The following is a 105,107-nucleotide window of genomic DNA, read 5'->3' on the forward strand; positions in this document are numbered from 1 at the left end:
GATCGTCGACGGCACGGCCACCCTGACCGAGCAGAGCGCGGCCGTGGATGCCGGCACGGTGGTCGAAGCCACCGGCGGGTCTTACGCCCGCGTGCTCGCCGCTGCCTCCCTGGCGAACTTCGCCGGCACCCAGGCCGCGGCCAGCACCACGAGCTCGACAGGCACGGGCGGTACGACCTCGAACAACGGCGTGGTGACCTTCCCGACGCCCACCGGCCAGTGGGTCCCCGCCGGCGGCGCCGTGTGGGGCGTGGCAGTGTACGACCAGCTCACGGGCGGCAACCTGCTGCAGTGGGCCCCTGTCGGTGCGCTGAAGACCTCGATCAACACCGGCGACCCGGCGCCCACGATCGCCGCTGCCGCGCTGAGCTTCTCGCTGGGCAGCTGATGGGCCAGGTGCTCGACAAGCGTACGGCGGAATCCCGCCAGTACGACATCGACTGCTCGCGGCTGCTGGCCGCGGGCGAGACGATCGCGTCGATCACCTCCATCGGGGCGGACCAGGGCGCGCTCACCTTCGGCGCGGCCTCAGTCAACGGCGTGCCCATCACCTATCCGGATGGCCGCACGGTCCCCGTGGGCAAGGTGGTGCACGTCCTGATCAGCGGGGGCGTGCTACTCCCCAGCCAGCCGTTCCTCATGTGCACGGTCCGCGCTCTCTTCTCCACCAATCTCAGCCCCGCGGTGGAAGCCACCGAACTGCTGCGGCTCGTGAACACCCCGAACATCTGAGGCCGCCATGGGACGTCCATCAAAGCTCACGGATGCGCAGTGGGCAGAAATCGGCAAGCGCCTCCTGAACAGGGAGAAGGCAGCCAAGCTCGCGAGAGAGTTCGGAGTTTCTTCAGCCTTAATTTCGCAACGTTTTTCTAAAACTAATGAAAAGGTGAAAAGCGTTGCGAATCAACTGGTTACGACAGAAAAGGCGCTGGAAGACCTGAGCGTTCCTGAACAATTGGCGGCAGTTTCTTTAGCAAGAAAGCTCCGCGCGACGTTGGAGCACATGGCCGGTGCCGCTGAGTACGGTGCGGCCACCGCGCAGAAGCTGCTGGGCATGGCCAACGTGCAGGCGATGAAGATCGACGACGTCGACCCGCTCAAGTCCATCGACGTGTTGCGCAGCATCGGCGCGCTGACGAAGCTGGCGAATGATTCCGCTGTCGTGCCGTCCGCGCTGATCTCTGGCAGCAAGGAGGCGGTGAAGCAGGCGCAGAAGGAAACCCCGGTCACGCCTGTGCGCATCGTCGTGCAGGTGGAAGATGCAAGTCAGCCCGAAGCTCAATAGGCCGCAGGCGCGCTTCATCGCGCTCCCGCACAAGTACCGGGCGTTCGTCGCAGGCTTCGGCAGCGGCAAGACGTTCGTAGGCGGCGCCGGCCTCTGCAAGCACGGCTGGGAGCAACCGAAGGTCAATGCCGGGTACTTCGCGCCGACCTACGCGCAGATCCGGGACATCTTCTTTCCGACGATCGAGGAGGTGGCCTTCGACTGGGGGCTGACCACCGAGATCCACGAGAGCAACAAAGAGGTTCACCTCTACTCGAACGGCACCTACCGCACGACCATCCTCTGCCGGTCGATGGAGAAGCCGGGCGACATCGTCGGCTTCAAGATCGGGCATGCGCTGATCGACGAGCTGGACGTGATGAAGGCGGCGAAGGCCGAGCTGGCCTGGCGCAAGATCATCGCGCGCATGCGCTACAAGATCGACGGCCTGAAGAACGGCGTCGACGTGACGACGACGCCCGAGGGCTTCAAGTTCGTCTACAAGCAGTTCGTGAAGGAGCTGCGCGACAAGCCGGCACTCGCCGGCCTGTATGGGCTGATCCACGCGAGCACATATGAGAACGCGAAGAATCTGCCGGCGGACTACATTCCCTCACTGCTGGCCAGCTACCCGCCGCAGCTGATCAGCGCCTACATCCGCGGGCTCTTCACGAACTTGGCCAGCGGCAACGTCTATCCGAACTTCGACCGGAAGCTGAACCACACGCCGGAGCGGATCCGGGAAGGGGAGGCGCTACACATCGGAATGGACTTCAACCGTCTGAACATGACGGCGACCATCAGCGTGATCCGCGATGGGCTGCCCATGACCTTGGCGGAGATCACGAAGGGCCGAGACACTCCGGACATGGCGCGCATCATCAAGGAGCGCTACGTCGACAAGAAGCACGCTGTCACGATCTACCCGGATGCGAGCGGGCAGAACGGCAGCAGCAAGAACGCCAGCGAGTCGGACTTCAGCATCCTGCGCGCGGCCGGCCTGACGATCTCGGTGAACCCCTCGAACCCCGCGGTGATGGACCGCGTGCTGACCGTCGACGCCATGACGTTGAACGCCGAGGGCGTGCGGCGCTGGAAGGTGAATACCGATGCCTGCCCGATCCTGACGGAAGCGCAGGAACAGCAGGCCTGGGCCGCGAACGGCGAGCCGGACAAGAGCACTGGTCACGACCACCCGAACGACGCGATCGGCTACTTCCTCGTGAAGCGGTTCCCGATCGTGAAGCGCACCGTCATCGTGACGCCCCTGCGAGCATAGGAAACGACACATGGCCCTCAAGGTTCAGGATCAGAGCAGCGAGGTGCAGGCGATGGCTGCCAATTGGCCCATCGTCGAAGCTCTGCTCGGCGGGACCGCGGCCATGCGCAAGGCCGGGCCAGCGTTCCTGCCGCAGTGGCCTGCTGAAGAGCAGAAGAGCTACAAGGCGCGCCTGGAGACTGCTACGCTGTTTCCCGCCCTGGAGCGCACGCTCTCGGTGATGAGCGGCAAGCCGTTCTCGAAGCAGCTGACGCTCGGCAAGGACGTGCCGAAGAAGATCGTGAAGTGGTGCGAGGACGCCGATCAGCAGGGCAACAGCCTGCACAGCTTCTGCGCCGATCTGATGGCCGAAGCGATGGGCTTTGGCCTCTGCGGCGTGCTGGTCGACTACCCGCAGGTCGGGGGCGCCGCACGCACCCAGCTCGACGAGAAGAAGCTGGGCGTGCGGCCGTACCTGGTGTTCGTGCGCCACGGGCAAATCCTGGGCTGGAAGGCGGAGCTCGTCGATGGCGCCACCCGACTGACGCAGCTGCGCATTGCTGAGCAGCACGAGGTCCCGGATGGCCCGTATGGCGTGGTCTACAAGAAGCGCGTGCGCGTGCTGTCGCCCGGATCCTTCGAGGTGTGGGAGGAGGGCGCGAAGCCAGATGATCCGTGGATCCTCGTGGTCCCGCCGACGCCGACCACGCTCGACGTGATTCCGTTTGTGCCTTTCTATGGAAAGAAGAAGGGCTTCATGTGCGGTGTCTCGCCGCTGCTGAACCTCGCGTTCCTGAACGTCAAGCACTGGCAGAGCCAGAGCGACCAGGACACGATCATGCACGTGGCGCGCGTGCCGGTCTTGGCGATGATCGGTGTCGATCCGCCGGGCCCGGACGGCACGGGCGGGACACAGCTCGAGGTCGGCGCCGCGGCGGTAGTTCGCCTGCCTCCCGAGGCGGACATGAAGTACGTCGAGCACACCGGCGCGGCGATCGAGGCTGGCGAGAAGTCGCTGGAGAAGCTCGAGGACCAGATGGTCACCACCGGCGCCGAGCTGCTGGTGATAAAGGCGGGCGAGCAGAAGTCGGCCACGCAGTCGAACAACGACGCCGAGGGCAACAAGTGCGACCTGCTGCGCATCACCGAGACCTTCGAGGACAGCCTCGACCAGGTGCTGCAGCTGATGGCGAAGTGGGTCAACGAAGCCGAGGGCGGCCACGCCAGTCTGTTCAAGGACTTCGGCGCCGCGACGCTGACCGATGCGAGCGCGCAGCTGATTCTGCTGCTTCGTGCTGCCGGCCTGATCACCGGCGAGACGACCCTGCGCGAGCAGCAACGCCGCGGGATGCTTGCCGCCGACCTGGACCCGAAGGCAGAGCTGGCGGCCGCGAAGCTCGATCCGCCGCCGTTGCCGGCGCCAGCGCCACCGAATGCCCCGGCGCCTGCATAGGCGCGACAGAACATCGGCCACGAGGCCACCCCAACAAGGGCCACCCGGGCAACCAGGTGGCCCTTTCTCTTGCCCGCGCACGGAAGTGCAGAGGCGCTACGCGGCGGATGCCGCATTCGTACTGAGGGCGGATGCCCGAGGAAACAGCAACCATGCCATTCAAGTTTGACGCCAACGGTGCCATCGTCCTTCAGGGCGAGGGCGACAAGAAACTCCCAGTGTTCATCCATCCGGACGGACGTGAAGCGCCTTTCGACGCCGACATCACGATTACGACCATCAGCCGCCTCAATGGCGAAGCGAAGGCGCATCGCGAGGCCAAGGAAGTCGCCGAAACGAAGCTGAAGGCCTTCGACGGTATCGAAGATGGCGAGGCCGCCCGCAAGGCGCTTGAAACCATCAAGAACATCGACGAAGGCAAGCTGCACACCGCCGGCAAGGTTCAAGAGATCCGGGACGCGGCCACTCGATCCGCCCAGGAGGCGGTGGCTGCGGCGACGCGGTCTGCCCAGGAGCGCGAAAAGGCGCTTACCGAGCAGAACACGAAGCTCACCAACGATCTCAACAACCACATCATCGGCGGCAGTTTTGCAGCCTCGAAGTTCATCGGCGAGAAGCTGGCCATCCCGGCCGACATCGCGCAGAAGGTCTTCGGCGATCGATTCAAGGTCGAGAGCGGCAAGCTCGTTCCGCTCGATGCAAATGGGAACCCGATCTTTTCGGCGACCCGCCACGGTGAACACGCGGACTTCGAAGAGGCCCTGCAAGTCATGGTGAACCAGTACCCCAACAAGGAGATGATCCTCAAGGGCTCGGGTGCATCTGGCAGCGGGGCAAAAAACAACGCACCGGGCGCCGGCAACGTTGGCAAGAAGACGGTCACGCGAGCGCAGTTCGACGCCATGGACCCCGGCCAGAAAGCCGCGGTCGGCAGCGACGCGAATACGGTGATCACCGACTGACCCCTCTCCCTTTCGCAACCCCGGGCCCGCCATGAGCGGGCTTTGTAATTTCTGGAGCCCAATCATGAAATCTGTTCCCTCCAAGATGCGCGTTCTCGCGCTCGCTGCCGCTGCCGCAGTGGTGGCCTCGTACCCCGTCGCCGTCGTCTCCTCGGCCTGCGCCAAGGTCTACGACCTGGTGACCGGTGCACTGCTCGCGCCACCCGAGCGCGGCATGGTCGCCCATGGCACGCTGACGCTCACCGGCCTCATCCCCACGATCTACAACGCGATGGACGTCGTGTCGCGAGAGCTGGTCGGGTTCATCCCCTCCGTCTCGCGAGACTCGCGGGCCGAGCGCGCTGCCGTGAACGAGGTAGTGATGTCGCCTGTCGTCGGCCCGATGGTTGCCGAAGACCTGACCCCTGCGCCGTTCGCTGCCGACACGCCGAACCAAACCATCGGCAACGTGCAGATGACGATCCAGAAGGCTCGTTCGGTGCCGTTCGGCATCACCGGCGAAGAAACGATCGGTCTGCGCAACTCCGGCACGCTCGAAACGATCAACCGTGACCGCATCGCGCAGGCGCTGCGCACGCTGACCAACGAAGTCGAGAGCGATCTGGCCGCGCTGCACATCTTCGTCAGCCAGGCGTACGGCACGGCGGGCACCGCGCCCTTCGGCACCGCCTTGGACCTGAGCGATTTCGCGCAGTCGCGCAAGATCCTCGACGACAACGGTGCACCGCAGTCGGACATGCACATGGTGCTCGGCTCGGCCGCCGTCGCGAACATCCGCGGCAAGCAGGCCGGCCTGTTCAAGGTGAACGAGGCGGGCACGGACTCCCTGCTGCGCTGGGGCGAGCTCGGTCAGGTCGAAGGCCTGGCCCTGCACAACTCGGGCCAGGTGAAGGTGGCTGTGGCTTCCGGCACCGGCGCTGCCGCGACCACCAACGCGACGGGCTATGCCATCGGTTCGACCGTGATCACCCTCGCGGTCGCGGGCACTGGCACGATCATCGCTGGCGACTTCGTCTCGTTCGCCGGTGACACGCGCAAATACGGCGTGGTGTCGGGCGACGCCGACGTATCCAACGCCGGCACGATCACCATCGCCGAGCCAGGTCTGCAGAAGGCCATCCCGGCCGCGGCGACCGCGATCACCGTGGCTGCTGCCTCGACCCGCAACATGGCGTTCCAGCGCTCGGCGATCCAACTCGCGACGCGTGCGCCGGCGATGCCGGAAGGCGGCGACGCTGCGGACGACGTGATGGTGGTGGTCGATCCGAAGTCGGGCATCGCGTTCGAGTTCTGCATCTACAAGCAGAAGCGTCAGGTTCGCTACGAAGTGAACTTGGCGTGGGGCACCAAGATGGTCGCGCCGCGCCACGCCATGGTCCTGTTGGGCTAATCCAGGGCTGCCCGGGGCCTCGGCCCTGGGCGCTCTCCACCTTCCGGAGAACACTATGAACGTCATCAAGATCATGCCCTCGCACGAGAGCCAGGGCCCCTTCGTCCTCATCAACGAGGGCGACTTCGACCCGAAGAAGCACGAGCTGTACGAGCCGAAGCCCGAAGTCGAGAAGAAGCCGTCGGACGGCCTGAAGGTCGACGAGATCAAGGCTGCCCTCGCTGCCAAGAACATCGACATCCCCGAAGGCGTGACGCTCAAGGCAGACCTCGCGGCTCTGCTCGACGCCGCTCCCGACGCGCCTGCTGCCTGATCGCGGCGGTAAAGGAAGACCTCGATGGCCCTGACCGCCCAGCAGATCGCGGACGTGCGCCGCTTCGCCGGCTATCCGGGCCTCGGCATCGACACGCCGGCGACGGATCGCAGCGATATGGCATTCGTCACCGCGCTGCCGAGCCTGCTGCTGCAGACGCTGGCACACCGGCTCCAGAACCTCACCCCGGAATCCGAGACGACCCTCATCAACGTCTACCTGGCCAACCTCGTCACGCTCGAGTCGGCCATCGTCGGCGCGGCCGCGAACCTGGATACGGATTCCGCGGCCGTCTGGAAGCACAACAAGCGCGAGGTGGCCGATCGCTCGGCACTCTTCGACGGTTGGCGCCGGCGCATGTGCGGCTTCCTGGGCGTCGCGCCTGGGCCTGCGCTTGGCGACGGGGTAATGCGCATCGTGCGCTGCTGAGCCATGGACGCCGCGACCCTCCAGGACCGGATCTATCGGGGATACGGCAAGGCGGCGGTGCGCCTGGGCGTGCTGCATGACGTGTTCCGGCCCAGCGGCGTGCTCGACCCGCTCGCCTCGGTCAGCAAGCTGCTGGCGATCCTCGCATCGTTCAATGCCGAAGACTGGAAGTACATCAAGCCGAGCAAGTACGGCAAGCCCTTCTGGTACGGGCTGTTCGACGCAACCCCGACGCGCCCGGGCGACTATCTGGTCGGCCCGGCCGTCACCTATTTCATCGCCGCGCAGCAGCTGCACCTGACGGTGCTGTGCGTCGAGTGCAATCGCTCGGTCGCGCTACTGCGCGCGCCGGCACCGGCCAGCTCCACCGGCGCGCAGCCCTATGGCGGTGTGTGCGCGGCGGATAGCGACGCCGCGCTGGGCTCTTTGAACCCCGACGGCAGCCTGGCCACCGGCTGGCCCTGCTCGATCCTGCTGGGCGGCAGGCAGGAGCACGGCACCGATCTCCCGATGGCAGTCAACAACGCGGGTTTTCAGGTCCTGCTGCCGCCTTCCGTGCCGCTGGTGATCCGCGCGAGCGACGTCTTCCTTGACGACCTCGGCCGCCGCTACATCGTGGAGGCCGCGGAGCTCACAGACCTGGGCTGGCGCATCAATTCGCGCGAGGCGCACGTCTGATGGCTGACATGACCGAAGTGGCCGACGTGCTGGTCGGCCTCATTGCCGCGGCCGTCTACCCGAACGGTATCGGCCAGCCGCCGGCGGGCGGCGTGCAGGCGAAGATCTACCAGGGCTGGCCGGATCCGGGCCAGCTGCAGACCGACCTGGCGGCGCACATCGCGCACGTGTCGGTCTTCCCCTCGGACAAAGTGAAGATCACGACCCGCCGCATGCCCGAGTGGCAGCAGCTGGTCGCGCCGGCGCCGACGCTGGCGGCCGAGGTGGTGGGCACGGACATCACGCTGTCGGGCACGATCAGCACGCCCCAGGCGGTAGCCCTGATCATCGACGGCAAGGACTATGCGTACGGCGCGCAGGCGGGCGACACCCTGAGCTCGATCGCCGCGGCCCTGGCAGCCCAGGTCGCGGTCGACCAGGCTGCCACGTCCGTGGGGCCTGTCATCTCCATCCCCGGTGCGCACCGCCTGGTCGCGCGCATCGTGGCCAACGGCACCAGCGCGAAGGAGGTCTCGCGCGAGGCCCGGATCTTCACTGTCAGCATCTGGGCCGACTGCTTCGACCGCCGCGAGCCGCTGGCCAAGGTCATCACCCCGGTGCTGGCCGACCTGACGCACCTGTCGCTGCCTGATGGCACGGACGCGACCGTCGAGTACATGGGCAGCCGCCAGATCGACACCGAGCAGAAGCATGGCATCTATCGGCGCGAGATCGACCTCTCGATCGACTATCCAACGATCGTCACGCGCACCGACACCACCGTCCAGATCGTGCAGACGCGGCCCTACGTCGTGGTCAACGCATCCGTGAACGCGCTCCCCGTCATCAACCAGTGAGGCTCACATGAAGCTCGTAGTAACCCATGCGTTCGGCGATCACAAGCCGGGCGACGAAATCACCGACGCGAAACAGATCGAGGCCGTGCTCGAGAGCCATCCCGGCAGCGTCGTGAAGGTGGCGTCCGCGCCGACCGAAGCCCCCGCGGCCGGCAAGCGCGGCTGAACCCACCCACCCTCGATAGGAGCCTCCCATGCCCGTAGTGCAGCAAGGCAGTATCAATACGACTGCCCTCATCGTCCCGGACCTTTACGTCCAAATCGTTCCGCCGCAGGTGCAGCTGCTCAACGGCGTGCCCACGAACATCCTCGGCGTCGTCGGCACCGCGCAATGGGGCCCGACGAACTCGCCGGTGATCCTGGGGAGCATGCAGGACTACGCCCTGCAATTCGGCGCCATCCAGAACCGCAAGTACGACATGGGCACGATCATCGCGACGGCCGTGCTGCAGGGCGCCGCGAACTTCCGCGGCGTGCGCGTGACGGACGGTACCGACGTCGCAGCGACCATCCTGATCCAGACCAGTTGCCTGACGCTGACCGCCAAATACACGGGCACCCTGGGCAACAGCATCGTTGCGTCAATCGGGCCCGGCAGCGCTGCGGCCACCTCGCGCATCTCGATCGGCATGCCCGGCCGCGCACCCGAGGTCTTCGACAACATCGCGGGTTCGGGCAATGCGCTGTGGGTCAACATGGCAGCCGCGATCAACGCTGGCCAGGCCGGCGGCCTGCGCGGCAAGTCCGACATGGTGGTTGCCACGGCCGGCGCCGGCGTCGCAGCTCCGACGACCGCGAGCTACACGCTGGCCAGCGGCACCGACGGCGCGACCACCATCACCGGCGCCACGCTGATCGGCTTGGACACGGGCACGCGCACCGGCATGTATGCGCTGCGTGGTACCGGCGCGTCGATCGGCGTGCTTGCCGACTGCGACACGTCCAGCACCTGGACCACGCAGGTCGCCTTCGGCTTCTCCGAGGGCATCTACATGATCGGCGTGGGCCCGGCCGGAGACACCATCGCGAACGCGGTGAGCACCAAGGCCTCGGCCGGCATCGACGCATACCCGTTCAAGCTGCTGCACGGCGACTGGATCCTCTGGGCGGACCCGGTTGCAGGTGTCACGCGTCTGGTTTCGCCGCAGGGCTTCTCGGCCGGCCGGCTGGCCAACCTCTCGCCCGAGCAGTCCTCGCTCAACAAGCCCCTGTTCGGAATCGTGGGCACCCAGCGCAGCCAGCTGAATCAGGTCTACGGCTCCGCCGAGCTGCAGGCGCTCTTCCAGCCGAACATCGATCTGATCTGCAATCCGATCCCCGCGGGGAATATGTTCGGCGCGCGCCTGGGCCACAACTCGAGCACGAACCCGGTCATCAGCGGCGACAACTACACGCGGATGACGAACTACATCGCCTACACGCTCAACGCGGGGATGGGTCGGGTCGTCGGCAAGCTGCAATCGATCCAGCCGAACGACCCCACGCGCCGGGAGGTGACGGCCACGCTGTCGGCCTTCCTGCAGGCGATGGTCGACCAAAAGATGATCGACGAGTTCAGCGTCATCTGCGACCTGAGCAACAACCCGCCGAACCGCCAGGCCTTGGGCTATCTGCAGGCCGACGTGAAGGTCCGCTACCTCTCGGTCATCGAGAAGTTCCTCATCAACCTGGAGGGCGGCCAATCGGTGCAGGTCGCACGCCAGCAAACCATCGCTGCGGCGTAACAGGAGAAGCACATGCCGATGAATGGACAAACGGTCGGGCGCGACGTATCGCTCGACTTCATGACGTCGCGTGGCCTGTTGGTCATTGCCGCGGCCGCCATCACCAACTTCACCAGCGCGCCGGTGACCACGAATACCGCGAGCAAGGGCATGGACGGGATCACTCGCTACGGCGTCTTCCCCGACGGTTGGCAGGGTAGCCTCGACATCGACCGTCTGGGCAGCGGGCTCGATGCCTACTGGGCTCAGATCGAGGCCGACTTCTACAACGGGGTCAACATCCTGCCGGGCACGATCATGGAGACCATCCAGGAGCCGGACGGTTCGATCACCCAGTGGCGCTACATCGGCGTGATGTTCGACTTCAAGGACGCCGGCAGCAAGGTCGCGAACCAGCTGGTCAAGCAGAAGCTGAGCTTCATGGCCGCCCGCCGGCTGCAGGTGTCCTGATGACCGGACTGAACGTCACGATGATGGAAGAGACGCCCTCGGCGCAGGTGGTGAAGGCCGCCAACGCCGAGCACGTGGTCGTCGGCGGTGGCCGCAGGATCACCTTGAAGCGGCCGGGGGTCCTCGCGCAGTTCAAGGTCGTCGAGATGTTGGGTGGCGCCGCTGCATCGAACGGCGTTTTCATGGGCATGGTCTTCCCGATCCTCTACGTGGTCGCGATCGACGGCGACCCGGTTCCCCGTTGCACGACGCGCCTGGAGCTCGAAGCGCTGATCCAACGCCTCGACGAAGACGGCGTCGCCGCTGTGATGAACGGCGTGGAGGAGCACTGGGGCAACCCAGATCCCGAGAAGGACAAGGCCGCCGTAAAAAACTAGGGCAGGCCACGGTCTTCCGGGAATGCATGTGGCTGGTCAAGCACAACGTCCCGTTTGACGTGGCCTTCCAGATGGACGATGTGACGCGCACCGCGATGTGCATCGTGCTGGCGGAGATGGAAGGCGGCGAGTTCGACTGGGACTCGATGTGCTGGAAGGAGCCGAGCAATGGAACTTGATAGCTTCGGCGCGCTCGGCGCCCACTTCGCGCGGCTGGCTGTCGCCGGCGAGGCTGTGTCCCACCACGTAGCCGCGGAAGGCGCGAAGGCCATCCAGGCCGACGCGAAGAGCCGTTTCGGCGTCTACCAAGATGGCGAGGGTGGCTTCCCCGCGTGGGCGAACCTCGCACCGGCCACGGTCGATGATCGGATCCGGCTGGGCTTCACGCCCGACGATCCGCTGCTGCGCTCCGGCACGCTTCGCGATTCGATCAAGGTGACGGCCGTGGGGAGCGAGGCCGCGGTGGGAAGCACCGACCCAGTGATGCTCTACCAGGAGCAGGGGACCTCGAACATCCCGCCGCGGCCGGTGCTCGGGCCCGCGGGCTTCAACTCGAAGAAGACGGTAGCGCCGATCGCGGCACGCACGCTGGTCGCATGGATCTGTGGGATCGGCTGGCGCAAGCCGCGGATCAATCTCGAGGACCTGTGAAGGCCAGGAGCGAGACGATGCTCCAGAACACCGCGAACCAGAACCAGCCCATCTCGCGCCAGGTCATTCGCTTGTAGCGCCACCAGAGCGATGGCTGCGGATGCAGCTGCCGCTGGTGCTCCTTGCGCAGGTCCGGGTACTGCACCCAGCTGACGCGCTCGGCGAGCCACTCATGCACACGAATTTTCATGCTCAGCCGCATGGAAACCTCTCAAGTTAGGGCGCCCCGATGTTCGAAGCCTATTCCGTCGCCGTCACGCTCCGACTGAACAATCTGGTGTCGCCGCAGCTCGCGCTGCTGGCGCGCGAGATGGAGAAGCTGGAAGCCCTGTCGGTGACCCTGAAGTCTACGCTTCGGGCTGCTGGACAGGAATCGGCAGGCCTGCGCGCCGTGGCCGCCGCTGGCAATGCATCCGCAGTGGCCCTGGAGCGCGCCACGCGGAGCGCGCAGTCGCTGCAGGCGCATCTGGCGGCCGTGCGCGCGACCTCGGCGTCGATGCCTGCCATTGCCCCGCACATGGGGGGCGGCGGAGGTGGAGGCGGCGGGCCGCGCGTGATCCCCGGCGCTGGCGGAGGAGGTGGGGGAGGTGGGGGAGGTGGCGGCGGTGGAGGTGGTGGAGGTGGTGGCCACGGCCGCAACCAGGGCGGCTTCCACGGCGGAAACATCCACATGGGCCCCGGCGGGATCGGCATCGGCTCTGTCGGCCTGAACGCCGGCAATGCGTTCGTGCCGCTGGCCGTCACCGCGGGCATGCTGTACGGCGGGCATTCGCTCTATGAAGCCGCACGCGACTACGAGACGGCGGCTACCCGCTTCAAGACGCTCAACCTCGGCGCGGAGGTCAACAAGCAGGCCAACGACTTCGCACGCGGCACGCGCGTCTTCGGCGTCGCCAGCAAGGACCTGATGGACACGGTGCGCGAGTCCGTGGGCATGTTCGGCAGCATGCCCAACGCCGTGAAGCTCGCGCCGATGATCGCCCAGCTCAATGCCGCCAATTCCGGCCTCTTCGGCGGCAAGATCGGTGGCATCGACGAGGGCGCGGCGCGCTCGCTAATGCGCTTCAACGACATGCGCGGGCTCACCGACTCGCCGCAGGACTTCATGCGCGGGCTCAACCTGGCCCAGCGCATGGTCACCGGCTCCGGCGGCGCGCTCAAGTTCTCCGACCTCGAGCAGATGGCGAAGCGCGGCGGCGCGGCCTTCAAGGGCCTGAGCGACGAGGGCATCATGATGCTCGGCACGCTGGCGCAGGAGCAGGGCGGGGCGACCACCGGTACCGCACTGATGTCGCTGTACCAGAACCTGGTGGCCGGCCGCACGACGAAGAAGACGATGGCCGCGCTGTCCGAAGCGGGTCTCGTGACGCTCGGCTCGGTGATGCACGGCAGCGTAGGCGGCAAGCCCTACAGCACGACGCAGATCACGGCCATCAAGGACGAGAAGATGCTGCGCGAGAACCCCGCGCAGTGGCTGATGACCTATGGCACGGCCGCGGCGAAGGCAGCCGGCGCCACCACCGACTCCGAAATCATCTCCTTCATGAACAAGCTGGTGTCGAACCGCACCGGCAGCAACATGGCGGCGAACTTCACGACCCAGCAGATGCAGGCGCTGCGCGACCAGCGGCTCATCAAGGGCGCGATGGGCGCCGAGGACACCGTCGGCGCCTGGAAGAAGACGCTGGGCGGCAAGGAGGCGGAGTTCGTCGCCTCCTGGAACAACTTCAAGACCGAGTTCGGCACCGCGGCCCTGCCGGCGTTCTCGAACATGCTGACGAACGCCGCGGGCTTCCTGCGCGGCGTGTCGGGCTTCATGGAGCGCAATGCTGGCCTGATCAGCGCGATGGGCACCGGCATCGGCTGGCTCGACAAGTACTCGCCGACTGGTGTCGTGAAGAACGCGGCCGGTGCGGTCATGGACCTTTTCGGCGGCGCGAAAGGGGAGTCCTGGGGCGGCGAAGGTCGGCGTGGCGTCGTCGGAGGCGGCGGCATCGTCGGGAACAGCACGGGTGGCGGCGCTTTCACCGGCTACCGCGTGCCGCGCGGCGCGCAAATGGTGCAGGTGGAGAGCACGGTCAATCTCGACGGCAAGGCGATCGGCCGCGCGGTGACCACGCACCAGTCGAAAGAGCTGCAGCGCCCAAGCACGGGCCCGCGCACTGCCGACGGCCGGATGTCGCTGCGCGCGTTCGACATCGCCACGGGAGGCTGACCATGGTGGATACCGTACTGCTGCTCGGCCCGTTCGAATTCAGCAATCTGGAGGTGCCGGAGTCGCTGACCCTGGGCGGCGCGCAGAGCCTGGCCAAGCACAAGTTCCCAGGCGGCGCTCGAAACGTCCAGGCGCTCGGCCCCGACCACGCGCCCATCAGCTGGGGCGGGCTGATGCTCGGCGAGACCGCGCTCGATCGCGCAAAGGGCCTGGATTTCCTGCGCATTCAGGGCAATCCGTTGTCCCTGACGTTCTTCGACAGCACGTACACGGTGGTGATTGAGCGCTTCGAATACACGGTCGAGCGCTACTACAAGGTCGGCTATCGGATCACCCTCGAAGTCGTGTCCGACGACAGCCAGCCGGTGCAGGACATCCCGCCGTCAGGCTTCGACACGGCGATTCAGGCGGACTCCGACTGGATGATGGGCATGGCCCCGGAGATCGGCGACAGCCTGCTCACCAGCGCGATCAGCACGCTGGATTCGGTGGTCGGCAGGGTGGGCAGCTTCGCCGCGGCCGGCCTTTCGACAATTTCTGGCGTGCTCGGTGCCATCTCGGCGGTTTCCTCGCGCGTCACCGTGCTCACGGCCGGCGTGCAGAACACCGTGAACTCGGTCGGTGTGATCGGCGGTGTGCTACCGAACATGCCGCTGCCGGCCCAGATCAGCACCATGGCTTCGCAGGTGCTCGCAACCGCCCAGTACCCCATGCTGCTCAACATCGGCAGCGTCGCGACGCGCATGGGGCGCAACGTCAGCGCGGCGAACCTGCAGAGCTCGACGCGCGAGCGCCAGGTCGCCGGCGGCACGCTGTTCGGCATTGCTGCCGAGGAATACGGCGACGCCACGCGCTGGCCGGCGATCGCCCAGGCCTCGGGCATCAAAGAGATGGTGTTGAGCGGCGTGCAGACGCTGAAGATCCCGGCGAACCCGCAGGATTCGGGCGGAGTACCTGGCCAGTGAGCGGCGAATCGGTATCGAGCGCGACGGCCCCGCGCGTCGCGGTGTTCGCCAATGGCGAGCGGCTGGCTGGCGTCGATAGCTTCGAGGTCGACAACAACACCTTCTATCACGCGGACACGTTCCGCCTGACCCTCTGTCTCAGCGAGCAGGCCGCCAATCGCGACTGGAACTGGTGGTCGCTGCAGACGGAAATCGAGATCGAGATCATGTCCGGCTATCCGCAGGACCCTGCGGACGTGCGCCGCGAGGACCTGACGTCGCTCCTGGTCGGCTTCGTCGATGACATCGAAATCGACCCGATTGCCGACGAGATCGTCATGGCCGGGCGCGACCTGACCGCGCGCTTCATCGACACGAAGACCATCGAGAAGTACCAGAACCTCACTGCCTCGCAGGTGGCGACGAAGCTGGCGCTCGAGCACGGGCTGACACCGGTGGTGACCGAGACGCAGGGGACCGTCGGCAGCTACTACCAGATCGACCACGTGGCCATGCAGGACGATCGGCCGCAGTGGGATGTGCTGACCTACCTCGCCAACGTCACCGGCAGCGTGGTCTACGTGAAGGGGCGCGAGCTGCACTTCGAGCCGAAGCCCGACCCAGCGGTCGAAACCCCGTACGTGCTGCGCTGGCAGCCGCCGAATGCCGATTCCGCCTCGCCAGTGTTCAACGCGATGAAGCTCACGGTGCAGCGCAACCTGACGGTAGCCAGGGACATCAAGGTCACGGTGCGCAGCTGGAACCAGAAGCAGAAGAAGGGCTTCACGGTCACGGCAAACCGCGTGAAGGTCCGGAACAAAACCACCAGCAAGGTGGTGCGCCCGGTCGGCCCGCCGCAGCAGTACTCGTACTTCTTCCCGAACATGACGCCAGACGAGGCGCAGAAGAAGGCGAACCAGCTGCTGAAGGACATCAGCGAGCACGAGGTGAACCTGAATGCCGACATCCCTGGCGACCCGGAGGTGGCCCAGGCGACAGTGCTGCGCCTGGAAGGCACAGGCACCGCGTTTGACCAGCTCTACTTCCCGGCGTCGGTCGTGCATTCGTACAACGACGGCACCGGGTACCGGACGGCCATTCGCGCCAAGAACTCGAGCCCAGAAAGCACGGTGCAGCCATGAAGGATTTCGAGAATGCAATGGCGGTGGCGGCGCAGCGCGCGGGCGATGCGAAGCAGAACTCGCGGCACGGCGTCGTCGACGCCTATGACCCGAACACCTTCAGCGTCAAGGTGCGGCTACAGCCCTCGGGCGTGCTGACCGGCTGGATTCCGATCGCGAGCTGCTTTGTGGGCAACGGCTGGGGCCTGTTTGCGGCCCCGACCATCGGCGATGCCGTGCAGATCGACTGCCAGGAGGGCGAGCTCAATGCCGGCGCGATGACCGGCTCGTTTTTCAACGACGAGGATCGCCCGCTGTCGGTGCCGTCCGGCGAGTTCTGGCTGAAGCACAAGTCCGGCAGCCTTCTGAAGTTCCTCAACAACGGTGACGTGGAGCTGGTCACGGACCGCGACCTACTGGCCACTGTTGGCCGCAACCTGACGGCCACCGCGACAGGCGCGGTTAGCGTCACGGGCGCGACCATCGCCCTCAATGCGGCGGGAGGCATCGCGCTCAACGGTCCGATGACGCAGGGCCTGGGCAGCAATGGAGGCAACGCGCACATCAAGGGGCCAATGCTTTCCGACGGGGAGGTGACCGCCGTCACCACACCGGTCCATGCTCACGCACACGGTGGTGTGACGCCCGGTGCCAGCAACACAGGCGGGCCCATTCCATGACCGACCTCTATCACTTCATCGGCGGGGACTTGGATGTCTCTGCCACCGGCGACGTGCTACAGGTCGAAGGCCTGGAACAGACCAGCCAGCGCATCCTGCGTCGCCTGCTCACGAACCAGGGCGACTACATCTGGCACCCGAACTACGGCGCCGGGGTGGGCAAGAAGATCGGCACGCTGCTCGACGTGCGCGCGATCACGGGCCTCATCCGCTCGCAGATCTTCCTCGAGGCGAATGTGGCGCGCACGCCCGCGCCGGTCATCACTGTCACCGAGATCTCGAACGGCATCTCGGTGCGCATCCAGTACTACGACGGCTCGACGGGCAAGCTCGCGACGCTGGCTTTCGACGTGAACCGCTGACCAGGGAACGGCATGGCTCTCAATACCAAGGATTTCGCGACCATCGTCAGCGACCAGGTCACCGCCATTCAGGCGGCGTCGGCGCGGCTGATCGACACCACGATCGGCTCGATCATCCGGTCGGTGGCCGAGGCGAATGCGGCGGTGGTGCTCTGGATTCAGAGCCTGATCGTCTATCTGCTGTCGGTCACGCGCGCGTCGACGGCAACGGGCACAGACCTCGACAGCTGGATGGGGGACTTTGGGGTCACGCGATTGCCGGCGGTCGCGGCAACGGGCAACGTCACCTTCGCCCGCTTCACCTCGACCAATCCCGCGACGATCCCGGTCGGCGCGCGGGTGCAGACAGGCGACGGGTCGCAGATCTTCGAGGTGATCGCAGACACGACGAATCCGGCCTATGCCGATGGCGTCTACACCGTCGCGGCGGCCGTGGCGAGCCTCAACGTGAAGGTTCAGGCCGTGACGGCGGGCGCGGGCAACAATGTGGTGATCGGCGCGATCAACACGCTGGCCACGGCCATCAGCGGTATCGACACGGTGACCAACGCCGCGGCCTTCACCAATGGCGCCGATGCCGAGAGCGACGCGGCATTGCGCACGCGCTTCGTTGCCTTTGTGGCCAGTCTGTCCAAGGCGACCAAGGAGGCCGTCGGCTACGCGATCACGAGCCTGCAGACAGGTCTCCAGTACACGCTGGTCGAGAATCAGCAGTACCCCGGTACAACTGACTACGGCTATTTCTACGTGGTGGTCGACGATGGGACCGGAACGCCCGGCGGCACGCTGCTGACGAGCGTGGCGAATGCGATCGAAGCCGTGCGGCCCGTGACGTCCCGCTTCGGCGTGTTCGCACCAGTCGTGGTGAATGCCACGGTGGTGATGACGGCGACCATCGCCGCAGGATATGACCCGGTCGCCACGAAGGTGCTGGTCGATCTCGCGGTCACGAACTACATCAACGCCTTGGGCCTGGGCCAGCCCCTGCCGTACACGCGGATCCTGCAGGTGGCCTATGACGCGTCGCCGGGCGTGACCAACATCAGCGCGCTGACGGTGAACGGCGGCACAGCCGACATCGCGGCCACCGCGAAGCAGGTAGTCAAGGCCTTGACCGTTACGGTGAACTGATGGCGACCGGCGACCAAAGCGATTTCCTTTCGCGCATCAAGTCGACGCTGCCGCCGTGGTTCACCGACGTCACGCCGATCCTCGATGCGTTGCTGTCCGGCCTGGCCGCCGCGTGGGCGAACATCTATGCGCTCTACCTCTACGCCCAGCTGCAGACGCGCATCAAGACCGCGACTGACGGCTGGCTCGATCTGATCGCCGGCGACTACTTCGGCACGCGCATCGCTCGCAAGGCGAACCAAACGGACGTGAGCTTCCGCGCCGTGATCATCGCCAACCTGTTCCGCGAGCGCGCGACTCGCGCTGCGCTCATCCAGGTGTTGACCGAACTGACCGGCCGTGCACCGATCGTCATCGAGCCGCAGCGCCCGGCTGATTGCGGCGCCTACGGCGTGCCCACCAGTGGCTACGGCGTCGCTGGCTACTACGGCTCGCTGCTGCTGCCATCGCAGTGCTTCCTGATCGCCTTCAGGCCGGCCAGCACGGGCATCCCGAACATCGCGGGCTATAGCAACCCGCCGGCCGCGTACAGCACCCCTTCACAAGGCGGCATGTACGCCAGCTTGTCGATGATCCTCGGCCAGGTCACGGACGCTGACATCTACGCCGCGATCGACAGCGTGAAGCCCGTCGGCACCGTCATCTGGACCACGATCCAGAGCTGATCTTTCCCACTTTTCAACGGCCCGCAGGCATCTCGCCTCGCGGGCCTTTTTCATGGAGCTTCGATGGACCGCAACATCAACTATCCCGGGCAGGTGCCGCTCGAGCAGGACCTGCTGAAGACCAACCAGTTCACCATGATCGGGCTGTCGAAGCTGGCGGCGGCCATCCTCGGCGTGGCGTCGTGCGTGAACGGTTTCGCGACCTCCCAGACGGTCGTGCCGTCGATGGCGGTGCTGGTGCAGCCGGGCGAGATCTACAGCCTGCAGAACCTGGAGGCCACCGCGTACAGCTCGCTACCGGCGGACACCACGCACAGCATCATGAAGCAGGGGGTGGCGCTCGACACGCAGACGATCGCGGTGACCGCGCCTGGCACGGCAGGCTTCAGCATCAACTACCTGATTCAGGCGTCGTATCAGGAGACCGACACCGGCAGCACGGTGCTCCCGTACTACAACGCGAGCAACCCGTCGGTGGCGTATTCCGGCCCGGCGAATAGCGGCACCGCGCAGCCCACTACGCGGCACGGCGGGGTTGTGATCTCGGCAAAGGCTGGCACCGCAGCGACCACCGGCACACAGACCACTCCGGCACCAGATGCCGGCTTCGTCGGCCTGTTCGTCGTCACCGTGGCCAACGGCGCGAGCACGGTGGTCAACGCGAACATCAGCCAGTACGCGCTGGCACCGTTCATCCCTTCGTTCTACACGCGCGGCATCGCTCGATTCACATCGAACGGTACGTGGATCTGCCCCTGGTACGTCACGACGGCCTATTTGACAGGCGTGGCGGGCGGCGGCGGCGGTGGCGCTGGCGCCGGCGGCGCTGGAGGTGTTGTGGGCGCCGGCGGCGGTGGCGGCGGCGCAGGCCAGGCGGCCATTCGCACTCCAGTGACCGTGGTGCCTGGGACGGCGTATGCAATCGCGGTGGGGGCAGCTGGTGCAGCCGGCGTGGCACCTGGGACTGGCGTGTCCGGCGGCAGCGGCGGCAACGGCGGCAACACCACGTTTGGTGCCTTGCTCACGCTGACAGCCGGCGGCGGCGGCAGCGGTGGAACCAACGGCTCTGGGCCAACGCCGGCCGGGCAGGGGGGCACTGGCTTCCCGCGCGGCAGTTACGGCAATGACTCCAACAACAACAACGCGAGCGCGGGCGGCGGCCCTGGTGCGTCGAGCCCGTTCGGCGGTGGTGGTGGCCTCGGCCGCGGTGGCAATGGCGGTGGCATCGCGGGCTTTGACGCTGCAGGCTTCGGCGCGGGTGGCGGTGGTGGTGGCGGCCAGTACCAGTTCCCTGGCAGCGGTGTGGGCGGCAACGGCGGCGCCGGATCCGCTGGGTTTGGCCTGATCGAGTGGTAAGGAGAGCGAGATGAAGTACGCCCTGTTCGATAAAGCAACCGGCGCCGTGCGCCAATGGCAAGACCATGATCGATTCGGCTTCGCCGATGCGCCGCCCGACGAACTTCTGCAACTGCCTGACGACTTCGAGTTTCCAACGGTTCCGTGTTGGGTCATCGGCGGTGCAATCTCCCAGAGCCCATCGCCGGGGGTGACACCGACGGGTCCTACCCACGCCGAACTCGTCGACCGTGCGCGCGCCGAAACGCGTGCGCAGCGCCTCCCGATCATGAGCGTGCTGGACGGCCTGCAGATCTCTGCGGTCACGCTCGGAGACGGCGCGAGGGCCATGGTCATCGAGACCGCGAAGGCGGGGCTGCGAGGCTTGACCGAGGTCGATCTCAGTGCGTGCGTGACCTTCGAGGACATGCGCCTCGCGGTGAAAGCCCGCTATATCGAGATCGCCGGCGCCGTGCCGGTCGATATCAGGAAGGCTTTCGCAGAGGCCCTGCAATGACGTACCTGATCGTCTTGTCGCCGCTCGTGCTGGTGCTGCTCGGCCTCCGCGAGGGCCGCAACCTCTGGCTTTACTTCATCGCCGCCATGCGGCTGAAAGAGATGCGCGACGCGGGCACCTTGACCAAGGAACAGCGCTACCTCGGTTACAGCCTCCTTGCTGAGGGGCTGCTGCTCGACTTCGCGTTCAACGTCGTCTTCGGCAGCTGGTTTTTCTGGGAGCACCCATTCCGCCGCGAGTTCACGCTGTCGGCGCGCATCTGGCGCCTCAGCAATCTACAGCCGCACCCCGACAACTGGAGGCAGCGCCGCGCGCTGAGGTGGCGCAAGAAGCTGCTCGATAGCGGAGACCCCAAAGGCATTCACCAAGGCTGAAACCATGAACATCGAACTCGTCGACAACGCGCGCGCCTGGTGGAAGATGTACTCGGTACACGTCTTCCTGTTCATCGAAGCGATAGGCGTCTGGCAGGTGATCGCACCTTTCGTTTCCTGGGCGCTGCCGAACTGGCTGCTTGGAGTCATGGTGATGCTGGTGGCTGCTGCAGGCATCGCCGCGCGGCTCATCAAGCAGTTCAACCTGGCGCCGGCCGACGTGGGCTTGACGGTCGTTGGCCCCGCAGAACGGAGCGATCAATGAACGTCACCTTTCACGACGCGGGACACCGCGACGAGCTCGTCGAGAGCCTGGCCGTTGCGAAGATTCCAACCCCGATCGAGCAGGACCGCATCGAGGTCCGCGTGCTCACCCTGGTGCTGACCGCCTTCTTCATGGGCCATCTGCTGCAGGCTGTGGTCTACATCCTCGCGATCGATACCTCGACGCTGCACCGCGTCGCCGCCATGACGCATCAAGCCTGGCTGGTCGTGGCGCTGTTCGCTGTCGCCGCGCTCGCAACGCTGCCGCACGTCGTCTCGCTGCTATTCCTGCCGCGCCTGCTTGCGCACCGCCTGCCTCGCAAGATGGCGTGCTTCGCTGCGATGGGCACGGCAGTGCTCTGGTTCTACCTCGCGGCCCTGGCCAGGCCGCTCGACGAAGGGCCGCTCACCCTGATCTACATCTGCAGCGGTCTCGGCGCACTGGTCATCGCCGGCATCTTCGGCGTATCGCTCAACGCCCAGCAGCTGCGCACCCTCGCGGAGAAGCTCTTCCATGAAGCATAAAGCCCTTGTCCACGTTCTGATGGCGCTGTGGTGCCTATGCGCCGTGCGCGTGGTGTACGCGGCGAGCTTCACCCAGGAGCTTCGCGGCTTCGACTATGAGTCGTTGATGTGGGCAGCCGTCGCCGGCCTGCTCGGTGGAGCTTTGCGCACGATCTTCACGCTGGCCAACGACAACCGCGTGGTCTACAGCATCCTGAAGGAATCGCGGAAGGACCTGGTGGTCGCGCTGATGGCAGGCGCGCTGGCCTACCTGCTGCTAATCGCCATCGCCTCGAAGTATCCAGACCTGATCACGCGCGAGATCCGCATGCTCGTGATCATCGGTGCCGGCTGGTCCCGGGCATCGATCTTCAAGCGGCTCGACCAGATCGTCAGCAGCAAGCTCGACAGCGTGAACCAGAAGGCGCGCGACGGTGCGCCGATCGAGCCACCCAGTTCCGCGGCGGTGCCGCTCTCCGAGAAGTAGGCCACCATGAAGACCGGACCCGACGGCATCGCTGTGATGCACTACTTCGAGACGTGCAAGCTGCGCGCATATCCCGATCCCGGCTCGCCTCTCTTTGCAGCGCTGGTCCGTGCCGGCATCTATCCCTACGGGCTCACTGCAGTGCCTCCCGACCTGGCGCACCTGAGCGGCAGGCCATGGACGATCGGATGGGGCGACACCGGGCCGGACGTGGTGCCGGGAATCGAGATCACCCAGGACGAGGCTGACGAGCGCTTTGCGCGCCGCCTCAACCGCGAGTTCGAGCCGGGTGTGATGGATTGCGTGCAGCAGGAGATGACGCAGCGCCAGTTCGATGCGCTGGTCTGCCTGGCCTACAACATCGGGCTGCCGAACTTCCGCGGCTCGACGCTGCTTCGACGGTTCAACCTCGGAGACATCGCCACTGCATCGGCCCAGTTCCTGGTCTGGAAGAAGGCCGGCGGCAAGGTGATGTTGGGCCTGAAGCGCCGCCGCGCGGCCGAGCGCGCGCTGTTCGACGGCGAGAGTGGTCCCGTGGCCATCGCGATCGGCGCGGCGGTGAAGTCATGAGTGCGATCTGGTTGGCCATGTGGTGGCGTCCCTGGGGCTGGTGGTGAGCAAGGTCAAGCGTGTCGTGACCGTCGGCGGCCAGTTCTACGGTGTCACGTTCGAATGCCCTGGCTGCGGCTACTCGCACACCTTGCCAACCCAGGAAACTCCGCCTGGCGTGACAACCGCGCCGCGCTGGACGTTCAACGGCGACTATGACCGGCCGACACTCACGCCGTCGATCCTCTCGCGCGCCGAGACGTGGACGCCTCCGGTGACACCGGAAAATCTTGACGAGTGGAAGCGCGCACCGTGGCCGCAAGCGAAGGTCGCCGGTATCTGCCATAGCTTCGTGACGGATGGCCGGATTCAGTTCCTGGGCGACTGCACGCACGCGCTGGCGGGCCAGACGGTGGAACTCGAGGAGATTGGCGAATGATCACCTCGCAGCAACCCGGCGCGCCGCTGCCGTACTTCCTCGCCGAAGCGCTGGCGCACCCGACGCCTTACGACCACCCGCAGGATGCCGACAAGCCGGGCGGTCTGAGCCTCAACACCTGCATGGCCTGCAACAACGTTTTCCGCGGCGTGCCGAGCCGGGTCACCTGTCACGTCTGCGCGCGGCCGCCGGAGGTCGACGAATGCTGATCGCACTCGACTACGACGGGACCTACACCGCGGATCCGGACCTCTGGATTGGCTTCATCTCCGCCGCGCGCGCACGCGGGCACCAGGTGTGGCTGGTCACGATGCGCGACGAGTTCGAGGCCGCGGACGTGCACCGCCAGCTGCTCGGCAAGGTCGATCGCATCGTCTTCACCGGCCGGCGCGCCAAGCTGCCGTTCCTCCAGGCCCGTGGCATCAAGCCGCATATCTGGATCGACGACATGCCGCACTGGATCCTCAACAACGCGGCTCCGGCCGGCCTAAGGGCTGGCGGCGAGCTCGAATGGGACCACGCCTGATGAACCCCTTCTCGAAGTACATCGTCATTGGCCTGGGGATCCTGCTCGGGCTCAGCGCCCTGACGAACATCGGGCTGGCCAAGGCCTACCTGAAGCAACGGGACAAGGCCACAACCGCCATTTCCGACCGCGAAAGCGCGCGCGCCGCGGCCACGGCCTGCAGCGATGCGACCGAGGCCCTGGCCGAGCTTTCCAAGAAGCGTGCCGCCGAAGCTGAGGGCCGGCGCAAGGCTGCCGAGACCAAGGCCGAGCTGGCCGAGGCCAAGGCGCAGAAGCTGCTGCAGACCGAGCCGAGCGTTCCCGGCGATGACTGCCGCAGCGCGCAGGCGCAGATGGACGACTGGCTCACTTCAAGGGGTGCGAAATGAAGCGACTCGCGATCTTCGGCCTGCTCGTGCTCACCGGCTGCTCGACCACCGGCGGAGCGCTGATCACCAAGGTGCCAGTGCCCATCCCGTGCCAGGAGTCGATGCCCTCGCGCCCGGCCATGCCCACGGAAGGCTTGAAGCCCGGCGGCAAGCTCTTCAAGTCGACCACGGCCATGCAGGCGGAGATCGAGCTGCGTGAAGGCTATGAAGGCAAGTTGCGCACGGCCCTGGCCGAATGCATCGCACCGATCAAGCCAAGCGTCCCATAGCGAACGCGCGCACTCAGCCGGTTTCCGACCCACCCCCCTCAAGCCCGCCACTGTGCGGGCTTTTTCTTTTCCTGGACCACCATGAAGCACCTCTTTCTCGCAGTAGCCATCGCGATCGTCGGCCACGCCCATGCGGAGACGCTCGGGCCCGAGTGGATCAAAGTCGCCAAGGAGGGGGGCGCGTACACGCTGGTCCCGAAGCGGATCGTGAAGTACGGCGCCGAAGGCAAGTACTTCCAGAAGACGCTGCAGGGCACCTTCACCTGCGACAACGAGGTCTTCGGCGACCCAGTGCCCGGCACGGCGAAGGCGTGCTTCGCCAAGTCCCCGGGCTACGTGCCGCCCGAAGGCCAGGCGCCAGCGGCAGGGACCAAGCTGGCAGAGCAGGGCAAGCCCTTTCAGGTCGGTGCGCCGACGCTCGTGTCCTTCGGTCGAGCCACCACGACCGGCGGCCAGTACCTGCGGGATAGCGCGCGCGTCGAGAAGGTCGTCACCGGCTCCGGCGTCTGCTCCGCGGAGTTCTTCGGCAAGGACCCGGCGCCCGGCTTCGCAAAGAACTGCTTCTCCTACGGCGCCGCGCCCTCGACCCCGGCGCCGCCGGTAGTCACGCCGCCCAATCCTCCGACGACACCACCAACGTCGCCCGTGGGGGCGGACATCGTGGATGCCCAAGGCAACGTCGTCCAGTCGGCCTACCAGGCGATGGCGATGAAGCTGACGACCGACGAAGGCGTGCAGTACCGGTTCGGCTCGCCGGCCAGCAAGACCGGCATCAAGGCCATGCAGGAGCGCCCGGACAAAGGCACTATGAGCGGCATCGGCAGCGTCTACCAGCTCGGCACCGAGAACGACACGAACAACATGTACGTGTCGATCCATGCCGCGGCGATCGGCGTGCCGGTGCAAGGTCGATCCGTGAAGAGCGCGGTTGCGTGGTTTCAGCAGCAGGCGACTGACCGGCGCACGTTCCAGCAGCGCCCGCAGATGCTCTGGCAGGACCGACGTCTACTGCCGCCTTCTGTGATCGACTACCTATCGCAGGGTGTCCTTGCCGCCGACGATGAGGCCGATCTCCCGGTGTGCGAGCACCGAGCTGAGAATGCAGCGGACAGTCCCGCCACGCGCCTTTCGCTGGTCTGCACCCGCGGCAGCGCAAGCAAGCCGGCCACGCTGTTCACGGTGGGCACCTACACGGCGCAGAACCGTGCCTCCATGAAGTTCCACCTCGGGTTCACCCCGACGGCCATTGCCGTAACGGGCGGCGGCGAGTTCGCCTTGGTGTCGGGCTGGAACTGGAAAGAGTACAAGGGCCAGATCGTGGTGGTCTCCCTGGGCGCCGGCCCTGAAGGCTGGAAGCTTGGCCAGCCCCGCTACGACTGGTGGCACGGCTGGATGGACGGCATGAAGCCCGGCTTCGTGGACCAGGGCAACTACGTCTTCATGAAGCCGATCGGCGTGGTCGACCTCCCGTTTAAGGCCCCGACGTCGATCGTCGCAACGACCGGCATCCACCCCTACACCTCGATGCTGAAGTACGACAGCGCGGGGCACATCTCGAGCTTTCAGCTTCTGGCGTCGCCGATGGCCGCGCACCGCACTCAGATGCTGCCTGGTGGCGAGGACTACGAGCGCTATGCCAAGGGCGGCATTGCGATCGTGGCTTCAAAGTCCGAGAAGCGGGTCGCCTTCATCGACCTCGCTCCACTGTTCAAGTACACGAACGACATGTACCTGGGCAGCGCCGCCTCGAATCTGGAGACTCAGAACGTCGGTCTGGCCGCCAACCAGTGGCCGTACCCGCTGGCGGACAAGCCGCAGGCGATGCCGGTGGTTGTGAAGACCGAGACACTCGCCAAGCGCCCATCGGCGCTGTGGATCATGCCGACTCGCAGCAGTTGGGGCGAGCAGGAGCGCATCCCTGGGGCATTTGGGCCGCCATTCTTCCGCCAGGTCAACAGCAAGCCCACTGCCGCTGTAGCGACTGAGGACGGAGATCTGATCTTCTACGGTGTCGGCCGATACGCGCCGGGCGTGAAGCCCACGCAGCCGGTGCCGGCCGACATCGAGCAGGTCGGGAGCATGAGCGGGATCGGCGACAACATCACCCATTTGGCCGCCGCGAAGGACTACCCCGGCGAGGACGACCCGATCAACCAGATGATCCTGTTCACCGATCGGGCGAATCGGGCCTGGGGTTGGGTGAAGCTGACGGTGAACGACAGCACCGGCGCGGTGAGTGGGACGGTTCTGCGCCGGATGGCAGACGCCGGCATCGACCCGATCATGGTGACGATGGCCGACAACTACTCCACCAAGGGCAACGTCGTCTCGGTGGCCGACTACTCAGGCGCGGGGATCGTCAACTACCGCTTCGGCGACGTGATCTACCCGGATCGCAACAGCGGCTTCTGCACGGCGGCCGGCCAGTGCCCGACGCTCGAGCCGGTAGGGGAGCGGGCGGGCAAACTGAGCCTGCCCTTTAAGCCAACCCACATTCATGGGTCGAACGTGCCCTGAGTCAAAGTTCCTGCTGTCACACAGAGCCCCCAGCTTCGGCTGGGGGTCTTTTTCGTTGGGGCGCGGCCTACGAGAGCCAGTCCTTGACCAGGCGCAGCGGCGCGGTGGCCTTCCAACTCGTGGAGCTCCGCAAGGCGGCAATCTCGGCGCCAAGCTCGGCGCCAAGCGCGTGCAGTTGTGAAGCTGCTGATGCGCGCTCGCTATCGCGGGCACTGCGCTCGGCCTGCAGTGCATTCTCAGTGGCCGCCAAACTGCTTTCCAGCGCCGCGATCTTGGCGATCAATGGGGCGATGGGATCAGGGACCTCGGCGACCGGCGGCGGGTTCCGCACGTACCGATCGAGAAAGTCGGCGATCTGCGATTCGTCGAAGGCGCCCACGATCGCCGGATAGTCGAAGTGCACGATGTGCTCGTGCATCACGCCATAGGCGTCGCCCGGATCATGCAAGTTCTTCGCCCCCGTCTTGCCGACGGCATAGAGGACCGGAAAGCGGGCGCGCAGCGCGTCAAGAAAATCCGGCACGCTCATGCGCCGGAACGCGTTCAGGCACCAGTGATTGAGCTCCAGCGTCACGACCGGCTTGTGCGTCGCGATCGTTTCGGCAAGGCCGGCGATCACGTCGAGCTCGAAGCCCTCGACGTCGATCTTGATGAAGCCGACAGGCTGCTCGAGCTGGGCGGCCAGGATGTAGCTGTCACCCTGCAGGATCTTGATCGGCTCGACCGTGTGCCCTGGGAGGTGCTGGTCGGTGACGAACCCGCCCGACCGATTGCTCGGGTGGAAAACGATCTCGTGATTCGCATCCGCGCGACCGAGGCCGGCATTGACTACCTCGACGTTCCCGCTTGTGCCGGCGGCGATGTTCTTGCGCAGCAGCGCGAAGGTGCTCGGCGACGGTTCGAAGCAGATCACCTTCCTGGCCAGCGTCGACAGCAGCAGGCCGGTGCATCCGATGTTCGCGCCGATGTCGAGCGCCAGGGCATCCGGCTGCACCAACGTGCGAAAGAGCGTCACGCTCTCGGGCTCGAAAACGCCGTTCAGGTTGTCGAGATAGATGTCGTCGGAGGTGACCTGGAAGGTCCGATCGCCGATCAGCACCGGGAGAGTTTTCTCAGCGCGTTCCGTCATTCTTCTTGCTGTCTCTGATCTGTGGGCGGCCAGTGTAGTCCCTGCCATACTGCGCCGATGAAGATCGGCAAGTACACGGTTTCACCCAAGGCGGTTCATATCGTTGGGCGCGGTTTCTTCGGCACAGCCGAGGTGCGATGGGAGGAGGGCGATTCGACCTACGAGACCACGATGCACTTCGGCGAGCCGTTCGCGACCGAGGAAGAAGCGAATCTGCATGCCCTACAGCAGGTCGAGCTACGGGTGAGGGATGGCGTCGGGGTCCACTGACTGAGCGCTATTCGCTGGCGTCCCAAGCCTCCCGGGCCACCTCAACAGGATCACGGTTCGGGTTCTGGTCATAGAGCTCACCAGCAAGGTCCAAGACCTGATGCGGATCTGCGTTGCCTTCGGCCAGGCGCAGCCACTCGTCCAAGAAAGCATCCAGCCACTGGTTCAGCGGATCTCTGTGCAGGAGAGGGATGGTCACTCGTGCAGCTCCGCGCGGATGACGTCGCCGACAGTGTGCTCGGTGCACTGAGGATCGACGAACCGGTCGGCGACCGCGGCGGACTCGTCCACGCCGGCCATCCAGAAATCCACCAGCATCTGGTCGAGCTTGTCGCCCTCCTTGATGAGGCCCAGGCGCGCGGCATGCGCGGCGGCGATGGCGACCGGATCCTTGCCCACGGGGTCTGCGTCTTCGTTTTCCATGCGCGGCATCCTAGCGCGCGCGCCCGCCGTCATCCATCGGCCCCGGGACGCACCACCAGCGCTGATGGACCTTCTCGTTCAGCCCGGCAGCCTCGTGCCCGGCGATGAGGAAGCCTTCCTTGACCAGTTTGAGCTGTGGATACCAGAGCTCGGGTATCAGCGATTGGACCTCGATCTTCGGGGAGGGGTAGAGCCTGGCCACGAGCTCGTGCTGGGGCGACAGCGAGCCCCGGTGCGTGATGAGTAGCCAGCCGAACACGCCCCCAGCGCGCGCCAGCTCCGGAGGCAGCCGCTCGGCATGCCGGTACAGGCGATAGACGGTGCAATACACTGGATAAGCATACAGCTTTCCGTTTGCCAGTCACCTGCAAAAAGGCCCGCACACTGCGGGCCTGATCAGGTTGCAATCGACAGGACTAGGCGCCGAGATTGGGCCGCGGCCTCTTCTCAGACAAGCGAAGCGTCGGCTTGTTCGCGCTCAGCAGAAGGATCTTGTCGAGTGCCGGCAGGGCGGCCGGATCCCTCTTCTGGAAATAGGCCGGACCATTGATCGGCATCCACTTCTCGGCCATCAGCTTCCGAAACGCCGCCAAGAATGCGTCGGGGTACAGGTTCGCCTCGACCTCCCTGCCGTCGGGGAAGGTGTGCGTGTACTTGAACAGCTTCGTCGTGTCGATGTCGCAGCTTTCACGGAGGTACTTGCAGAGCATCTTCGCCTGAGAAATGTCCGGCATCAGCTTCTCAGGCAGCCGGTATCCGTTGACCTCCATCGGACCGACCATGAAGTTCGTCATCTCCTGCAGCGCCGAGAAGTAGCCACGAGGGATTTTGTGGAGGTTGATCATGTGGCGTTCGAGGTGGTACGGCAGCTTGGTAGGAGCGTGCTTGCCCGACAGCCATTCGTGCACCCACTTCGAGACCTGCACCGCGAATTTAGGCGACAGCCATTGCGCGAGATGGAGCGCGACCTGAGGGTGCACCCAGGTGCCCTGGAGGTGCGGTTCGCCACCCTTGATTACCTGGACGATTTCCGATGCCGGGATTCCGGCATCGGCCGAAAGCTCCTGTACAAAGGCTTTCGTGCTATCAATTCCATAGTAATGGCTGAACTTCTTGCCCGCTGCCTTGCACATGGCGGTGGCGTTGATGTACCCGTCCGCGGCACGCTGGTCGATGACCGACTCGGCCACCTTGTGTGGAATGAGGGCAAGGGAAAACTGATGAGATGGCGCAGGCATTGGGATTCCTCCATAAAAGCCTGGCGTCGAAGACTGTTGTTACGATTTGCTCGTTGATTTCGAGAATGAACGCAACATACAATCCTCTTCGCTCGTTACAAATTCCGAAGTTGGTCCGGCAAGACTGTTGACTTCGGGGTTGAGCCTAGATACCGGCCTGAGGGTCGGTATTTTTTTTGGCTGAAGCGATCGGGGTGCTATTTATGCGCCATACGATCCGCGCAGATGATAACCAAATCCACTCCACTGCGGCTGTGGAAAATTTCTAACGGGATTTGTGTTGATATTCCTGTGGATAAGTGAAGAAATGTGGGCTGTGTTGCGGACTTAGAGTATTCCTGTTACGGCGCTCACCTCCTAAACAATTGGTCTGGATGGGTGGGGTGCCGGCAGGATGCGAAAGAATTCACGCGGCGAGGTCCATCACAATGCGCGGATGTGCAGCCACTACCAGGCCGAAAAGCGCCGCAAGCAGCTGGAGAAGCGGTTCGGGATCTCCCTGCCGCCGGATTGGGAGCCGCCGCCGGGCGGCCTGCACATCTACCCGACCTACAAAGCGCCGTTCATCCGTCGGCCGCCCGAACGCGAGTCGGGCGACGAGGCGGTGCCCGAGATCGAGCTGGTTGAAGGGCACTTCGGTCTGCTGCCCGGCTTCGCCAAGGACATCGACTATGGGAAGCGGACTTACAACGCCCGCAGTGAGACCGTCGACCAGCTGGCCAGCTTCAAACACGCCTGGGCCAAGGCCAGGCACTGCATCATCCCGTGCGAGGCGATCTACGAGCCGGATTGGCGCACAGGCGGCGCGATCCCGACCAGGTTCACCGCGGCCAATGACGAAACGCTGGCCGTCGCCGGCCTGTGGTCGCCTTGGAAGAACCCGGCCGGCGAGTGGCAGCTCAGCTTCACGATGCTCACGATCAACGCGGACACGCACCCGTTGTTCATGCACATGCACCGCCCGGACCTGAAGCGGCCACCGGAAATGCAAGACAAGCGCATGGTGGTGATCCTGCCCGAGGCGCAGTACGAGGAATGGCTCGATGCGCCGGTCGAGCGCTCGCGCGACTTCCTCAACCAGTACCCGGCCGAGCGCCTGCTGATGACGCCCGAGCCGCTGCCGCCGAAGGTGCCGAAGCCCAAGCCTGAGCGCGCGCAGCCGAAGAGTCCACCGCCGGCGGAGCCGACGCTGTTCTAGGGCCTCACTGTAGGGTCACCGAACCGGGTGGCTCATCCGCGGAGGCATACACCAGGTCGAACTCGAAGACCGCGGCGGGATTGCATGTGCAGGGCGCGGCGGCGCCCCCACAGTCGCAACCGCCCTCGGTGATCACGTCCGAGGGGCGGTCCATGTGGTTTTCGCAGACCCAGCCCGAGCCAAGACAGTGGACGCAATTCAGCGAGCTCATGTCGCGCGGGCGCGTGTCCGCGCAGGCCTCTTGGTCGCCTGCGCAGTCGAGCTCGGCGGCGCTCGTTTGGCAGGCTTCCGGCCGCCGAGAGCCCGGAGCGACTGGATCAACTGCTCCGTATCGGCGTCGAACTTGGCATCGCGGTGTTTGGCGGGCATGACGGCCTCCTTTGCAGCTGATTTGCGCATTTGGCCGACAGCCGCGGTGTAGGCAAAGTGTGAACCTAAGTGCACATGCTTCACCTACGCGACTTGGCTCCGATGCTTCTCGACGAACGGCCGCTGGACGTCGAAGAGCCGGGCTGGATCTACGAGATCAAGTTCGATGGATGGCGTCTGATGGCGCGGTTCGGAGACGGCAAGTGCGAGCTGCGCACCCGCCAAGGTGCCAACGCCACAAACTGGTTCCCCGAGATTTCCCAGGCGCTGGCCAGCGTGGAGGGTGGTCCCTACGTTACGGACGGGGAGGGGTGTGTGCTCGACGAGATGGGCCGCAGCGACTTCGATCGCTTCCAGGATCGTGCGCGGCGCCGGCGCTGGTACGAGGGCGCGGACCCCGTCGTCTATTGCGTCTTCGACCTCCTGGTCGACCAGGGCGCCGACATCACTCAGCTGCCACTCATCGAACGCAAGAAGCGCCTGGCCACGCTGTTCAAGAAGCCGCCGCCGAGCGTGCTGCTCGTGGGCCATTTCGACAACGAGGCGCACGACATCAACAGCATCTTCCGCGAGGCGGTGGTGCCCTTCGAGCTCGAGGGCCTGGTGGCGAAGAGGAAGGACAGCGTCTACGTGCCCGGCGTGCGGACCAGCAACTGGGTGAAGGTGAAGAGGAAGAACGCGATCCCAGCGCAGCGCTTCAAGCGCGGGCCGAAGAGCAAGGACATCTCGATCGGCCTGTAGCCCTCAGCTGCGCAAAGCGTCCTTTTCGGCGTCGCTTTGGCGGCTGTCTGCGTAAGCCTTTGATTTATCTTGTATTAATTCGATCTTGTAGCCGTCCGGATCCGTCACGAAGGCGATCACCGTGGTGCCGCCCTTGACGGGGCCGGCCTCGCGCGTGACGTTGCCGCCCACGGCCTTGATCTTCTCGCAGGCCGCATAGGCATCGGGCACGCCGAGCGCGATGTGGCCGTAGGCCGTGCCGAGTTCGTAGCTTTCGGTGCCCCAGTTGTATGTCAGCTCGATCTCGGCCTGGGCCGGGTTGCCCTCGTAGCCGACGAAGGCCAGGCTGTACTTGTACTCGGGGTTCTCCGAGGTGCGCAGCAGTTGCATGCCGAGCACTTGCGTATAGAAGTCGATCGAGCGCTGGAGATTGCCAACGCGCAGCATGGTGTGGAGAAGTCGCATCTCGTGGGGTGGTGCAGAGTGGTTGTCGCCGGCGATTGTCGGTTCAGGCGCGGCCGGCGAGTGTCAGCAAATGCGCTTCGTGCTTCTGCAGGAAGGCGCGCAGGTGCTGTGGATACTCGGGCACCACGGCATGGCGCACGCTGGGGCGTTCCGCGAGCGCCTTACGCCAGGCGCGCACTTTCGGCGTCGCGTCGAAGATGTGCGAATCGCTGATCTGGTCGAAGACATCGAAGTAGCGAAAGATCGGCGCGAAGACCGCATCGACCAGGCTGAAGCGCGTGCCGGCGAAGTAGGGCCCATCGCCCAGCGCGGCCTCGACGCGTGCGAACTTGGCAACGAGCGCCTGCCGCTTCTGCTCGAACACTTCGGCATCGCGCGTGGTCTCGTAGCCCCACAGGTCCGCGAGGATCGCGGAGCCGAATTCCATCCATGCCCGGTGCTCGGCGCGCGCGAGCGGGTCTTCAGGATGCAGGCGCGGGCCGGGCTGGGTTTCTTCGAGGTATTCGCAGATCACGTTGCTTTCGAACAGAACGGCTTCCTTGCCGTCGGCCTGCGGCACCCGCAGCAGCGGCACCTTGCCGAGCGGCGAGATTTTGACGAACCAGTTCGGCTTCTGCGCGAGGTCGATCACGACGCGTTCGAAGGCTACGTCCTTTTCGAGCAGCGCGATCGCGGCGCGCTGGACGTAGGGGCACAGCAGGTGGCTGACGAGAGTGAGTTGGGCGGTCATGCGTGCTTTCGTGTTGTTCAAGTGAATCAAAAGCGCGATTCTTGCGGGGCTCAAAGACCTTTTCTGAAAAAGCCCATGTGCGTCATTCCGCAGTTCCGCCGGTCCAGCGCGTCAGCCGGCCGTTGTGCATGACGCCCACATGGTCGGCCATGGCCTGCGCCTCGGCCTCGTTGTGCGTGACCAGCATCGCGGTCTGGCCGGCGGTTTTGAGGATCTCGCGCACCTCGGCCGTCAGGCGCTCGCGCGTGCCGGCATCGAGGTTGGAGAAAGGCTCGTCGAGCAGCAGCAGCGCGGGTGCCGGTGCGAGCGCGCGGGCCAATGCGATGCGCTGCTGCTGTCCGCCCGAGAGTTCGTGCGGATAGCGTTCGCCGGCCTCCGCCAGGCCCACCAGCGAGAGCATCGCCGCCACGCGTGCATCGCGCTCCGCACGCGCCAGCCGCCGCAGGCCGAAGCCCACGTTCTGCGCCGCCGTGAGATGCGGGAACAGCGCGTACTCCTGGAACATCATGCCGACGCGGCGCTGTTCGGGCGGGATGTGGGTGGTGGGCGAGGACAGCAGCTTGTCGCCGAGCAGGATCTGCCCGGCGCGCACCGGTTCGAAGCCCGCGATCGCGCGCAGCACCGTGGTCTTGCCGCAGCCGGAAGGGCCGAGCAGGCAGCCGATGCGGCCGGCGTCGAGCGCGAGCGAGAAGCCGTCGACCACGGTGTGCAGCCCGCGTGCGCCGTCATAGGCGAGGCGCACGCCGTCGAGTTGGAGGGTTGCGCTCATGCTCGCAGGGTCTCCGGATGCGTGCCCAACTGGTTGCGCGCCAGCAGGATCACGGGCAAGAGCCCGGCGAGCACGATCGCTAGCGCGGCGATGGCGCCTTCTTCGTAGGTGCCGCGCGCGGCCTCCGCGTAGAGCCAGGTCGCCAGCGTGTCGAAGTTCGCGGGCCGCAGCAGCAGGGTGGCCGGCAGCTCCTTCATGGCATCGACGAACACCAGCAGCGCGCCCGCGGCGATGGCCGGCTGCAAAAGCGGCAGATGCACGCGTCGCAGCGTGCCGCCGGCCGTTTCGCCGAGCAGGCGCGAGGCCTGTTCGAGCGCCGGCGGGATGCGCGCCAGCCCGGCTTCGATGCCGCCGACCGGCATCGCGAGAAAGCGGATCGCGCAGGCGATGACGAGCACGATGCCGGCGCTCATCAGCGGCAGTCCTTCGCGGCCCATGAGCGCGCCGAGCGCGGCGTCGAAAGCCAGCGCCGGCGTGAGCAGGCCGATGGCCAGCACCGTGCCCGGCACCGCGTAGCCGAGCGTGGCGACCCGCGCCTGCCAGCGCGCGCGGTTGACTGTCGAGCCCTGGCTGCGCACCGCCCAGGCCACCACCAGGCCGGCCGCGACCGCGGCCAGCGTCACGCCGGCGGCCAGCGCGAGGGTGTTGCCCAGGCTCGCGAGCAGGCCGTCGGAGATGCCGCCGCCCTGGCGCAGCCGCTTGGCCGTTTCCCAGACCAGGTAGAGCGCCGGCGCGACGAAACCGATCGCGACCGGCAGCGCGGCGGCGGCGCTCGCCGCCCAGGCCGCTGCGCCGTGCAGGCGGCGCGGCTGGATCGCGCGCATGCGCTGCGCCGAGCCGAAACGCTGATGGCGCCGGCCATTGCGTTCGAGCAGCACCAGCGCCACCACCACGATGAGCATGGCGCAGGCGATCTGTGCCGCCCCGGCCAGGTCGGAGCGCGTGATCCAGGTCGTGTAGACCGCGACCGTGAGCGTCTGGATGCCGAGGAATTCCGAAGCGCCGATGTCGTTGAGCGCCTCGAGCAGCGCCAGGCTCAGGCCCACGGCCAACGCGGGCCGGGCGAGCGGCAGCGCGACGCGGAAGAAGGCGCCGCCGCGGCTTTCGCCCAGCGTGCGGGCCGCTTCCATCAGGTGGGCAGGCTGGGTCATGAACATGGCGCGCGCGGTCATGTAGACGTAGGGGTAGAGCACGAAGCCGAGCACGAAGATCGCGCCCGGCATCGAGCGCAAGTCGGGCAGGCGGAACTGGCGCGGGCTGTCGAAGCCCAGCGCCCAGCGGAGAGCCCCCTGCACCGGTCCGATCGGGTGCAGCAAGTCGAGGTAGGCGAAGGCGACGATGTAGGTCGGCATGGCCAGCGGCAGCAGCAGGGCCCAGTGCAGCACGCGTCGCCCCGGGAAGTCGCAGGCCGTGACCAGCCAGGCGCAGCCGGTGCCGATCACCAGCACCAGCACGCCCACGCCGGCCAGCAGCATCGCGGTGTTGAGCGCGGCCTGCGGCAGCACGTGCTCTGCGAGGTGTGCCCAATGCTGCAGGCCCGAACCCAGCGCGAGCCAAGCCAGGCTGAGAACCGGCGCGAGCACGCCGAGCGCGATGAGGATCGACGCGGCCCGCCAGACGGGCCCAACCGCTTTCATACCCCCACGCTCGGCACTTCGTGTCCTCGCTGCCCCCCGAAGGGGCTGACGCGCCTTGGGGCGGCCCGGCGGCGCGTCACTGATCGAAACCGACCTTGTCCACCAGTGCGCTGGCCTGCTTGCGGTACTTGGCGATCTCGGTGATGGGCAGCGGGTCGACCTTCAGTTCACCGATGCTGGAGGCGATGATCGAATCGAGCGCCACGCCCTTGCGCACCGGGTATTCGTAGTTGGTCTCGGCGTAGAAGGCCTGCGCCGGCTCCGACACCAGGAACTCGAGCAGCTTGACCGCATTCGCGCGGTTCGGCGCGTTCTTCGCGACCGCGGCGCCGCTGATGTTGACGTGCGTGCCGCCGCTCTTGGCATTGGCGAAGGTCGGCCGGATCACCTTGATGGCATCGCCCCACTTGCGCGCGTCGCTGCCTTCCTTCGAGCCCTTCATCTGGCCCACGTAGTAGGAGTTGGCGAGACCGATGTCGCAGATGCCGCCCAGGATGTCGCGCGCCACGTCGCGGTCGCCGCCGGTGGCCTTGCGCGCCAGATTGGCCTTGACGCCGCGCAGCCACTGCTCGGCCTTGGCCTCGCCGTCGTGCGCGATCAGCGATGCGACCAGCGCCGTGTTGTAGGGATGTTGGCCGGCGCGGATGCAGACCTTGCCCTTGTACTTGGGATTCGCGAGATCTTCATAGCGGAAGGACGTGAGCGGGAGGCTCTTGTCGGCGTATAGCACGCGCGCGCGCATCGACAGCGAGAACCATTGGCCGTCGGCGCCGCGCAGGTTGGCCGGAATGGCCGATTCCAGCGCCGCCGATTTCACCTGCTGGGTGACGCCGCCGTCGACCAGGTCCATCAGGTTGCCGATGTCCACAGTCATGAGCACGTCGGCCGGCGAGCGGGCGCCTTCGGCCTTGACGCGCTCGAGCAGCCCGTCCTTCACGAACACCGTGTTGACCTTGACGCCGCTTTGCGTGCTGAAGGCGGTGATCAGGGGCTGGATGAGGCCGGGCTCGCGCGTGGTGTAGAGCGTGAGTTCCTCGGCCGCGTGGGCGGGCAAGGCGCCGGCCAGGCAGGCGGCGGCGATGCAGGTCAGCGCGCAAAGGCGTGCGGTCATGGGGCTTCTCCAGAGTCGATTTGTAAAAAGCACCGGCGTCCGTTCGTTTGCGAACGCCGATACGAATCATTATCACTCTTGGAGGGCCAGGTTTCGACCTTTGTGCTTACCGGCGCAGGGCCTACTCGCGCCGTGGCGGGATGTCGAAAACCAGGCAGGTGGTGGTGGCATGCGCGTAGAGCGTGCCGTCGGCGCCGACCAGCCGCGCCTCGGCGGTGGCGAGCTGGCGCCCGCAGTGGATCACCTTGCCCTCGGCGCGCACGCGCGGGACCTTGGGCGTCAGCGCCTTCACGAGGTTCACGCCGAGCTCGGCCGTGGTGTAGGCGCGGCCGGCCGGCATCATGGTGTGGACCGCGCAGCCCAGCGCCGAGTCGAGCAGGGTGGCGAACCAGCCGCCATGGATGGTGCCCAGCGGATTCAGGTGCCGCGGGAGCGGCGTGCCCTGGAACACCGCCCGGCCGGGGGCTACCGAGATGAGCAAGAAATCCAGCGTCCTCGCGATGGCGGCGTAGGGGATTTCGGCGCGCAGCATGGCTTCCATCATCTCCAGGCCGGTCTTGCCTGCGAGCTGTTCGGGCCGCGCCAGGCCGGGGCCAGGGCCCGCATTCAGCCGCTCCGCAATCGTTTCTTCCTCGGCGATCCAGGCCGCCAGTTGCTCCATCGCGTTCATTCGAATTCCTTTAAAGGTTGCATATACAATTATTGTAGCTACAATGGATGGCATGGATGCTATCGCAAAGCCGCAAGGCTGTACCAATTTCCGGCTGCGGCGCCTCCTGCGCCAGGTCGCCCGCCACTACGACATCGAGGTCACGAAGAGCGGCCTCAAGACCACGCAGTACTCGCTGCTGTCGCATGTCTTGCACCTCGGGCCGCTGCGCCCGAGCGATCTCGCGCATGCGATGAACATCGACGCGTCGACGCTGACGCGCAATCTCAAGCCGCTGGTCGCGGCGGGCTGGCTGACGCAGGGCGACGGGCCCGATGCACGCAGCCGGCTGATCGCGATCACCGAGGCCGGCCGCAAGAAGCGCAGCGAAGCGCAGCGCCACTGGCGCACGGCACAGGAAAAACTCAACGCCCTGCTCGGCATCGAGCGGGTCATCGCGCTGCACGCGCTGATCGACGAGAGCATCGCGCTGCTGCAACCCGCTGGCGCTGCCGAAGAGGGAGATGTGGATGAATGACAAGACGACCGCCGCGCCCGCCACGCCTGTGGCGCGCTACGCCCTGTGGCTGGTGCTGCTGGCCGCCGCCGGCACCTTCGCGCTCACCATGGGCGTGCGTCAGACGATGGGGCTCTTCCTCTCCTCGCTCAACACGTCCACCGGCCTGGGCATCGGCAGCATCAGCCTGGCCTTCGCCTTCGGCCAGCTCTGGTGGGGCCTCACGCAGCCCTTCGCGGGCGCGGTGGCCGACCGGATCGGCACCGGCCGCGTGATCTTCATCGGCGTGCTGCTGGTGGCGCTGGGCACCATCATCACGCCGCTGATGACGACGACCGCCGGCCTGATCTTCGCGATCGGCGTGCTGGCCGCCGGCGGCGCCGGCATGGCCGGGCCTTCGGTGCTGATGGCCGCCGTCACGCGCATGGTGCCGCCGGCCAAGCGCGGCCTGGCCACCGGCGTGGTGAATGCCGGCGGTTCCTTCGGCCAGTTCGCGATGGCGCCGATCGCGATCGCGCTGATGGCCGGCGTCGGCTGGGCCAGTGCGATGCAATGGCTCGGCGTGCTGATCCTGCTGGCCTTGCCCGCGGTCTTCGTGCTGAAGGGCAATTCCAATCTGCTCGCGGCCCAGTCGGCAGCAGCGAGCGGCACGAATCCGCTCACGGCACGGCAGGCGATCGGCCAGGCGCTCGCCACGCCGAGCTACCGCTACCTGAGCCTGGGCTTTCTGGTCTGCGGCTTCCACGTCGCCTTCCTGGCCACCCACCTGCCGGGCGTGGTGGCGGCATGCGGCCTGCCGCCGGAGATCGGAGGCTGGGCGCTGGGCGTCATCGGCCTCTTCAACATCGTCGGCAGCCTGGCGATGGGCTGGGCTGTCGGGCGCTGGCGCATGAAGTCGCTGCTGGCGCTGCTCTATGCGACGCGCGGCATCGCGGTGCTGATCTTCCTGCTAGCGCCCAAAACGCCGGCCGTGATGATGGTGTTCGCGGCGGTGATGGGCATCACCTTCCTCTCGACCGTGCCGCCGACCGCGGGCCTGGTCGCCAAGATGTTCGGCCCGGCCAACATGGCGATGCTGTTTGGCGTCGTGATGCTGGCGCACCAGGTCGGCGGCTTCCTGGGCGCCTTCCTCGGCGGCTACGTGTTCCAGGTGACGGGCAGCTACGACATCGTCTGGTACATCGACATCGCGCTGGCTGCCGGCGCAGCGCTGATCAACCTGCCAATCCGCGAGCCTCGGCCGGCGCTGATGGCGAAGGCGGCAGCATGAGCAGTGTCGACCCGCGCACGCGCCTTCTGCTCGGGGCGCCGATCATCCCCACGCTGCTGCGCCTGGCCGCGCCCAACGTCCTGGTGATGGTCGCGCAGGCCGCTGTCGGCCTGATCGAGACCTACTTCGTCGGCAAGCTCGGCACCGATGCGCTGGCCGGCATGGCGCTGGTGTTCCCGATCGTGATGCTGATGCAGATGACCTCGGCCGGCGCGATGGGCGGCGGCATTGCCTCGGCGATCGCACGCGCGCTCGGTGCGCGGCGCCGCGACGATGCCGATTCGCTGGTGCTGCATGCGATCCTGATCGCGCTCGGCTTCGGCCTCGTGTTCACGCTGGCGCTCCTCTTCGGCGGGCGCTGGCTCTATGCGCTGATGGGCGGCACCGGCGCTTCGCTCGACGCGGCCTTGACCTATTCGAACTGGGTGTTCGCCGGCGCGGTGCTGGTGTGGCTCTTCAATTCGCTGGCGGCGGTGATCCGCGGCACAGGCAACATGTCGGTGCCGGCCAACGTGACGGTCGCCGGCGTGGTGGTGCTGGTGCCGCTGTCGCCCTTGCTGATCTTCGGCTGGGGTCCGATTCCCGGCATGGGCATCGCCGGCGGCGCGATCGCGCTCTTGCTCTACTACCTGGCCGGCACGCTCGCGCTGTGGGCCTACCTGCGCGGGAGCCGCAGCCTGCTCAAGCCCTCATGGGCGAAGGCGCGCTTCCAGTGGCCGCTGTTCGCCGACATCCTGCGCGTCGGCCTCGTGGGCGCGGTCTCGACCGTGGCCACCAACCTGTCGATCGGCATCGCGACCGCGCTGGCAGGCCAGTTCGGCCCCGGTGCGATCGCCGGCTACGGCACCGCCTCGCGGCTCGAATACCTGCTGGTGCCGCTGGTGTTCGGCCTCGGCGCGCCGCTGGTCGCGATGGTCGGCACCGCCATCGGCGCGGGGCAGCGCGAACGCGCCCTGCGCGCCACCTGGGCGGGCGCGGCGATGGCCTTCGTGCTCACCGAGACCATCGGCCTCGCGGCCGCGCTGTTCCCGAGGCCCTGGCTGATGCTCTTCGGCAGCGATCCGGCGATGCTCGAAGCGGGCTCGCAGTACCTGCGTGCGGTCGGGCCCTTCTACGGCTTCTTCGGCGTCGGGCTGGTTCTGTACTTCGCTTCGCAGGGCGCGGGCCGCCTTCTGTGGCCGGTGCTCGGCAACATCGCGCGGCTGGCGGTGGCCGGGATCGGCGGCTGGCTCGCGTTGCGCTGGGGCGGCCAGCTGAGTCAAGTATTCGTCGCGCAGGGCGCCGGGCTGGTCGTCTACGGCATCGTCATCGCATCGTCGATCGCCGGCGGCGCCTGGTTCGGCCGTGTCGGCTGGCCGCGCACCACGGCCGGGCTGCTGCGGCGCGTTCAGCAGACCTGAATCCTCCACTCATTACCGAAAGCTTTCCATGAAGATCAAGGACTCCGTCGTTTTCATCACCGGCGCCAACCGCGGCCTCGGGCTCGCCTACGCACGTGCAGCGCTCGCGGCCGGCGCGAAGAAGGTCTACGCGGCCGCGCGCGACCCGAAATCCATCACGCTCGAAGGCGTGCACGCCGTCGCGCTCGACGTGACCAAGCCCGAACAGGTCGAAGCGGCCGCTCGCGCCTGCGGCGACGTGACCCTGCTCGTCAACAACGCCGGCATCTCGCGCGGCTCGGGCCTGCTGTCGCCGGACGCCGTGGATGCGGCGCGCGCCGAGTTCGAGACCAACTTCTTCGGCCCCTGGGCCTTGAGCCGTGCCTTCACGCCGGTGCTGGCGCAGAACGGCGGCGGCGCCATCGTCAACGTGCTGTCGGCGCTGAGCTGGATCAGCCTGCCGGGCGCGGCCACCTACAGCACCTCGAAGTCGGCCACATGGTCGCTCAGCAACGGCCTGCGCAACGAATTGCGTGAGCAGGGCACGCAGGTCGTCAGCGTGCACGTGGCGTTCATGGATACGGACATGGCGAGCCATGTGCCGGGCGACAAGACATCGCCCGACGATGTGGCGAAGCAGACTTTCGCCGCCGTCGAGGCCGGCCTGCCCGAAGTGCTGGCCGACGCGGTGACGCGCCAGGTCAAGCAGGGCTTGGTGGCGGACCCGCCTGCCTACGCGGCCGCGCGCTGAAGCGGGCGTTCGGGACGCGGCGCGGGCAGCAGCCGGCGAAGCGCCTCGAAGAACAGGTCGGACTGCTCGCGCTCGCCCTGGATCTGCGCCGCCACGTGCGCGGCCAGCGCCGCGTCGACCGGCACCAGCGGCCGGCCGGTGGATTGCGCGATCACCTGGTGCAGGCAGGCGCGCTCGAGGTAGTAGAGGTCGTCGTAGGCATGGGCGATGTGCGCGCCGGCCACGATCACGCCGTGGTTGGCGAGGAAGGCCACGTCCTTGCCGGCCATCGCATGGGCGATGCGTTCGCCCTCGCGGTTGTCGAGCGCCAGCCCGTTGTACTGCGCATCAATGGCGATGCGGTTCATGAAGCGCATCGCGTTCTGGCTCAGCGTCGGGTCGAGCGCGCGATCGGCGGTGAGCGTCAGGGCGGTCGCATAGGGCATGTGGCAATGCAGGACCACCGCGCGGCCGGTAATGCGATGCACCGCGCCGTGGATGAAGAGGGCGGTGGGCTCGACGCGATGGCGGCCAGCCAGCACCTCGCCGTGCATGTCGATCAGCACGATGTCATCGGGGCCGATCTCGCTCCAGTGCAGGCCGCGCGGGTTGATCAGGTAGCGGTCCTGCGCACCGGGCAGCGCGACGCTGAAATGGTTGCACACGCCCTCGGAGAGGCCATGGTGCGAGGCGGCGCGCAGCGCCAGCGCGAGGTTGTCGCGCAGGATGCGGACGGCGGGGCTGGCGTAGTCGGATTCTGCAGACATGGCGATCCTCAGGTGCGCCGGCTGCCGTTGAAGGCAGCGACGAAATCCAGCGCGGCCTCGCGTACGGCGGCGGCACTCTTGCCGGGCTTGTAGAGCGCCGAGCCGATGCCGAAACCGGCCGCGCCGGCTTCGCGCCAGGCAGCCATGTTGCCGGGCGTGATGCCACCCACGGGCATCAGCGGCGTGCCCTTGGGCAGCACCGCGAGCAAGGCCTTCACCACCGCGGGCGAGGCCAGTTCGGCGGGGAAGAGTTTGAGCCCGCTGGCGCCTGCCGCGAGCGCGCCGAAGGCCTCTGTCGGCGTCATCACGCCGGGCAGGCTCACGAGCCCGAGGCGCGCCGCTTCGGCCAGCACCTCGGCATTGAAGTTGGGCGCCACGATCAGCTCGCCGCCGGCCGCATGCACCTCGCGCACCTGCTGCGCATCGAGCACCGTGCCGGCGCCGACCAGCGCATCCGGAAAGCGCCGGCGCAGGAGTGCGATGCTTTCGAGCGGCTGCGGCGAATTGAGCGGCACTTCGAGCAGCCGGAAGCCGGCTTCGACGATCGCATCGCCGACCTCCGGCGCCTCGGCTGGCGTCAGACCGCGCAGGATCGCCACCAGCGGCAACTGCTGCATGGCGGCGGAGAATTTGTCCAGAGGCGAAGTCATGGCCTTGTTCTGTTTGCGTTGAGGAATGCCGACAGCGCGTGCAGGCCGGCCCAGGTAGCCTCGGCGCCCAGCGTCCGCGCGGTATTGCCCGAGGCCTGCAGCGCCAGCAGGTAGCGCTGCGTCAGCGCCGGCGTGCCGATCAGCACCAGGTCGCCGGCGGCGTGGATCGATTGGGTGCGCAGCTCCTCGCCGATCAGAAGCCCCGACAGGTAGCTCGAGAGATCGCCGGCCGACATGCGCTCGAACAGCGCCAGCGTGCGCGCGCCGAAGGCGTTGTGCAACAGGCCCTGGCCGTTGTCGGCCTGCGTCACGCCTTCGAGAAAGGCGACTTCGTCCAGCGGCGCCTCTGCATCGAGCGTGCGTGCCAGGATCGAGTGCCGGCTCAGGAGCGCATAGAACTCGCCGGTCATGAAGGTGCGGAAGCCCGTCACGCGGCCCCGCTTCACCGTGGCCCACTTGTTGTGCGTGCCGGGCAGCACGAAAACGCCGTCGGCAAGGCCCGTCAGCGCCATGGCGCCGAAGATCTGCACTTCTTCGCCGCGCATCACATCGGGCACGCCGTCGTGCAGGTCGCTGAGGCCGGGCACGATCGCGATGCGGCCGGGCTCGATCTCGACGATCGCGTTGCCCACTTCGACCCGGCCCGAGGGGCAGGCGCAGTAGGGCGCCTCGACCCAGCCCTGCTTGCTGCCGGCCATGCCCGAGATCAGGCAGAAGCTGCCGGTCGGGCGCATCCAGTCGCCGAACAATTCTTCGAACACGACCGGGAAGCCACCCGGCGGGACCGTGAGGATGCCGCGCGGATGCTCGCGCTCCTCGAGCACGTGGCCCTTGCCGTCGAGCCGCGCGCCGCGTAATGAGCTGGTACCCCAATCAACGGCGATTAAGTGCATTCAGTGATTGTCTCTTGGAACGAAGGAGCCCCGTTTGCCGCGCAGGAATCCGAGGTCGGCGCCCTGGTCGGCCTGCAGCACGTTGTCGACGTAGAGCTTCCAGTAGCCGGAGTCCAAGGGCGGTTTCGGGGCAGTCCATTTCTCGCGCCGGCGCGCCCTCGTAGACGCCGATCTTCACCTGCTCGGCGAGCGTGCGGAAGTGCGAGTTGCAGGGCGTGAGCTCGCTGAAGGTGTTGCAGATGCCGATCACCGGCCGGCCGTCGAACTGGTCGTGCGGAACGCCCTTGCCCTTGAGCCAGCTGCGGTAGATGAAGCCATCGCGGTCGTGGCGGCCGAACCATTGCTGGCTGCGCAGTTCGTGCGCGGGTTTCCGGGGTGGGGCGCTCATCTGTCTTGTCTCCGCGGTGGGCCAATCTGCGGCCTCGGCGAATCAGGGTTTGTCCTGCCGGACCGGTATTTCAATCATCATATGATAAGCCCCGACATTGGATCGAGGTCTAGGGAAATCTCGGTCCTCGCAGGAGACAAGACATGCCCCATTCATTGAACGCAACGCGCAAGCAGCCGATGCAAATGACGCATCGAAGCATGAGCCGCCGGGCCGCTCCCAAGGCGAATACCGCAGCGCGCAGCGCGGAGGTTGCTCAATGAGCGCCACCCGCCCCGAGGTGCTGGTCGTCGCGCCGTTGATGCCCTTCCTGATGGACGCGCTGCACCGCGAGTACACGGTGCACGATCGGACGCACGTCAACGAGCCCGAGGCCTTCTCGGCCGCTGCCCCGCGCATCCGCGCGGTCGTTGCGAACGGCGAAGCCAAGGTGCCGCGCGAGCTGATGGCCCGCCTGCCGGCGCTGGAAGTGATATCGGTATTCGGTGTCGGCTACGACGGCGTCGACGTGGCCGCGGCGCACGAGCGCGGCGTGCCGGTCACCAACACGCCGCAGGTGCTGAACGACGACGTGGCCGATCTGGCGATCGGCTTGTTGCTCTCGATCGCGCGGCGCATTCCCCAGGCCGACCGCTTCGTGCGCGAAGGCGAGTGGCCGAAGGGCCCGTTCCCGCTGAGCCGCAAGGTCACGGGCGCCCGCCTGGGCGTGGTCGGTATGGGCCGCATCGGACAGGCCATCGCGCACCGTGCGCGGGCCTTCGACATGCAGATCGCGTACACCGCGCGTTCGCCGCGCGCAGAGGTCGACTACGCCTACCACCCGGATGCGGTCTCGCTCGCTGCTGCCGTCGACTTCCTGGTCGTCATCACGCCGGGCGGCGCGGCGACGCGCGGCCTGATCGATGCGCGCGTGCTCGAGGCGCTCGGTCCGCAGGGCTATCTGGTCAACGTGGCGCGCGGCAGCGTGGTCGACGAAGCGGCGCTGATCGCCGCGCTCTCGAAGGGCGTCATTGCCGGTGCCGCGCTCGACGTCTACGCCAACGAGCCGCAGGTGCCGGCCGAATTGCGCGCCATGCCGAACGTGGTGCTCACGCCGCACATGGCCAGCGGCACGAAGCAGACGCGCGAGGCCATGGCGCAACTGACTTTCGACAACCTGCGCGCGCATTTCGCAGGGGCGCCCTTGCTGACGCCGGTGGATGCCTGAAGGCGCGACGCGGCACCATGACCAAGAACACCCACGGCCGCACGCTCGAGCTGCTCGGCGAGGCGATCGTGTCGCGCCGCTATGCCATCGGCGCGCCGATGCCCGCGGAGCCGCTGCTGTGCGAGGAGTTCGGCGTCAGCCGCACGGTGGTGCGCGAAGCGGTGAAATCGCTGGTCGCCAAGGGCCTGATCGTCACGGGGCCGAAGGTCGGCACGCGCGTGCTGCCGGAGGACCGGTGGAACTGGTTCGATCCCGATGTGATCACCTGGCAGGCTCGCGCCGGCCTCACGCCCGAGTTCCTGCGCGACCTGCTGGACCTGCGGCGCGTGGTCGAGCCGGCAGCCGTTCGGCTAGCGGCCGAACGCGCCACCCCGGCCGACATCGAGGAGATCGAAGAGGCCTACGCCGGCATGAAGCAGGCAGTGGAATACGGCGGCGACTACGTCACCAGCGACCTGCGCTTTCACCACGGACTGCTGGTCGCTGCCGGCAACCGCATGTTGGCCCAGATGAGCAAGGCGCTGAACGCGCTGCTGCGCACCAGCTTCGAGCTCTCGACCGCCAAGAAGGACGGACCGACCTTGTCGCTGCCTCTGCATCGGGCGGTGCTAGATGCGGTCATCGCCCACAACCCGGCGCGCGCCGAGCGCGCGATCATCAAGCTCATCGACGGTGCGCGCGAGGACATCGAAGAGGTGGTCGGCTCGCGCCGCCGCCTGCCGCGCCTCGGTCGGTCACCGCCGCGGCTCAAGGCCGCTTGAGGCGCGCCCGCATCCCTTTCCCAGCAACGCTCATGGATCGAGCACCCATCGTCAAAAAAAGGAGACACAGCATGAAATTCAAGGCACTCATGATTCCCGCGCTGGTCGCGCTGGGGCTCGCTGCCGCCGGCCAGGCCGCGGCGCAGGAGAAGCTCACCGTCTGGTGGGGCAAGGGCTTCTACAAGGCGGAGGACGACGCGCTGTACGCAGCCATCAAGAAATTCGAGGCCAAGAACCCGAAGATCAAGGTCGAGCTGTCGCTCTACGCGCCGCAGGAAATGGTTCCGAAGTCGGTGGCTGCGCTCGACGCCGGCAATCCGCCCGACGTGGCCTATGGCGACGTCTACGACTTCCAGGTCACGGCCAAGTGGGCCTACGACGGCAAGCTCGAAGACGTGACCAGCATCCTCGACCCGATGCGCGCCAAGTTCGAGCCTGCGGCGCTGGCCACCACCTTCCTCTACAACGACACCACCAAGAGCCGCGCCTACTACGCCTACCCGATCAAGCAGCAGACCATGCACATCCAGTACTGGAAGGACATGCTGGCCGAGGCGGGCTTCAAGGAGAGCGACATCCCAGCCGACTGGAAAAGCTACTGGAGCTTCTGGTGCGACAAGGTGCAACCAGCCCATCGTCAAAAGTCCGGTACCCGCAGCTTCGGCATCGGCCAGCCGCTGGGCGTGGACTCGAGCGACTCGTTCTTCTCGTTCCTGACTTTCATGGACGCCTACAACGTCAAGCTGGTCAACGACGCGGGCAAGCTGCTGGTCGATGATCCGGCGGTTCGCCAGGGCCTGATCAACGCGCTGACCGATTACACACAGGTGTATTCGAAGGGTTGCGCGCCGCCGTCTGCTACCAACTGGAAGGATCCGGACAACAACGTCGCCTTTGCCAACAAGACGACCGTCCTGACGCATAACGCGACGATCTCGATCGCCGCCACGCAACTCGACGCCTCGAACAACCAATCGCTTACGCAAGCGCAGCGCGACGCCGCCAAGGTGAACTACACCGAGAAGATCGCGACAGCAGGCTTCCCGAACAAACCCGACGGCTCCAAGATGGTGTACCGCGCGGCCGTGAAGACCGGCGTGATCTTCAAGGACGCCAAGAACAAGGATGCCGCGAAGAAGTTCGTCGCCTTCCTGCTCGACGACGCCAATCTCACGCCCTACGTCGAAGGCTCGCTCGGGCGCTGGTTCCCGGTGACCAAGGCGGCGCAGCAAAGTGCTTTCTGGAAGCAGGACCCGCACCGTACGGCCGTCTACAACCAGTTCATGGCCGGCACCTCGCCATTCGAATTCACCAAGAACTACAAGTTCACGGTGCTCAACAACGAGAACGTGTGGGCCAAGGCGGCGAACCGGATCCTCAACGAGAAGGTGCCGGTGGACAAGGCCGTGGACGAGATGATCGCGCGCATCAAGGCGGTTGCGGGCTGACCCTCTGAATCGGTCCGGCCGCGGCTCGGCGCCGCGGCCGTCCGCCTGTCCATCATCTTCTCCGCTTGAACGACATCGGGGTGAACTGAACCATGACTCAAGCTGTTAGCACATTGCCGCACGTCGCGGCGCCGGCGTCCCGTAGCCTGACCCGCTGGGAATTCTGGGGGCGCCTGTTCGTCGTTCCCTACCTGCTCGTGTTCGCGGTGTTCGTGTTGTACCCGGTGGGCTACGGCCTCTGGCTGGCCCGGCACCCGTCCAGCTACACGAAGCTGTTCGACGATCCGATCTTCTTCCGCAGCGCCATCAACACCATCGTGTTCCTGGTGGTGGCGATCAATCTCAAGATGATCGCCGCGCTGGTGCTGTCGGGCTTCTTCATCAAGACGCGCTGGTGGATCAAGGCGCTCTCGGTGCTCTTCATCCTGCCCTGGGCGGTGCCCTCGATTCCGACCATCCTGTCGGTGCGCTTCATGCTCAATCCGGAGTGGGGCGTCATCAACTCGGTGATCTTCCGCCTCACGGGGCTCGACGGACCGAACTGGCTCAATGACCCGACGCTGGCGCTGTCTCTGTCGATGCTGATGCATATCTGGAAGTCGCTGCCGTTCTGGACGCTGATCCTGGTGGCCGGGCGCCTGTCGATTCCGGCCGAACAGTACGAAGCCGCTTCGGTCGACGGCGCCAGCAACTGGCAGAAGTTCCGCTTCATCACCTGGCCGGCGATGCGCACGCTCTACATCACGTCGACCATCCTGTCGGCGATCTGGACGCTGGGCGATTTCAACAGTGTCTACCTGCTCACGGGCGGCGGGCCGGCCGACCTGACGCACGTGCTGGCCACCCTGGGCATCCGCTACCTGCGGCTGGACCAGATGGATGTGGCGATGTCCTCGATCGTGGTGGCGCTGCCGCTGGTACTGCCGCTGGTGTATTTCATGATGAAGAGGCTGTCGAAATGAAGCGATGGACCCTGCGCTCCGTCACCGCCGAAGCCAAGCTGTTGCTGATCGGCATCCCGGTGTTCCTGTGGACCATCATCCCGGTCTACCACATGTTCCTGTTTGCGATATCAGAGCGCGAATCGGCTACCTCGGGCCGGCTATGGCCCAAGAACCCGACGCTGCAGAACTTCGAGACCGTGTTCCAGCAGAAGCATTTCTACCTGTCGCACTTCTGGCAGCAGCTCGGCAACTCGCTTGTCATTGCGATCGCGGTCGGGCTGATCACCTTGATGGTGGCCACCACCGCCGCCTTCGCCATCAGCCGGCTGCGGGTGCGGGGCGGGCGCACGGTGCTCAACATGGCCCTGTTCACCTACTTCATCCCGGCTGCCTTCCTGGCGGTGCCGATGTACAAGACGATGGCCAACTACGGGCTGCTCAACAACCAGTGGTCGCTGATCTTCGCGATGGTCACCATCGCCTCGCCCTACTGCATCTGGGTGCTCAAGCAGGCCTCGGACAAGCTGCCCTACGAACTCGACGAGGCCGCGCGCATGGACGGCGCCACGCCGGTGCAGCTGTTTCGCCTGGTGTATCTGCCGCTGATGGTGCCCTCGATGGTGGCGGTGGGCACCTACGCGCTGCTGCTGGCCTGGAACGAATACCTCTACGCCTTCCTGCTGCTGTCCAACGAAACCGACATCACGCTCGGGGTGGCGCTGGGCAACTTCCTGGCGGCCGACGATTCGCCGTGGGAATTGCTGATGGCCACCGGCTTCATCTATGCGCTGCCGCCGGCGGCGATCTACTACGCGTTCAAGCGCTACATGGTCGGCGGCCTGACTGCCGGCGCCGTCAAGAGCTAAGGGATCAAGAACATGGCATCCGTTTCCTTCAACAACGTCAAGAAGTCCTACGGCAAGGTCGACATCCTGCACGGACTGGGCTTCGACATCGCCGACGGCGAATTCGTCGTGCTGGTCGGCCCTTCGGGCTGCGGCAAGTCCACGCTGCTGCGCATGCTGGCCGGGCTGGAAGACATCACCGGCGGCGAGATCATGATCGACGGCCGGGTCGTGAACGAGCTCGAGTCCAAGGACCGTGACATTGCGATGGTGTTCCAGAGCTACGCGCTCTATCCGCACATGACGGTGGGCGAGAACATGGGTTTCAGCCTGCGCCTGCGCAATGCCGACAAGTCGGTCACCGACCAGCGCGTGGCCGACGCCGCGAAGATCCTCAATCTCGATGCGCTGCTCGGGCGCTATCCGCGCGAGCTTTCGGGCGGGCAGCGCCAGCGCGTGGCGATGGGGCGTGCCATCGTGCGCGATCCCAAGGTCTTCCTGTTCGACGAGCCGCTGTCCAATCTCGACGCCAAGCTGCGGGTGGCGATGCGCGCCGAGATCAAGGCCCTGCACCAGCGGCTCAAGACCACCACGGTGTACGTCACGCACGACCAGATCGAGGCCATGACGATGGCCGACCGCATCGTGGTCATGCACGACGGTCTCGTCGAGCAGATCGGCACGCCGCTGGAACTCTACGACCGGCCTGACAACCTGTTCGTCGCGCAGTTCATCGGCTCGCCGGCGATGAACGTGATCGAAGGCGTGTTCCGGCGCGACGGCGAGGGCTGCAGCGTGGAGGCGCACGGCGCGCGCTGGCCGGCGCCGGGCGCGACCGCGGCGGCGGACGGGCAGGCGGTGCACTACGGCATCCGTCCCGGCGACATCAGACTCGCGAACGCGGGCAGCGGCGTGGCCGCGAAGGTGATCGTCGTCGAGCCGACCGGCAACGAGACCGAGTTGCTGGTGCAGGTGGGCGAGGCGAAGCTCATCGTGGTGGTGCACGGTCGCGTCGATGCCGCGCCGGACGACATCATCGGCCTCGTGATCGGCGCCGACAGCGCGCACCTGTTCGACAGGCAGAGCAGTCGCCGGCTGAACTGAGCGCTGCGCCTTGCTCATTGCTTGCGTCAATGGCCCCTATTGAGCATCACCCGAGACAACCTGTTGACGCTGGAGGCGTACGCGAAGATCCGCAAGAGCAGCGCGCCGGAGTTCATCGCGCACCGCCGTCTGCGCACGGTGCGCCTGGGCGAGCACGTCAGCATCCAGTTCGAAGACGAGACGACGATCCGCCGCCAGATCCAGGAGATGCTCACATCGAGAAGATCTTCGACGAAGAGGGCATCCAGAGCGAGATCGATGCCTACGCAGCCCTGGTGCCCGACGGCAGCAACTGGAAGGCGACCATTCTGATCGAGATCCCCGACGCGCACGAGCGCAAGCGCGAACTGGCCCGGCTCATCGGTGTGGAGGACCGTATGTTCGTCGAGGTCGAAGGCCACGGGCGCATCTACGCGATCGCCGACGAAGACATGGAGCGCGAGAACGACGAGAAGACCTCGGCAGTCCACTTCGTGCGTTTCGAGTTCGGCGATGCCGCGCGCGCTGCCGTGCGCGCGGGCGCGAACGTCAAGCTGGGCTGCGACCACAGCAACTACCCGGCGCTCGCGAGCATCGCGCCGGAGACGCTGGCGAGCCTGGCCGGCGACTTGAGCTAGGCGCAAGAGCGTTGGGGGCGCGGCGGCGGGCGGTGTGCCCTGTGCCGGCCGACGTCACTGGCCCTTCGGGCTTCCCTGCGCTGCTCGCGTCAGGCGGGGTCTCGCTCAAACTCGCTTCGCTCAGGCAGTCGCGAGCCCTGATCCGCCTGCCGCTGCGCTGCTCGGCAGTGCCTCAACCTCGAGGGCAGCAGCACGCGCGATGCGGCCACGGTGTTGGTGCCGCTGTTGAACTGCTGTTCGAGCATCGCCTTGATCTGCGCGCCCGTCATCGTCTTCACGACCAGGCTGTTGCCGAAGGGCTGCACGCTGAAGATCTGGGCCGTAGCTGACGTCGCCGTTGACGGCCGGAGGCCCATGAAAAAGGGCGCCGAAGCGCCCTTTGTGCAGTGGTCGTGTTCTCAGCGACCGAAGGAGCGGCCACCGCCGCCGTAGCCGCCGCCGCCACCGCCACCGCCACCGCCGTAGCCACCGCCTGAACGACCGCCGCCACCGCCCGAACGGCCACCGCCGCCGGACCGGTTGCCGCCGTAGCCACCGCCGCCGCGACGGCCGCGGCCGCCCAGGCTGTCGACGCTGGTGCGCAAGGGATCGGGCTGGCCCGCCGCGCCGGCCACCGCTTCGGCGCGCAGGTGCGCGACCGCATCGGCCTGCGTCGGGCTGTGGCTGTTGCCGTGATGGCGCGGCTGGCGCTCCTCGTGCGGCAGGTGGCCTTGCACCGCGTGGTGCGGTGCATGGTGCGGCGTGCGTGCCGGACCCTGCGGTCCGCGCGCCGGGCCTTGTCCACGCCCGCCGCCCTGGCCGCGCTGGCCCTGGCCGCCGCCGTTGCGGCCGGCCGGTGCGCCCTGGCCGGCACCGCCGCCGCGACGCTGGCCGCCGCCATTGCCGCCATTGCCGCCATTGCCGCCATTGCCACCGCCGCTGCGCTGCTCGCCCTGGCCCGCTTTGTTGTCGCGGATGCGCTGCATCATTTCCTGCCGCGCGGCCTTGGCCGCCGCTTGCATCACTTCGCGGCTCGGCGGGCGGCCGGCGCCGCCCCAGATGGTCTGGCGGCCCATCGCGATGGGTTCGGCGCGCTCGCCTTCCTCGGGGCCGAAGCCGTCGATCAGCTTGACCGGGATCTGCTGCTTGGTGAAGCGCTCGATCTCCTGCATGAAGCCTTCTTCGTCGAGGCAGACCAGGCTCACCGCCTCTCCGCTCGCGCCCGCGCGGCCGGTGCGGCCGATGCGGTGCACGTAGTCTTCGCTGACGTTGGGAATCTCGTAGTTCACGACGTGCGGCAGATCGTCGATGTCGATGCCGCGGGCGGCGATGTCGGTTGCCACCAGCGCGCGGATCTCGCCGCTCTTGAAGCCGGCCAGCGCCTGGGTGCGCGCGCTCTGGCTCTTGTTGCCGTGCAGCGCCATCGCTTCGATGCCGTTCTTGGTCAGGAATTCGGCCACGTTGTTGGCGCCGAACTTGGTGCGGGTGAACACCAGCACCTGGCTCCAGTTGTGCTCGTTGATGATGTGCGCGAGCAGCGCCTTCTTCTTGCCGCGGCCCACCGGGTGGACCACCTGCGTGATGCGCTGCACCGTGGTGTTGCGCGGCGTGACCTGGATGCTCTGCGGGTTCTTCAGCAGCGTGGCGGCGAGGTCGCGGATTTCGTCGCTGAAGGTCGCGGAGAAGAGCAGGCTCTGCTTTTCCTTCGGCACCAGCGCGAGGATCTTCTTCACGTCGTGGATGAAGCCCATGTCGAGCATGCGGTCGGCTTCGTCGAGCACCAGCATCTGCACCTGGGCCAGATCGAGCATGCCTTGCTGCTGCAGGTCGAGCAGGCGGCCGGGCGTGGCGACCAGGATGTCGACGCCGCTCTTGAGCTTGCTGATCTGCGGATTCATGCCGACGCCGCCGAAGATCACGGTCGAGCTCAGCTGGAGGTACTTGCCGTAGGTGCGGATCGACTCTTCGACCTGGGCCGCGAGTTCGCGCGTGGGGGTCAGCACCAGGGCGCGCACGCCGGTGCCGCCGAACTTGTTGGTGGCGCTGCGGCTCATCGTGAGCTTGTGCAGCATCGGCAGCGTGAAAGCGGCCGTCTTGCCAGTGCCGGTCTGGGCGCCGCCGAGCAGGTCATGCCCCTCGAGCACCGCAGGAATGGCCTGGGCCTGGATCGGGGTGGGGGTTTCGTAGCCCTGCTCGTGCACGGCTTTCAAGATGGCCGGGGCCAGCTTCAGTTCATCAAAGTTCATTGAGTTCAACAAGCGCCTTACACGGCGCAGTGGTATTCGCCCGCTACGGCGTCTTGGCGACGTCGAGCCAGTAAAGGCGAATGAGGGTCAGGGGTGGGAGCCTGAAAGCCTTGAGATGGGCCTTCGTCGTCCCCGGCGGAGGGCCGGCGTTGCGGGCAACTGGACCCGGCAACAGGCGCTATTGTCGCATGAGTCGGGTTTCGCCGCCCTCGGCGCGGCTCAGATAAACGAACATGCCCTGGATTGGCTCGCGCTGGTCTTCGCGTATCGGTGCGCGAATCAGCTGGACAACATCGAAGCCGTGTTGCATGGCCAGAGCGCGAAGATAGCGTCCCGAATGGGCGTAGCGCAGGCTCGGCAGCAGTTCGAAGTCGACGCCTTCATGGGCAGCGCATTCGGCCGAAAAGCAGAAGATCCCGTTCGGCTCCATGGCTTTTTCCAGCGCCGCGAACACTGGTTCCAGATCGCCGACGTAAATGAAGACGTCGGCGGCCGTGATCAGGTCGTAGCGTTCGTCCGTGCCTCGCAGGTAGTCCACGATGTCCGCATGCACCAGGCGGTCGTAGAGGCCGAGGGCCTGTGCCTTGTCCATCATCTGGCTGGACAGGTCGACGCCCACGAGTCTTTGGGTCATCGGTTTCAGCAACGGCGCGCAGAGCCCTGTTCCGCAGCCGAGGTCGAGCGCCGAGCGGAAAGGGCCGCGGCCCAATGCGGCCAGATGCCTGGCCAGCGTGCTGTGCGCGCGATAGCCGAGCAGGCCCACCAGATGCGCATCGAACTGATCGGCGTAGTCGTCGAAAAGGGTCTCGACGTAGTGGGCCGGCGCCGTCGCCGGAACAGCCTGCGCGGAGACGGATGCCAGGTAGTAGCGATGCAGTTCCGGATCGGCACCCTGTGCCATGGCTTGCATGAAGGCGTCGGCCGCTTCCTCGTTGCGCTTCATCTCCCGCAGGATGCCGCCGCGATTGCTCCAGGCCTCGGCCAGGCCAGGGTCCGCGCCCAGCGCGCGGTCGTAGGAGGCGAGCGCCTGTTCGGGCCGATCCAGCGCCTGCAGGGTCTGGCCGTGGCGAAACCATGGCTCGGCGGGGGGAAGGATGCCGAGCTGCAGCACCTTCTCGTAGCCGGCCAACGCTTCCCGGTGGCGATTCAACTGGCCGAGCGCAGTGGCCTTGTGAAACCAGGCATCGGCGTTGTCGGCCTCCACCGCCAGCACCTGCTCGGCCACCGCCAGGGCCTCTTGCGGGCGCGACAGTTTCAGCTGCGTGGCGGCGAGATTGATCAGGGTCGAGACGCGTCCCGGGAGCAGCGCGAGCGAAGCCAGGAAGAGCTGCTCGGCGGCGTCGAAGCGGGCTGTTTCGAAGGCCTTCAGCCCGTCGAAGAAGAGCTGCTTGGCCTGGTCGAAGGCATCGTGGGCGGGTGCGGCACACATAGGCGGGTGCGCCTGAGAATAGCAGCGCTTCAGGCCCCCGTTCAAGGAATCGAGGCCCCTGCGTTAGACTTGGCAGCAAACCCCCGGTCGGAAAACGCGCTGCAGCAGCAAGCGCCTGCCATGCAAGGCAGATTCGCCATCGATCCTCGCACAAGATCGTTGCCGGGTTTCCCGACCACCCCGAGCAGTCCCCATCACCGAACAGAGATAGACATGGCCCAGTACGTCTACACCATGAACAAGGTCAGCAAGACCGTGCCGCCAAAGCGGCAGATCTTGAAGGACATTTCGCTTTCCTTCTTCCCCGGCGCCAAGATCGGCGTGCTCGGCCTGAACGGCTCGGGCAAATCGTCGCTGCTCAAGATCATGGCCGGCATCGACAAGGAGATCGAAGGCGAGGCGCTGCCGATGCCCGGCCTCACGATCGGCTACCTCGAGCAAGAGCCCAAGCTGAACGCCGCGCACACGGTGCGCGAGTCGGTCGAGGAAGCGATGGGCGCGGTCTACGCGGCCAAGGCGCGCCTCGAAGAGGTTTACGTGGCCTATGGCGCGGAAGACGCCGACTTCGACGCGCTGGCGGCCGAGCAGGCCCAGCTCGAAGCCATCATCGCGACCGCCGGCACCGATTCCGAGCACCAGCTCGAGATCGCGGCCGACGCGCTGCGCCTGCCGCCGTGGGAAGCCAACATCGGCGTGCTGTCGGGCGGCGAGAAGCGCCGCGTGGCGCTGTGCCGCCTGTTGCTCAGCAAGCCCGACATGCTGCTGCTCGACGAACCGACCAACCACCTGGACGCCGAATCGGTCGAGTGGCTCGAAGTGTTCCTGCAGCGCTTTCCGGGCACCGTGGTGGCCATCACCCACGATCGCTACTTCCTCGACAACGCGGCCGAGTGGATTCTCGAACTCGACCGCGGCCGCGGCATTCCGTGGAAGGGCAACTACAGCACCTGGCTCGAGCAGAAGGGCGAGCGCCTGGCGCAGGAGCAGAAGGGCGAAGAAGCCCACGCCAAGGCGCTGAAGAAGGAACTCGAATGGTCGCGCCAGAACCCGAAGGCGCGCCAGGCCAAGAGCAAGTCGCGCCTGGCCCGCTTCGAGGAGCTGAGCGATTTCGAATACCAGAAGCGCAACGAAACGCAGGAAATCTTCATCCCCGTGGCGGAGCGCCTGGGCAACCAGGTGTTCGAGTTCAAGAACGTCAGCAAGTCCTTCGGCGATCGCCTGCTGATCGACAACCTGAGCTTCGAGATCCCGGCTGGCGCCATCGTCGGCATCATCGGCCCCAACGGCGCCGGCAAGTCCACGCTCTTCAAGCTGATCGCTGGCAAGGAGAAGCCGGACAGCGGCGAGGTGGTGGTCGGCCAGACGGTCAAGATGGCTTTCGTCGACCAGCACCGCGATGCGCTCGCCAACGAGAAGACGGTGTGGCAGGACATCTCGGACGGCCTCGACATCATCAACGTCGGCAAGTTCCAGATGGCGAGCCGGGCCTATGCCGGGCGCTTCAACTTCAACGGCGCCGACCAGCAGAAGAAGGTCGGCACGCTGTCCGGCGGTGAACGCGGCCGCCTGCACTTGGCCAAGACCCTGATCGCCGGCGGCAACGTGCTGATGCTGGACGAACCCTCGAACGACCTGGACGTCGAAACGCTGCGCGCGCTGGAAGACGCCTTGCTCGAGTTCGCGGGCTCGGTGCTCGTGATCAGTCACGACCGCTGGTTCCTCGACCGCATCGCGACCCACATCCTCGCGGCCGAAGGCGACAGCCAGTGGACCTTCTTCAACGGCAACTACCAGGAGTACGAGGCCGACAAGAAGAAGCGCCTGGGCGAAGAGGGTGCCAAGCCGCACCGGATGCGCTTCAAGGCGCTGAAGTAACAATGCGCTGAACCGCCGCAAGCGAGGCAAACTTCCGCTTCCAGATGGGCGCCCGGGGCGCCGTTAGGAGCGGACATGGCTGCGGCGATTCGGTGTGTGGCGGCGTCGATGGTGCTTCTCGCGGGATGCGGGGGCGGGGGTGGCGGGGGCAGCGTCTCCATCAGCGCCTTCGGGGTGAACGGGACGGCGGCACCCGCACCGCCCCCGGCGGCCAATCCGCCGCCGCCGGCACCGCCGGCCTCGCCGATGGTGGTCAAGGTGACGGAGCTGGCCTCCGGCCTCAACAGCCCCTGGGGCCTGGCCTTCCTGCCCGACGGCAAGCTGCTCGTGACGCAGCGCGGCGGGCAGATGCGGCTGCGCAATGGCGACGGGACGCCGGTCAATGGCGGGGCCGATCAGGTCAGCGGCGTTCCGGTGGTGGAGGCGGTCGGGCAGGGCGGCTTGCTCGATGTGGTGGTCGATCCGGCTTTCGCGAGCAACCGCCGCATCTACTTCAGCTACTCGGAACGCGATACGGGCAACGCCAGCCTCAACAGCACCGCGGTGGCGCGCGCCGAACTCGACGTCGCCGGCCGCAGCCTGAGCAATTTCGTCGTCATCTATCGGCAGTTGCCCAGAGCGCAGAGCAATGCGCACTTCGGCTCGCGCCTGGTGTTCGATCGCAACGGCTACCTCTTCGTGACCCTGGGCGAGCGCATGAACACCGACCAGCGCGGCTTCGCCCAGGACCTGACGCGCGGCCACGGCAAGGTGATGCGCATCACCACCGATGGCGTGCCGGCGCCGGGCAATCCCGACTTCGGCGTGGCCGGCGCGCAGCCGCATATCTGGAGCTACGGCCATCGCAATGTGCAGGGTGCCGCGCTGCATCCGGCGACCGGCGATCTGTGGGTCAACGAGCACGGGCCGCAGGGCGGCGACGAAGTCAATCTCTCGCTGCCCGGCAGGAACTACGGCTGGCCCGTCATCAGCTACGGGCAGGAATACGGCACCCTCACGCAGGTCGGCGACGGCACGGCCAAGGCCGGCATGGAGCAGCCGCTGACCTACTGGGAGAAGATCGACGGCTCGGCGTGGACGCCGGGCACGGCGAAGTCCTCGATCGCGCCCAGCGGCATGGCCTTCTACACCGGCGATGCGCTGCCCGACTGGAAGGACAGCCTGTTCGTCGGCGCGCTGGCGGGCACGGCGCTGTGGCGGCTCACGCTCAACGGCAACACCGTGACCGGGCGTGAACGTCTTCTGGCCGATCGCGGCGAGCGCATTCGCGATGTCCGGCAGGGGCCGGACGGCTGGATCTACCTGCTGACCGACAGCGCCAACGGCAAGCTGCTGCGGCTGCAGCGCTAGGCTTTTGCAGTCTGGGGCACAACAACGGCCGGCATGCGCGCCAGCACCCGCTTGCGCACCGCATAGATGTTGTTGCGCAGCGCGTAGAGCTCTTCGGCGTAGGAGAGCGGCACGGCCACCTTGTTGACCACGCGATCGAGGTCGTCCAATTCCTTGATGAGCGCCTCGCGCTCGCCGGTTCCGCCTTCGAGCTTGTTCTCGACCTCGCGCAGGCGCGCATACCAGCGGAACACGCGCCGGCGCACGCGGAACTGATAGAGGGGCGGCACCACGCGGCTGAGCGGCAGCATCAGCACCAGCAGGCCGCCGAGTACCAGCCACATGCGCTCCACCAGGTTGCTGGCCCAGAAGGGCAGATAACGCTGCCAGAAGGGCGGCGTGCCGTTGATGGCGCGGTCGCCCTCGGGGCTGACCGGCAGCTCGCTGGTGCGGGTGTTCGGGAAATCGCGCGCGCGGTTGAACCAGCCGGCGCCGCTGTGCAGCGTTTGCGCGCTCTGCGCGAACAGCTGGCGCAGGGCGGGATGGGTTTTCTCGCGTGCCAACAGCGAAGTGGTGGCAGCCAGCATCGACAGGTCCTGTGACGGCAGGTCGACCGCGAGATCGACAACGCCGCGCGGCAGCGTCACGTCCTGCAGGAAGGCGAAGCGCCGCGAATAGGCATCGCTCTGGCCGAACTCCATCAATTGGATGTCCGGTGCGCGCAGCAGCCGCTGCACCAGCGGCGACTGCGGCGCCGAGGCCAGCACGATCACGTCGAGCAGGCCGGCCTGCAGCGCTTCGGTGGCGGGCGACTGCTCGAGGTTCGACAGCTGCAGCTTCTCCGGATCCATGTGATTGGCACGGAACATCCGTTCCATGATCTCCGGCACGCCGCTGCCTGGCTTGTCGACGTTGACTCGCAGCTTCTGGAACTGCGCGATCGAAGTCAGCCGGCCGGTCTTGCGGTCGACCGCGCGCGCCGCGTCGCTGCGGTAGAAGAACCACAGCGGCTCGTAGAACAGGCTGCCGAGCGAGCTGAGCCCCGCTTCCTCGTCGGCCACCGGGTCGGCGCTGCCGCCGCGCACGAAGCCCACGTCGGCGCCGCCGCTGCGCAGCAGCTGCAGGTTGTCCTGCGAGCCGTCGGTCGGCTTGAGCTCGACCTCGATGCCGTTGGCCTTGAGCGCCGTGGCGTAGCGCTTGCCGAACTCGGCGTATGCGCTGCCGGCCGGGCCGGTCGCGAGCCTCACCTGCTTCGGCGGCTGCGGCTCCAGCCACCAATAGGCGGCGATCAGCAGCCCGATGACGAGGAAGACCACGGGGCCGGCCGAGGCGATGAGGTCGCGGATGGAGAGCAGGACGAGGCGGATGGTGCGAGGCATGCGGTGGGATGAAACGGTGCTCGGGGTCGCCGCGGGCGCGGCAGCGGGCATTTTGAGTGGCTTTGGACAGCGCTGCGGTTACAAAGCGCGTGCGAGCGGCCCCTTCACCCCAGGTCCGCAGCGCAAGGAAAGTAGCTCTCCCCGATCCGCACCGTGCGCGCCGCCCGCACCGCCCGCAGCGTGGCCCGCGCCACGACCTCTGCGGCCATAGTGCCCAGCACCGTCATTCCGGGCGCATCGCCTTCGCGCGGCACGCGGCCGGTGGCGAGCGCGAACAGGGTGTCGCCGTCGCTCATGGTGTGAACCGGGTTGATCGCGCGCGCCAGGCCGTCGTGGGCGACGGCCGCGAGCCGGTTGGCCTGCACCTTGCTGAGCACGGCGTCGGTCGCGATCACGCCCAGCGTGGTGTTGGTTCCGGCCAAGAGCGGCTGGGGGAGGTCGCCGCGCAGCAGTGCGCGGCGCGTGTCCAGCAGTGCGCGGCCATCTTCGGTGCGTGCGCCGGCCACCACCTGGGCCGTGTCGGGATCCAGCACGTCGCCGAGCGCATTGCAGGCGATCAGCGCGCCGACTGTCACGCCGTTGACGGTGATCGAGGCGGTGCCGATGCCGCCCTTCATCGCGCGGTGCACGCCGAACAGCTTGCCCACCAGCGCGCCGCTGCCGGCGCCCACATTGCCTTCGGCCGGAGCGGCCGTCGATGCGGCCGCGCAGGCCGCATAGCCGGTGGCGGCATCGGGCCGGATGCGCGCATCGCCGACCGGCAGGTCGAAGAGCACGGCGGCCGGCACGATCGGCAACCTGCCGAAGCGGACGTCGAAACCGATGCCATGCTCTTCCAGCCACTGCATCGCGCCATCGGCCGCCGCCAAGCCCCAGGCGCTGCCGCCCGCGAGCATCACGGCATGCACCTGCTGGACGAAGTTGCCCGGCGCGAGCAGGTCGGTCTCGCGCGTGCCGGGCGCGGCGCCGCGCACGTCCACGCCGGCGACCGCGCCTTCGCGCGCGAGGATCACGGTGCAGCCGGTGGGGCGGCGCGTATCGCTGAAGTGGCCGACTTCGATGCCGGAGACATCGGTGATGGCGCCCGCATGCGGGGCCGGGGAGGAGGCATGTTCATCAGACATCGCCGGCGATTATGGGACCGCGGCGCAGTTCGCCGCGTGCCTGCCGCAGCACCGACCAGCCGCCGCTGATCGCGAGCGCCGCCATCGCGGCGGCCACCGCGAGGTCGGGCCAGGCGCTGCCGGTGCCGAACACGCCCAGCGCCGCGAGCATCACGGCCACATTGCCGATCGCGTCGTTGCGCGAGCACAGCCACACGCTGCGCATGTTGGCGTCGCCTTCGCGGAAGGCGTAGAGCAGCAGCGCGACCAGCACGTTGACGCCCAGCGCCAGCGCGCCGACCAGGCCCATGGTCAGCGCCTCGGGCGGCACGCCCTGCGTGGCCGACCACAGCGCCTTGGCGGCCACGAAGACGCCGAAGCCCAGCATGCTGACGCCCTTGAGCACTGCGGCGCGCGCGCGCCACGTGAGGCCCGCCGACAGCACGGCCAGGGTCACGCCGTAGTTGGCGGCATCGCCGAAGAAGTCGATCGCATCGGCCAGCAGAGAGACCGAGCCCGAACGAAAGCCGGCACCGATCTCCACGGCGAACATGAGCACGTTGAGTGCCAGCGCCACCCACAGCACGCGCCGGTAGCGCGGCGTGTCGGAGGCCGAAAGATGTTCGTGGTCGTGATCGTGATCGCAGCAGTTCGCAGACATGGTTTCTCCAGTGATGGCACCATTGGAAAGGTTGAAGTCACTGGAAGGTCAAGCCATGGCAGTCGCAAACCCGCCCACCGTGCAGGGTTACCGCATCGGCGATGCCGCCGCGCAGAGCGGCGTGAGCGCCACCAACATCCGCTATTACGAGAAGGAAGGGCTGATCGCGCCGCAGGCCCGCGGCGACAACAGCTACCGGCTCTACACCGATGCCGACGTGCACCGGCTGCGCTTCATCCGCCTGTGCCGCGCCATGGACATGTCGCTCGACGAGGTGCGCACCCTGCTCGGGCTCGACCTGCGCAGCAAGGCCGACTGCGCCGCCGCCTGCGTCGCGCTCGATGCGCATCTGGGCCATGTGCGCGAGCGCCTGCGCGAACTGCGTTCGCTCGAGAAGGACCTGATCGCGCTGCGCGATTGCTGCGACGGCACCGATGCGCAATGCCACATCATCGAAGCGCTGCATGCGCGGGCCGATCGGCAGCCGCTGGCGGGCGCGCAGCGCACGCGGCCTGCGCGCCACGTGTGAGGGCCTGTTAGCGCTATTTGCGCGACCCCACAAATAGCGCTAACAGGCCCTGGCTCAGCGGGCGAGCCCGCGCGGCAGCGCCAGACCGCGTTCGCGCATCACATCGCGCAGCACCGCGGGATCGTCGGTGATGAGGCCATCGACCTGCCAGTCCATCAGCTTCGCCATGTCGGCGCGCTGGTTGACGGTCCAGGGCACGACCTGGAAGCCCAGCGATTGCGCTTCCTTCACCTGCGCGGCCGTGAGATCGTTGAAGGACGGCGACCAGATCACTGCGCCCTTGCTCTCGCCCGCGGCGGCCTTCACCAGGCGCGGCGCCGAGCCGAAGTCCTCGAGCCGCAGGCTCGAGGTCCAGCGGCTGTCCTTCAACGTGCGGCCGCTCGTGAGGTAGGCGCGCCGCATCTGCGGCGCCCACTGGCCGACCAGCGCGAGCGTGCGCCAGTCGAAGCTCTGCACGGTCACGCGCGGCGCCAGGCCGTATTTGTCGATCTCGGCGAGCAGGGCGCGCACCATCTCATCGGACGGCGCGGTTTCGTCCGGGCGGGTCGGGTCCAGCTTGGTCTCGATGTTGAAGCGGAGCTGCGTCGCGCCGCGCTCGCGCTCGCGCACGCGCTCGAACAGCGCAGCCAGCGTCGGGATGCGTTCGCCGTCGCTCGCCAGCTGCTTCGCAAACTGCTTGCCGTAGCTGCTCGCGGGATCGATGCGGCCGACGTCGTAGGCCTGCAGTTGCGACAGCGCCAGCGAACGGATCGCGGGCCCCTTGGCCGTGAGAAAGGCGCCGCTCGCGTCGCGCGTGTGGTCCGGATTGAGCACGGTGTCGTGCGAGATCACCACCACGCCGTCGGCCGTGAGCCCGATATCGAGTTCGAGCGTGTCGACGCCCAGGTCCATCGCGTTCGAGAAGGCGGCCAGCGTGTTCTCGGGTGCGAGGGCGCGGCCGCCGCGATGGGCTTGCAGGTCGAAGGCGCGCTTCGCGCCGGGGCCTGGCGAAACGCAGGCCGTGAGCAGCGAGGCCGCGATCAGCCAAGGCGCGAGGCGAGGGGTGAACTTCATTTGAGTTCTACCTTGATGCCGTCCTGTTGCACGGTGATGTCACCGATCTCGTAGGTCTTGCGGCCCACGGTCAGCTCCTCGGCGGTGAAGGTGCGCAGTGGCTGGCCATGCAGCAGCTCCTGCGCGACCAGCGCGCCGATCTGCTGCAGGCGTTCGGCGTCGCGCCCGGTCACGCCCTGCAGTTCGAGCCGTTCGGCCTTGGGCTGGTCGAGCCGCAGCGCACGCGTCGGTGCGTCGTACTTGAGCGCACTGCTGACCGAAACCACGCCTTCGACGGTGGACGGGCGCAACAGCGGGCTTGCAATGGAGAGCACGGCAGTGATCGCCGCGCGATTGGCACTCGCATCGAGGCCCAGCTGCGGGTCGCGCAGGCCGACGGTGAAGATCTCGGCATAGCGCTGCTGCACCGGAAAGCGCTTTGCGATCTGGGCCTGCAACTCCTCGCGGCTCGCGGTGTACTCGCTGGTGAAGAAGTTGAAGCCGGCGAGCACCGCGAAAGGCGCCGGCACTGCGGCGGCACCCAGCAGGGCGCGCAAGAGAAGGCGGCGGGAAATGAGTGAAGAGCGGTTGCGCATACCGCTCGGAGCTTGCCACAGGCGGGAGGGTTCCCTCCGCGCCCGGCCTAGGGCCTGTTAACAGGCCCTTCTAGTCGTGCAGCGAGGAAAGGAACTGTTTCAATTCCGCCGTCTGCGGATTGCCGAACAGATCGGCCGGCGGCCCCATCTCGTGCACGCGCCCCTGGTGCATGAAGATCACGCGGTCGCTGACCTTGCGCGCGAAGCTCATCTCGTGCGTCACCATGAGCAGGGTCATGCCCTCGTCGGCCAGCGATTCGACCACGCGCAGCACCTCGCCCACCAGTTCGGGGTCGAGCGCCGAAGTGATCTCGTCGCACAGCAGCACGGCCGGCTCCATCGCGAGCGCGCGCGCAATGGCCACGCGCTGCTGCTGGCCGCCGGAGAGCTGGTCGGGCATGGCGTCGAACTTCTCGGCCAGGCCGACGCGCGCGAGCAGCTTGCGCGCCTGCGATGCGGCTTCCATGCCGCTGCGCTTCTTGACCAGCGTGGGCGCGAGCATCACGTTCTTGCCGACCGTCAGGTGCGGAAAGAGGTTGAAGCTCTGGAAGATCATGCCCACGTGCTGGCGCAGCTCGCGCATCGCCATCGCGCTCTCGTGCAGCAGCGGCTTGCCGTCCACCGTGAGCGAGCCGTCCTGGAACACCTCAAGGCCGTTGATGCAGCGCAGCAGCGTGCTCTTGCCCGAGCCGCTCTTGCCGATGATGGCGATCACCTCGCCGCGCTTGACGTCGAGGTCGATGCCTTTCAGCACCTCGTTGCTGCCGTAGGACTTGCGCAGCGCGGTGATGCGCACGATGGGCGCCGCGAGGGTAGGAGCTTCAGCGACGAGCGCCATGGATCTTCCTTTCGAGGTTCTTGGCGTACAGGCTCACCGGGAAGCACAGCACGAAGTAGAGCAGGGCGACGCAGCTGAACACCACGAAGGGCTTGAAGGTTGCGTTCGAGATCATGCTCCCGGCCTTGGTGAGTTCGACGAAGCCGATCACCGAGGCCAGGGCGGTGCCCTTGATCACCTGCACCAGGAAGCCCACCGTAGGCGCGACCGCGATGCGCGTGGCCTGCGGCAGGATCACGTGGCGCATCTGCTCGCCGAAGCTCAGCGCGAGGCTGCCCGAGGCTTCCCATTGGCCCTTGGGAATGGAGGCCACGCAGCCGCGCCAGATCTCGGTGAGGAAGGCGCTGGTGTAGAGCGTGAGCGCCACCGCAGCGGCGGTCCAGGCCGACACCTCGATGCCGAAGAGCGCGATGCCGAAGTAGGCCAGGAACAATTGCATCAGCAGCGGCGTGCCCTGGAACAGCTGCACGTAGAGACCGATCAGCCGCTCGGCGAGGCGCCCGCCCGACAGGCGCGCGAAGAGCAGCACGGCGCCCACGAAGCCACCGCCGACGAAGGCGATCAGCGACAGCACCACGGTCCAGCGCAAGGCCAAGAGCAGGTTGCGCAGGATGTCCCAGAGGGAGAACTCGACCATGGCTACTTTCCGAAGAAGAACTTCGGCCCCGCCCAGTTGAGCAGCCGACGCGCGCCCACCGAGAGCGCCAGGTAGATCGCCGTCGCGATGATGAAGGCCTCGAAAGCGCGGAAGTTGCGGCTCTGGATCAGATTGGCCGCATAGCTCAGCTCTTCGGTGGAAATCTGGCTGCATACGGCCGAGCCCAGCATCACGATGATGATCTGGCTCACCATCGCGGGCCATACCTTCTTCAGCGCGGGCGGGAGCACCACGCGGGTGAACACCTGCACCTTGTTGAGCGCGAGGCTGACCGCCGCTTCGATCTGCCCGCGCGGCGTGGCCTCGATGCCGGCGCGAATGATCTCGGTCGCATAGGCGCCGAGGTTCATCACCATCGCGATGACCGAGGCGACTTCGGGCGAGAGCTTGAATCCCGCCGCCGGCAGGCCGAAGAAGATGAAGAACAGCTGCACGATGAAGGGCGTGTTGCGGATCAGCTCGACGTAGCTGCCCACGATCCAGCGCAGCCAGGCCGGCCCGCTCGCGCGGGCCCAGGCGCAGGCGATGCCGACCACCATGCCGATGAGCGTGGCGACGAGCGTGAGGCCCAGCGTCCACACGATGCCCTTGACGAGCAGCGGCCATTGGCCGAGCACGGCCCCGAAGTCGAACTCGATGCCCATGGCAGTGCTGTGTCAGAGCGGCAGATCGCCGGCTTCTTTGCCGAGGTACTTCTTCGACAGGGCGTCGAGCGTGCCGTCTTTCTTGGCGGCCGCGATGATCTCGTTGATCTTGGCCTTCAGCGCGTCCTCGCCCTTGGCGATGCCGACGAAGCAGGGGCTGTCTTTCAGCAGCAGCTTGTACTCGGCGCCGAGCTGCGGGTTCTTCTGCATCATGTTGCCGGCCACCGCAGCGCTGGTGGCGATGGTTTGCGTCTGGCCCGCGACGAAGGCCGCGATGGTCGCGTTGTTGTCCTCGAAGCGCTTGTAGTCGACGTTGGCCGGCGCCACCTTGGCGAGCTCCTGGTCTTCCATGGCGCCGCGCGTCACGGCCACCGACTTGCCGCCCATGTCGGCGAAGCTCTTGATGCTCAGGCTCTTGGCGGCGTACACGGCCTGGAAGAAGGGCGCGTAGGCGGCGCTGAAGTCGATCACCTTTTCGCGCTCGGCGTTCTTGCCTAGCGTGGAAATCACGAGGTCGGCCTTCTTGGTCTGCAGATAGGGAATGCGGTTGGCGCTGGTGACCGGCACCAGCTCGACCTTGACGCCCAGCTTGGCGGCGATCAGCTTGGCCATCTCCACATCCAGGCCCTGCGGCGCCATGTCGGGGCCGACGAAGCCGTAGGGCGGGTAGTCGGTGGGAACCGCGACCTTGAGGGTCTTGGACTTGAGCACGTTGTCGAGCGCGCTCTGGGCCTGGGCGGCACCGGAGGCGAGCAGCGCGGCCGATGCCAGGGCCAGCGCGAATTGGCGTTTGGAAAATTTCATAACAGGGCTCCTAGGTAGGTCGATGAATCGGGATCACGCAAAAGCTGTGCCTTGGTCTTGTCGTCGGCAGGCGCGTGGCGCAGCGGTGCGAGCGCGTCGCGCAACTGGGCCAGCGGGTCGGTGGGGTGCTGCACGCGCAGCGCGGACTGCACCGTGCCGATGTGCTCGGTCATCAGCGCCTCGGCGCCAGCGGTGTCGCCGCGCTCCAGCGCCGCGACGATGCGCACGTGGTCCTCGCAGGACTGCGCCGCGTCGTGCGAGGACTGGTAGAGCATCGCGATCAAGGTGGTGCGCGCGGTGAAGTCGCGCAGCGTGTCGGCCAGAAGCGAATTGCCCAGACACTCGGCCAGGCAGACGTGGAAGTCGCCCAGCAGGTAGCTGCGGTTGCCGATGTCGCTGTCCTTGAGGGCGGCCTTCTCGCGCTTCAGATGTGCCTTGAGCGCGCGCAGGGCCTCCTTGTCGATCGGGCCGGCGCTGCGGATCAGGCCCGACTCGATCACGCGGCGCGCCTCGAAGGCTTCGCGCGCCTCGGCCTGCGAGGGCTCGATCACGAACCAGCCGCGGCGTGCGCTCACGGTCACGATGCCGCGCGCCGCCAGCCGCGTGAGCGCCTCCCGCACGATGGTGCGGCTGCAGTCGAACAGCATCGCGAGTTGCTGCTCGCCCAGGCGCGAGCCGGGGGCGAGCTTCTGCGCCATCACCGCTTCAACGATGCGCGCACTGATCTCGGGAGCGGAAATGGCCATGGCTTGCATATCAGCAGTTTTCATGCCAACTGGTATGCAAGATCTGTGCACCAAATCGGGTGCTTGGCCCCCGGTTTGGTCAGGCTGGCCGTCGGAAACGGCCGTTTTGGGTGCATCGCTCCGGCAGAATGCGGTCGATGTCGTGGAGTCCAGAGTGAACAGGCCTTTTCGTGTGCGAGTGCTGTTGACCGGGGCGGTGCTCGCGCTTGGGCTGTTCTTGACCTTTGCCGCGGCGCGTTTGCAACAGCAGAACATCGACGCAGCCACCAGGGCAAAGTTTGAGCGCCAGGTGGAACTCGTTGAAGCAGAAATCGAGCGGCGGTTCCGACAGCCGGTGCATGGACTCAATGGAGCGCGCGGGGTCTTTGCCGTCAATCCGGCAGTCAGCAGAAACGCTTTTCGCGCCTACGTGAACTCCCGCAACCTGCAGGAGGAGTTTCCTGGTGTCCGTGGATTCGGCTTTGCTCAGCGTGTGAGCCGGGACGACTTGCCCGATTTCGTCGCCGCCGAGCGACGCGACGAAGCTCCCCATTTCACCGTGCGGACTGTCGGCAATGCGCCCGATCTGTACGTGATCAAATTCCTTGAACCCGTCGCGATCAGCCAACCGGCTCTGGGGTACGACATCGGGTCCGAAAGCACGCGCAGACAAGCGATCGAGCGTGCCGTGTCGACGGGGAGCCCCACGCTCAGCGGTCGCATCTTCCTGCAATCCGAAAGACAGCGCCCTGGCTTCCTCTACATGACGCCGGTGTATCGAAGCGGGAAGGATCCTGGCGTCATGCAACAGCGTCAGGCCGAACTGCTCGGGTTGCTGTTTTCCCCCATCGTGGCCGAAGACCTGCTCGCTGGCAGCGCGGGCGGCTCGGATCGGCAGATCGACTTTTCGTTGTACGACGGAGATGCGGAGCCTGGCAATCTTCTCTTCGCCAGCAAATCTCTTGCTGGCACTCCCGGGGGGAGCACCCTGCACGCCGACGAAAGCACTTCGCGCAAGGCCGTGCAAGAAATGACTGCGCGGCTGCCGATCGGTGGCAGGCAGCTGACCCTTCGCGTGAACACCACGCCCGCCTTCGAGCACGACCTGGATCGCTGGATTCCGACGTCATTGCGCGTGGGCGGCGTGCTAGTGAGCCTTTTGTTGGCGCTCACCATGTGGTTGCTTGCCACAGGACGCGCACGTGCCTACGCACTGGCACAAGCTATGACGACCGATCTGGAGCGACTGGCGGCTGTCGTGCGGCACACCTCCAATTTGGTGGTGATCACCGATCGGGATTGCAAGATCCAGTGGGTCAATGACGCGTTCGCGAGCTTCTATGGCTATACGTTCGAAGATGCGCGCGGTCAAACACCGCTTCAGCTTCTGGGCAGCGGCAGGACCGATCCCGAGACTTACGCCGTCATGAATCGCGCTGCCGAGGCGCAGACGAGCTGTCGCGTCGAAGTCGTCAATCGATCGAAGGACGGGACGCACCACGCCATCGAACTGGAGGTGCAGCCCCGCCACGACGCCCAGGGTCGCTTGACGGGATTCATGGAAATCGGCCTTGACGTCACCACCCGAAAACACGCTGAAGAGCAGCTGCGCCGCAATCACGCGATGCTGAAAAGCATCATGGAGAACCTGCCTTGTGGCCTGAGCGTGTTTGACGGCCAACTGCATCTCGCCGCCAGCAATCAGCAGTTTCGCGAGCTGCTCGATCTGCCGGACGAACTCTTTGCAGGGCGATCGGTTCGCTTCGAGGACGTGGTTCGCAACAACGCCGCGCGCGGCGAGTACGGCCCCGGACCCGTCGAGGACATCGTGGCTGGAATGCTCGAACGTGCGCAGTATCCGACGCGCATGTTGTTCGAGCGAGAGCGGCACGACGGCAAACCGCTCGAAGTGCGCAGTGCACCGATGCCTGGAGGCGGGTTCGTCACGACCTACATGGACATCTCGGAGCGAAAGAAGATCGAGCGGATGCAGCACGAGTTCATCTCGACCGTCTCGCATGAGCTGCGTACGCCGCTGACGGCGATCTACGGTTCGCTCAGCCTGCTGGGTTCGGAAACGGCGGGTCCGCTGCCGCCCGATGTCCAAGAGCTTGTCGCCGTCGCACACAAGAGCTGTGAGCGATTGATGCGCCTGATCAGTGATGTCCTCGATGTCGAGCGTATCCAGGCGGGGCTGATGCACTACGCGAAATCAAGGCAAGCGCTGGCGCCGCTCGTCGACCAGGCCGTTGGTGCCATGCGGGCCTATGCCGATCAGTTCCACGTATCGCTCGAATTTGAAAGCCGTCTCGACAATCTGTACGTCGAAGTGGACCCGGACCGCATGGTTCAAGTCCTGGTGAACCTCATTTCCAACGCGGTCAAGTTCTCCAAGCCCAACCATCCGGTATCCGTTCGGATGTCCATGGTCGACGGGCAAATCCGTGTCTGCGTGTCGGATCAGGGTATCGGGATCCCGGCGGAGTTCCGCCCGCGAATCTTCGATCGATTTGCTCAAGCCGATGGGTCGGACCGTCGAGCACAAGGGGGAACCGGTCTTGGCCTGAACATCTGCAAGAGCATCGTCGAGGCCCACGGCGGGCGTATCGACTACATCAGCACCGTGGGTGTCGGCACGGAGTTCTTCTTCGACCTGCCTGGGGTTTCCGGCCCCTGAGCGGCCGGTCTCATTGATCCTTCCAGTGGGCCTTGCGCTTCATCGTTCCCCAGCGGGCCTTGTGCCGCACGGCCCATCGAACCAGCCCAATGAATCTCCAGGTCGTGTTGAGCTGACGATAGCCGAAGTTTTCCAGAAGAGCGATCAGGCCCAGCAGCGCCACTTGCCGAAGCTTCGGGTACAGATGGAAAGACATCTCCTCGAGCAAGAGGCCTGATGCTGAAAGCAGGACGCCCAATCCCAGCGCCAGGAACATGAATGCGCCGAACGCGGCCCAAGAAACCAGCCCCTGCAGGGCTGCAAAAAGCAGGAGGACGCAGCCGGCGACTTCGATCAAAGGTCCCAGCCATTCAAACAGGACCATGAATGGAAAAGCAAGCCATCCGGGTGCCCCGCCGCGCGAGCTGAACATCAGGCCCCAGTTGCTGGTGAGGCTTTCGCAGAGGCCATGCTGCCATCGGATGCGTTGGTTTCGCAAGGTGGCCAAGTCTTCCGGGGCCTCGGTCCAGCAAACGGGCTCCGGGACGAATTCCATCCGGTAGGGCTGGCCGCGCTGGCGCAGGATGCGGTGCATGCGCACCACCAGTTCCATGTCTTCGCCGATGGTCCGCGTTCGGTAGCCACCCACTTCAACCACGGTGTTCGTGCGAAACAGCCCGAATGCGCCGGAGATGATCAGCATGGCGTTCAACTGTGACCACCCGAGCCGTCCGAACAGGAACGCGCGCAGGTATTCCACCACTTGGCAGAGTGCCAGGAAGCTGCGCGGCAACGCGACGCGTGTCAAGACGCCGTCTTGCACTTCGCAACCGTTCAATATCCGCACCGTTCCCCCGCTCGCCACCATCCGGGGATCACGCAGGAATGGTTTGACCACCCGCTGCAGGCTGTCTCGCTCGAGCACGGAGTCGGCATCGACGCCGCAGAACAACGGATAGCGTGCGGCGTTGATGCCTGCGTTGAGCGCATCCGCCTTTCCGCCGTTTTCCTTGTCTACCACGCGCAGGTTGCGAAAGCGCGGGGAACGATAGACCGCACGTATCGGTGCGGTCTGGAGGCGCAGTCGATAGCTTTCGGGGAACGGGACGAGCGAAAACTCCTGCACCAGCATTTCCAGGGTCGCATCGCTCGAACCGTCATTGATGACGATCACCTCGAACTCCGAGTAGGTCAGCTGAAGCATGGAGCGCACCGACGCCGCGATGCTGGCCTGCTCGTTGAAGGCCGGCATCAGGATGCTGATGGCCGGCTCCAGTCCGGAGTAGATTTGCGGCAAGTCATCGAGCAGCTTGGCCTGGTTGTCCCGGTGGAGCCTGACGAGGCTCAGGAAATTGAGCGCGAGATAGGAGCTGTTCAGCAGAACGAAGTAGCCAAAGATGAACCACGTCGCGAGTTCAACGATCAGCTGCTGTGTGATAGGAGACCTCGTTCGGCAAAGACATGATCGAGCGCCAGTCGGCCCAACCGATCGTCGCTGAGGCGCTTGAGCCCGTCGAGACTTTCGTGTGCGAGGAACGGCAGGCTCACCAGCGCATGGGCTGCTCGGTAGCGGACCCACCATTCGCTGTCGCCGAGCATCGCAGCGAGTTGTGGAACGTCTGACGGGACGGCCACGTGAGTCAGGGCATGGACAGCCCGCACCCTGACACGCCAGTCGGTGTGCGCCAGATGTGAGAGCACGGCGGGCCGGACAGCGAAGGTATTCGCCAGGCGCAGCGCGGCCGCAATGATGGTGGGCTCTTTCTCCGAGTTGAGCAGGCCCAGCAGCGCAGCGTCGGGCAGTCGGGTGCGCAGCACTTCGAGCAGCTGGAGGCCGCGCAGCTTCTGGGCGGACGGCAGCGCGGCGACCCTTGGAACAAGAAGCGATTCGAATGTGACGCGCGCTTCGCCCAGCATCCGCGCCAGCCGGGGAATTTCCCAATCCGGGCGATTCAGCACCGACGGCATGAGGTGGTGTGCTCCGGCGATGGGATCGATTTGAATCATCGCCCTGGCCGCGGTCAGCGATGCAATGGTTTCATTGGTTTGGACAACGATCTGCAGCGCGGCCCAGGCCCTGCTATCGCGCAGATGGCCCAGCGTCAACATGGCGAGCAGGCGCTCGGTTGGATTTCCGTCCCGGAGCAGGCGGCGGGCCAGCTCATCGCAGCGCAGTTGAAGAGCGATCTCGTTCAAACGGACTGTGGCATCGCCACGCAAGGACTCCTGCATGTAGTTCCACAATTTGAGAAAGGCGATCTGATCTTGCAATCTAAGCGGCGGCAGCAAGTACTGCGCAGGGCCTGACAAGGCACCCAAAAGCGCGGGCTGCCAAATCGCCTTGAACTCCTTTTGCTCCCTCTCTTGCCGCTTCAGTCGTTCGCGCAGAGCAATGATCAGCCCGGCCAGCACCAGGTTAAGACCCAACACGGCAACTCCGGCGATGAGACCGAAGGCCACCAGCGGCTCAAAAGCTGTATTGAACACCGAGTCGAATTCCGCTTCGGGAGTAGAAGGTGCCCTGGCGGATTCGCTCCAGCGAGTACGTCAGGGCCCAGGCTGGATCGAACCAGTGCCGACCGGTCAAAGCCACGGTGCGGACGTCCGCCAATACCACGCGCTGCTCGCCGATCGCAGTCGCCTCCCGACCGGCCGCGAGGATCAGTCCCACGACATTCTTGTCTCCGTAGTAGTAGCTGCCCCGCAACTCGACCCCCTGCGCGTAGGTGCCCAGCGCTTGAGTTGGCCGCCACGCGACGGACCAGCTGAACGACGACACGTAGCGCTCCAGCCGCACGAGGCCCTGGCGGACCGTGGTGTTGTCATACGCGGTGGTCTTGAAGCCCCCGTGCAGCAGCCACGCGGGTGCGAACTCGTACTGGATCGCCGCCCCCAACTCATGCCTGGGCAAGACGCGATGCGAGGGACTGAAGCTTGCTTCCATCGAGGCGACGAAGCGCGGGTCGAGCGGCACTGTGTAGGCCAGACCGGCCGAGGTGTCGTCAAGGCCGAACCGGTCTGTCCGCCTGACATTCATGGAGAGGAGTTCGCGCGGGCCGTACGCGCGGGCGACCCGCAGCGACGTTTCCCGCCAGTCCGCCAATCCCTTGCTCAATGATTGGTGCTCGGCCGCGACTTCGATCGAATCCCCGTGATCGACGGGTCCGGCCCAGGCGGCGACGAGTGGCCCGGCAAACAGGATGCCGGCGACCGCACCACGCCTCACGAGGGTGCCTTTGCGTACCGGCGAACGCGCGCCAGCAGTTCGTTGGGAGCGAATGGCTTCTGGACGTAGTCGTTGGCACCTGCATCCAGCGCCCGCACCACGTCCTGCTCTTGCGTCTTGGCACTCAGCATCAAAATGGGGACGGACCGCCAGGTGATGCTGCCGCGGATCAGCCGGATGAGTTCGAAGCCGTCCACGAAGGGCAGCATGACGTCGAGCAAGGCGATGTGCGGCGGCGATTGAGCTTCGATGAACTCCTTGGCCTTGCGGCCGTCCCGCGCCAGGGCAACCTTGTACTGCTCCCGCTCCAGCATGAACTTCAACAGGTACGCAATATTCTCATCGTCCTCAACAACGAGAACCGAGGCCTGCTTCGTAGTCGGAAGGATCATAAGAGAGAGATGGCGGATGTTTGGATCAGCGCTTGCAGTGGACGTCGATCTTCCAGCGATGGAAATTCTCCGCAGATTGTGCGGCCAAATAGCGCCCTCGCGCGCTGTCCGAAGCGCGCGCGAGTCGCGGCTCGCATTGCGAGTCCGCCGACGTGGAACACCGAGTTCCAGGGTAAGGTCGAAATGAAAACTAATGCGCTATCTGTGACTCAACACCTAGTCCATCTTTGCACCGGAGGCCTTGACTGCCTTTTCCCAGCGCGGGGTTTCAGCCGCGAGGAACCTTGCGAAGTCCTCGCTATCGAGGAAAGCTGGGTCGGCGCCCTGACTCACCATGCGATCGCGCACCTCGGGGCTGGTTAGCACCTGCTTGAAGGCGTCGCTGAGCTTGGCCACCACGTCCTTCGGCGTGCCGGCCGGCGCAAGAAAACCGTAGAAGCCGACCACCTCGAAGCCCTTGATGCCGCTCTCGATCACGGTCGGGATATCGGGCAGGGCGGGATTGCGCGCGGCGCTGGTGACCGCGAGCGCGCGCACCTTGCCCTGCTTGTGATAGTTGGCTGCCTGCGGGATCGACTCGGCCATGAACTGGACCTGGCCGCCCATGAGGTCGGTGAAGGCCGGCGCGCTGCCGCGGTAGGGGATGTGGACCATGAAGAGGCCGGTGGCGGTCTTGAACATCTCCGGCACCAGGTGGCTGATGCCGCCGTTGCCGGCCGAGCCGTAGTTGATCTGCCCCGGGCGTGCCTTGGCATAGCGCACGAACTCCTGCAGGCTGTTGACCGGCAGCTTGGGCGTGACGAGCAGCGCCAGCGGCTGCATCGCGGTGCGCGCGATCGGCGTGAAGTCCTTCAGCGTGTTGTAGGGCAGCTTGCTGTAGAGCGCCCCGTTGATCACCGCCACGCCCGTGTTCGCCAGCATCAGCGTGTAGCCGTCGGCCGGACTCTTGGCCACCGCGTCGGCGCCCACCGATCCGCCCGCGCCGGGCTTGTAGTCGACCAGCACCGGCTGGCCGAGCACGGCCTGCAGCTTGTCGGTGAGCAGGCGCGCGTGCTGGTCCAGCGGACCCCCGGCCGGAAAGCCGATCACGACCTTGATGGGTTTTTCCGGAAAGGCGGCGGTGGCGTGGGCCGACGCCGCCATCCACAAGGCCGCGATGAGCGTCCTGGTGCTGCTGTTCATGTTCGTCTCCTCGTTGTGGCGGACGATCATAAACAGCGGCCCGCCGCCGCAGGCTTCAGCTGCGCAGCTTCGCCTTCAGGGTGATCTCGGGCACGCTGGCGAGCGCCTTGGAGAGCGGGCAGCCGGCCTTGGCGCCGGCCGCCAGTTCCTGGAACTTGGCGTCGTCGATACCGGGAATGGTGGCTTCGAGCTCGAGCTGGATGCGGTCGATCTTGAAGCCCGCGCCGTCGCGGGCCAGGCGCACCGCGGCCTTGGTGTCGATCGCGTCGGCCGTGAAGCCCGCGCCTTCGAGCGCGAAGGCCAGCGCCATCGTGAGGCAGCCGGCGTGTGCCGCGGCCAGGATCTCTTCGGGGTTGGTGCCGCGCTTGTCGTCCTCGAAGCGGCTGGTATAGCCGTAGGGGTAGTCCTTCAGCGCGCCGGTTTCGGTGCTGATCTGGCCCTTGCCGGCCTTGCCGGCGCCTTCCCAGTGAACGCTTGCGTGCTTGTCTGCTGCCATGTGAGCTCCTTTGGTGGGTGGGGTGGAACGACCTGCCGTTGTACGGCAGAACGCGCCGGGAGTCACCCAGGTGACGCCGTCGGGGCTTCCCCGATGCGAGGCGCGCGCCCGGCATCGTAGGCTCGGCGCTGATTGGAGACTGATCACCGTATGGACCGCCCGCACTACAAGTTCTGGCCAGAGCGCCTGCCTCGTTCGATCACCGTTCCCGCCACCTCGCTGTGGCACAACCTCGCCACTTCCGCGGCGCGCTTTCCGGACAAGGCGGCCATGGTCTTCTTCGGCCGCGAGACCCGCTACCGCGAGCTCGCCGACCAGGTCGAGCGCCTGGCCGGCACGATGCATGCGCTGGGCGTGAAGCGCGGCGACCGCGTGATCCTCGACATGCAGAACTGCCCGCAGCTGGTGATCGCGCATTTCGCGATCCTCCGCGCCAATGCGGTGGTGGTGCCGGTCAATCCGATGAACCGCGCCGAGGAGCTGAAGCACTACATCACCGATCCGGATGCCAGGGTCGCCATCACCACCGGTGACCTGGCGCCCGAGCTCGCCAAGGCGAGCGACGCGCTCGCGCCCAAGGACCGGCTGGCGCACATGATCGTCACCCAGTTCACCGACGCCTTCGATGCCGACACCGGCGGCGACGAGGCGCCGCCGCCGGTGTGGCGCGACTGGCTGCTGGCGCGCCATCCGCTGCCCGCGCTGGCGGACGGCGCCGTCATGGCGTGGACCGATGCGCTGAACTCCGGGCATGCGCCGCCCGAGCACGTGGTCGGCGCCAACGACATGGCGCTCCTGCCCTACACCAGCGGCACCACGGGCCTGCCCAAGGGCTGCATCCACAACCATTCGAGCCCGATGCACAACGCCTTCGCGGGCCAGCTCTGGGGCCTGGGCTCGTGCGAGGCGGTGGTGCTGGCCGTGGTGCCGATGTTCCACATCACCGGCGTGGTGAGCATGATGCACACCACGATCCTGGTCGGAGGCACGCTGGTCATCATGCCGCGCTGGGACCGCGAGGTGGCGGGGCGCCTGATCTCGCGCCGCAAGGTCACGAGCTGGACCAACATCCCGACCATGGTCATCGACCTGATGGCCAGCCCCAACTTCGCGAACTTCGACCTCAGCAGCCTCACCTACATCGGCGGCGGCGGCGCGGCGATGCCGCAGGCGGTGGCGCAGCGGCTGCTGGAGCAGTACGGGCTGAAGTACCAGGAGGGCTACGGCCTCACCGAGACCGCGGCGCCCTCGCACACCAACCCTTTCGAGAACCCCAAGCAGCAGTGCCTGGGCATCCCCTACCTGAGCACCGATGCGCGCGTGGTCGACCCCGACACCTTGAAGGAGATGCCGATCGGCGAATCGGGTGAGATCATCATCCACGGCCCCGAGGTGTTCCAGGGCTACTGGAAGCGGCCCGACGCCACGGCCGCGGCCTTCGTCGAGTTCGAGGGCAAGCGTTTCTTCCGCTCCGGCGACATGGGCCGCATGGACGAGGACGGCTACTTCTTCATGACCGACCGACTCAAGCGGATGATCAACGCCAGTGGCTTCAAGGTCTGGCCGGCCGAGGTCGAACTGCTGATGTTCCGCCACCCGGCGATCCAGGAAGCCTGCGTGATCTCCATGAAGGACGACTACCGCGGCGAGTCGGTCAAGGCCGTGGTGGTGCTGCGCGCCACGCACAAGAACACCACCGAAAAGGACATCATCGACTGGTGCCGCGAGAACATGGCGGTCTACAAGATTCCGCGCGCGGTGCAGTTCGTCGATGCGCTGCCCAAGAGCGGCAGCGGCAAGGTGATGTGGCGGCTGCTACAGGAGGCGGAGAGCAAGGGAACGGGGTCCTAGTCGCGGATTTCGACCTCGGCTTCGATCTCCACCGGAATGTCGAAGGGCAGCTCGGCCATGCCGACTGCGCTGCGTGCGTGCGCGCCGACCTCGCGCCCGTAGAGCTCGAGGATCAGGTCGGAGAAGCCGTTGATCACGGACGGCATGCGGTCGAAGCCCGGTGCCGCGTTGACCATGCCGAACACGCGGACCCAGGCCGTGATGCGGTCCAGGTCGCCGAGCGCGCGCTTCAGGCTGCCGAGCATGCCCAGCGCGGTCAGGCGCGCCGCCTCGTAACCATCCTCGAGCGTGAGCTCGCGCCCGACCTTGCCGAGCGGCTCGGCGAGCGAGCCGTCGGCATGCTGCGGTCCGTGGCCCGAGATCAGCGCCCGCTGTCCGACGATGCGCACCCAGGGAAAGGGCAGCACCGCGCCGGCGGGCATTGCAATCGGCGGCGGGAGAACCAGGCCCAGGGATTTGAGTTTGTTTTCGATGTGCGTCATGGGGTGTCGTGAATGAGCCGTCGTCCGAGGCTGACCACGTCGTCCTGCGTGTACCCGAGCTTGCGGTAGAACGCGATGACCTCGGCATTGGACGAGCGGATCAGCAGGTTGATCTTGGGGCAACCGCGTTCGATGAGCAACTGTTCCGCTTCCTGCATCAGCGCCCGGCCGATCGACAGCCTGCGATGCTGCGGCGATACCGCAAGGTAGTAGACCCAGCCGCGGTGGCCGTCGAAGCCGACCATCGCGGAGCCGAGCAGCGCGTCGTTCTCGGTGGCGACCAGAAAGAGCTCGGGCTGTTCGCCCAGCTTGCGCTGGATGTCGCGGTGCGGATCGTTCCATGGGCGCGTGAGGCCGCATGCGTGCCAGAGTGCGACGACGCTGCCTTCATCGGAAGGCTGGAAAGGGCGAATCTTCATTTATTCGAACGGCGTGGTGATGAAAGTTTGAGGCGCATCACGTGGCGGCGTTTGCCTTCGCGCCCCACCTCGGCGAAGCCTGCCTCCGCGAACACAGGCACGAAGCCCATGAAACGGTAGCTTGGCGAGTCGGCGTCCACGGGATAGGCCTCGATCATCTTCGCGCCATGCGACCGCGCGTGGCGCACCGCGGTGGCGATGAGCTGTCGCGAAATCCCCGTGCCGCGCAGTCTTCGGACGACGAAGAAGCAGGCGATCGACCAGATGCCGTCGTCGGCGCTCTGGTCGCCGACCAGGCGCCGGTAGGTCGAGCGCGGCGCAATGGAACACCACGCCACGGGCTCCTCGCCGGCATAGGCCAGCAGGCCCACCGGTGTGCCCGAGCAGACGCGCTCTTTCATCGCCGCCTTGCGGCTGGCGTCGTCCGCTTCCTTGGCTTCCGCGGACGATGCGCGCCAGGCCATGCACCAGCAATACTTGGGGCTTCCCTTGGCTTCGAACAGGCGCTCGAAGTCCGGCCAGCGCTCGGCGGAGACCTCGTGGAAGGCGAGCGGCTTTTCCACGGGGCTTTCGGCGCTCAGCCGCTCTGCTTGGCGTACAGAACCATCTGCGTACAACGGAAGAGGGCGATGGTCTTGCCCGTCTCCCGGTGCTTCACCACGGCATCCCATACCTGCGTCGTCTTGCCGAGATGGGCCGAGGTTGCCGTGCATTCGATGGTGCCGTCGCGCGCGGTGCCGAGATGGTTGGACTTGAGCTCGAGGGTCGTGAAGCCCGTCGCGCCTTCGGGCAGGTTGGCGACGCAGCCGTAGCCGCAGGAGGTGTCGGCCAAGGTGACCACGCTCCCCGCATGGAGGTAGCCGTTGGGCGCCATGAGCGATGTCTTCACCGCCAGTTCGGAACGCACTTCCGAGAGGCTCGCGTGCGTGATGACGATGCCGAGATGGCCGGGCAGGTTTTCTGCGCCGCGCTGGTTGAGGTGTTCGGGAGTCAACATGGGATGAACGCGATTCGATGGAAAGGATCAATTGTCGGGCGGTCCCTTGAGTTCGATCACGTTGCCCTCCGGATCGGTGATATAGATGGAAGGCCCCTCGCCCTCGGCGCCGTTTCGGGTCGCCAGCGGGCCGGCTTCGACCTTGTGGGCTTCGAGGTGGCGGCGAATGGCGGCCTCGTCGAAGGGCTCGACGCGAAAGCAGAAGTGATCGAGGTTGCGCCCCTCCTTGCCCGGCGCAGCACCGCCGGCGCGGCCGAGTTCGCCGTCCACCGGAACGAGGTCGACGAGCGAGCGCCCGGCGCGGAGCTGAACGAGGCCGATGGCATCCTGCCGCCGCTCGATCGTGCAGCCGAGCACCTCGCAGTAGAAGCGAAGCATCCGGTCGAGATCGATGACGCGCAGGACGAGGTGGTCGATGTCGCGGATGTGGATCATTGTGTGCTCCAGGTGGATGGGTCGCCGGTCGATCGCGTGCGCAGCATCAGCAGGGCGGGGCCGTCGGGCGTCATGACTTCTCCGTGGGCAACGAAGCCGGCCTTCGCGTAGCTGCGGATGGCGCGCCCGTTGTCCGGCGAAGGATCGGTTTGCACTTTGCTGACCTCGGGGTCCAGAAACAGGCGGTCGACGAATGCGCGCACCATCGCGCTGCCGAGGCCCGCTCCGAGCTCTTCCGCGTTGGCAAGGAACTGGTCGATGCCGCGCGCACCGGGGTCGGTTTCTTCCTCCCACCAGCCGTCGACGGAACCCATGACTACGTAGCACTGGATGAAGCCGATGGGGCGAGCTCCGAGCAGGGCGATATAGCCGTGCGTCGTGTCGCGGCCGGCGTCGGTCAACGGCGCGAACTCCTCTTCGACCTCGGCTCGCGTGGGGGAGGGCTGCCACCATTGGCTGACGTGCGGACGGCACAGCCATTCGTGAAGCATCGGAAGGTCCGTCATCTCGAGCGGCCGGAACGACAGGGATTCAGGCGGTTTCTCGCTCATGGTGGATCACATGTTCGAACGGAAGCGCAGGCGACGCCAGCGCGCGCGCCAGGAACGACGGCCGGATATCGAGTTTGCCGAGCCTTGCGCAGTCGAACCACTCGAAGGTCAACGCGAGTTCGCCCTCGCTGCCCATGAAGGGCCCGGGTCCTGCGAGCAGGCGCGAACCCGGGGAGAGCTCTGCCAGGAAGTACAGGCCGATTTCGTGGTGCTCCCGCCCGCGGTAGTTGAAGAAGTTCTCCACCACCCACAGCATGCGTTCGCAATGCACGGTCTCCGCCAGTTCTTCCCGCAGCTCGCGCACGACTGCGGCGGCAGCGGTTTCGCCGGGCTCGACCCGTCCGCCGGGCACCGACCAGAACGGATCGCCCTCGATGCGGTGCAGCAGCACAGCGCCCTCGTGCAGCACGACCGCTGCGGCTCGCAGGTTGAAGCGATGCGTGTCGGCGTCGAAAGAGATCATGGCCGCCGGCGGAACCGTCCGCTCAGGACTCTCCCCTGCCCCTGACCTCCGCCACCACCCGCGCATGCCGCTGGAAGCTCCAGTACGCGCTGGCCCAGTCCATCAGCACCACGATGCGATTGCGGAAGCCGATCAGGAAATAAGCGTGGGCGAACAGCCAGAACAGCCAGGCCAGCCGGCCCGAGAAGCGCAGCGGCCCGAAGGGCGTGCCGAGGTCGACCACGGCCGAGTTACGGCCGATGGTCGCGAGGTTGCCGTAGTCGCGGTAGCGGAAGGGCACCGTTTCCTTGCCCGCGATGCGGCGCAGGATGTTCACCGCCGCGGCGCGGCCCATCTGCTTGGCGCCGGGCGAGACGCCGGGCACCGGCTTCGGCTCCTTGCCCGGCCGGTGGCTCATGGCGGCCGCGAGGTCGCCGACCACGCTGATGTCCGGATGGCCCGGCACGTTGAGGTCGGGCAGCACCTTGACGCGGCCGGCGCGGTCGGTCTCGGCCCCGGTCGCGGCGGCCAGCAGGCGGCCCAGCGGCGAGGCGGCCACGCCGGCAGCCCAGATCACGCAGTGGCAGTCGATGCGGTGGCTGCCGGTGCCGGCGCCGCCGTCGCTGAAGGGCGATTCGACCGTGAGCCCGGTCTCGTCGATGGCCGTGACCTTGGCGTTGAGGCGCACCTGCACGCCGAGTTTCTGCAACTGCTCCAGCGCGCGCTGGCTCAGGCTTTCGGGCATGGCCTGCAGCACGCGCGGGCCGCCCTCGATCAGCAGCACCTCGGCGCTGCCCGGGTCGATGCGGCGGAACTCGCCTTCCAGCGTGTGGCGCGCGATCTCGGCCAGCGTGCCGGCCATCTCGACGCCGGTGGGGCCGGCGCCGATCACCGCGAAGGTCAGCAACGCGCGGCGCCGCGCCGGGTCGGGCTCGATCTCGGCGGCCTCGAAGCTCATCAGCACGCGGCGGCGGATCTCGAAGGCATCGGCCAGCGTCTTCAGGCCCGGTGCCATTCGCGCCCAGCCGTCGTTGCCGAAATAGCTGTGGGTGGCGCCGGCGGCCACGATCAGGTGATCCCAGCCGAGGCGGGTGCCGCTGGCCAGCTGCACCTCGTGCGCAACCGGATCGATCTGCGTGACTTCGCCGAGCAGGGTGGTGATGTTGGGCTGGCGGCGGAACAGGAGGCGCACCGGCGCTGCGATCGAGGGCGCCGCCAGCCCGGCAGTCGCCACCTGGTAGAGCAGCGGCTGGAACAGGTGGTGGTTGGTCTTGTCGACGACGGTGACGTCCACATCGGCGCCTTGCAGCTTTCGCGCCGCCTCCAGGCCCCCGAATCCGCAGCCGACGATGACGATGCGGGGGCGCTGGGAGGAGGTAGTCGTACTCATCTGCCGGATGATACGCAGGGCTCTGGCACGCACCAGCGTCTTGTGCCAAAGTGTCGCGTTCGACTGCGCGGGCTTGTCCTACGGCACCCGCCTGTCTCCATGGGCTAAAACCTTTCGATCCAAAAATTGGAGACCCCATGAATCTCATCCGGCCGGCCGCGCCTGCTGCATACGAGCTGCGCGATCGTTTCCAGGCGGTGCGTGCGCAAAGCCTCGCGCTCGCGGCGCCCCTCTCGGCCGAAGACCAGTGCATCCAGTCGATGCCCGATGCCAGCCCGACCAAATGGCACCTGGCCCATACCACCTGGTTCTTCGAGACCGTGCTGCTGCAGCCGCATGCCACGGGCTACCGCGTCTTCGATCCGCGTTTTCACTATCTCTTCAACTCCTACTACGAGGCGCTGGGCCCGCGCCATCCGCGGCCGCAGCGCGGGCTCCTGACGCGGCCTTCGCTCGATGAGGTGCATGCCTACCGCCGCCACGTCGACGAAGCGGTGGAGGCGCTGCTCGAGACGGCGGGCGAGGGCCGGGACTGGGATGCGATCGCGGCGATCGTCACGCTCGGGCTGCATCACGAACAGCAGCACCAGGAGCTCATCGTCACCGACATCCTGCATGCCCTGTCCTGCAACCCGCTGCTGCCCGCGTACCGGGCCGCGGCGGCGCCGGCGCTTCGCCTGGCCTCGGTACCGCCGCCGATGCAATGGCTGCCGCAGTCCGGCGGCCTGGTCGAGGTCGGCCATGGCGGCGCAGGCTTCGCCTTCGACAACGAGACACCGCGCCACGCGGCGCTGCTGCGGCCCTATGCCATCGCCGACCGGCTGGTGAGCTGCGGCGACTATGCGCAGTTCATTGCCGACGGCGGCTACCAGCGGCCCGAGCTCTGGCTGTCCGACGGCTGGGCCGCGGTGCAGGCCCAGGGCTGGCGCCGTCCGGCGTATTGGCTCGCGCCCGACGATCCGCGGCTTGCCCACCAAGGTGCGACGGTGAGCTGGCATGTCTTCGGCCTGCACGGCGTGCGGCCGCTGGAGCCCGAGGCGCCGGTGGCCCAGCTGAGCTTCTACGAAGCGGCCGCGTTCGCCGAATGGGCCGGCGCGCGGCTGCCGACCGAGTTCGAATGGGAGGCCGCACACGACGCGCCCGGCATCACGCAGATGAGCGGCCATGTGTGGCAGTGGACGCGTTCTTCCTACGACCCATACCCGGGCTTTCGCCCGCTCGCGGGCATCGCGACGGAATACAACGGCAAGTTCATGGTCGGCCAGCTGGTGCTGCGCGGCGGCAGCGTCGCCACGCCCGAAGGGCACACGCGCCCCAGCTACCGCAACTTCTTCCCGCCGGCCGCGCGCTGGCAGTTCTCGGGGCTGCGGCTCGCGAAGGGGCTCTGATGGGCAATCCTGCATTCAACCTCCACGCGTTTCGCACCGCGCAGCGGGCCGCGCCGCTTTCCAATTTCGGCCGCGAGCTGTTCGCGGGCCTGAGCCGCGGCGCGCGCAGCATCCCGCCGAAGTTCTTCTACGACGTCGCGGGATCGGCGCTGTTCGACCGCATCTGCGAGCTGCCCGAGTACTACCCGACGCGCACCGAGCTGCGCATCCTCACCGAGTGCGCCTCCGAGATCGCGGCCCAGATCGGCCCGAAGGCCGAGATCATCGAATTCGGCGCCGGTTCGCTCACCAAGGTGCGGCTCTTGCTCGACGCACTCGATGCGCCGAAGCGCTATGTGCCGATCGATATTTCCGGCGAGCACCTCGAAGCGGCGGCACAACGCCTGCGCGACGACTATCCGCGGCTGGTGGTGCAGCCCCTGGTGGCCGACTACACCATGCCGCTGGTGCTGCCCGCGCGCGGCGAGGGCATGGGCCAGCGCGTTGGCTTCTTTCCCGGCTCGACCCTGGGCAACTTCAGTCCCGATGAAGCGCTCGCCTTCCTGCAACTGGCCCAGCGCCTGCTGCGCGGCGGCGGCCTGCTGCTCGGCGTCGACCTGGTCAAGGACCCGGCGCTGCTGCATGCGGCCTACAACGATGCGCAGGGCGTGACCGCGGCCTTCAACCTCAACCTGCTGCGCCGCGCCAACGCCGAGCTCGACACCGATTTCGACCTCGACGGCTTCACGCATGCGGCCTTCTACAACGCGCCGCTGCGGCGCATCGAGATGCACCTGGTGAGCCGCCGCGCGCAGACCGTCACGCTCGACGGCCAGCGTTTCGCTTTCGACGAGGGCGAAACCATCCACACCGAAAACTCGCACAAGTTCACCGCCGAAGGCCTGCGTGCGCTCGCGGTGAAGGCGGGCTTCAGGCCGGCCGCGGTGTGGACCGATCCCGAGCGCCTGTTCAGCGTCCACTGGCTGCAATCGCCCGCGGCACAATAAGGTGCTGCCCGCGTTCTGCGGGCATGGAGACCTTGTCATGAAAGCAACCTGGAACGGCGTCACCATCGCCGAGAGCGACGACACCGTGCTCGTCGAAGGCAACCACTACTTCCCCATGAGCTCGCTCAAGCGCGAGCACGTGACCTTCAGCAACCACAAGACCACCTGCCCCTGGAAGGGCAGCGCAAGCTACTACTCGCTGCTGGTCAACGGCGAGCTCCACACCGATGCCGCCTGGTATTACGCCGACCCCAAGCCCGAAGCGGAGATGGTCCGGGACCGCGTCGCCTTCTGGAAGGACGTGAAGGTGACGGAGTGAGCAGCGGCCTCTTCAATCCGCCGTTCACGCCGCCCGATCGACTCGTCGCCGCATTGCGCCAGGACGGCTACGTCGTCCTGAGTCCGCAAGGCGTGGCCGAGTGGCTGGGTACCTCGCTGACCGAATTCGACGCGCTGCACGGCGACTGGGACCAACTGCCGCCCGACGAATACCTGAAGGACGGCGGCCGCTATCGCACGCGGCGCCATGCCTGCTTCACGGTCGAGGATGCGGCGCTCGAACAGGTGCCGCATCGCGCACACTGGCAGCCGGTGGAATACAACGCGCTGCATGGCGGCATGCAGCGCTGGTTCGCGCCGATGGAAGCGGGAACGTTGGCGCAGCCCGCATGGCAGCGGCTGCTGCGCGGCCTGGGCGGCGTGGCGAGCGGCCTGCGCGGCACGCAGCGCTGGTACGTGGAGGCGCACCAGTTCCGCATCGACACCGCCGATGGCATCGGCCGGCCGACGCCGGAGGGCGCGCACCGCGACGGCGTCGACCTGGTGGCGGTCGCGCTGATCGGGCGCCACAACATCAAGGGCGGCGAAACGCGCGTGTTCGAGGCCGCGGGCCGCCGCGGCGAACGCTTCACGATGACCGAGCCCTGGACGCTGCTCCTGCTCGACGACGCGCGCATGATCCACGAGTCGACGCCGATCCAGCCGCTGGTCGAAGGCCAGCCGGGCTGGCGCGACACGCTGGTCGTGACCTGCCGCGCCGACGCATTTCAAGGCGATTGACGCCACTTGCCGGACCGTAGCCGTCCTACAGTCCGGCCCTCTCCCTGGATGTAAATTCGGGGTCCGGCTCGCCCTGCGAGCCTTGCGAACGAAAGAGGTCTGCCATGTTCAATCACATCCTGGTCCCGATCGATGGATCCGAAACGTCGATGCTTGCGGTCAGCAAGGCCAGCGGACTGGCGCTGGCATTCGGCAGCCGCATCACCCTGATCCACGTGGTGGACAACTATCCTTTCATCGGCGTGGGCGCCGACTATGCGCTCGGCCAGAACGAATACCTCGCAGCCGCCACCAGCAGCGCCAACGCGGCGCTGGCGCGCGGTGTCGCGGCGCTGGCGGCGGAAGGGCTGCACAGCGACCAGCGCGTGATCGATGGCCACGTGGTGCACGAAGGCATCGTCGATACCGCCGAGGCGATCGCGGCCGACCTGATCGTGATGGGCTCGCACGGGCGCTCCGGCATCGAGAAACTGCTGCTCGGCAGCGTGACGCAGCGGGTGCTGCAGGATTCGAAAGTCCCCGTGCTGGTGGTCAAGGGCTGAGGGCCGGAGGCAAAGGCTTTTTTCAGGCAAACGGCGGCGGACTCTCGAAACGCCGTACTCGCCCGTCGGCAGGGTGCATGAACTCGAGCGCGCTCGCGTGCAGCAGCAGCCTCGGCGCGCGTTGCCGCACTTCCTCGCTGCCATAGAGCGCATCGCCGAGGATCGGGTGGCCGATCGACAGCAGATGAACCCGCAACTGATGGCTGCGGCCGGTCAGCGGCTCCAGCCACAGGTGGCTCGCATGGCGCTCGGGCAGCAGGCGCTTCACGCGCCATCGCGTCTGGCTCGGCTTGCCTGATTCGGGATCGATCTTCTGCAGCGGCCTTCGCGGCCAATCGGCTGCCAGCGGCGCATCGATCAGCGCCCATTCGTCGGTGAGCGGCAGCAGCCCGTCGACGATCGCTTCATAGCGCTTGCGCATTCGCCGCTGCGCGAAGGCATCGCCGAGCGCGCGCTGCATCGCGGGGCTGCGTGCCATCAGCACCAGGCCGCTGGTGGCCATGTCGAGCCGGTGCACCACCAGCGCATCGGGCCAGCGCTGCAGCGCCCGCGCACTGAGGCAGTCCTGCTTGTCCTCGCCGCGCCCGGGCACGCACAGCAGGCCGGCGGGCTTGTCGAGCACCAGCAGATGGGAGTCTTCGTGGATCACGCGCAGCGAAGTCATTGGCCTAGCAAGTCTAGAAGCCTTTGATGCTCAGCTATCCTCGATGCAATGTCCGCCCGCGCCGCCTCGCCGAATTTTTCCGATCTCACGCGCGAGCGGCCCTTCATGCGGCTGTGGACCGCGCGGCTCTTCGGCTCGGCCGCCGCCCAGATGCTGCTGGTCGCGATCGGTTGGCACATGTACGAGCTCACCGGCAGCGCCTGGGATCTCGGCCTGGTCGGGCTCTACCAGTTCGTGCCGGCGCTGCTGCTGGCGTTGCTGGCGGGCCACATCGTCGATCGCCACCATCGCGGCCGCATCGTCGCCGCCTGCCTCGCGGTGCAGGGCGCGGTCGCGCTGCTGCTCCTCGGCGCCGTCTACACGCATCAGGACTCGCGCGGATTGCTGCTCGGCCTGTCGCTGGTGCTGGGCGCGGTGCGCGCCTTCCAGATGCCGGCGCAGCAGGCGCTGACGCCGCTGCTCGTGCCACCGCTGATGCTGCCGCGCGCGATGGCCTTCAGCTCGGCCGGCATGCAGGGCGCGATCATCGGCGGGCCGGCGCTGGGTGGTCTGCTGTTCGCGGCGGGCACGGGCGTGGTGTACGGCGCGAGCCTGCTGTTCTTCGCCGTCGGCAGCCTGCTGCTGATGCAGCTGCGCTACGACCACATGCCGGCGCCGCGCGAGCCGGTCACGCTGGCGACGGTGCTGGCAGGCTTGGACTTCATCTGGAAGCGCAAGCCCGTGCTCGGCGCCGTCTCGCTCGACCTGTTCGCGGTGCTGCTCGGCGGCGCGGTCGCGCTGCTGCCGATCTTCGCCAAGGACATCCTGCACACGGGGCCCTGGGGCCTGGGCCTGTTGCGCAGCGCGCCGGCGGTCGGTGCGCTGGCGATGTCGATCATGCTGACGCGCCGGCCCATCGAGCGGCACGTGGGGCGCACGCTGCTGATGGCGGTGGGTGCCTTCGGCGTCTGCATGGTGGTGTTCGGCCTCTCGCGCAGCTTCCTCGTCTCGCTGATCGCGCTTGCGGTCTCGGGCGGCGCCGACATGGTCAACGTCGTGATCCGGCAGACGCTGGTGCAGCTCGAAACGCCGGACGCGATGCGCGGCCGCGTGAGCGCCGTCAACTCGATCTTCATCGGCGCCAGCAACCAGCTCGGCGAGTTCGAGTCGGGCGCCACCGCGGCACTGCTGGGGCCGGTGGGCTCCGTGGTGACGGGCGGCGTCGGCACGGTGCTGGTGGCGCTCGCCTGGTTCCGGCTCTTTCCCTCGCTCGCGCAGCGCGACCGGATCGTTCGGTCAGAAGTGTGAAAACGCGTACGGCACGTCGAGCGTGACATCGCCCAGCGGCTCGGCCACGCAGGGCAGGATCCAGCCCTCGGCCTTCTCGTCGGCGCTCACGCCCGGCCACTCGATGCGGTAGCGCACCTCGCCGGCCCTCAGCTTGCTGATGCAGGTCCGGCAGGTGCCGTTGCGGCAGGAACTCGGCAGCTCGATGCCGGCCGCAGCGGCGGACTGCAGCAGCGTGAGCCCGGGCTCGGTGTCGAAGTCGAACCCGCCGGGCTCGATGCGCGCCTTCATGGCGGCGTGCCGCGCGAGGCCTGTCGCCGCTCTTCGCGCAGCATGAAGAGGTAGAGGCTTTCGACCTTCTCGCGCGCCCACGGCGTCTTGCGCAGGAACTTGAGGCTGGAGGCCACGCTCGGGTCGCTGGTGAAGCAGCGCAGCGGGATGCGCTCGCCCAGGCCCTGCCAGCCATAGTGCGCCGCCAGCGCCGTCACGATGGCCTCGAGCGTGAGCCCGTGCAAGGGGTTGCGGGGCTGCTGCGGCGCCGTCGTCACTTGTTCTTGAGCTTGCCGCGCGGGATGACCGCGGTGGTGATGGTGCGCACCGGTTCGATGCCTGCGCCTGGCGGTTTCGGCGGGGAGCTGTCCTTCTTGGGTTTCTTGGCTTCCTTGTTGCTGCGCTGTTGACTCTTGGCCATGGTGATTCTCCGGATAGATGCGAATGCAGCAGGAAGTTTAGGGCCTGCCGGCGCGGCGACAATACGGCCCTTTACCGTTCGTTCCGCCGCATCCATGTCCGACTACGAAGTTCGCCCCGCCACCATGCGCGATGCCAAAGCCATCGCCGAAGTTCACGCCGCCGCCGCCCGGGCCGCCTACACGGGCATCCTGCCCGAAGACCAGCTGCGTGCGCTGGCGCCGTCCACGCGCGAAGCGAAATGGCGCGAGGCGATCGAGTTCAGCGAGCCGCAGGTGCATGTGGCGGTGCTGGGCGAGGAGGTGGTGGGCTTCGTCGGTTTCGACCGTTCGCGCGATGCCAAGACACCTTCGACCACCGGCGAAATCTGGGCCATCTACGTCAAGCCGGAGCACTGGGGCAAGGGCGTCGGCGTCGCGCTGTGGGATGCCGCGCGCGACGGCCTCGAGGAAGAGGGCTGCACGCTGGTCACCATCTGGGTGCCGCTGCGCAACGACCGCGCGATGCGCTTCCACGAACTGGCCGGCTTCAAGCGCGAGATGAAGACCGCCAAGACGACCTCGATCGGTGGTATCAAGATCGAAGAGATCCGCCTCAAACGCAACGTCTAAAAATAAATCACGATGGCGACCAGTCTGCTGCTTCTGCTCGACGACATTGCGACCGTTCTCGACGACGTTTCCATCCTCACCAAGCTTGCCGCCAAGAAGACCGCCGGCGTGCTGGGCGACGACCTGGCGCTCAACGCGCAGCAGGTCTCGGGCGTCAAGGCCGAGCGCGAGCTGCCGGTGGTGTGGGCGGTGTGCAAGGGCTCCTTCATCAACAAGGCGATCCTGGTGCCGGCGGCGCTGGCCATCGGCACCTGGCTGCCCTGGCTGGTGACGCCGCTCCTGATGATCGGCGGCGCCTTCCTGTGTTTCGAGGGCTGCGAAAAGCTCGCGCACAAGTTCCTGCACAAGGACGAACACGCGGCCGACACGGCGCGCCACGAGCATGCGGTTGCCGACCCCGGCGTTGACGTGGTCGCGGCCGAGAAGGACAAGATCAAGGGCGCGGTGCGCACCGACTTCATCCTGTCGGCGGAGATCATCGCGATCACCCTGGGGACGGTACAGGGCCAGCCCTTCGTGACGCAGTTGAGCGTGCTGGTCGGCATCGCGCTGGTCATGACCGTCGGTGTCTACGGCCTGGTGGCGGGCATCGTGAAGCTCGACGACGCCGGGCTCTATCTGAGCCAGCGCGAAGGCGCGGGCTCGCGAGCGCTCGGCCGCGGCATCCTCGCGGCGGCGCCCTGGCTCATGAAGGCGCTCTCCATCGCCGGCACCGCCGCCATGTTCCTGGTCGGCGGCGGCATCCTGGTGCACGGCGTGCCGGCCCTGGGCCATGCGGTCGAGGCCTGGGCGCTGAACGCAGGCAGCCTGGTCGGCGGCCTCGGTTCGATGGGCGCCAATGCGGGCGTCGGCATCGTGGCCGGCGCGATCGTGCTGGGCGTGGTCGAGCTCGTGAAAAAAGCGCTCAAGAAGCGCTGAGTTCCTGGCCGGCCGCGGCCACGCGGCGCGCGATCGCCTCGACGCCTTCGTCCGAAAGGTCGTCGACGCGCAAGACCTGCCGTTCGTCCCAGCGCGCGAAATGGCTGGCCTGCGATCGCTTGTAGGCCGGGTCGTAATGCAACGCGGTCAGCTCCGCGAACAGCGAGGGCAGGTTGCGCTCGGCGGCCCATTGCTGCCAGCGCGCGATCACGACCTTGCCGTGCAATTCCTTCAGCATGGCGAGCTGGCGCGAAAGCGCCTCCGGGTCGTCGCCGAGGTAGGCGTAGTCGCGCAGCAGGTAGGCCAGGCGCGCTTCGGGCGTGGCGTCGATCTCGATCACGCGGCTCGCGCGCATGCGCTCCACCAGCGCCGTGGGTACGTTGAGGCGGCCGATGCGTCGGCTCTCGCCCTCGACGTAGAGCGGCTTTTGCGAATCGATGCGGTCCAGCAGCTCGGCGATGCGCGTCTCGAAGGCGGTCTGCGAAGGTTGCGGCACGCCGGGCAGGGCGCCGAGCAGCGAGCCCTTGTGGGCGGCGAAGCCTTCGAGGTCGAGCACCTGCTCGCCCTGCGCCGCCATGGCCTGCAGCACACGCGTCTTGGCACTGCCGGTGGCGCCGCACAGCACGCGCAGCTCGAGCCGCGGGCACAGGGTTTCGATCTGCGTGATCACGTGGCGGCGCCAGCTCTTGTAGCCGCCGGCGAGCTGCTGCGCGTCCCAGCCGACGAGGCGCAGCCAGGTCGTCATCGAGCCGCTGCGCAGGCCGCCGCGCCAGCAATAGATGAGCGGCTTCCAGTCGGCTGGCCGGTCGGCGAACTGCGCCTTCAGGTGCCGGGCGATGTTCGCGGCCACCATGGCGCCGCCGACCCGGCGCGCTTCGAAGGCGCCCTGTTGCTTGTAGAGCGTGCCGACAATGCGGCGCTCTTCGTCGTCCAGCACCGGGCAGTTGATCGCGCCGGGGATGTGGTCGATCGCGAACTCGGCCGGCGAGCGCGCATCGATGAGCGTGTCGAAGCGTTGGCGGTCGCCCACGCGCACCGGGTCGCGCATCAGCGGCCTCCGGACTTTTTCGCGCGCTGGAACAGGTCGACGGCGACCAGCGCCACGCCGAGCACCAGCGCGAACCAGCCGACCACGTAAGCCCCGCCTATCGTCTCGCGCCAGGCGGGCGACTGCAGGAAGTGCGGCGCGAGCAGCACCGCCGCGCCGATGAGGATGCACATGAGGCCGCGCTCGACCATGCGCGGCGCTCTGGGGGATCTGGAAGCCATGCCCGAGTTTACGGGGCGTCACTGCGCACCAACTTCGGGCGATCCACGCCGATTCCGTGAATTATTTCCTTAGGACATGTAAACCTAAGAACTACATTCTTAAGTATTCATTTTCATAAGAAAGAAGCGCATGAACCGCGTTTTCCGGGTGGTCTGGAGCCCCTCGCAAGGGATCTGGGCCGTGGCCTCCGAACTGGCGCGCGGCGTTGGCAAGTCGAGCACGAAGGCGCCCGTCTTGGCCATGGTTCTGTTGGGCCTGGCCGGCACTGCCGCCGCCGATTGCGCCAGCAGCGGCAGCAACACCATCACCTGCACCGCCGGCACCCCGCAGACCTTCGTCGTCATCGGCGGCTACGACGCCACGCCCGGCGGCTCGGTGGACGTGCAGCAGAACGCGGTGATCAGCACCGTCGACCTGCCCGCCATCAGCATGGGCGACAACGGCACGATCCTGATCCAGCGCAATGCCACGGTGCAGAATCACGCGGCGGGCAGCGCCAACGGCCACTACGGCACCGGCGCCAACACCATCGAGTTCCGTTCGGGCAACACGCTCACGATCGAGCAGGGCGCCAAGCTGCTGTCCAACGGCACCGCCTACAACGCGGAAGCCGTCAACGCGCACGGCAGCGGCAACCTGATCGTCAACCACGGCGAAATCCGTTCGCAGGCCGGCGGCGCCGCCATCTGGTTCGAATCGTCGAACGGCGCGAACACGGTGATCAATGGCGAAACCGGCGTCATCGAATACCAGGGCGGCGCGGGCAACATCATGGGCGTCGCCGGCACGATGGCGATCGCTTTCACCAATCAGGGGCGGCTCGTCGGATCGCTGAACTTTGCCAATGCGAACGACACGTTGAACGTCTACACCGGCTCGTCGATCACCGGCAGCATCAACGGCGGCGGCGGCGGCGGCAGCAACCTGCTGACCCTGAACGGCAGCGGCACCGACACCTTCGCCCAGACGCTGTCGAACTTCCAGACGCTGGTGAAGAACGACAGCGGCACCTGGACCTTCAACAACGCGCTGCCCGGTTCGGGCATCACCAGCACGCGGGTCGCCGGCGGCACGCTGATCCTCGGCGCCAACGCCAGCAGCTACACCGGCAGCATGACGGTGGATGCGGACGGGATCCTGCAGACCAGCGCGCAGTTCGCGCCGCTGGCCATCACCGACAACGGCCTGGTGCGCTTCGCGCAGCCCGATGATGCGAGCTACACCGGGCTGCTGTCCGGCACGGGCGGCATCGAGAAGACCGGTGCCGGCAGGCTCACGCTCACACTCGACCAGGCGATCACGGGCACCACCACCGTCAGCGCCGGCACGCTGGAATTGGGCAACGGCGGCACGAGCGGCAGCGTGGTGGGCGACATCGTCAACAACGCGACGCTGATCGCGAACCGCTCGAACACGCTGAACCTCGCCGGCGCCATCAGCGGCAGCGGCGCGCTGCGCCAAGTGGGCAGCGGCACCACGGTGCTCTCGGGCGCCAGCAGCTACAGCGGCGCGACCACGGTCGCAGCGGGCACCTTGAAGGCGGCCGCGGCCAACACCTTCAGCGCTGCTTCCGCGCACACCGTGGCCTCCGGCGCGACGCTCGATACCGCAGGCTTCAACCAGCGCATCGCCTCGCTGAGCAATTCGGGCACCGTCAACCTGCTGAGCGCCGCCGCCGGCAGCACGCTCACCGTGACCGGCGCCTACATCGGCAACGGCGGCGTGCTGAAGCTCGGCACGGTGCTCGGCGGCAGCAACAGCCTGAGCGATCGCCTGGTGCTGAGCGGCCCGGGCGCCAGTGCGAGCGGCAAGACCACGGTTCGCATCACCAACCTCGGCGGTCTCGGCGCGCAGACCACCGGCAACGGCATCGAGGTGGTGAGCTCGCGCAACGGCGCCACCACCACCGCTCAGAGCACGCGCGACGCCTTCGCGCTGGCCAATGGCCACGTCGATGCCGGCGCCTTCGAGTACCGCCTGTACGCGGCCGATGTCCAAGGCACCGGCGAGAACTGGTACCTGCGTTCCGAGACGACCCTTGCGTCCCCGGTGGCGCCTGTCAATCCGGACGCGCCCACCACCACGACCGCGGACACGACCGTCAAGCTGGCCCTGCCGCTGGTGACCGTGCCGACCTACCGCGCCGAAGTCCCGCTCTTCGCGGCACTGCCGGCGCAACTGCGCCAGGCCGACCTCGGCATGCTGGGCAACCTGCACCGCCGCATCGGCGACGAGGCGGCCCCGGCGGCCGGCGACGCGCCGCGCCGCGCCTGGGCCCGTGCCGTCTACGGCGACCTCGATATCGGCCAGGACAGCGTCGCTCGCGCACACAGCCGCGGCCACGCGAGCGGCCTGCAGGCCGGCACCGATCTGCTCGCCGCCGGCAACTGGCGCGCCGGCCTCTATGTCGGCTTCCTGGACGGCGGCGCCGATGTGAGCGGCAATGCGCGGGGCACCCTCGGGCGCGTCGGCAGCACCGACTTGCAATCGCGCTACCTGGGCGGCTACGCCACCTGGATGGACGCAAGCGGCCTCTATGCCGACGCCGTGCTGCAGGCCGGCCGCCACCGCACCACCGTGCGCCCCGACGGCAACCCGAACGCATCGGGCAGGGCCGAGAGCCTGACGGCCTCGATCGAAGCCGGCCAGTCCTTCGCCCTTTCCGAAAGCTGGCGCATCGAGCCGCAGGCGCAGCTGATCTATCAGCGCGCCCGCTTCGACGATGTGCTGATCGGCGGCGCGACTGTGCGGCAGCACGCCGACGGCGGCTGGATCGGCCGCCTGGGCGTGCGCATCAAGGGCGACATCGCCGCCGGCGCCGGCCGGTTGCAGCCCTACGTGCGCGCGAACCTGTACCGCGCGAGCGGCGGCGCCGACGTCGCCGAGTTCATCGGCCCGGCGGCCACCACGCGCATCGCCAGCGGCGTCGGCTACAGCTCGGGCGAAGTGGCCGGTGGCTTCACGCTGGCGCTGACGCCGGCCACCAGCGTCTACGGCGAGGTGGGGCGCGTCTTCGCCCTCGGCGGCGAGGCACGGGTGAAGTCCTCGGTGCAGGGTTCGGTGGGTGTCAAGCTGCGCTGGTAGGCGGGTTTTCGCGCGCCGGCGGCGCGTGGCGGTGTTTGGGTTCAAATATCGCTTCCGCGACCACTCGCCATACCGCCGACCATGGGATCCATCCGCCATCGCCTCCTCGCCGCTTCCGCACGAACCATCGCCCCTTTTCTGCTGACCGTCGTCGCGACGGGCGCAGCCGCTCAGCAGCAGGATGCGGACCGCTTCCCCGCGGCCGCCATGGGCTTCCTCGGCACCGAGCTTCCCGCGATGGATGCGGCGATCGCCAACAAGGACCGCGACTACTTCGAGGATGCGATGGGCCGCATGCTCGACTTCTCCGACAGCTGGGGCTTCAAGACGCGCGCCAACCCGGCGCTGGCGCGCTATCCGATGTGCACCGAGGCCGTGACCGATTTCCTCGTCGTGGGCCTGTGCCGCTTCAAGCTCTCGGCCGACACCTGCCAGCCGACGCTCACCACGAACTTCAACACCAACCTGCAGCGCTGCCGCGAGCTGGCCGCGCGCAACTGAAGAAAGGCAGCGCCATGGACTACGCCCGCTACCAGACCCTCGCGATCACGCGCCGCGGCGAAGGCGGCGCGGTGCTCGACATCCAGATGCGCGCGCAGAACGGCAAGCTGCCCACTGCGGGCCATGACGGCCACCGCGAGCTGGCCGAGATCTGGCGCGACGTGTCGGCCGACGACACGGTGCGCTGCGCCGTGCTGCGCGGCGAGGGCATGGGCTTCTCGGGCGGCGGCGACCTGGCGATGGTCGAGCAGATGAGCACCGACGACGCCACGCGCGTGCGCGTCTGGAAGGAAGCGCGCGACCTGGTCTACAACCTCGTCAACTGCGACAAGCCGATCGTCAGCGCGATGCACGGGCCGGCCGTGGGCGCAGGCCTGGTGGCGGGCCTGCTGGCCGACATCTCGATCGCGAGCAAGAGCGCGAAGATCGTCGACGGCCACACGCGGCTGGGCGTCGCGGCCGGCGACCATGCGGCGATCGTCTGGCCCCTCTTGTGCGGCATGGCGAAGGCCAAGTACTACCTGCTGCTGTGCGAACCGGTGAGCGGCGAGGAGGCCGAGCGCATTGGCCTGGTCTCGCTCGCGGTGGAAGAGGCTGAGCTGCTGCCGCGCGCCTACGAGCTGGCCGACAAACTGGCCGCCGGCAGCCAGAGCGCGATCCGCTTCACCAAGTACGCGCTCAACAACTGGCTGCGCCTGGCCGGCCCGAGCTTCGACGCCTCGCTGGCGCTCGAGTTCATGGGCTTTGCGGGGCCCGACGTGCGCGAGGGCATCGCTTCCCTGCGCGAGCGCAGGGCGCCGCGCTTTTCCTAGGCCGTCTTGAGACCCTGCACCGTCTGCAGCAAGGCCGTGCGCGCCTGGCCCAGCACCATGCCCTTCCACTCGTCGTTGTTGCAGTAGAAGGCGTCGCGCAGCTGCTGGCGAATTGCGCGCTGCTGTTCGGCCGGCGCTTGCGCGTGACTGCGCAGCCAGGTGTCGGCACGCAGGCGATTCAGCACTTCGAGGTCGGGCAGGGTGCCGAACTCCAGGCCCATCAGCGCCACGCTGGCCTGCGGGCATTCGTCGTAGACGGCCGAAACCACCGGCCCCGACACGTCGGCCGAGGCCGACTGGCCGTCGAAGGGCGCGAACACGTCGGCGCCCCACCAGGCGCGCGCCTGGGCGAGGCCGTCCGGGCGGCCCGGGTAGATCTTCTCGCCGTGGCCGTAGGGACCGAGCCCGGTGTGGATGTCGATCCAGCCGATGTGCGTCGCGGCGGCGCCGAACTTGCGCAGGATGCCGCGCATGGTGCGGTTGCTCCATGACGGCGCCTTGCCGCCATAGAACACGCCGTCGGGCGCGACGTACTGGCCGGTCGTGACGGCGGCGCGCCAGGCGCGCATGCCGTGCTTGTCGATGTAGGCGGCCATCGCCGCCTCGTCGTCGGCGCTAGGCGGCCAGGTCGCCGGCAGCACGAAGGGCTCGACCTCCGCATAGGCCGCATTGACCGGCAGCGGCGCATCGAAGTCGATGTGGTTGCGGTTCAGGTCGATGTTGTCTTCATTGGTGCGGTGCAGGTGCGAGAAGCCGTGCGGATTGACCGCGTGCACCAGCAGCAGGCCGATGCCCGCCTGCTCGAGGCGCGAGAGCAGGTCGTCGTCGTGCAGCGTCGCGATCTGGCAGCCCGAGCCGCAGAAGCCCTCGGGCCCGTGTGTCCCGGAGCTGACGATCAAGAGCCTGGCCGCGCCGGGCGTGCCGAGGTAGGCCGTGTCGGTCGCCAGCGTTTCGCCCAGGGCGCCGCGATGGGTTTCGAGCACGAAGGATTCGAGGGCCGCGCCGCGCGCCGCGGCGGCATCGAGGAACTTGCGGCGGGCTTCGGCGTAGGTGCCGGAGAAGTATCGAGCGGCAGGGCTGCTATGCACGGGCAGTCCTTGAAGAGGGCTCGGCATCCGGCCGGTGGGCCGAGGCGTCGTCGATGTCCTTGCCGGTGAAGTCCTTGAGCCAGAGCAGGCCGAGGAACGACACCAGCGTCATTCCCAGCAGATACCAGGCCGGCGCCAGCTTGCTGCCGGTGGCGTTGACCAGCCAAGTGCTGACGAAGGGCGAGAAGCCGCCGAATATCGAAACGCCCACGCTGTAGACCAGCGACATGCCGCTCGCGCGCACGTGCTTGGGAAACATCTCGGGCAGCATCGTGATGGCGGGCACGGTCTGCACCACCAGCGCGATGCTCAGCAAGCCCACCACGGTGAACAGCACGGCCGGCGTGGGCGAGAGGTTGAGCCACAGAAAGCCCGGATAGATCAGCACCATCATCGCGATGCGGCCCCAGACGATCAGTCGCTTGCGGCCGGCGCGATCGGACAGGAGGCCCACCAGCGGCGCGAGCCCGAAGGACAGGAGCCCTGTGAGCGCGGCGCCGAACAGCGCCACCGTCGGCGGCAGGCCCAGTTGGCGCACCGCATAGGTGGGCATGTAGAAGGTCACGACATAGGCGGCCGCGGTGCCGCCGGTGATGGCGAGGATGGCCGACAGCACGGTCTTCCCGTGCTCGCCGCACACTTCGGCGAGGCTGCTCCTGCGCGGCGCCGCACCGGCCGCCGGCTCGGCCTTGACGTCGAGCGATTCCTCGAGATGGCGGCGGATGTACATGCCCACCGGCGCGATCAGCATGCCAATGACGAAGGGCACGCGCCAGCCCCAGCTCTCCATGCCCTGCGGCCCGAGCGCGAACGAGAGCCCGCCCACCACCGCGGCGCCGAGCAGGATGCCCAGGCCCTGGCTCGCGAACTGCCAGCTCGCCAGGTAGCCGCGGTTGGCCGGCGTGGCGTGCTCGACCAGCAAGGTGGTGGACGCGCCCACCTCGCCGCCGGCCGAGAAGCCCTGGATCAGCCGCGCCAGCACGATGAGCACGGGCGCCGCGACGCCGATCTGCGCATAGGTGGGCGCCACCGCGATCATTGCGCAGCCCAGCGCCATCAGGAAGATGGTCAGCGTCATCGCCTTCTTGCGCCCGGCGCGATCGGCATAGGCGCCGATCACGATGCCGCCCAGCGGCCGCATGATGAAGCCGACGCCGAAGCTCGCCACCGTCAGCAGCAGCTGGCCGTAGCTGTCGAAGGTCGGGAAGAAGAGCTTGCCGATCACCAGGGCCAGGAAGCCGTAGACGGTGAAGTCGAAGAACTCGAGGGCGTTGCCGATGGTGGTGGCGACGATGGTCCTGCGCCGGCTGATCGGCGTGATGGGAGAGGTCACGAGAATTCCTGTTCTTGTTGGCGCGTCGCGCCGGATGCTAGCAGCCGATGGCGACAAGCGCCGCAGGCAAGGCACACTCGCGTCATCCAATCCCAAGCCAGACCCTTCATCATGTCCCTTGCCCCCATCGAAATCGAAACCGGCCCCCACCCCACCGCCACCGTGCTCCTCATGCACGGCCTCGGCGCCGACGGCAACGACTTCGTGCCGATCGCCAACGAGCTCGACCTGTCGGCCGTCGGGCCGGTGCGCTTCGTGTTCCCCAATGCGCCGGTGATTCCGGTCACCATCAACGGCGGCTACCGTATGCCGGCCTGGTACGACATCGCTGCAGCCGATCTCGTGAAGCGCGAGGACGAAGCCGGACTGCGCCGCTCGCAGGCCGCGATCGAGGCGCTGATCGCGAACGAGAAGGCCCGCGGCATCGCGGCCGGCCGGATCGTGGTCGCCGGCTTTTCGCAGGGTTGCGCGATGGCGCTCCTGACCGGGCTGCGCCATGCCGAGCGGCTGGCCGGCATCGTCGGCCTGTCGGGCTACCTGCCGCTGGCCGCGACCACGGCCGCCGAGCGCCATGCGGCCAACCACGACACGCCGGTCTTCCTGGGCCACGGCACGCGCGACGGCGTGGTGCAGATCGAGCGCGCCCGGGCCTCGCGCGATGCGCTGGCCGCGCTCGGCCATGCGGTCGAGTGGCACGAGTACCCGATGGAGCACTCGGTGTGCATGGAAGAGATCGCCGATCTCAACCGCTTCCTGCTGCGCGTGCTGGGCTGAAGATCAGCGCGTGAATGCGCCGTCGTCGAAGGCTTCGCCGTAGGCCTTCCAGTCGGCGGCGACATCGGCGGCGCAGTCCCGCGACGCATCGAGCAGCGGCTGGCGCCACTTGCGGCTGTGGCCATGGGCGACGAGTTCGTCGGCGATGGCCGAGCCTTGCCGCCCAGCGCTGCGCAGCTGGCCCCACGCGACCATACGGCCCATGGTGCGCAGCACCTGCTCCAGCGTCTTCAGCTTCTGCGCCGAGCGATCCAGTGTCACGCGGTCTTCCGAAGGCTGCAGGTGGCGCAGCACGAAGGGCGCGCGGCCCATGCGCAGCGGCTGCAGCAGGCCGGCCGACACCGCCTGCACGCGCTGCTGCAGCGCCACCGCGCGCTGGGCTTCGTTCTTCCATGCCGGCTGGGTTGTCTTCAGGTGCGGCAGCAGCGAAGAGGCGTTGACCTGCTTCAGGTCGAGCAGGCCGTTGCCGCCGGGCGAGCCCTTGCCATTGACGAGGATCACATAGCGCTCCACGCCCAGGCTGCCGGTGCCGGCGATGCGCCGCGCCACATCGAGCACCCGGTAGTAGTCCGGATTCGGCTGCTTCTCGGCGAAGCTGCGGATGGCTTCGGTGACGCGCTCGCGCTGCTCGCGGCTCGCGGGCAGCGCTTTCTTGCCGTCGGTGCGCAGCTTGCGCCGGAACCGGCTGCGCTTGCCTCCTGTGCGTTTGAGCTTGGTGCGTTCGTCGAGGAAGGGCACGCGCTTGCGCTCGCGCAGGCCGCGCAGCAGCGCGCCCACCAGCCCGTCGGCCGTGTCCCGCTCGACCCAGCGCACCTCGCCCTGCGCCAGCGTCTCGGCGTAGGCGTCGAGGAAAGCGCGGCACAGCTGCTGCGCTTCCTGGCGACGCAGCGAGAGGGTGGCGGCGCCGACGCGCACGCTGGCCAGGAAGCGCACCAGGTCCCAGCCGGTCGGGGCGAGGGCGGACTCGTCGAAGTCGTTGATGTCGAAATACACCAGGCCGTTGTCTCCCTTGAAGCTGCCGAAGTTCTCGAGGTGCAGGTCGCCGCACACCCAGCCGAGCGGCGAGGCGGGCAGGGCGCCGGGCGCCAGTCGTTCGTAGAAGCGGTGGCAGCTGCCGCGCAGGAACACGAAGGGGCTCTTGCGCATGGCTTCGTACTTCATCTGCAGGCGCTCGGGATCGCGGCCCGCATTGAATGCCTGTACGCTGCGCACGACGTCGATCATGGTTTCCCCTGAGTCGCCGGAGGGATGGCCGGCACCGTCGCGGGGTATAGCAGAAACGGCGTTTTCGCTTCAAATACCGAGGCCAGCAAGCCGTTCGCGGCCGTGCTACCTTCCGCCCCACAAAGATTCACGGGTCATAACGACATGAGCAAACTGCACGAGCGCCTGGGAGCGCTCACACCCGCGCGACTGAAGGGAGTCCGTAGAGGCATCGAGAAGGAGAGCCTGCGTGCCCAGCCCGACGGCACGCTGGCGCTGACGCCGCATCCGGCGGCGCTCGGTTCGGCGCTCACCCACCCGCACATCACCACTGATTTCAGCGAGTCGCAGCTCGAGCTCATCACCGGCGTGCACACCGACGTGGAGGCCTGCCTGGCCGAGCTCACGCAGGTGCACCAGTTCACCTACCGCGTGCTTCATGAAGCCGGCGACGAACGGCTCTGGGTCTCGAGCATGCCCTGCGGCCTGCCGGCCGACGAGACCATTCCGATCGGGCGCTACGGCGCCTCCAACGTGGGGCGCGCCAAGAGCGTCTACCGCATGGGCCTGAGCCACCGCTACGGCCGGCGCATGCAGACCATCTCGGGCATCCACTACAACTGGTCGCTGCCCGAGGTGTCGAGCGAGCAGTACTTCGCGCTGATCCGCAACTTCCGCCGCCACGCCTTTTTGCTGCTCTACCTGTTCGGCGCCTCGCCGGCGCTGTGCTCGAGCTTCGTGGCCGGGCGGCCGCACGAGCTACAGCCGCTGGGCGAAGGCAGCATGCACATGCCGCACGGCACCTCGCTGCGCATGGGGCGGCTGGGCTACCAGAGCGAGGCACAGGCCTCGCTGGCGGTGAGCTACAACAGCCTCGACGGCTACGGCGCCTCGCTGCAGGACGCGCTCACGCGGCCCTGGCCGGCCTACGAGGCGATCGGCATCCGCAATCCCGGCGGCGACTACAACCAGCTCGCCACCAGCCTGCTGCAGATCGAGAACGAGTTCTACGGCACCATCCGTCCCAAGCGCGTGATCTACCCCGGCGAGCGGCCGCTGCATGCGCTGCGCGAGCGCGGTGTCGAGTATGTGGAAGTCCGCCTGATGGACCTCGACCCCTTCGAGCCGATCGGCATCGCCGCGCCCACCATGCGCTTTCTCGACGTGTTCCTGCTGCATTGCCTGCTGGCCGACAGCCCGCCCGACACGCGCGAGGAGATTGCCGAGCTGGCCCACAACCAGCACCTCACGGCTGCACGCGGCCGCGCGCCCGGCCTCAAGCTGCAGCGCGGCGGGCGCGACGTTGCGCTCACCGAATGGGGCGCCGAGCTGCTGGAGCAGTTCGGCCCGATCGCCGCCGCGCTCGACGCCGCGCACGGTGGCACCCGGCATGCCGAAGCGGTGCGCGCGGCAGAGAAAGGCCTGGCCGACCCGGCCACCCTGCCTTCTGCGCGCGTGCTCGAGGCGATGGCGCGCGCGCACGACAACTCCTTCATCAGTTTCGTGCGGGCGCAGTCCGAACGCACGCGCACCGAGCTGCTGGCCTTGCCCTTTTCCGCCGAAGAACGCGCGAACTTCGAACGCATGACGCAGAGTTCGATCGATGCCCAGAAGGAGATCGAGGCGAACGACAGCATGCCCTTCGAGATCTACCGCGAGCAGTACGTCTCGCCGGCGCGCCTGGGCTTCAAGAACCACTGGGCGGAAATGCCGCCGCTCGCCGTCAGCCAGCCCGCGGCCTGGTGAGGCGGAACAGGTTCTTGGGGTCGCCCGCGGACGGCACGAGCGCGATGTCCTGTCCTGCGCCATGCTGCAGCGCGAGCGCGTGGATCAGGCGCAGCGCGGAGTAGTCCTCCAGCGCGAAGCCCACCGAGTCGAACACCGTCACCTGGTCCTCGCTCTGCCGGCCGGCCTCGGCGCCGGCCAGCACGCGCCACAGCTCGACCACCGGAAAATCGGCCGCCATCTGCTGGATCTCGCCCTCGATCCGGGTCTGCGGCTCGTACTCGACGAACACGCGCGCGGCGCGCAGCACTTCCGCATGCAGCTCGGTCTTGCCCGGGCAGTCGCCGCCGATCGCGTTGAGGTGCATGCCGGGCTCGAGCATCTCGGGCGTGACGATGGTGGCGCGCGCCTTGCGCGCCGTCAGCGTGCTGACGATGTCGGCGCCGCGCACCGCTTCGGTGACGCTCGCGGCACGCCGCACGCGCAGGGCCGGCCAGGCCGCCAGGTTGCGCTCCAGCTTGTCCATCGCCTGGGCGTCGATGTCGTAGATCCGCAGTTCGTCGATGCCCAGCAGCGCGTGGAAGGCCAGGGCCTGGAACTCGCTCTGGGCGCCGTTGCCGATGAGGGCCATGCGGCGCGATCCCGGCCGCGCCACGGCCTGCGCGGCCAGGGCCGACATGGCGGCGGTGCGCAGCGCGGTGGTCAGCGTGAGCTCCGACAGCAGCACAGGCAGGCCGGTCTGCACCTCGGCCAGCACGCCGAAGGCCATCACCGTCGGCAGGCCATGGGCCGTGTTGCCGGGGTGGCCGTTGACGTACTTGAAGGCGTAGCGCTGTCCGTTCGACACCGGCATCAGCTCGATCACGCCGAGCGCCGAATGGCTGGCCAGTCGGGCCGACTTGTCGAACTCGGGCCAGCGCAGGAAATCTTCCCTGATGGTGTCGGCCAGCGCCTCCAGGAAGCGGGATGTTCCGAGGGCCTGAACCAGGCCGGAAAGCGCCTGGACATCTACGAAGCGTGTTGTTGCCATGCTTATTGAAGAACTTCCGTGCTAATCGGGTAGGTCTATGCCTACCTGCATTGGCCGAGATGGCTCACCGCGGCGCTGAAATCGCAGCTCATCATGACATCAAGCATCCATATTCACATGTGCCCCCAATGACAACGAAGACCTATCTGGTCGAAGACAACGCCGTGATTCGCGAGAACCTCGTCGGATTCCTCGAAGACATTGCCGATGCCACCGTCGTCGCCCATGCGAGCGGGGAGGCCGAGGCGGTGGACTGGCTGCGCAATCATCGCGACAGCTGGGACGTGGCCATCGTCGACCTGTTCCTGGACCAGGGCAACGGCCTTGGTGTCGTCAGTGCCTGCCGCGAGAGGGCCAGGCATCAGAAGGTGGTGGTCCTGAGCAACTACGCGACGCCCGACATGCGGGCGCGCACCAAGGCGCTGGGCGCCGACGCCTTCTTCGACAAGTCGGCAGAAATCGAACTGCTGCTCGACTACTGCGAGAAGCTGAGTCGCCGCAACGACTGAGGCCCGGCTTCCGCCCTGGCGGAAAAATCGCTCTTGACCTAGAGTGCGCTGGAGCATTTCCAATGGTTTCACCGGGTCGTCCGGTGAACACGGGAAATACGCCATGAACGCCATCGAGAACAAGAGATTCATCCAGGGCATCCACGCCGAGCTCGCCAAGGGCAACGGCAAGCCTTTCGTCGACAGCCTCGCCGAGGACTTCAGCTGGATCATGAAGGGGCGCACGTCCTGGTCACGCACCTACAAGGGCAAGCAGGTCGTGCAGAACGAACTGCTCAAGCCCCTGTACGCGCAATTCGAAGGCCGCTACCTCAACACGGCCGAGCGCTTCATCGCCGAAGACGACTTCGTGGTCGTGCAGTGCAACGGCGAGGTCGCCACCAAGCTCGGCAAGCGCTACGACAACCAGTACTGCTTCATCTACCGGCTGGCCGGCGGCAAGGTGGTCGAGCTCACGGAGTACCTCGACACCGCGCTCGTCGACGAAGCGCTGGAGGCGCCGGCGCGTGCCGGGTAGCGCCTTTCGCATCGGCGAGCTGGCCGCGCGCACCGGCCGCAGCGTGCATGCCATCCGCTGGTACGAGGCGCAGGGCCTGGTGCCCGGCGTGGCGCGCGACGAAGGCGGGCGGCGCGTCTACGGCGAGCTGCACGTGAGCTGGCTCGACCTGATGGAGCGGCTGCGCGCGACCGGCATGTCGATCGCCGAGATGCGCGAGTACACCGCGCTGGTGATGCAGGGCAGCCGTACGCTGCGCCAGCGCCGCGACATGCTGGCCGGCCACCGCGAGCGCGTGAACACCACCATCGCCGAATGGCGGCGCGCGCTGACGCTGGTCGACAAGAAGATCGACTTCTACGATGCCTGGATGCAGACCGGCCAGCGGCCGCCGCTGATCCCGGCCGACACGCCGCGCGCCGTGCGCAAGAAGGCGCTGCCCGCGCCCGCGATCAGGAAGCGATGAAGCTGGCGCTCATTCGACGACCGCGCCGCCGTCCTTGCGGATCGATTCGCGCCCGTGCTTGCTGAGGCGGCCCAGCGCGCTGTCCAGTGCGCGCTTGAGCTTGTCGGCCGCACCGCGGAAGGCCTCATCGAGATTCGGCGCGTGCTGCGTCACGGCCACCGGCTGATGGCGCGCGAGGCGCGCCTCCATCGCGCAGCGCTTGTCGCCGCCGCCGCTGGCATCATGGTTCTGGTCGCTCAGGTGCACTTCGACCCGCGTCACGTCGGCCGCGAAACGGCTCAATGCATGCCTGATCTCCTCATTGGCCCAGCGTTCCAGGGCATCCTTGTTCTCGACGCCGTTGCTGGTGTTCACTTGTATCTGCATGTCAGGTACCTTTCGCGCTCATCTGCTGATGAACAAGACCGACTTTGCGCCCAACCCAGGCTCCGTGCGTAAGCATTTGGAGCATGCGACCGAAGGAGTTTCCAAGTCATGCCCTCCGTGCCCGACCTTTCCGGCGGTGTTGCCTTCGTACGCGGCAACTACGTGCCCATCGCCGAGGCCGCCATCCCCATCACCGACTGGGGCTTTCTGCGCTCCGACGCCACCTACGACGTGGTCACCGTGTGGGAAGGCGCCTTCTTCCGGCTCGATGCGCATCTGGAGCGCTTCATGTGCAGCTGCGAGCGCTTCCGGCTCGACCCCGGCCTCACGACGGCGCAGATCACCGAGGTGCTGACCGAATGCGTGCGCAGAAGCGGCCTGCGGCATTCCTATGTCGAGATGATCGTCACGCGCGGCCAGCCGCCCTGGGGCTCGCGCGATCCGCGCCAGGCGGTCAATCGCTTCTACGCCTTCGCTGTGCCCTTCGTGTGGATCGCCAACGAGGTGCAGCGCGAGCGCGGCCTGCACCTGAAAGTGAGCGAGGTGCAGCGCATCCCGGCGAGCTCGGTCGATCCGAAGGCCAAGAACTACCACTGGAACGACCTCACCATGGGCCTCCTGGGCGCGCTCGATGCGGGCGCCGACACCGTGGTGCTGACCGATGCGGCCGGCAACGTGGTCGAAGGTCCGGGCTTCAACG

124 protein-coding genes and 3 pseudogenes (2 of these 127 running past the window's edge) are annotated in these 105,107 nt (G+C 67.0%); 73 read left to right on the plus strand and 54 right to left on the minus strand.

The genetic code is table 11. The features are described from left to right. The 17 genes from ACSQ9I_RS09580 to ACSQ9I_RS09660 form a co-directional block, all read left to right on the plus strand. Nucleotides 1–388 carry the end of a phage tail fiber protein gene (locus ACSQ9I_RS09580; protein ID WP_436313003.1) on the plus strand. Its footprint begins 494 nt before the window's first position, so the window shows 388 of its 882 coding nt (coding positions 495–882); its start codon lies off the left edge, out of view; it ends in the stop codon at nucleotides 386–388. Further along, entirely contained in the window at nucleotides 388–732 is a 345-nt protein-coding gene (locus ACSQ9I_RS09585; protein WP_436313004.1) for a hypothetical protein, read from the plus strand. The genes ACSQ9I_RS09580 and ACSQ9I_RS09585 overlap by 1 nt, the downstream gene beginning before the upstream one ends. Before the next feature lie 7 nt (nucleotides 733–739). Further along, nucleotides 740–1,285, plus strand: a complete 546-nt coding sequence (locus tag ACSQ9I_RS09590) for a helix-turn-helix domain-containing protein (protein ID WP_436313005.1) — start codon at nucleotides 740–742, stop codon at nucleotides 1,283–1,285. Next, nucleotides 1,260–2,543: a terminase large subunit domain-containing protein gene (locus tag ACSQ9I_RS09595; protein WP_436313006.1), complete on the plus strand. Its 1,284-nt coding sequence runs from the start codon at nucleotides 1,260–1,262 to the stop codon at nucleotides 2,541–2,543. The genes ACSQ9I_RS09590 and ACSQ9I_RS09595 overlap by 26 nt, the downstream gene beginning before the upstream one ends. A gap of 10 nt (nucleotides 2,544–2,553) precedes the next feature. Then, nucleotides 2,554–3,975, plus strand: coding sequence for a DUF4055 domain-containing protein (locus tag ACSQ9I_RS09600; protein WP_436313007.1), 1,422 nt, complete (start codon nucleotides 2,554–2,556; stop codon nucleotides 3,973–3,975). A 152-nt stretch (nucleotides 3,976–4,127) separates the two neighbouring features. Then, the gene (locus tag ACSQ9I_RS09605; RefSeq protein WP_436313008.1) at nucleotides 4,128–4,937 is read left to right on the plus strand and encodes a DUF6651 domain-containing protein; all 810 of its coding nucleotides are present in this window, start codon (nucleotides 4,128–4,130) and stop codon (nucleotides 4,935–4,937) included. A 64-nt stretch (nucleotides 4,938–5,001) separates the two neighbouring features. After that, nucleotides 5,002–6,327: a P22 phage major capsid protein family protein gene (locus ACSQ9I_RS09610; protein ID WP_436313009.1), complete on the plus strand. Its 1,326-nt coding sequence runs from the start codon at nucleotides 5,002–5,004 to the stop codon at nucleotides 6,325–6,327. A 55-nt stretch (nucleotides 6,328–6,382) separates the two neighbouring features. After that, on the plus strand, nucleotides 6,383–6,640 hold the full coding sequence (locus ACSQ9I_RS09615) for a hypothetical protein (protein WP_436313010.1): 258 nt from the start codon (nucleotides 6,383–6,385) through the stop codon (nucleotides 6,638–6,640). A 24-nt stretch (nucleotides 6,641–6,664) separates the two neighbouring features. Continuing rightward, a complete protein-coding gene (locus ACSQ9I_RS09620) occupies nucleotides 6,665–7,069 on the plus strand; it encodes a hypothetical protein (RefSeq protein ID WP_436313011.1) in 405 nt (134 codons plus the stop codon). A gap of 3 nt (nucleotides 7,070–7,072) precedes the next feature. After that, nucleotides 7,073–7,747, plus strand: a complete 675-nt coding sequence (locus tag ACSQ9I_RS09625) for a hypothetical protein (protein ID WP_436313012.1) — start codon at nucleotides 7,073–7,075, stop codon at nucleotides 7,745–7,747. Beyond that, complete coding sequence (locus ACSQ9I_RS09630) at nucleotides 7,747–8,583, plus strand: hypothetical protein (protein ID WP_436313013.1); 837 nt, start codon at nucleotides 7,747–7,749, stop codon at nucleotides 8,581–8,583. Before ACSQ9I_RS09625 ends, ACSQ9I_RS09630 begins: the two co-directional genes overlap by 1 nt. Nucleotides 8,584–8,590: 7 nt before the next feature. Then, the gene (locus tag ACSQ9I_RS09635; protein ID WP_436313014.1) at nucleotides 8,591–8,749 is read left to right on the plus strand and encodes a hypothetical protein; all 159 of its coding nucleotides are present in this window, start codon (nucleotides 8,591–8,593) and stop codon (nucleotides 8,747–8,749) included. 28 nt (nucleotides 8,750–8,777) lie between these two features. Next, entirely contained in the window at nucleotides 8,778–10,307 is a 1,530-nt protein-coding gene (locus ACSQ9I_RS09640; protein WP_436313015.1) for a phage tail sheath C-terminal domain-containing protein, read from the plus strand. Nucleotides 10,308–10,319: 12 nt separating this feature from the next. Then, nucleotides 10,320–10,757, plus strand: a complete 438-nt coding sequence (locus tag ACSQ9I_RS09645; protein WP_436313016.1) for a hypothetical protein — start codon at nucleotides 10,320–10,322, stop codon at nucleotides 10,755–10,757. Continuing rightward, on the plus strand, nucleotides 10,757–11,134 hold the full coding sequence (locus tag ACSQ9I_RS09650; protein WP_436313017.1) for a hypothetical protein: 378 nt from the start codon (nucleotides 10,757–10,759) through the stop codon (nucleotides 11,132–11,134). Before ACSQ9I_RS09645 ends, ACSQ9I_RS09650 begins: the two co-directional genes overlap by 1 nt. A gap of 26 nt (nucleotides 11,135–11,160) precedes the next feature. Continuing rightward, on the plus strand, nucleotides 11,161–11,313 hold the full coding sequence (locus tag ACSQ9I_RS09655) for a hypothetical protein (RefSeq protein WP_436313018.1): 153 nt from the start codon (nucleotides 11,161–11,163) through the stop codon (nucleotides 11,311–11,313). Next, the gene (locus ACSQ9I_RS09660; protein ID WP_436313019.1) at nucleotides 11,303–11,785 is read left to right on the plus strand and encodes a hypothetical protein; all 483 of its coding nucleotides are present in this window, start codon (nucleotides 11,303–11,305) and stop codon (nucleotides 11,783–11,785) included. Before ACSQ9I_RS09655 ends, ACSQ9I_RS09660 begins: the two co-directional genes overlap by 11 nt. On the opposite strand, the gene ACSQ9I_RS09665 is transcribed toward ACSQ9I_RS09660, so the two are convergent. Further along, nucleotides 11,766–11,975 carry a hypothetical protein gene (locus tag ACSQ9I_RS09665; RefSeq protein WP_436313020.1) on the minus strand — a complete coding sequence of 70 codons (210 nt, stop codon included), beginning with the start codon at nucleotides 11,973–11,975 and terminating at the stop codon, nucleotides 11,766–11,768. The genes ACSQ9I_RS09660 and ACSQ9I_RS09665 overlap by 20 nt on opposite strands. Before the next feature lie 39 nt (nucleotides 11,976–12,014). Here ACSQ9I_RS09665 and ACSQ9I_RS09670 point away from each other — a divergent pair, with 39 nt between their 5' ends. The 20 genes from ACSQ9I_RS09670 (at nucleotide 12,015) to ACSQ9I_RS09765 (ending at nucleotide 27,052) form a co-directional block, all read left to right on the plus strand. Further along, nucleotides 12,015–14,000 carry a hypothetical protein gene (locus tag ACSQ9I_RS09670; protein WP_436313021.1) on the plus strand — a complete coding sequence of 662 codons (1,986 nt, stop codon included), beginning with the start codon at nucleotides 12,015–12,017 and terminating at the stop codon, nucleotides 13,998–14,000. A 2-nt stretch (nucleotides 14,001–14,002) separates the two neighbouring features. Beyond that, complete coding sequence (locus ACSQ9I_RS09675) at nucleotides 14,003–14,965, plus strand: LysM peptidoglycan-binding domain-containing protein (RefSeq protein WP_436313022.1); 963 nt, start codon at nucleotides 14,003–14,005, stop codon at nucleotides 14,963–14,965. Then, nucleotides 14,962–16,086, plus strand: coding sequence for a phage late control D family protein (locus ACSQ9I_RS09680; RefSeq protein WP_436313023.1), 1,125 nt, complete (start codon nucleotides 14,962–14,964; stop codon nucleotides 16,084–16,086). Before ACSQ9I_RS09675 ends, ACSQ9I_RS09680 begins: the two co-directional genes overlap by 4 nt. Beyond that, nucleotides 16,083–16,745, plus strand: coding sequence for a phage baseplate assembly protein V (locus ACSQ9I_RS09685; protein ID WP_436313024.1), 663 nt, complete (start codon nucleotides 16,083–16,085; stop codon nucleotides 16,743–16,745). Before ACSQ9I_RS09680 ends, ACSQ9I_RS09685 begins: the two co-directional genes overlap by 4 nt. After that, nucleotides 16,742–17,107 carry a phage tail protein gene (locus tag ACSQ9I_RS09690; protein ID WP_436313025.1) on the plus strand — a complete coding sequence of 122 codons (366 nt, stop codon included), beginning with the start codon at nucleotides 16,742–16,744 and terminating at the stop codon, nucleotides 17,105–17,107. Before ACSQ9I_RS09685 ends, ACSQ9I_RS09690 begins: the two co-directional genes overlap by 4 nt. Nucleotides 17,108–17,119: 12 nt before the next feature. After that, nucleotides 17,120–18,238 (plus strand): baseplate J/gp47 family protein, encoded by a 1,119-nt coding sequence (locus ACSQ9I_RS09695; RefSeq protein ID WP_436313026.1) that lies wholly within the window; start codon nucleotides 17,120–17,122, stop codon nucleotides 18,236–18,238. After that, entirely contained in the window at nucleotides 18,238–18,903 is a 666-nt protein-coding gene (locus ACSQ9I_RS09700) for a hypothetical protein (RefSeq protein WP_436313027.1), read from the plus strand. Before ACSQ9I_RS09695 ends, ACSQ9I_RS09700 begins: the two co-directional genes overlap by 1 nt. Before the next feature lie 63 nt (nucleotides 18,904–18,966). After that, the gene (locus tag ACSQ9I_RS09705; protein WP_436313028.1) at nucleotides 18,967–20,259 is read left to right on the plus strand and encodes a hypothetical protein; all 1,293 of its coding nucleotides are present in this window, start codon (nucleotides 18,967–18,969) and stop codon (nucleotides 20,257–20,259) included. 10 nt (nucleotides 20,260–20,269) lie between these two features. Beyond that, nucleotides 20,270–20,755, plus strand: a complete 486-nt coding sequence (locus ACSQ9I_RS09710; protein WP_436313029.1) for a hypothetical protein — start codon at nucleotides 20,270–20,272, stop codon at nucleotides 20,753–20,755. After that, nucleotides 20,752–21,129: a hypothetical protein gene (locus tag ACSQ9I_RS09715; protein WP_436313030.1), complete on the plus strand. Its 378-nt coding sequence runs from the start codon at nucleotides 20,752–20,754 to the stop codon at nucleotides 21,127–21,129. The genes ACSQ9I_RS09710 and ACSQ9I_RS09715 overlap by 4 nt, the downstream gene beginning before the upstream one ends. A gap of 4 nt (nucleotides 21,130–21,133) precedes the next feature. Then, the gene (locus ACSQ9I_RS09720; protein WP_436313031.1) at nucleotides 21,134–21,394 is read left to right on the plus strand and encodes a hypothetical protein; all 261 of its coding nucleotides are present in this window, start codon (nucleotides 21,134–21,136) and stop codon (nucleotides 21,392–21,394) included. Then, nucleotides 21,391–21,918: a hypothetical protein gene (locus tag ACSQ9I_RS09725; protein WP_436313032.1), complete on the plus strand. Its 528-nt coding sequence runs from the start codon at nucleotides 21,391–21,393 to the stop codon at nucleotides 21,916–21,918. Before ACSQ9I_RS09720 ends, ACSQ9I_RS09725 begins: the two co-directional genes overlap by 4 nt. Next, on the plus strand, nucleotides 21,908–22,384 hold the full coding sequence (locus tag ACSQ9I_RS09730; protein WP_436313033.1) for a hypothetical protein: 477 nt from the start codon (nucleotides 21,908–21,910) through the stop codon (nucleotides 22,382–22,384). The genes ACSQ9I_RS09725 and ACSQ9I_RS09730 overlap by 11 nt, the downstream gene beginning before the upstream one ends. 6 nt (nucleotides 22,385–22,390) lie before the next feature. Next, nucleotides 22,391–22,954, plus strand: coding sequence for a lysozyme (locus ACSQ9I_RS09735; RefSeq protein WP_436313034.1), 564 nt, complete (start codon nucleotides 22,391–22,393; stop codon nucleotides 22,952–22,954). Between the two features lie 43 nt (nucleotides 22,955–22,997). Then, nucleotides 22,998–23,372, plus strand: coding sequence for a DUF6527 family protein (locus ACSQ9I_RS09740; protein ID WP_436313035.1), 375 nt, complete (start codon nucleotides 22,998–23,000; stop codon nucleotides 23,370–23,372). Continuing rightward, complete coding sequence (locus ACSQ9I_RS09745) at nucleotides 23,369–23,581, plus strand: hypothetical protein (RefSeq protein WP_436313036.1); 213 nt, start codon at nucleotides 23,369–23,371, stop codon at nucleotides 23,579–23,581. Before ACSQ9I_RS09740 ends, ACSQ9I_RS09745 begins: the two co-directional genes overlap by 4 nt. Further along, complete coding sequence (locus ACSQ9I_RS09750; protein ID WP_436313037.1) at nucleotides 23,575–23,898, plus strand: hypothetical protein; 324 nt, start codon at nucleotides 23,575–23,577, stop codon at nucleotides 23,896–23,898. Before ACSQ9I_RS09745 ends, ACSQ9I_RS09750 begins: the two co-directional genes overlap by 7 nt. Next, nucleotides 23,898–24,266, plus strand: coding sequence for a hypothetical protein (locus ACSQ9I_RS09755; RefSeq protein ID WP_436313038.1), 369 nt, complete (start codon nucleotides 23,898–23,900; stop codon nucleotides 24,264–24,266). The genes ACSQ9I_RS09750 and ACSQ9I_RS09755 overlap by 1 nt, the downstream gene beginning before the upstream one ends. Beyond that, nucleotides 24,263–24,535, plus strand: a complete 273-nt coding sequence (locus tag ACSQ9I_RS09760; protein WP_436313039.1) for a hypothetical protein — start codon at nucleotides 24,263–24,265, stop codon at nucleotides 24,533–24,535. Before ACSQ9I_RS09755 ends, ACSQ9I_RS09760 begins: the two co-directional genes overlap by 4 nt. A gap of 81 nt (nucleotides 24,536–24,616) precedes the next feature. Then, nucleotides 24,617–27,052 carry a hypothetical protein gene (locus ACSQ9I_RS09765; protein WP_436313040.1) on the plus strand — a complete coding sequence of 812 codons (2,436 nt, stop codon included), beginning with the start codon at nucleotides 24,617–24,619 and terminating at the stop codon, nucleotides 27,050–27,052. 67 nt (nucleotides 27,053–27,119) lie between these two features. Here the strand turns inward: ACSQ9I_RS09765 and ACSQ9I_RS09770 are convergent, their stop codons facing one another. Continuing rightward, a complete protein-coding gene (locus tag ACSQ9I_RS09770; protein ID WP_436315732.1) occupies nucleotides 27,120–28,046 on the minus strand; it encodes an FkbM family methyltransferase in 927 nt (308 codons plus the stop codon). 192 nt (nucleotides 28,047–28,238) lie between these two features. Here ACSQ9I_RS09770 and ACSQ9I_RS09775 point away from each other — a divergent pair, with 192 nt between their 5' ends. Then, nucleotides 28,239–28,451 carry a hypothetical protein gene (locus ACSQ9I_RS09775; RefSeq protein ID WP_436313041.1) on the plus strand — a complete coding sequence of 71 codons (213 nt, stop codon included), beginning with the start codon at nucleotides 28,239–28,241 and terminating at the stop codon, nucleotides 28,449–28,451. Between the two features lie 7 nt (nucleotides 28,452–28,458). Here the strand turns inward: ACSQ9I_RS09775 and ACSQ9I_RS09780 are convergent, their stop codons facing one another. The 4 genes from ACSQ9I_RS09780 to ACSQ9I_RS09795 all read right to left on the minus strand — a co-directional run bounded on the left by ACSQ9I_RS09780 (nucleotide 28,459) and on the right by ACSQ9I_RS09795 (nucleotide 30,112). Then, entirely contained in the window at nucleotides 28,459–28,650 is a 192-nt protein-coding gene (locus tag ACSQ9I_RS09780; RefSeq protein ID WP_436313042.1) for a hypothetical protein, read from the minus strand. Beyond that, complete coding sequence (locus ACSQ9I_RS09785; RefSeq protein WP_436313043.1) at nucleotides 28,647–28,874, minus strand: hypothetical protein; 228 nt, start codon at nucleotides 28,872–28,874, stop codon at nucleotides 28,647–28,649. Before ACSQ9I_RS09785 ends, ACSQ9I_RS09780 begins: the two co-directional genes overlap by 4 nt. 10 nt (nucleotides 28,875–28,884) lie before the next feature. Beyond that, nucleotides 28,885–29,205 (minus strand): hypothetical protein, encoded by a 321-nt coding sequence (locus ACSQ9I_RS09790; protein ID WP_436313044.1) that lies wholly within the window; start codon nucleotides 29,203–29,205, stop codon nucleotides 28,885–28,887. An 85-nt stretch (nucleotides 29,206–29,290) separates the two neighbouring features. Further along, nucleotides 29,291–30,112 carry a KilA-N domain-containing protein gene (locus ACSQ9I_RS09795; RefSeq protein ID WP_436313045.1) on the minus strand — a complete coding sequence of 274 codons (822 nt, stop codon included), beginning with the start codon at nucleotides 30,110–30,112 and terminating at the stop codon, nucleotides 29,291–29,293. 394 nt (nucleotides 30,113–30,506) lie between these two features. Between ACSQ9I_RS09795 and ACSQ9I_RS09800 the strand changes: the two genes are divergently transcribed. Together ACSQ9I_RS09800 and ACSQ9I_RS09805 are read left to right on the plus strand one after the other, a co-directional pair. After that, the gene (locus ACSQ9I_RS09800; RefSeq protein WP_436313046.1) at nucleotides 30,507–31,310 is read left to right on the plus strand and encodes an SOS response-associated peptidase; all 804 of its coding nucleotides are present in this window, start codon (nucleotides 30,507–30,509) and stop codon (nucleotides 31,308–31,310) included. 471 nt (nucleotides 31,311–31,781) lie between these two features. Then, the gene (locus tag ACSQ9I_RS09805) at nucleotides 31,782–32,420 is read left to right on the plus strand and encodes an ATP-dependent DNA ligase (protein WP_436313047.1); all 639 of its coding nucleotides are present in this window, start codon (nucleotides 31,782–31,784) and stop codon (nucleotides 32,418–32,420) included. A gap of 3 nt (nucleotides 32,421–32,423) precedes the next feature. On the opposite strand, the gene gloA is transcribed toward ACSQ9I_RS09805, so the two are convergent. The 6 genes from gloA to ACSQ9I_RS09835 all read right to left on the minus strand — a co-directional run bounded on the left by gloA (nucleotide 32,424) and on the right by ACSQ9I_RS09835 (nucleotide 37,781). After that, a complete protein-coding gene (gene gloA / locus ACSQ9I_RS09810; RefSeq protein WP_436313048.1) occupies nucleotides 32,424–32,864 on the minus strand; it encodes a lactoylglutathione lyase in 441 nt (146 codons plus the stop codon). 43 nt (nucleotides 32,865–32,907) lie between these two features. After that, nucleotides 32,908–33,594, minus strand: coding sequence for a glutathione S-transferase family protein (locus ACSQ9I_RS09815; protein ID WP_436313049.1), 687 nt, complete (start codon nucleotides 33,592–33,594; stop codon nucleotides 32,908–32,910). An 82-nt stretch (nucleotides 33,595–33,676) separates the two neighbouring features. Then, the gene (locus ACSQ9I_RS09820; protein WP_436313050.1) at nucleotides 33,677–34,363 is read right to left on the minus strand and encodes an ABC transporter ATP-binding protein; all 687 of its coding nucleotides are present in this window, start codon (nucleotides 34,361–34,363) and stop codon (nucleotides 33,677–33,679) included. Beyond that, nucleotides 34,360–36,000 carry an ABC transporter permease gene (locus tag ACSQ9I_RS09825; protein ID WP_436313051.1) on the minus strand — a complete coding sequence of 547 codons (1,641 nt, stop codon included), beginning with the start codon at nucleotides 35,998–36,000 and terminating at the stop codon, nucleotides 34,360–34,362. Before ACSQ9I_RS09825 ends, ACSQ9I_RS09820 begins: the two co-directional genes overlap by 4 nt. 76 nt (nucleotides 36,001–36,076) lie before the next feature. Further along, nucleotides 36,077–37,111 carry a Fe(3+) ABC transporter substrate-binding protein gene (locus ACSQ9I_RS09830; protein WP_436313052.1) on the minus strand — a complete coding sequence of 345 codons (1,035 nt, stop codon included), beginning with the start codon at nucleotides 37,109–37,111 and terminating at the stop codon, nucleotides 36,077–36,079. A gap of 121 nt (nucleotides 37,112–37,232) precedes the next feature. Then, on the minus strand, nucleotides 37,233–37,781 hold the full coding sequence (locus tag ACSQ9I_RS09835; protein ID WP_436313053.1) for a PaaI family thioesterase: 549 nt from the start codon (nucleotides 37,779–37,781) through the stop codon (nucleotides 37,233–37,235). A 52-nt stretch (nucleotides 37,782–37,833) separates the two neighbouring features. On the opposite strand from ACSQ9I_RS09835, the gene ACSQ9I_RS09840 reads away from it, so the two are divergent. Genes ACSQ9I_RS09840 through ACSQ9I_RS09855 form a run of 4 tightly spaced genes read left to right on the plus strand, consistent with a single transcriptional unit; the run spans nucleotide 37,834 to nucleotide 41,677 of the window. Beyond that, complete coding sequence (locus ACSQ9I_RS09840) at nucleotides 37,834–38,298, plus strand: MarR family winged helix-turn-helix transcriptional regulator (RefSeq protein ID WP_436313054.1); 465 nt, start codon at nucleotides 37,834–37,836, stop codon at nucleotides 38,296–38,298. After that, the gene (locus tag ACSQ9I_RS09845; protein ID WP_436313055.1) at nucleotides 38,291–39,547 is read left to right on the plus strand and encodes an MFS transporter; all 1,257 of its coding nucleotides are present in this window, start codon (nucleotides 38,291–38,293) and stop codon (nucleotides 39,545–39,547) included. Before ACSQ9I_RS09840 ends, ACSQ9I_RS09845 begins: the two co-directional genes overlap by 8 nt. Next, the gene (locus ACSQ9I_RS09850) at nucleotides 39,544–40,947 is read left to right on the plus strand and encodes an MATE family efflux transporter (RefSeq protein ID WP_436313056.1); all 1,404 of its coding nucleotides are present in this window, start codon (nucleotides 39,544–39,546) and stop codon (nucleotides 40,945–40,947) included. The genes ACSQ9I_RS09845 and ACSQ9I_RS09850 overlap by 4 nt, the downstream gene beginning before the upstream one ends. A 28-nt stretch (nucleotides 40,948–40,975) precedes the next feature. Then, complete coding sequence (locus ACSQ9I_RS09855) at nucleotides 40,976–41,677, plus strand: SDR family oxidoreductase (protein ID WP_436313057.1); 702 nt, start codon at nucleotides 40,976–40,978, stop codon at nucleotides 41,675–41,677. Here ACSQ9I_RS09855 and ACSQ9I_RS09860 read toward each other — a convergent pair. The 4 genes and pseudogenes from ACSQ9I_RS09860 to ACSQ9I_RS09875 form a co-directional block, all read right to left on the minus strand. Next, nucleotides 41,659–42,423, minus strand: coding sequence for an aldolase (locus ACSQ9I_RS09860; RefSeq protein WP_436313058.1), 765 nt, complete (start codon nucleotides 42,421–42,423; stop codon nucleotides 41,659–41,661). The genes ACSQ9I_RS09855 and ACSQ9I_RS09860 overlap by 19 nt on opposite strands. A gap of 8 nt (nucleotides 42,424–42,431) precedes the next feature. Continuing rightward, the gene (locus ACSQ9I_RS09865; protein WP_093102211.1) at nucleotides 42,432–43,073 is read right to left on the minus strand and encodes a 2-dehydro-3-deoxy-6-phosphogalactonate aldolase; all 642 of its coding nucleotides are present in this window, start codon (nucleotides 43,071–43,073) and stop codon (nucleotides 42,432–42,434) included. Further along, nucleotides 43,070–43,966, minus strand: coding sequence for a 2-dehydro-3-deoxygalactonokinase (locus tag ACSQ9I_RS09870; protein WP_436313059.1), 897 nt, complete (start codon nucleotides 43,964–43,966; stop codon nucleotides 43,070–43,072). The genes ACSQ9I_RS09865 and ACSQ9I_RS09870 overlap by 4 nt, the downstream gene beginning before the upstream one ends. Before the next feature lie 100 nt (nucleotides 43,967–44,066). Next, a pseudogene (locus ACSQ9I_RS09875) lies at nucleotides 44,067–44,354 on the minus strand (dihydroxy-acid dehydratase domain-containing protein); the annotation flags it as partial. A 259-nt stretch (nucleotides 44,355–44,613) separates the two neighbouring features. On the opposite strand from ACSQ9I_RS09875, the gene ACSQ9I_RS09880 reads away from it, so the two are divergent. From ACSQ9I_RS09880 to ACSQ9I_RS09910, 7 genes and pseudogenes are all read left to right on the plus strand, one after another. Further along, nucleotides 44,614–45,561 carry a 2-hydroxyacid dehydrogenase gene (locus tag ACSQ9I_RS09880; protein ID WP_436313060.1) on the plus strand — a complete coding sequence of 316 codons (948 nt, stop codon included), beginning with the start codon at nucleotides 44,614–44,616 and terminating at the stop codon, nucleotides 45,559–45,561. A 17-nt stretch (nucleotides 45,562–45,578) separates the two neighbouring features. Continuing rightward, entirely contained in the window at nucleotides 45,579–46,322 is a 744-nt protein-coding gene (locus tag ACSQ9I_RS09885; protein WP_436303433.1) for a FadR/GntR family transcriptional regulator, read from the plus strand. A gap of 71 nt (nucleotides 46,323–46,393) precedes the next feature. Continuing rightward, nucleotides 46,394–47,770: an ABC transporter substrate-binding protein gene (locus tag ACSQ9I_RS09890; protein ID WP_436313061.1), complete on the plus strand. Its 1,377-nt coding sequence runs from the start codon at nucleotides 46,394–46,396 to the stop codon at nucleotides 47,768–47,770. A gap of 92 nt (nucleotides 47,771–47,862) precedes the next feature. After that, nucleotides 47,863–48,732 carry a carbohydrate ABC transporter permease gene (locus tag ACSQ9I_RS09895; protein ID WP_436290709.1) on the plus strand — a complete coding sequence of 290 codons (870 nt, stop codon included), beginning with the start codon at nucleotides 47,863–47,865 and terminating at the stop codon, nucleotides 48,730–48,732. Beyond that, entirely contained in the window at nucleotides 48,729–49,580 is an 852-nt protein-coding gene (locus tag ACSQ9I_RS09900) for a carbohydrate ABC transporter permease (protein WP_093102220.1), read from the plus strand. The genes ACSQ9I_RS09895 and ACSQ9I_RS09900 overlap by 4 nt, the downstream gene beginning before the upstream one ends. 12 nt (nucleotides 49,581–49,592) lie before the next feature. Then, nucleotides 49,593–50,663 carry an ABC transporter ATP-binding protein gene (locus ACSQ9I_RS09905; RefSeq protein ID WP_436308788.1) on the plus strand — a complete coding sequence of 357 codons (1,071 nt, stop codon included), beginning with the start codon at nucleotides 49,593–49,595 and terminating at the stop codon, nucleotides 50,661–50,663. A gap of 39 nt (nucleotides 50,664–50,702) precedes the next feature. Next, a pseudogene (locus ACSQ9I_RS09910) lies at nucleotides 50,703–51,280 on the plus strand (DUF3501 family protein). 176 nt (nucleotides 51,281–51,456) lie between these two features. On the opposite strand, the pseudogene ACSQ9I_RS09915 reads toward ACSQ9I_RS09910, so the two are convergent. The 3 genes and pseudogenes from ACSQ9I_RS09915 to ACSQ9I_RS09925 form a co-directional block, all read right to left on the minus strand. Next, nucleotides 51,457–51,628: pseudogene (locus tag ACSQ9I_RS09915) on the minus strand (5'-nucleotidase C-terminal domain-containing protein); the annotation flags it as partial. 50 nt (nucleotides 51,629–51,678) lie between these two features. Next, nucleotides 51,679–53,505: a DEAD/DEAH box helicase gene (locus ACSQ9I_RS09920; protein WP_436313062.1), complete on the minus strand. Its 1,827-nt coding sequence runs from the start codon at nucleotides 53,503–53,505 to the stop codon at nucleotides 51,679–51,681. Nucleotides 53,506–53,683: 178 nt separating this feature from the next. Next, nucleotides 53,684–54,934, minus strand: a complete 1,251-nt coding sequence (locus tag ACSQ9I_RS09925; RefSeq protein WP_436313063.1) for a methyltransferase domain-containing protein — start codon at nucleotides 54,932–54,934, stop codon at nucleotides 53,684–53,686. Nucleotides 54,935–55,147: 213 nt separating this feature from the next. Between ACSQ9I_RS09925 and ettA the strand changes: the two genes are divergently transcribed. After that, a complete protein-coding gene (ettA, locus tag ACSQ9I_RS09930) occupies nucleotides 55,148–56,809 on the plus strand; it encodes an energy-dependent translational throttle protein EttA (RefSeq protein WP_093102226.1) in 1,662 nt (553 codons plus the stop codon). Nucleotides 56,810–56,884: 75 nt separating this feature from the next. Next, nucleotides 56,885–58,159, plus strand: coding sequence for a PQQ-dependent sugar dehydrogenase (locus tag ACSQ9I_RS09935; protein WP_436313064.1), 1,275 nt, complete (start codon nucleotides 56,885–56,887; stop codon nucleotides 58,157–58,159). On the opposite strand, the gene ACSQ9I_RS09940 is transcribed toward ACSQ9I_RS09935, so the two are convergent. The 3 genes from ACSQ9I_RS09940 to ACSQ9I_RS09950 form a co-directional block, all read right to left on the minus strand. Then, nucleotides 58,156–59,517 (minus strand): TAXI family TRAP transporter solute-binding subunit, encoded by a 1,362-nt coding sequence (locus ACSQ9I_RS09940; protein ID WP_436313065.1) that lies wholly within the window; start codon nucleotides 59,515–59,517, stop codon nucleotides 58,156–58,158. The genes ACSQ9I_RS09935 and ACSQ9I_RS09940 overlap by 4 nt on opposite strands. A 104-nt stretch (nucleotides 59,518–59,621) precedes the next feature. Then, complete coding sequence (locus tag ACSQ9I_RS09945) at nucleotides 59,622–60,641, minus strand: P1 family peptidase (protein WP_436313066.1); 1,020 nt, start codon at nucleotides 60,639–60,641, stop codon at nucleotides 59,622–59,624. Next, the gene (locus tag ACSQ9I_RS09950; RefSeq protein ID WP_436313067.1) at nucleotides 60,634–61,281 is read right to left on the minus strand and encodes a cation transporter; all 648 of its coding nucleotides are present in this window, start codon (nucleotides 61,279–61,281) and stop codon (nucleotides 60,634–60,636) included. Before ACSQ9I_RS09950 ends, ACSQ9I_RS09945 begins: the two co-directional genes overlap by 8 nt. A gap of 55 nt (nucleotides 61,282–61,336) precedes the next feature. Between ACSQ9I_RS09950 and ACSQ9I_RS09955 the strand changes: the two genes are divergently transcribed. Next, the gene (locus tag ACSQ9I_RS09955) at nucleotides 61,337–61,810 is read left to right on the plus strand and encodes a Cd(II)/Pb(II)-responsive transcriptional regulator (protein WP_093102234.1); all 474 of its coding nucleotides are present in this window, start codon (nucleotides 61,337–61,339) and stop codon (nucleotides 61,808–61,810) included. A gap of 54 nt (nucleotides 61,811–61,864) precedes the next feature. On the opposite strand, the gene ACSQ9I_RS09960 is transcribed toward ACSQ9I_RS09955, so the two are convergent. From ACSQ9I_RS09960 to ACSQ9I_RS09990, 7 genes are all read right to left on the minus strand, one after another. Beyond that, nucleotides 61,865–62,863 carry a glycerophosphodiester phosphodiesterase gene (locus ACSQ9I_RS09960; protein ID WP_436313068.1) on the minus strand — a complete coding sequence of 333 codons (999 nt, stop codon included), beginning with the start codon at nucleotides 62,861–62,863 and terminating at the stop codon, nucleotides 61,865–61,867. Then, a complete protein-coding gene (locus ACSQ9I_RS09965; RefSeq protein WP_244503700.1) occupies nucleotides 62,860–63,399 on the minus strand; it encodes a DUF1439 domain-containing protein in 540 nt (179 codons plus the stop codon). The genes ACSQ9I_RS09960 and ACSQ9I_RS09965 overlap by 4 nt, the downstream gene beginning before the upstream one ends. A 109-nt stretch (nucleotides 63,400–63,508) precedes the next feature. Then, a complete protein-coding gene (locus ACSQ9I_RS09970; RefSeq protein WP_436313069.1) occupies nucleotides 63,509–64,276 on the minus strand; it encodes an amino acid ABC transporter ATP-binding protein in 768 nt (255 codons plus the stop codon). Continuing rightward, a complete protein-coding gene (locus tag ACSQ9I_RS09975; protein WP_214692326.1) occupies nucleotides 64,260–64,913 on the minus strand; it encodes an amino acid ABC transporter permease in 654 nt (217 codons plus the stop codon). Before ACSQ9I_RS09975 ends, ACSQ9I_RS09970 begins: the two co-directional genes overlap by 17 nt. Before the next feature lie 2 nt (nucleotides 64,914–64,915). Further along, nucleotides 64,916–65,578 carry an amino acid ABC transporter permease gene (locus ACSQ9I_RS09980; RefSeq protein ID WP_093102243.1) on the minus strand — a complete coding sequence of 221 codons (663 nt, stop codon included), beginning with the start codon at nucleotides 65,576–65,578 and terminating at the stop codon, nucleotides 64,916–64,918. A 12-nt stretch (nucleotides 65,579–65,590) separates the two neighbouring features. Further along, on the minus strand, nucleotides 65,591–66,382 hold the full coding sequence (locus ACSQ9I_RS09985) for a transporter substrate-binding domain-containing protein (protein ID WP_436313070.1): 792 nt from the start codon (nucleotides 66,380–66,382) through the stop codon (nucleotides 65,591–65,593). Further along, nucleotides 66,379–67,128: a GntR family transcriptional regulator gene (locus tag ACSQ9I_RS09990; RefSeq protein WP_093102671.1), complete on the minus strand. Its 750-nt coding sequence runs from the start codon at nucleotides 67,126–67,128 to the stop codon at nucleotides 66,379–66,381. Before ACSQ9I_RS09990 ends, ACSQ9I_RS09985 begins: the two co-directional genes overlap by 4 nt. A gap of 154 nt (nucleotides 67,129–67,282) precedes the next feature. On the opposite strand from ACSQ9I_RS09990, the gene ACSQ9I_RS09995 reads away from it, so the two are divergent. Then, nucleotides 67,283–69,784, plus strand: coding sequence for a CHASE domain-containing protein (locus tag ACSQ9I_RS09995; RefSeq protein ID WP_436313071.1), 2,502 nt, complete (start codon nucleotides 67,283–67,285; stop codon nucleotides 69,782–69,784). A 10-nt stretch (nucleotides 69,785–69,794) separates the two neighbouring features. Here ACSQ9I_RS09995 and ACSQ9I_RS10000 read toward each other — a convergent pair whose 3' ends face one another. From ACSQ9I_RS10000 to ACSQ9I_RS10025, 6 genes are all read right to left on the minus strand, one after another. Beyond that, the gene (locus ACSQ9I_RS10000) at nucleotides 69,795–71,060 is read right to left on the minus strand and encodes a glycosyltransferase family 2 protein (RefSeq protein ID WP_436313072.1); all 1,266 of its coding nucleotides are present in this window, start codon (nucleotides 71,058–71,060) and stop codon (nucleotides 69,795–69,797) included. Between the two features lie 125 nt (nucleotides 71,061–71,185). Continuing rightward, complete coding sequence (locus tag ACSQ9I_RS10005) at nucleotides 71,186–72,250, minus strand: HEAT repeat domain-containing protein (RefSeq protein ID WP_436313073.1); 1,065 nt, start codon at nucleotides 72,248–72,250, stop codon at nucleotides 71,186–71,188. Beyond that, a complete protein-coding gene (locus ACSQ9I_RS10010; protein WP_436313074.1) occupies nucleotides 72,231–72,989 on the minus strand; it encodes a YaiO family outer membrane beta-barrel protein in 759 nt (252 codons plus the stop codon). The genes ACSQ9I_RS10005 and ACSQ9I_RS10010 overlap by 20 nt, the downstream gene beginning before the upstream one ends. Beyond that, nucleotides 72,986–73,381: a response regulator transcription factor gene (locus ACSQ9I_RS10015; RefSeq protein WP_436313075.1), complete on the minus strand. Its 396-nt coding sequence runs from the start codon at nucleotides 73,379–73,381 to the stop codon at nucleotides 72,986–72,988. The genes ACSQ9I_RS10010 and ACSQ9I_RS10015 overlap by 4 nt, the downstream gene beginning before the upstream one ends. 216 nt (nucleotides 73,382–73,597) lie before the next feature. Further along, entirely contained in the window at nucleotides 73,598–74,563 is a 966-nt protein-coding gene (locus ACSQ9I_RS10020; protein ID WP_436303451.1) for a Bug family tripartite tricarboxylate transporter substrate binding protein, read from the minus strand. 55 nt (nucleotides 74,564–74,618) lie between these two features. Then, a complete protein-coding gene (locus tag ACSQ9I_RS10025; RefSeq protein WP_436303452.1) occupies nucleotides 74,619–75,059 on the minus strand; it encodes an OsmC family protein in 441 nt (146 codons plus the stop codon). 150 nt (nucleotides 75,060–75,209) lie between these two features. Between ACSQ9I_RS10025 and ACSQ9I_RS10030 the strand changes: the two genes are divergently transcribed. Next, entirely contained in the window at nucleotides 75,210–76,910 is a 1,701-nt protein-coding gene (locus ACSQ9I_RS10030) for a long-chain fatty acid--CoA ligase (RefSeq protein ID WP_436313076.1), read from the plus strand. Here ACSQ9I_RS10030 and ACSQ9I_RS10035 read toward each other — a convergent pair. Genes ACSQ9I_RS10035 through ACSQ9I_RS10070 form a run of 8 tightly spaced genes read right to left on the minus strand, consistent with a single transcriptional unit; the run spans nucleotide 76,907 to nucleotide 81,626 of the window. Next, entirely contained in the window at nucleotides 76,907–77,392 is a 486-nt protein-coding gene (locus ACSQ9I_RS10035; protein WP_436303454.1) for a RidA family protein, read from the minus strand. The two genes, ACSQ9I_RS10030 and ACSQ9I_RS10035, sit on opposite strands and share 4 nt — an antisense overlap. Continuing rightward, entirely contained in the window at nucleotides 77,389–77,811 is a 423-nt protein-coding gene (locus ACSQ9I_RS10040; protein WP_093102262.1) for a GNAT family acetyltransferase, read from the minus strand. The genes ACSQ9I_RS10035 and ACSQ9I_RS10040 overlap by 4 nt, the downstream gene beginning before the upstream one ends. Beyond that, a complete protein-coding gene (locus ACSQ9I_RS10045) occupies nucleotides 77,808–78,374 on the minus strand; it encodes a GNAT family N-acetyltransferase (protein ID WP_436313077.1) in 567 nt (188 codons plus the stop codon). The genes ACSQ9I_RS10040 and ACSQ9I_RS10045 overlap by 4 nt, the downstream gene beginning before the upstream one ends. 14 nt (nucleotides 78,375–78,388) lie before the next feature. Further along, a complete protein-coding gene (locus tag ACSQ9I_RS10050) occupies nucleotides 78,389–78,808 on the minus strand; it encodes a PaaI family thioesterase (protein WP_436313078.1) in 420 nt (139 codons plus the stop codon). Between the two features lie 27 nt (nucleotides 78,809–78,835). Then, nucleotides 78,836–79,243, minus strand: coding sequence for a VOC family protein (locus ACSQ9I_RS10055; RefSeq protein WP_093102268.1), 408 nt, complete (start codon nucleotides 79,241–79,243; stop codon nucleotides 78,836–78,838). After that, nucleotides 79,240–79,794 (minus strand): GNAT family N-acetyltransferase, encoded by a 555-nt coding sequence (locus ACSQ9I_RS10060; protein WP_436313079.1) that lies wholly within the window; start codon nucleotides 79,792–79,794, stop codon nucleotides 79,240–79,242. Before ACSQ9I_RS10060 ends, ACSQ9I_RS10055 begins: the two co-directional genes overlap by 4 nt. Further along, nucleotides 79,775–80,257, minus strand: a complete 483-nt coding sequence (locus tag ACSQ9I_RS10065; RefSeq protein ID WP_436313080.1) for an NUDIX hydrolase — start codon at nucleotides 80,255–80,257, stop codon at nucleotides 79,775–79,777. The genes ACSQ9I_RS10060 and ACSQ9I_RS10065 overlap by 20 nt, the downstream gene beginning before the upstream one ends. A 22-nt stretch (nucleotides 80,258–80,279) precedes the next feature. Continuing rightward, on the minus strand, nucleotides 80,280–81,626 hold the full coding sequence (locus ACSQ9I_RS10070) for an NAD(P)/FAD-dependent oxidoreductase (RefSeq protein WP_436313081.1): 1,347 nt from the start codon (nucleotides 81,624–81,626) through the stop codon (nucleotides 80,280–80,282). Nucleotides 81,627–81,763: 137 nt separating this feature from the next. Between ACSQ9I_RS10070 and egtB the strand changes: the two genes are divergently transcribed. The 5 genes from egtB to ACSQ9I_RS10095 all read left to right on the plus strand — a co-directional run bounded on the left by egtB (nucleotide 81,764) and on the right by ACSQ9I_RS10095 (nucleotide 85,601). Then, nucleotides 81,764–83,014, plus strand: coding sequence for an ergothioneine biosynthesis protein EgtB (gene egtB / locus ACSQ9I_RS10075; protein ID WP_436313082.1), 1,251 nt, complete (start codon nucleotides 81,764–81,766; stop codon nucleotides 83,012–83,014). Next, nucleotides 83,014–84,000, plus strand: coding sequence for an L-histidine N(alpha)-methyltransferase (egtD, locus tag ACSQ9I_RS10080; protein WP_436303460.1), 987 nt, complete (start codon nucleotides 83,014–83,016; stop codon nucleotides 83,998–84,000). Before egtB ends, egtD begins: the two co-directional genes overlap by 1 nt. Before the next feature lie 37 nt (nucleotides 84,001–84,037). Further along, on the plus strand, nucleotides 84,038–84,319 hold the full coding sequence (locus ACSQ9I_RS10085; protein ID WP_093102278.1) for a DUF427 domain-containing protein: 282 nt from the start codon (nucleotides 84,038–84,040) through the stop codon (nucleotides 84,317–84,319). Then, nucleotides 84,316–85,059, plus strand: coding sequence for a 2OG-Fe dioxygenase family protein (locus ACSQ9I_RS10090; RefSeq protein ID WP_436290683.1), 744 nt, complete (start codon nucleotides 84,316–84,318; stop codon nucleotides 85,057–85,059). The genes ACSQ9I_RS10085 and ACSQ9I_RS10090 overlap by 4 nt, the downstream gene beginning before the upstream one ends. 104 nt (nucleotides 85,060–85,163) lie before the next feature. Continuing rightward, nucleotides 85,164–85,601, plus strand: coding sequence for a universal stress protein (locus ACSQ9I_RS10095; protein ID WP_093102281.1), 438 nt, complete (start codon nucleotides 85,164–85,166; stop codon nucleotides 85,599–85,601). 22 nt (nucleotides 85,602–85,623) lie between these two features. Here the strand turns inward: ACSQ9I_RS10095 and ACSQ9I_RS10100 are convergent, their stop codons facing one another. Beyond that, on the minus strand, nucleotides 85,624–86,265 hold the full coding sequence (locus ACSQ9I_RS10100) for an RluA family pseudouridine synthase (protein WP_436313083.1): 642 nt from the start codon (nucleotides 86,263–86,265) through the stop codon (nucleotides 85,624–85,626). Between the two features lie 48 nt (nucleotides 86,266–86,313). Between ACSQ9I_RS10100 and ACSQ9I_RS10105 the strand changes: the two genes are divergently transcribed. Beyond that, on the plus strand, nucleotides 86,314–87,552 hold the full coding sequence (locus ACSQ9I_RS10105) for an MFS transporter (RefSeq protein WP_436313084.1): 1,239 nt from the start codon (nucleotides 86,314–86,316) through the stop codon (nucleotides 87,550–87,552). Here the strand turns inward: ACSQ9I_RS10105 and ACSQ9I_RS10110 are convergent. From ACSQ9I_RS10110 to ACSQ9I_RS10120, 3 genes are read right to left on the minus strand one after another with little or no spacing between them, the layout of a single operon-like run. Continuing rightward, nucleotides 87,541–87,822, minus strand: coding sequence for a 2Fe-2S iron-sulfur cluster-binding protein (locus ACSQ9I_RS10110; RefSeq protein WP_436290680.1), 282 nt, complete (start codon nucleotides 87,820–87,822; stop codon nucleotides 87,541–87,543). The genes ACSQ9I_RS10105 and ACSQ9I_RS10110 overlap by 12 nt on opposite strands. After that, nucleotides 87,819–88,079 carry a VF530 family DNA-binding protein gene (locus ACSQ9I_RS10115; RefSeq protein ID WP_093102286.1) on the minus strand — a complete coding sequence of 87 codons (261 nt, stop codon included), beginning with the start codon at nucleotides 88,077–88,079 and terminating at the stop codon, nucleotides 87,819–87,821. The genes ACSQ9I_RS10110 and ACSQ9I_RS10115 overlap by 4 nt, the downstream gene beginning before the upstream one ends. Then, nucleotides 88,076–88,222 (minus strand): hypothetical protein, encoded by a 147-nt coding sequence (locus tag ACSQ9I_RS10120; RefSeq protein WP_170855465.1) that lies wholly within the window; start codon nucleotides 88,220–88,222, stop codon nucleotides 88,076–88,078. Before ACSQ9I_RS10120 ends, ACSQ9I_RS10115 begins: the two co-directional genes overlap by 4 nt. 94 nt (nucleotides 88,223–88,316) lie before the next feature. Here ACSQ9I_RS10120 and ACSQ9I_RS10125 point away from each other — a divergent pair, with 94 nt between their 5' ends. Together ACSQ9I_RS10125 and ACSQ9I_RS10130 are read left to right on the plus strand one after the other, a co-directional pair. Next, nucleotides 88,317–88,832, plus strand: coding sequence for a GNAT family N-acetyltransferase (locus tag ACSQ9I_RS10125; protein WP_093102287.1), 516 nt, complete (start codon nucleotides 88,317–88,319; stop codon nucleotides 88,830–88,832). Between the two features lie 12 nt (nucleotides 88,833–88,844). Next, nucleotides 88,845–89,750: a DUF808 domain-containing protein gene (locus ACSQ9I_RS10130; RefSeq protein WP_436290679.1), complete on the plus strand. Its 906-nt coding sequence runs from the start codon at nucleotides 88,845–88,847 to the stop codon at nucleotides 89,748–89,750. Here ACSQ9I_RS10130 and mnmH read toward each other — a convergent pair. Next, nucleotides 89,737–90,798, minus strand: a complete 1,062-nt coding sequence (gene mnmH / locus ACSQ9I_RS10135) for a tRNA 2-selenouridine(34) synthase MnmH (RefSeq protein ID WP_436313085.1) — start codon at nucleotides 90,796–90,798, stop codon at nucleotides 89,737–89,739. The two genes, ACSQ9I_RS10130 and mnmH, sit on opposite strands and share 14 nt — an antisense overlap. Continuing rightward, complete coding sequence (locus ACSQ9I_RS10140) at nucleotides 90,798–91,019, minus strand: hypothetical protein (RefSeq protein WP_436313086.1); 222 nt, start codon at nucleotides 91,017–91,019, stop codon at nucleotides 90,798–90,800. Before ACSQ9I_RS10140 ends, mnmH begins: the two co-directional genes overlap by 1 nt. A 130-nt stretch (nucleotides 91,020–91,149) precedes the next feature. Here ACSQ9I_RS10140 and ACSQ9I_RS10145 point away from each other — a divergent pair, with 130 nt between their 5' ends. From ACSQ9I_RS10145 to ACSQ9I_RS10155, 3 genes are all read left to right on the plus strand, one after another. Continuing rightward, nucleotides 91,150–94,104: an autotransporter outer membrane beta-barrel domain-containing protein gene (locus tag ACSQ9I_RS10145; RefSeq protein ID WP_436313087.1), complete on the plus strand. Its 2,955-nt coding sequence runs from the start codon at nucleotides 91,150–91,152 to the stop codon at nucleotides 94,102–94,104. Nucleotides 94,105–94,185: 81 nt separating this feature from the next. Next, the gene (locus ACSQ9I_RS10150; RefSeq protein ID WP_436313088.1) at nucleotides 94,186–94,605 is read left to right on the plus strand and encodes a hypothetical protein; all 420 of its coding nucleotides are present in this window, start codon (nucleotides 94,186–94,188) and stop codon (nucleotides 94,603–94,605) included. Between the two features lie 14 nt (nucleotides 94,606–94,619). Continuing rightward, nucleotides 94,620–95,417, plus strand: coding sequence for an enoyl-CoA hydratase/isomerase family protein (locus tag ACSQ9I_RS10155; protein ID WP_436313089.1), 798 nt, complete (start codon nucleotides 94,620–94,622; stop codon nucleotides 95,415–95,417). Here the strand turns inward: ACSQ9I_RS10155 and ACSQ9I_RS10160 are convergent. Next, complete coding sequence (locus ACSQ9I_RS10160) at nucleotides 95,414–96,532, minus strand: M14 family metallopeptidase (protein ID WP_436313090.1); 1,119 nt, start codon at nucleotides 96,530–96,532, stop codon at nucleotides 95,414–95,416. The genes ACSQ9I_RS10155 and ACSQ9I_RS10160 overlap by 4 nt on opposite strands. Beyond that, nucleotides 96,498–97,838 (minus strand): MFS transporter, encoded by a 1,341-nt coding sequence (locus ACSQ9I_RS10165; protein WP_244503702.1) that lies wholly within the window; start codon nucleotides 97,836–97,838, stop codon nucleotides 96,498–96,500. Before ACSQ9I_RS10165 ends, ACSQ9I_RS10160 begins: the two co-directional genes overlap by 35 nt. Nucleotides 97,839–97,949: 111 nt before the next feature. Here ACSQ9I_RS10165 and ACSQ9I_RS10170 point away from each other — a divergent pair, with 111 nt between their 5' ends. Beyond that, the gene (locus tag ACSQ9I_RS10170) at nucleotides 97,950–98,612 is read left to right on the plus strand and encodes an alpha/beta hydrolase (protein ID WP_093102299.1); all 663 of its coding nucleotides are present in this window, start codon (nucleotides 97,950–97,952) and stop codon (nucleotides 98,610–98,612) included. 3 nt (nucleotides 98,613–98,615) lie between these two features. On the opposite strand, the gene ACSQ9I_RS10175 is transcribed toward ACSQ9I_RS10170, so the two are convergent. Further along, on the minus strand, nucleotides 98,616–99,836 hold the full coding sequence (locus ACSQ9I_RS10175) for a DUF2252 domain-containing protein (RefSeq protein WP_436313091.1): 1,221 nt from the start codon (nucleotides 99,834–99,836) through the stop codon (nucleotides 98,616–98,618). Between the two features lie 144 nt (nucleotides 99,837–99,980). Here ACSQ9I_RS10175 and gshA point away from each other — a divergent pair, with 144 nt between their 5' ends. Beyond that, the gene (gene gshA, locus ACSQ9I_RS10180; protein WP_436313092.1) at nucleotides 99,981–101,561 is read left to right on the plus strand and encodes a glutamate--cysteine ligase; all 1,581 of its coding nucleotides are present in this window, start codon (nucleotides 99,981–99,983) and stop codon (nucleotides 101,559–101,561) included. Here the strand turns inward: gshA and ACSQ9I_RS10185 are convergent. Further along, the gene (locus ACSQ9I_RS10185) at nucleotides 101,539–102,570 is read right to left on the minus strand and encodes an ornithine cyclodeaminase (RefSeq protein ID WP_436313093.1); all 1,032 of its coding nucleotides are present in this window, start codon (nucleotides 102,568–102,570) and stop codon (nucleotides 101,539–101,541) included. The genes gshA and ACSQ9I_RS10185 overlap by 23 nt on opposite strands. A gap of 128 nt (nucleotides 102,571–102,698) precedes the next feature. Between ACSQ9I_RS10185 and ACSQ9I_RS10190 the strand changes: the two genes are divergently transcribed. The 3 genes from ACSQ9I_RS10190 (at nucleotide 102,699) to ACSQ9I_RS10200 (ending at nucleotide 104,041) form a co-directional block, all read left to right on the plus strand. After that, a complete protein-coding gene (locus ACSQ9I_RS10190) occupies nucleotides 102,699–103,079 on the plus strand; it encodes a response regulator (RefSeq protein WP_093102305.1) in 381 nt (126 codons plus the stop codon). 103 nt (nucleotides 103,080–103,182) lie between these two features. Beyond that, nucleotides 103,183–103,596: a nuclear transport factor 2 family protein gene (locus ACSQ9I_RS10195; RefSeq protein WP_436313094.1), complete on the plus strand. Its 414-nt coding sequence runs from the start codon at nucleotides 103,183–103,185 to the stop codon at nucleotides 103,594–103,596. Then, nucleotides 103,586–104,041 carry a MerR family transcriptional regulator gene (locus ACSQ9I_RS10200; protein ID WP_436313095.1) on the plus strand — a complete coding sequence of 152 codons (456 nt, stop codon included), beginning with the start codon at nucleotides 103,586–103,588 and terminating at the stop codon, nucleotides 104,039–104,041. The genes ACSQ9I_RS10195 and ACSQ9I_RS10200 overlap by 11 nt, the downstream gene beginning before the upstream one ends. Before the next feature lie 9 nt (nucleotides 104,042–104,050). Here the strand turns inward: ACSQ9I_RS10200 and ACSQ9I_RS10205 are convergent, their stop codons facing one another. After that, nucleotides 104,051–104,407, minus strand: a complete 357-nt coding sequence (locus tag ACSQ9I_RS10205) for an HPF/RaiA family ribosome-associated protein (protein ID WP_093102310.1) — start codon at nucleotides 104,405–104,407, stop codon at nucleotides 104,051–104,053. Nucleotides 104,408–104,515: 108 nt separating this feature from the next. On the opposite strand from ACSQ9I_RS10205, the gene ACSQ9I_RS10210 reads away from it, so the two are divergent. Then, a protein-coding gene (locus tag ACSQ9I_RS10210) for an aminotransferase class IV (RefSeq protein WP_436313096.1) crosses the window boundary here: on the plus strand, nucleotides 104,516–105,107 show its 5' portion. It continues 317 nt past the right edge of the window; only the first 592 of its 909 coding nucleotides appear in the window; the start codon lies at nucleotides 104,516–104,518; its stop codon lies off the right edge, out of view.

The sequence above is a fragment of the Variovorax sp. LjRoot84 genome, from assembly GCF_964254305.1.
Taxonomy (GTDB): domain Bacteria; phylum Pseudomonadota; class Gammaproteobacteria; order Burkholderiales; family Burkholderiaceae_C; genus Variovorax.

Bases quoted from the DNA above. Each gene is read 5' to 3' on its own strand.
- ACSQ9I_RS09585 (WP_436313004.1), top strand. From the start codon at position 388: ATGGGCCAGGTGCTCGACAAGCGTACGGCGGAATCCCGCCAGTACGAC.
- ACSQ9I_RS09590 (WP_436313005.1), top strand. From the start codon at position 740: ATGGGACGTCCATCAAAGCTCACGGATGCGCAGTGGGCAGAAATCGGC.
- ACSQ9I_RS09595 (WP_436313006.1), top strand. From the start codon at position 1,260: ATGCAAGTCAGCCCGAAGCTCAATAGGCCGCAGGCGCGCTTCATCGCG.
- ACSQ9I_RS09600 (WP_436313007.1), top strand. From the start codon at position 2,554: ATGGCCCTCAAGGTTCAGGATCAGAGCAGCGAGGTGCAGGCGATGGCT.
- ACSQ9I_RS09605 (WP_436313008.1), top strand. From the start codon at position 4,128: ATGCCATTCAAGTTTGACGCCAACGGTGCCATCGTCCTTCAGGGCGAG.
- ACSQ9I_RS09610 (WP_436313009.1), top strand. From the start codon at position 5,002: ATGAAATCTGTTCCCTCCAAGATGCGCGTTCTCGCGCTCGCTGCCGCT.
- ACSQ9I_RS09615 (WP_436313010.1), top strand. From the start codon at position 6,383: ATGAACGTCATCAAGATCATGCCCTCGCACGAGAGCCAGGGCCCCTTC.
- ACSQ9I_RS09620 (WP_436313011.1), top strand. From the start codon at position 6,665: ATGGCCCTGACCGCCCAGCAGATCGCGGACGTGCGCCGCTTCGCCGGC.
- ACSQ9I_RS09625 (WP_436313012.1), top strand. From the start codon at position 7,073: ATGGACGCCGCGACCCTCCAGGACCGGATCTATCGGGGATACGGCAAG.
- ACSQ9I_RS09630 (WP_436313013.1), top strand. From the start codon at position 7,747: ATGGCTGACATGACCGAAGTGGCCGACGTGCTGGTCGGCCTCATTGCC.
- ACSQ9I_RS09635 (WP_436313014.1), top strand. From the start codon at position 8,591: ATGAAGCTCGTAGTAACCCATGCGTTCGGCGATCACAAGCCGGGCGAC.
- ACSQ9I_RS09640 (WP_436313015.1), top strand. From the start codon at position 8,778: ATGCCCGTAGTGCAGCAAGGCAGTATCAATACGACTGCCCTCATCGTC.
- ACSQ9I_RS09645 (WP_436313016.1), top strand. From the start codon at position 10,320: ATGCCGATGAATGGACAAACGGTCGGGCGCGACGTATCGCTCGACTTC.
- ACSQ9I_RS09650 (WP_436313017.1), top strand. From the start codon at position 10,757: ATGACCGGACTGAACGTCACGATGATGGAAGAGACGCCCTCGGCGCAG.
- ACSQ9I_RS09655 (WP_436313018.1), top strand. From the start codon at position 11,161: ATGTGGCTGGTCAAGCACAACGTCCCGTTTGACGTGGCCTTCCAGATG.
- ACSQ9I_RS09660 (WP_436313019.1), top strand. From the start codon at position 11,303: ATGGAACTTGATAGCTTCGGCGCGCTCGGCGCCCACTTCGCGCGGCTG.
- ACSQ9I_RS09665 (WP_436313020.1), bottom strand. From the start codon at position 11,975: ATGAAAATTCGTGTGCATGAGTGGCTCGCCGAGCGCGTCAGCTGGGTG.
- ACSQ9I_RS09670 (WP_436313021.1), top strand. From the start codon at position 12,015: ATGTTCGAAGCCTATTCCGTCGCCGTCACGCTCCGACTGAACAATCTG.
- ACSQ9I_RS09675 (WP_436313022.1), top strand. From the start codon at position 14,003: ATGGTGGATACCGTACTGCTGCTCGGCCCGTTCGAATTCAGCAATCTG.
- ACSQ9I_RS09685 (WP_436313024.1), top strand. From the start codon at position 16,083: ATGAAGGATTTCGAGAATGCAATGGCGGTGGCGGCGCAGCGCGCGGGC.
- ACSQ9I_RS09690 (WP_436313025.1), top strand. From the start codon at position 16,742: ATGACCGACCTCTATCACTTCATCGGCGGGGACTTGGATGTCTCTGCC.
- ACSQ9I_RS09695 (WP_436313026.1), top strand. From the start codon at position 17,120: ATGGCTCTCAATACCAAGGATTTCGCGACCATCGTCAGCGACCAGGTC.
- ACSQ9I_RS09700 (WP_436313027.1), top strand. From the start codon at position 18,238: ATGGCGACCGGCGACCAAAGCGATTTCCTTTCGCGCATCAAGTCGACG.
- ACSQ9I_RS09705 (WP_436313028.1), top strand. From the start codon at position 18,967: ATGGACCGCAACATCAACTATCCCGGGCAGGTGCCGCTCGAGCAGGAC.
- ACSQ9I_RS09710 (WP_436313029.1), top strand. From the start codon at position 20,270: ATGAAGTACGCCCTGTTCGATAAAGCAACCGGCGCCGTGCGCCAATGG.
- ACSQ9I_RS09715 (WP_436313030.1), top strand. From the start codon at position 20,752: ATGACGTACCTGATCGTCTTGTCGCCGCTCGTGCTGGTGCTGCTCGGC.
- ACSQ9I_RS09720 (WP_436313031.1), top strand. From the start codon at position 21,134: ATGAACATCGAACTCGTCGACAACGCGCGCGCCTGGTGGAAGATGTAC.
- ACSQ9I_RS09725 (WP_436313032.1), top strand. From the start codon at position 21,391: ATGAACGTCACCTTTCACGACGCGGGACACCGCGACGAGCTCGTCGAG.
- ACSQ9I_RS09730 (WP_436313033.1), top strand. From the start codon at position 21,908: ATGAAGCATAAAGCCCTTGTCCACGTTCTGATGGCGCTGTGGTGCCTA.
- ACSQ9I_RS09735 (WP_436313034.1), top strand. From the start codon at position 22,391: ATGAAGACCGGACCCGACGGCATCGCTGTGATGCACTACTTCGAGACG.
- ACSQ9I_RS09745 (WP_436313036.1), top strand. From the start codon at position 23,369: ATGATCACCTCGCAGCAACCCGGCGCGCCGCTGCCGTACTTCCTCGCC.
- ACSQ9I_RS09750 (WP_436313037.1), top strand. From the start codon at position 23,575: ATGCTGATCGCACTCGACTACGACGGGACCTACACCGCGGATCCGGAC.
- ACSQ9I_RS09755 (WP_436313038.1), top strand. From the start codon at position 23,898: ATGAACCCCTTCTCGAAGTACATCGTCATTGGCCTGGGGATCCTGCTC.
- ACSQ9I_RS09760 (WP_436313039.1), top strand. From the start codon at position 24,263: ATGAAGCGACTCGCGATCTTCGGCCTGCTCGTGCTCACCGGCTGCTCG.
- ACSQ9I_RS09765 (WP_436313040.1), top strand. From the start codon at position 24,617: ATGAAGCACCTCTTTCTCGCAGTAGCCATCGCGATCGTCGGCCACGCC.
- ACSQ9I_RS09775 (WP_436313041.1), top strand. From the start codon at position 28,239: ATGAAGATCGGCAAGTACACGGTTTCACCCAAGGCGGTTCATATCGTT.
- ACSQ9I_RS09785 (WP_436313043.1), bottom strand. From the start codon at position 28,874: ATGGAAAACGAAGACGCAGACCCCGTGGGCAAGGATCCGGTCGCCATC.
- ACSQ9I_RS09795 (WP_436313045.1), bottom strand. From the start codon at position 30,112: ATGCCTGCGCCATCTCATCAGTTTTCCCTTGCCCTCATTCCACACAAG.
- ACSQ9I_RS09800 (WP_436313046.1), top strand. From the start codon at position 30,507: ATGCGAAAGAATTCACGCGGCGAGGTCCATCACAATGCGCGGATGTGC.
- ACSQ9I_RS09805 (WP_436313047.1), top strand. From the start codon at position 31,782: ATGCTTCTCGACGAACGGCCGCTGGACGTCGAAGAGCCGGGCTGGATC.
- gloA (WP_436313048.1), bottom strand. From the start codon at position 32,864: ATGCGACTTCTCCACACCATGCTGCGCGTTGGCAATCTCCAGCGCTCG.
- ACSQ9I_RS09815 (WP_436313049.1), bottom strand. From the start codon at position 33,594: ATGACCGCCCAACTCACTCTCGTCAGCCACCTGCTGTGCCCCTACGTC.
- ACSQ9I_RS09820 (WP_436313050.1), bottom strand. From the start codon at position 34,363: ATGAGCGCAACCCTCCAACTCGACGGCGTGCGCCTCGCCTATGACGGC.
- ACSQ9I_RS09825 (WP_436313051.1), bottom strand. From the start codon at position 36,000: ATGAAAGCGGTTGGGCCCGTCTGGCGGGCCGCGTCGATCCTCATCGCG.
- ACSQ9I_RS09830 (WP_436313052.1), bottom strand. From the start codon at position 37,111: ATGACCGCACGCCTTTGCGCGCTGACCTGCATCGCCGCCGCCTGCCTG.
- ACSQ9I_RS09835 (WP_436313053.1), bottom strand. From the start codon at position 37,781: ATGAACGCGATGGAGCAACTGGCGGCCTGGATCGCCGAGGAAGAAACG.
- ACSQ9I_RS09840 (WP_436313054.1), top strand. From the start codon at position 37,834: ATGGATGCTATCGCAAAGCCGCAAGGCTGTACCAATTTCCGGCTGCGG.
- ACSQ9I_RS09845 (WP_436313055.1), top strand. From the start codon at position 38,291: ATGAATGACAAGACGACCGCCGCGCCCGCCACGCCTGTGGCGCGCTAC.
- ACSQ9I_RS09850 (WP_436313056.1), top strand. From the start codon at position 39,544: ATGAGCAGTGTCGACCCGCGCACGCGCCTTCTGCTCGGGGCGCCGATC.
- ACSQ9I_RS09855 (WP_436313057.1), top strand. From the start codon at position 40,976: ATGAAGATCAAGGACTCCGTCGTTTTCATCACCGGCGCCAACCGCGGC.
- ACSQ9I_RS09860 (WP_436313058.1), bottom strand. From the start codon at position 42,423: ATGTCTGCAGAATCCGACTACGCCAGCCCCGCCGTCCGCATCCTGCGC.
- ACSQ9I_RS09865 (WP_093102211.1), bottom strand. From the start codon at position 43,073: ATGACTTCGCCTCTGGACAAATTCTCCGCCGCCATGCAGCAGTTGCCG.
- ACSQ9I_RS09870 (WP_436313059.1), bottom strand. From the start codon at position 43,966: ATGCACTTAATCGCCGTTGATTGGGGTACCAGCTCATTACGCGGCGCG.
- ACSQ9I_RS09880 (WP_436313060.1), top strand. From the start codon at position 44,614: ATGAGCGCCACCCGCCCCGAGGTGCTGGTCGTCGCGCCGTTGATGCCC.
- ACSQ9I_RS09885 (WP_436303433.1), top strand. From the start codon at position 45,579: ATGACCAAGAACACCCACGGCCGCACGCTCGAGCTGCTCGGCGAGGCG.
- ACSQ9I_RS09890 (WP_436313061.1), top strand. From the start codon at position 46,394: ATGAAATTCAAGGCACTCATGATTCCCGCGCTGGTCGCGCTGGGGCTC.
- ACSQ9I_RS09895 (WP_436290709.1), top strand. From the start codon at position 47,863: ATGACTCAAGCTGTTAGCACATTGCCGCACGTCGCGGCGCCGGCGTCC.
- ACSQ9I_RS09900 (WP_093102220.1), top strand. From the start codon at position 48,729: ATGAAGCGATGGACCCTGCGCTCCGTCACCGCCGAAGCCAAGCTGTTG.
- ACSQ9I_RS09905 (WP_436308788.1), top strand. From the start codon at position 49,593: ATGGCATCCGTTTCCTTCAACAACGTCAAGAAGTCCTACGGCAAGGTC.
- ACSQ9I_RS09920 (WP_436313062.1), bottom strand. From the start codon at position 53,505: ATGAACTTTGATGAACTGAAGCTGGCCCCGGCCATCTTGAAAGCCGTG.
- ACSQ9I_RS09925 (WP_436313063.1), bottom strand. From the start codon at position 54,934: ATGTGTGCCGCACCCGCCCACGATGCCTTCGACCAGGCCAAGCAGCTC.
- ettA (WP_093102226.1), top strand. From the start codon at position 55,148: ATGGCCCAGTACGTCTACACCATGAACAAGGTCAGCAAGACCGTGCCG.
- ACSQ9I_RS09935 (WP_436313064.1), top strand. From the start codon at position 56,885: ATGGCTGCGGCGATTCGGTGTGTGGCGGCGTCGATGGTGCTTCTCGCG.
- ACSQ9I_RS09940 (WP_436313065.1), bottom strand. From the start codon at position 59,517: ATGCCTCGCACCATCCGCCTCGTCCTGCTCTCCATCCGCGACCTCATC.
- ACSQ9I_RS09945 (WP_436313066.1), bottom strand. From the start codon at position 60,641: ATGTCTGATGAACATGCCTCCTCCCCGGCCCCGCATGCGGGCGCCATC.
- ACSQ9I_RS09950 (WP_436313067.1), bottom strand. From the start codon at position 61,281: ATGTCTGCGAACTGCTGCGATCACGATCACGACCACGAACATCTTTCG.
- ACSQ9I_RS09955 (WP_093102234.1), top strand. From the start codon at position 61,337: ATGGCAGTCGCAAACCCGCCCACCGTGCAGGGTTACCGCATCGGCGAT.
- ACSQ9I_RS09960 (WP_436313068.1), bottom strand. From the start codon at position 62,863: ATGAAGTTCACCCCTCGCCTCGCGCCTTGGCTGATCGCGGCCTCGCTG.
- ACSQ9I_RS09970 (WP_436313069.1), bottom strand. From the start codon at position 64,276: ATGGCGCTCGTCGCTGAAGCTCCTACCCTCGCGGCGCCCATCGTGCGC.
- ACSQ9I_RS09975 (WP_214692326.1), bottom strand. From the start codon at position 64,913: ATGGTCGAGTTCTCCCTCTGGGACATCCTGCGCAACCTGCTCTTGGCC.
- ACSQ9I_RS09980 (WP_093102243.1), bottom strand. From the start codon at position 65,578: ATGGGCATCGAGTTCGACTTCGGGGCCGTGCTCGGCCAATGGCCGCTG.
- ACSQ9I_RS09985 (WP_436313070.1), bottom strand. From the start codon at position 66,382: ATGAAATTTTCCAAACGCCAATTCGCGCTGGCCCTGGCATCGGCCGCG.
- ACSQ9I_RS09990 (WP_093102671.1), bottom strand. From the start codon at position 67,128: ATGGCCATTTCCGCTCCCGAGATCAGTGCGCGCATCGTTGAAGCGGTG.
- ACSQ9I_RS10015 (WP_436313075.1), bottom strand. From the start codon at position 73,381: ATGATCCTTCCGACTACGAAGCAGGCCTCGGTTCTCGTTGTTGAGGAC.
- ACSQ9I_RS10020 (WP_436303451.1), bottom strand. From the start codon at position 74,563: ATGAACAGCAGCACCAGGACGCTCATCGCGGCCTTGTGGATGGCGGCG.
- ACSQ9I_RS10025 (WP_436303452.1), bottom strand. From the start codon at position 75,059: ATGGCAGCAGACAAGCACGCAAGCGTTCACTGGGAAGGCGCCGGCAAG.
- ACSQ9I_RS10030 (WP_436313076.1), top strand. From the start codon at position 75,210: ATGGACCGCCCGCACTACAAGTTCTGGCCAGAGCGCCTGCCTCGTTCG.
- ACSQ9I_RS10035 (WP_436303454.1), bottom strand. From the start codon at position 77,392: ATGACGCACATCGAAAACAAACTCAAATCCCTGGGCCTGGTTCTCCCG.
- ACSQ9I_RS10040 (WP_093102262.1), bottom strand. From the start codon at position 77,811: ATGAAGATTCGCCCTTTCCAGCCTTCCGATGAAGGCAGCGTCGTCGCA.
- ACSQ9I_RS10050 (WP_436313078.1), bottom strand. From the start codon at position 78,808: ATGTTGACTCCCGAACACCTCAACCAGCGCGGCGCAGAAAACCTGCCC.
- ACSQ9I_RS10055 (WP_093102268.1), bottom strand. From the start codon at position 79,243: ATGATCCACATCCGCGACATCGACCACCTCGTCCTGCGCGTCATCGAT.
- ACSQ9I_RS10060 (WP_436313079.1), bottom strand. From the start codon at position 79,794: ATGAGCGAGAAACCGCCTGAATCCCTGTCGTTCCGGCCGCTCGAGATG.
- ACSQ9I_RS10065 (WP_436313080.1), bottom strand. From the start codon at position 80,257: ATGATCTCTTTCGACGCCGACACGCATCGCTTCAACCTGCGAGCCGCA.
- ACSQ9I_RS10070 (WP_436313081.1), bottom strand. From the start codon at position 81,626: ATGAGTACGACTACCTCCTCCCAGCGCCCCCGCATCGTCATCGTCGGC.
- egtB (WP_436313082.1), top strand. From the start codon at position 81,764: ATGAATCTCATCCGGCCGGCCGCGCCTGCTGCATACGAGCTGCGCGAT.
- egtD (WP_436303460.1), top strand. From the start codon at position 83,014: ATGGGCAATCCTGCATTCAACCTCCACGCGTTTCGCACCGCGCAGCGG.
- ACSQ9I_RS10085 (WP_093102278.1), top strand. From the start codon at position 84,038: ATGAAAGCAACCTGGAACGGCGTCACCATCGCCGAGAGCGACGACACC.
- ACSQ9I_RS10095 (WP_093102281.1), top strand. From the start codon at position 85,164: ATGTTCAATCACATCCTGGTCCCGATCGATGGATCCGAAACGTCGATG.
- ACSQ9I_RS10100 (WP_436313083.1), bottom strand. From the start codon at position 86,265: ATGACTTCGCTGCGCGTGATCCACGAAGACTCCCATCTGCTGGTGCTC.
- ACSQ9I_RS10105 (WP_436313084.1), top strand. From the start codon at position 86,314: ATGTCCGCCCGCGCCGCCTCGCCGAATTTTTCCGATCTCACGCGCGAG.
- ACSQ9I_RS10110 (WP_436290680.1), bottom strand. From the start codon at position 87,822: ATGAAGGCGCGCATCGAGCCCGGCGGGTTCGACTTCGACACCGAGCCC.
- ACSQ9I_RS10120 (WP_170855465.1), bottom strand. From the start codon at position 88,222: ATGGCCAAGAGTCAACAGCGCAGCAACAAGGAAGCCAAGAAACCCAAG.
- ACSQ9I_RS10125 (WP_093102287.1), top strand. From the start codon at position 88,317: ATGTCCGACTACGAAGTTCGCCCCGCCACCATGCGCGATGCCAAAGCC.
- ACSQ9I_RS10130 (WP_436290679.1), top strand. From the start codon at position 88,845: ATGGCGACCAGTCTGCTGCTTCTGCTCGACGACATTGCGACCGTTCTC.
- mnmH (WP_436313085.1), bottom strand. From the start codon at position 90,798: ATGCGCGACCCGGTGCGCGTGGGCGACCGCCAACGCTTCGACACGCTC.
- ACSQ9I_RS10140 (WP_436313086.1), bottom strand. From the start codon at position 91,019: ATGGCTTCCAGATCCCCCAGAGCGCCGCGCATGGTCGAGCGCGGCCTC.
- ACSQ9I_RS10145 (WP_436313087.1), top strand. From the start codon at position 91,150: ATGAACCGCGTTTTCCGGGTGGTCTGGAGCCCCTCGCAAGGGATCTGG.
- ACSQ9I_RS10150 (WP_436313088.1), top strand. From the start codon at position 94,186: ATGGGATCCATCCGCCATCGCCTCCTCGCCGCTTCCGCACGAACCATC.
- ACSQ9I_RS10155 (WP_436313089.1), top strand. From the start codon at position 94,620: ATGGACTACGCCCGCTACCAGACCCTCGCGATCACGCGCCGCGGCGAA.
- ACSQ9I_RS10160 (WP_436313090.1), bottom strand. From the start codon at position 96,532: ATGCCGAGCCCTCTTCAAGGACTGCCCGTGCATAGCAGCCCTGCCGCT.
- ACSQ9I_RS10170 (WP_093102299.1), top strand. From the start codon at position 97,950: ATGTCCCTTGCCCCCATCGAAATCGAAACCGGCCCCCACCCCACCGCC.
- ACSQ9I_RS10175 (WP_436313091.1), bottom strand. From the start codon at position 99,836: ATGATCGACGTCGTGCGCAGCGTACAGGCATTCAATGCGGGCCGCGAT.
- gshA (WP_436313092.1), top strand. From the start codon at position 99,981: ATGAGCAAACTGCACGAGCGCCTGGGAGCGCTCACACCCGCGCGACTG.
- ACSQ9I_RS10185 (WP_436313093.1), bottom strand. From the start codon at position 102,570: ATGGCAACAACACGCTTCGTAGATGTCCAGGCGCTTTCCGGCCTGGTT.
- ACSQ9I_RS10190 (WP_093102305.1), top strand. From the start codon at position 102,699: ATGACAACGAAGACCTATCTGGTCGAAGACAACGCCGTGATTCGCGAG.
- ACSQ9I_RS10195 (WP_436313094.1), top strand. From the start codon at position 103,183: ATGAACGCCATCGAGAACAAGAGATTCATCCAGGGCATCCACGCCGAG.
- ACSQ9I_RS10205 (WP_093102310.1), bottom strand. From the start codon at position 104,407: ATGCAGATACAAGTGAACACCAGCAACGGCGTCGAGAACAAGGATGCC.